Source organism: Desulfovibrio sp. JC010, from assembly GCF_010470675.1.
Classification (GTDB): Bacteria; Desulfobacterota; Desulfovibrionia; order Desulfovibrionales; family Desulfovibrionaceae; genus Maridesulfovibrio.
Genome location: NZ_VOIQ01000009.1, coordinates 114,936 through 208,986, shown reverse-complemented (window position 1 = coordinate 208,986; position 94,051 = coordinate 114,936). Strand labels below are relative to the sequence as shown.

The 94,051-nt window shown below is 50.0% G+C and carries 90 protein-coding genes and 1 pseudogene (1 of these 91 running past the window's edge); 38 read left to right on the top strand and 53 right to left on the bottom strand.

The window, feature by feature from the left end; genetic code table 11:
• Positions 1-149: 149 nt before the first annotated feature.
• From clpB to coaE, 5 genes are all read right to left on the bottom strand, one after another.
• Positions 150-2,771, bottom strand: a complete 2,622-nt coding sequence (gene clpB / locus FMR86_RS12200; RefSeq protein ID WP_163351676.1) for an ATP-dependent chaperone ClpB — start codon at positions 2,769-2,771, stop codon at positions 150-152.
• Positions 2,772-3,040: 269 nt separating this feature from the next.
• On the bottom strand, positions 3,041-3,355 hold the full coding sequence (locus tag FMR86_RS12195; RefSeq protein ID WP_163351675.1) for a chaperone modulator CbpM: 315 nt from the start codon (positions 3,353-3,355) through the stop codon (positions 3,041-3,043).
• A gap of 12 nt (positions 3,356-3,367) precedes the next feature.
• The gene (locus tag FMR86_RS12190) at positions 3,368-4,366 is read right to left on the bottom strand and encodes a DnaJ C-terminal domain-containing protein (RefSeq protein WP_163351674.1); all 999 of its coding nucleotides are present in this window, start codon (positions 4,364-4,366) and stop codon (positions 3,368-3,370) included.
• Between the two features lie 99 nt (positions 4,367-4,465).
• Positions 4,466-5,197: a rhomboid family intramembrane serine protease gene (locus FMR86_RS12185; protein WP_163351673.1), complete on the bottom strand. Its 732-nt coding sequence runs from the start codon at positions 5,195-5,197 to the stop codon at positions 4,466-4,468.
• A gap of 356 nt (positions 5,198-5,553) precedes the next feature.
• The gene (gene coaE / locus FMR86_RS12180) at positions 5,554-7,203 is read right to left on the bottom strand and encodes a dephospho-CoA kinase (protein WP_163351672.1); all 1,650 of its coding nucleotides are present in this window, start codon (positions 7,201-7,203) and stop codon (positions 5,554-5,556) included.
• Between the two features lie 197 nt (positions 7,204-7,400).
• On the opposite strand from coaE, the gene upp reads away from it, so the two are divergent.
• The 11 genes from upp (at position 7,401) to FMR86_RS12125 (ending at position 18,323) form a co-directional block, all read left to right on the top strand.
• Positions 7,401-8,027 (top strand): uracil phosphoribosyltransferase, encoded by a 627-nt coding sequence (upp, locus tag FMR86_RS12175; RefSeq protein WP_163351671.1) that lies wholly within the window; start codon positions 7,401-7,403, stop codon positions 8,025-8,027.
• A gap of 61 nt (positions 8,028-8,088) precedes the next feature.
• Positions 8,089-9,342, top strand: coding sequence for a uracil-xanthine permease family protein (locus FMR86_RS12170; RefSeq protein WP_163351670.1), 1,254 nt, complete (start codon positions 8,089-8,091; stop codon positions 9,340-9,342).
• Between the two features lie 268 nt (positions 9,343-9,610).
• On the top strand, positions 9,611-10,693 hold the full coding sequence (gene mnmA, locus FMR86_RS12165) for a tRNA 2-thiouridine(34) synthase MnmA (RefSeq protein WP_163351669.1): 1,083 nt from the start codon (positions 9,611-9,613) through the stop codon (positions 10,691-10,693).
• 15 nt (positions 10,694-10,708) lie between these two features.
• Positions 10,709-11,290 (top strand): GNAT family N-acetyltransferase, encoded by a 582-nt coding sequence (locus FMR86_RS12160; protein WP_163351668.1) that lies wholly within the window; start codon positions 10,709-10,711, stop codon positions 11,288-11,290.
• Positions 11,291-11,555: 265 nt separating this feature from the next.
• Positions 11,556-12,323, top strand: coding sequence for a CDP-diacylglycerol--serine O-phosphatidyltransferase (pssA, locus tag FMR86_RS12155; RefSeq protein ID WP_163351667.1), 768 nt, complete (start codon positions 11,556-11,558; stop codon positions 12,321-12,323).
• Between the two features lie 172 nt (positions 12,324-12,495).
• The gene (locus tag FMR86_RS12150) at positions 12,496-14,043 is read left to right on the top strand and encodes a 2-isopropylmalate synthase (protein ID WP_163351666.1); all 1,548 of its coding nucleotides are present in this window, start codon (positions 12,496-12,498) and stop codon (positions 14,041-14,043) included.
• On the top strand, positions 14,036-15,295 hold the full coding sequence (gene leuC / locus FMR86_RS12145) for a 3-isopropylmalate dehydratase large subunit (protein WP_163351665.1): 1,260 nt from the start codon (positions 14,036-14,038) through the stop codon (positions 15,293-15,295). Before FMR86_RS12150 ends, leuC begins: the two co-directional genes overlap by 8 nt.
• Before the next feature lie 18 nt (positions 15,296-15,313).
• On the top strand, positions 15,314-15,808 hold the full coding sequence (locus FMR86_RS12140) for a 3-isopropylmalate dehydratase small subunit (RefSeq protein ID WP_163351664.1): 495 nt from the start codon (positions 15,314-15,316) through the stop codon (positions 15,806-15,808).
• Between the two features lie 178 nt (positions 15,809-15,986).
• Complete coding sequence (gene leuB, locus FMR86_RS12135; protein ID WP_163351663.1) at positions 15,987-17,054, top strand: 3-isopropylmalate dehydrogenase; 1,068 nt, start codon at positions 15,987-15,989, stop codon at positions 17,052-17,054.
• Between the two features lie 331 nt (positions 17,055-17,385).
• Positions 17,386-17,910: a NifB/NifX family molybdenum-iron cluster-binding protein gene (locus FMR86_RS12130; protein WP_163351662.1), complete on the top strand. Its 525-nt coding sequence runs from the start codon at positions 17,386-17,388 to the stop codon at positions 17,908-17,910.
• A gap of 29 nt (positions 17,911-17,939) precedes the next feature.
• Complete coding sequence (locus FMR86_RS12125; protein ID WP_163351661.1) at positions 17,940-18,323, top strand: CGGC domain-containing protein; 384 nt, start codon at positions 17,940-17,942, stop codon at positions 18,321-18,323.
• An 86-nt stretch (positions 18,324-18,409) separates the two neighbouring features.
• Here the strand turns inward: FMR86_RS12125 and dapA are convergent, their stop codons facing one another.
• The 18 genes from dapA to FMR86_RS12040 all read right to left on the bottom strand — a co-directional run bounded on the left by dapA (position 18,410) and on the right by FMR86_RS12040 (position 35,859).
• Complete coding sequence (dapA, locus tag FMR86_RS12120; protein ID WP_163351660.1) at positions 18,410-19,288, bottom strand: 4-hydroxy-tetrahydrodipicolinate synthase; 879 nt, start codon at positions 19,286-19,288, stop codon at positions 18,410-18,412.
• A gap of 22 nt (positions 19,289-19,310) precedes the next feature.
• On the bottom strand, positions 19,311-20,012 hold the full coding sequence (locus FMR86_RS12115) for a hypothetical protein (RefSeq protein WP_239057227.1): 702 nt from the start codon (positions 20,010-20,012) through the stop codon (positions 19,311-19,313).
• Positions 20,013-20,063: 51 nt separating this feature from the next.
• On the bottom strand, positions 20,064-20,198 hold the full coding sequence (locus FMR86_RS20700; protein WP_275406881.1) for a hypothetical protein: 135 nt from the start codon (positions 20,196-20,198) through the stop codon (positions 20,064-20,066).
• Complete coding sequence (locus FMR86_RS12110; RefSeq protein WP_275406885.1) at positions 20,198-20,509, bottom strand: HU family DNA-binding protein; 312 nt, start codon at positions 20,507-20,509, stop codon at positions 20,198-20,200. Before FMR86_RS12110 ends, FMR86_RS20700 begins: the two co-directional genes overlap by 1 nt.
• Before the next feature lie 57 nt (positions 20,510-20,566).
• A complete protein-coding gene (locus FMR86_RS12105) occupies positions 20,567-21,391 on the bottom strand; it encodes a MinD/ParA family protein (RefSeq protein WP_163351658.1) in 825 nt (274 codons plus the stop codon).
• Positions 21,392-21,405: 14 nt separating this feature from the next.
• Entirely contained in the window at positions 21,406-22,257 is an 852-nt protein-coding gene (locus FMR86_RS12100; protein WP_163351657.1) for a GGDEF domain-containing protein, read from the bottom strand.
• Positions 22,247-23,366, bottom strand: a protein-coding gene (prfB, locus tag FMR86_RS12095) for a peptide chain release factor 2 (protein ID WP_203544869.1) whose coding sequence is annotated in 2 segments (ribosomal slippage) — positions 22,247-23,290 and positions 23,292-23,366 — 1,119 coding nt in all. Because the reading frame shifts where the segments join, the coding sequence is not laid out codon by codon here. The genes FMR86_RS12100 and prfB overlap by 11 nt, the downstream gene beginning before the upstream one ends.
• 16 nt (positions 23,367-23,382) lie before the next feature.
• Positions 23,383-24,909, bottom strand: coding sequence for an apolipoprotein N-acyltransferase (gene lnt, locus FMR86_RS12090; RefSeq protein ID WP_163351656.1), 1,527 nt, complete (start codon positions 24,907-24,909; stop codon positions 23,383-23,385).
• A gap of 1 nt (position 24,910) precedes the next feature.
• On the bottom strand, positions 24,911-25,729 hold the full coding sequence (locus FMR86_RS12085; RefSeq protein ID WP_163351655.1) for a hemolysin family protein: 819 nt from the start codon (positions 25,727-25,729) through the stop codon (positions 24,911-24,913).
• Between the two features lie 231 nt (positions 25,730-25,960).
• Positions 25,961-26,995, bottom strand: coding sequence for a hypothetical protein (locus tag FMR86_RS12080; RefSeq protein WP_163351654.1), 1,035 nt, complete (start codon positions 26,993-26,995; stop codon positions 25,961-25,963).
• 98 nt (positions 26,996-27,093) lie between these two features.
• Positions 27,094-28,977, bottom strand: a complete 1,884-nt coding sequence (mnmG, locus tag FMR86_RS12075; RefSeq protein ID WP_163351653.1) for a tRNA uridine-5-carboxymethylaminomethyl(34) synthesis enzyme MnmG — start codon at positions 28,975-28,977, stop codon at positions 27,094-27,096.
• 269 nt (positions 28,978-29,246) lie between these two features.
• Positions 29,247-30,467, bottom strand: a complete 1,221-nt coding sequence (locus tag FMR86_RS12070; RefSeq protein ID WP_163351652.1) for a M20 family metallo-hydrolase — start codon at positions 30,465-30,467, stop codon at positions 29,247-29,249.
• A 258-nt stretch (positions 30,468-30,725) separates the two neighbouring features.
• Positions 30,726-31,016 (bottom strand): PxxKW family cysteine-rich protein, encoded by a 291-nt coding sequence (locus FMR86_RS12065; protein WP_163351651.1) that lies wholly within the window; start codon positions 31,014-31,016, stop codon positions 30,726-30,728.
• A gap of 145 nt (positions 31,017-31,161) precedes the next feature.
• Positions 31,162-32,490, bottom strand: coding sequence for an amidohydrolase family protein (locus FMR86_RS12060; RefSeq protein WP_163351650.1), 1,329 nt, complete (start codon positions 32,488-32,490; stop codon positions 31,162-31,164).
• A complete protein-coding gene (mtnP, locus tag FMR86_RS12055; RefSeq protein WP_163351649.1) occupies positions 32,490-33,236 on the bottom strand; it encodes an S-methyl-5'-thioadenosine phosphorylase in 747 nt (248 codons plus the stop codon). The genes FMR86_RS12060 and mtnP overlap by 1 nt, the downstream gene beginning before the upstream one ends.
• Positions 33,237-33,327: 91 nt before the next feature.
• Positions 33,328-33,840 (bottom strand): adenine phosphoribosyltransferase, encoded by a 513-nt coding sequence (locus FMR86_RS12050; protein ID WP_163351648.1) that lies wholly within the window; start codon positions 33,838-33,840, stop codon positions 33,328-33,330.
• Between the two features lie 151 nt (positions 33,841-33,991).
• On the bottom strand, positions 33,992-34,459 hold the full coding sequence (locus tag FMR86_RS12045) for a hypothetical protein (protein WP_163351647.1): 468 nt from the start codon (positions 34,457-34,459) through the stop codon (positions 33,992-33,994).
• A 92-nt stretch (positions 34,460-34,551) separates the two neighbouring features.
• Complete coding sequence (locus FMR86_RS12040) at positions 34,552-35,859, bottom strand: NCS2 family permease (protein WP_203544868.1); 1,308 nt, start codon at positions 35,857-35,859, stop codon at positions 34,552-34,554.
• Positions 35,860-36,010: 151 nt separating this feature from the next.
• On the opposite strand from FMR86_RS12040, the gene rsmA reads away from it, so the two are divergent.
• From rsmA to cbiB, 9 genes and pseudogenes are all read left to right on the top strand, one after another.
• Positions 36,011-36,799: a 16S rRNA (adenine(1518)-N(6)/adenine(1519)-N(6))-dimethyltransferase RsmA gene (gene rsmA / locus FMR86_RS12035; protein WP_163351646.1), complete on the top strand. Its 789-nt coding sequence runs from the start codon at positions 36,011-36,013 to the stop codon at positions 36,797-36,799.
• 239 nt (positions 36,800-37,038) lie between these two features.
• Positions 37,039-37,320, top strand: a pseudogene (locus tag FMR86_RS12030) (HU family DNA-binding protein); the annotation flags it as partial.
• A 16-nt stretch (positions 37,321-37,336) separates the two neighbouring features.
• Entirely contained in the window at positions 37,337-37,513 is a 177-nt protein-coding gene (locus tag FMR86_RS20410; RefSeq protein WP_203544867.1) for a hypothetical protein, read from the top strand.
• A 156-nt stretch (positions 37,514-37,669) separates the two neighbouring features.
• Entirely contained in the window at positions 37,670-37,870 is a 201-nt protein-coding gene (gene rpsU, locus FMR86_RS12025; protein WP_015336888.1) for a 30S ribosomal protein S21, read from the top strand.
• Between the two features lie 3 nt (positions 37,871-37,873).
• Positions 37,874-38,320 (top strand): GatB/YqeY domain-containing protein, encoded by a 447-nt coding sequence (locus FMR86_RS12020; protein ID WP_163351645.1) that lies wholly within the window; start codon positions 37,874-37,876, stop codon positions 38,318-38,320.
• A gap of 127 nt (positions 38,321-38,447) precedes the next feature.
• Positions 38,448-40,769 (top strand): endonuclease MutS2, encoded by a 2,322-nt coding sequence (locus FMR86_RS12015; protein ID WP_163351644.1) that lies wholly within the window; start codon positions 38,448-38,450, stop codon positions 40,767-40,769.
• 99 nt (positions 40,770-40,868) lie between these two features.
• Positions 40,869-42,608 (top strand): DNA primase, encoded by a 1,740-nt coding sequence (gene dnaG / locus FMR86_RS12010; protein ID WP_163351643.1) that lies wholly within the window; start codon positions 40,869-40,871, stop codon positions 42,606-42,608.
• Positions 42,595-44,352: an RNA polymerase sigma factor RpoD gene (gene rpoD / locus FMR86_RS12005; RefSeq protein WP_163351642.1), complete on the top strand. Its 1,758-nt coding sequence runs from the start codon at positions 42,595-42,597 to the stop codon at positions 44,350-44,352. The genes dnaG and rpoD overlap by 14 nt, the downstream gene beginning before the upstream one ends.
• Before the next feature lie 210 nt (positions 44,353-44,562).
• The gene (gene cbiB / locus FMR86_RS12000) at positions 44,563-45,522 is read left to right on the top strand and encodes an adenosylcobinamide-phosphate synthase CbiB (protein ID WP_163351641.1); all 960 of its coding nucleotides are present in this window, start codon (positions 44,563-44,565) and stop codon (positions 45,520-45,522) included.
• A 223-nt stretch (positions 45,523-45,745) separates the two neighbouring features.
• On the opposite strand, the gene proC is transcribed toward cbiB, so the two are convergent.
• The 4 genes from proC to FMR86_RS11980 all read right to left on the bottom strand — a co-directional run bounded on the left by proC (position 45,746) and on the right by FMR86_RS11980 (position 48,752).
• A complete protein-coding gene (gene proC, locus FMR86_RS11995; RefSeq protein ID WP_163351640.1) occupies positions 45,746-46,549 on the bottom strand; it encodes a pyrroline-5-carboxylate reductase in 804 nt (267 codons plus the stop codon).
• Position 46,550: 1 nt separating this feature from the next.
• On the bottom strand, positions 46,551-46,970 hold the full coding sequence (ndk, locus tag FMR86_RS11990; RefSeq protein WP_163351639.1) for a nucleoside-diphosphate kinase: 420 nt from the start codon (positions 46,968-46,970) through the stop codon (positions 46,551-46,553).
• 85 nt (positions 46,971-47,055) lie between these two features.
• Positions 47,056-47,850 carry an ABC transporter ATP-binding protein gene (locus tag FMR86_RS11985; RefSeq protein ID WP_163351638.1) on the bottom strand — a complete coding sequence of 265 codons (795 nt, stop codon included), beginning with the start codon at positions 47,848-47,850 and terminating at the stop codon, positions 47,056-47,058.
• Positions 47,850-48,752: an ABC transporter permease gene (locus tag FMR86_RS11980; protein WP_203544866.1), complete on the bottom strand. Its 903-nt coding sequence runs from the start codon at positions 48,750-48,752 to the stop codon at positions 47,850-47,852. The genes FMR86_RS11985 and FMR86_RS11980 overlap by 1 nt, the downstream gene beginning before the upstream one ends.
• A gap of 318 nt (positions 48,753-49,070) precedes the next feature.
• Between FMR86_RS11980 and FMR86_RS11975 the strand changes: the two genes are divergently transcribed.
• Positions 49,071-50,138, top strand: a complete 1,068-nt coding sequence (locus tag FMR86_RS11975) for an asparaginase (protein ID WP_203544865.1) — start codon at positions 49,071-49,073, stop codon at positions 50,136-50,138.
• A gap of 69 nt (positions 50,139-50,207) precedes the next feature.
• Here the strand turns inward: FMR86_RS11975 and FMR86_RS11970 are convergent, their stop codons facing one another.
• The 9 genes from FMR86_RS11970 to dut all read right to left on the bottom strand — a co-directional run bounded on the left by FMR86_RS11970 (position 50,208) and on the right by dut (position 58,755).
• Entirely contained in the window at positions 50,208-51,158 is a 951-nt protein-coding gene (locus tag FMR86_RS11970) for an ABC transporter substrate-binding protein (RefSeq protein ID WP_163351637.1), read from the bottom strand.
• Between the two features lie 164 nt (positions 51,159-51,322).
• Positions 51,323-52,576 carry a divergent polysaccharide deacetylase family protein gene (locus FMR86_RS20840; protein ID WP_163351636.1) on the bottom strand — a complete coding sequence of 418 codons (1,254 nt, stop codon included), beginning with the start codon at positions 52,574-52,576 and terminating at the stop codon, positions 51,323-51,325.
• Between the two features lie 17 nt (positions 52,577-52,593).
• A complete protein-coding gene (locus FMR86_RS11960; protein ID WP_163351635.1) occupies positions 52,594-53,871 on the bottom strand; it encodes a S41 family peptidase in 1,278 nt (425 codons plus the stop codon).
• A gap of 49 nt (positions 53,872-53,920) precedes the next feature.
• Entirely contained in the window at positions 53,921-55,045 is a 1,125-nt protein-coding gene (locus tag FMR86_RS11955) for a peptidoglycan DD-metalloendopeptidase family protein (RefSeq protein ID WP_163351634.1), read from the bottom strand.
• Between the two features lie 9 nt (positions 55,046-55,054).
• Positions 55,055-55,708 (bottom strand): endonuclease III domain-containing protein, encoded by a 654-nt coding sequence (locus FMR86_RS11950; RefSeq protein WP_163351633.1) that lies wholly within the window; start codon positions 55,706-55,708, stop codon positions 55,055-55,057.
• Positions 55,701-56,567: a 50S ribosomal protein L11 methyltransferase gene (locus FMR86_RS11945; protein WP_163351632.1), complete on the bottom strand. Its 867-nt coding sequence runs from the start codon at positions 56,565-56,567 to the stop codon at positions 55,701-55,703. Before FMR86_RS11945 ends, FMR86_RS11950 begins: the two co-directional genes overlap by 8 nt.
• 126 nt (positions 56,568-56,693) lie before the next feature.
• Positions 56,694-56,903 (bottom strand): hypothetical protein, encoded by a 210-nt coding sequence (locus FMR86_RS11940; protein WP_163351631.1) that lies wholly within the window; start codon positions 56,901-56,903, stop codon positions 56,694-56,696.
• Positions 56,904-57,052: 149 nt separating this feature from the next.
• The gene (locus FMR86_RS11935; protein ID WP_163351630.1) at positions 57,053-58,255 is read right to left on the bottom strand and encodes an aspartate aminotransferase family protein; all 1,203 of its coding nucleotides are present in this window, start codon (positions 58,253-58,255) and stop codon (positions 57,053-57,055) included.
• 26 nt (positions 58,256-58,281) lie between these two features.
• Entirely contained in the window at positions 58,282-58,755 is a 474-nt protein-coding gene (gene dut, locus FMR86_RS11930) for a dUTP diphosphatase (protein WP_163351629.1), read from the bottom strand.
• Positions 58,756-58,962: 207 nt separating this feature from the next.
• Here dut and glgP point away from each other — a divergent pair, with 207 nt between their 5' ends.
• From glgP to secF, 8 genes are all read left to right on the top strand, one after another.
• Positions 58,963-61,530: an alpha-glucan family phosphorylase gene (gene glgP / locus FMR86_RS11925; protein WP_163351628.1), complete on the top strand. Its 2,568-nt coding sequence runs from the start codon at positions 58,963-58,965 to the stop codon at positions 61,528-61,530.
• 10 nt (positions 61,531-61,540) lie between these two features.
• Positions 61,541-62,227 (top strand): thermonuclease family protein, encoded by a 687-nt coding sequence (locus FMR86_RS11920; RefSeq protein WP_163351627.1) that lies wholly within the window; start codon positions 61,541-61,543, stop codon positions 62,225-62,227.
• 139 nt (positions 62,228-62,366) lie between these two features.
• On the top strand, positions 62,367-63,374 hold the full coding sequence (locus FMR86_RS11915; RefSeq protein ID WP_239057226.1) for a glutamate synthase-related protein: 1,008 nt from the start codon (positions 62,367-62,369) through the stop codon (positions 63,372-63,374).
• A gap of 3 nt (positions 63,375-63,377) precedes the next feature.
• Positions 63,378-63,839, top strand: coding sequence for a 4Fe-4S dicluster domain-containing protein (locus FMR86_RS11910; RefSeq protein WP_163351626.1), 462 nt, complete (start codon positions 63,378-63,380; stop codon positions 63,837-63,839).
• Entirely contained in the window at positions 63,826-64,533 is a 708-nt protein-coding gene (locus FMR86_RS11905) for an FAD-dependent oxidoreductase (RefSeq protein WP_163351625.1), read from the top strand. Before FMR86_RS11910 ends, FMR86_RS11905 begins: the two co-directional genes overlap by 14 nt.
• Positions 64,534-64,718: 185 nt before the next feature.
• A complete protein-coding gene (gene yajC, locus FMR86_RS11900; RefSeq protein ID WP_163351624.1) occupies positions 64,719-65,069 on the top strand; it encodes a preprotein translocase subunit YajC in 351 nt (116 codons plus the stop codon).
• 114 nt (positions 65,070-65,183) lie between these two features.
• The gene (gene secD / locus FMR86_RS11895) at positions 65,184-66,785 is read left to right on the top strand and encodes a protein translocase subunit SecD (protein WP_163351623.1); all 1,602 of its coding nucleotides are present in this window, start codon (positions 65,184-65,186) and stop codon (positions 66,783-66,785) included.
• A gap of 13 nt (positions 66,786-66,798) precedes the next feature.
• Positions 66,799-67,872: a protein translocase subunit SecF gene (gene secF / locus FMR86_RS11890; RefSeq protein ID WP_163351622.1), complete on the top strand. Its 1,074-nt coding sequence runs from the start codon at positions 66,799-66,801 to the stop codon at positions 67,870-67,872.
• Between the two features lie 220 nt (positions 67,873-68,092).
• On the opposite strand, the gene FMR86_RS11885 is transcribed toward secF, so the two are convergent.
• Entirely contained in the window at positions 68,093-69,346 is a 1,254-nt protein-coding gene (locus FMR86_RS11885) for a hypothetical protein (protein ID WP_203544864.1), read from the bottom strand.
• 359 nt (positions 69,347-69,705) lie between these two features.
• On the opposite strand from FMR86_RS11885, the gene FMR86_RS11880 reads away from it, so the two are divergent.
• Positions 69,706-71,433: an aldehyde ferredoxin oxidoreductase family protein gene (locus tag FMR86_RS11880; RefSeq protein ID WP_163351621.1), complete on the top strand. Its 1,728-nt coding sequence runs from the start codon at positions 69,706-69,708 to the stop codon at positions 71,431-71,433.
• Between the two features lie 60 nt (positions 71,434-71,493).
• Here the strand turns inward: FMR86_RS11880 and FMR86_RS11875 are convergent, their stop codons facing one another.
• Positions 71,494-72,084, bottom strand: coding sequence for a LysE family translocator (locus FMR86_RS11875; RefSeq protein WP_163351620.1), 591 nt, complete (start codon positions 72,082-72,084; stop codon positions 71,494-71,496).
• A gap of 98 nt (positions 72,085-72,182) precedes the next feature.
• On the opposite strand from FMR86_RS11875, the gene FMR86_RS11870 reads away from it, so the two are divergent.
• The gene (locus FMR86_RS11870) at positions 72,183-73,118 is read left to right on the top strand and encodes a LysR family transcriptional regulator (protein WP_163351619.1); all 936 of its coding nucleotides are present in this window, start codon (positions 72,183-72,185) and stop codon (positions 73,116-73,118) included.
• 50 nt (positions 73,119-73,168) lie between these two features.
• Here FMR86_RS11870 and FMR86_RS11865 read toward each other — a convergent pair whose 3' ends face one another.
• The 10 genes from FMR86_RS11865 to FMR86_RS11820 all read right to left on the bottom strand — a co-directional run bounded on the left by FMR86_RS11865 (position 73,169) and on the right by FMR86_RS11820 (position 82,407).
• Positions 73,169-74,257, bottom strand: a complete 1,089-nt coding sequence (locus FMR86_RS11865) for an FUSC family protein (RefSeq protein WP_163351618.1) — start codon at positions 74,255-74,257, stop codon at positions 73,169-73,171.
• Positions 74,232-75,197 (bottom strand): HlyD family secretion protein, encoded by a 966-nt coding sequence (locus FMR86_RS11860; protein ID WP_163351617.1) that lies wholly within the window; start codon positions 75,195-75,197, stop codon positions 74,232-74,234. Before FMR86_RS11860 ends, FMR86_RS11865 begins: the two co-directional genes overlap by 26 nt.
• Positions 75,198-75,343: 146 nt before the next feature.
• On the bottom strand, positions 75,344-76,318 hold the full coding sequence (locus FMR86_RS11855) for a 4Fe-4S binding protein (protein WP_163351616.1): 975 nt from the start codon (positions 76,316-76,318) through the stop codon (positions 75,344-75,346).
• Between the two features lie 19 nt (positions 76,319-76,337).
• Positions 76,338-77,222, bottom strand: a complete 885-nt coding sequence (rfbD, locus tag FMR86_RS11850) for a dTDP-4-dehydrorhamnose reductase (RefSeq protein WP_373682481.1) — start codon at positions 77,220-77,222, stop codon at positions 76,338-76,340.
• Positions 77,219-78,241 (bottom strand): dTDP-glucose 4,6-dehydratase, encoded by a 1,023-nt coding sequence (gene rfbB, locus FMR86_RS11845; protein WP_163351614.1) that lies wholly within the window; start codon positions 78,239-78,241, stop codon positions 77,219-77,221. The genes rfbD and rfbB overlap by 4 nt, the downstream gene beginning before the upstream one ends.
• Positions 78,242-78,352: 111 nt before the next feature.
• On the bottom strand, positions 78,353-78,838 hold the full coding sequence (locus FMR86_RS11840; RefSeq protein WP_163351613.1) for a tRNA (cytidine(34)-2'-O)-methyltransferase: 486 nt from the start codon (positions 78,836-78,838) through the stop codon (positions 78,353-78,355).
• 553 nt (positions 78,839-79,391) lie between these two features.
• Positions 79,392-79,772, bottom strand: coding sequence for a RidA family protein (locus FMR86_RS11835; protein WP_163351612.1), 381 nt, complete (start codon positions 79,770-79,772; stop codon positions 79,392-79,394).
• A 14-nt stretch (positions 79,773-79,786) separates the two neighbouring features.
• On the bottom strand, positions 79,787-80,770 hold the full coding sequence (locus tag FMR86_RS11830) for a hypothetical protein (protein WP_163351611.1): 984 nt from the start codon (positions 80,768-80,770) through the stop codon (positions 79,787-79,789).
• 81 nt (positions 80,771-80,851) lie between these two features.
• Positions 80,852-81,205 (bottom strand): STAS domain-containing protein, encoded by a 354-nt coding sequence (locus FMR86_RS11825; protein ID WP_163351610.1) that lies wholly within the window; start codon positions 81,203-81,205, stop codon positions 80,852-80,854.
• An 83-nt stretch (positions 81,206-81,288) separates the two neighbouring features.
• On the bottom strand, positions 81,289-82,407 hold the full coding sequence (locus FMR86_RS11820; RefSeq protein WP_163351609.1) for a response regulator: 1,119 nt from the start codon (positions 82,405-82,407) through the stop codon (positions 81,289-81,291).
• A 152-nt stretch (positions 82,408-82,559) separates the two neighbouring features.
• On the opposite strand from FMR86_RS11820, the gene FMR86_RS11815 reads away from it, so the two are divergent.
• Both FMR86_RS11815 and FMR86_RS11810 read left to right on the top strand, forming a co-directional pair.
• A complete protein-coding gene (locus tag FMR86_RS11815; RefSeq protein ID WP_163351608.1) occupies positions 82,560-83,246 on the top strand; it encodes a PilZ domain-containing protein in 687 nt (228 codons plus the stop codon).
• Between the two features lie 2 nt (positions 83,247-83,248).
• Positions 83,249-83,449: a hypothetical protein gene (locus tag FMR86_RS11810; protein ID WP_163351607.1), complete on the top strand. Its 201-nt coding sequence runs from the start codon at positions 83,249-83,251 to the stop codon at positions 83,447-83,449.
• A gap of 232 nt (positions 83,450-83,681) precedes the next feature.
• Here FMR86_RS11810 and FMR86_RS11805 read toward each other — a convergent pair whose 3' ends face one another.
• The 4 genes from FMR86_RS11805 to FMR86_RS20405 all read right to left on the bottom strand — a co-directional run bounded on the left by FMR86_RS11805 (position 83,682) and on the right by FMR86_RS20405 (position 86,622).
• Entirely contained in the window at positions 83,682-84,413 is a 732-nt protein-coding gene (locus FMR86_RS11805) for an amino acid ABC transporter ATP-binding protein (RefSeq protein WP_163351606.1), read from the bottom strand.
• Positions 84,413-85,426 carry an amino acid ABC transporter permease gene (locus tag FMR86_RS11800; RefSeq protein ID WP_163351605.1) on the bottom strand — a complete coding sequence of 338 codons (1,014 nt, stop codon included), beginning with the start codon at positions 85,424-85,426 and terminating at the stop codon, positions 84,413-84,415. Before FMR86_RS11800 ends, FMR86_RS11805 begins: the two co-directional genes overlap by 1 nt.
• A 149-nt stretch (positions 85,427-85,575) precedes the next feature.
• On the bottom strand, positions 85,576-86,394 hold the full coding sequence (locus FMR86_RS11795; RefSeq protein WP_163351604.1) for a transporter substrate-binding domain-containing protein: 819 nt from the start codon (positions 86,392-86,394) through the stop codon (positions 85,576-85,578).
• 60 nt (positions 86,395-86,454) lie between these two features.
• Complete coding sequence (locus tag FMR86_RS20405) at positions 86,455-86,622, bottom strand: hypothetical protein (protein WP_203544863.1); 168 nt, start codon at positions 86,620-86,622, stop codon at positions 86,455-86,457.
• Between the two features lie 198 nt (positions 86,623-86,820).
• On the opposite strand from FMR86_RS20405, the gene FMR86_RS11790 reads away from it, so the two are divergent.
• The 5 genes from FMR86_RS11790 (at position 86,821) to FMR86_RS11770 (ending at position 92,469) form a co-directional block, all read left to right on the top strand.
• Positions 86,821-87,561, top strand: a complete 741-nt coding sequence (locus tag FMR86_RS11790; RefSeq protein ID WP_163351603.1) for a basic amino acid ABC transporter substrate-binding protein — start codon at positions 86,821-86,823, stop codon at positions 87,559-87,561.
• A gap of 94 nt (positions 87,562-87,655) precedes the next feature.
• Positions 87,656-88,441 (top strand): amino acid ABC transporter permease, encoded by a 786-nt coding sequence (locus tag FMR86_RS11785; protein ID WP_163351602.1) that lies wholly within the window; start codon positions 87,656-87,658, stop codon positions 88,439-88,441.
• On the top strand, positions 88,431-89,168 hold the full coding sequence (locus FMR86_RS11780) for an amino acid ABC transporter ATP-binding protein (RefSeq protein ID WP_163351601.1): 738 nt from the start codon (positions 88,431-88,433) through the stop codon (positions 89,166-89,168). Before FMR86_RS11785 ends, FMR86_RS11780 begins: the two co-directional genes overlap by 11 nt.
• A 175-nt stretch (positions 89,169-89,343) precedes the next feature.
• The gene (locus FMR86_RS11775) at positions 89,344-91,296 is read left to right on the top strand and encodes a hybrid sensor histidine kinase/response regulator (protein WP_163351600.1); all 1,953 of its coding nucleotides are present in this window, start codon (positions 89,344-89,346) and stop codon (positions 91,294-91,296) included.
• 78 nt (positions 91,297-91,374) lie between these two features.
• Entirely contained in the window at positions 91,375-92,469 is a 1,095-nt protein-coding gene (locus tag FMR86_RS11770) for an AI-2E family transporter (protein ID WP_163351599.1), read from the top strand.
• Here the strand turns inward: FMR86_RS11770 and FMR86_RS11765 are convergent, their stop codons facing one another.
• Positions 92,470-94,051, bottom strand: partial view of a bifunctional UDP-sugar hydrolase/5'-nucleotidase gene (locus tag FMR86_RS11765; RefSeq protein WP_163351598.1) — the 3' portion only. 47 nt of this gene lie beyond the right edge of the window; only the last 1,582 of its 1,629 coding nucleotides appear in the window; its start codon lies beyond the right edge, outside the window; it ends in the stop codon at positions 92,470-92,472. It lies immediately after the preceding gene.

Sequence of the window (94,051 nt, the reverse complement as noted above, 5' to 3'; positions counted from 1 at the left end):
ATCCCAAGCAACGGTTCGGGTTAGAAGAACAAAGCATGACGACCCAAGCTCCGGCACGGTCTTAAAAAACCAAGGCAAAATCGGTCTGCCATGCAAAATTACAACTGTTTAATTGGTTAAACAACGTCAATCAAGACGTACTAGGCATCTTAATTAGTCTTAAATTCCAAGCCATCTTCCCCGGCATCAATGCTAATCGCGTGCTCTTCACGCAATTCCCCGCCGATAATCTTCTTCGCCAGCGGAGTTTCCACGTGGGATTGCAGGTAACGGCGCAGCGGCCTTGCTCCGTAGATGGGATCATAGGACGCGTGGGCAATGAATGCCTTGGCTTTGTCGCTGACTTCCATGGACATCTTTTGTTCTTCCAGACGCGCACGCAACCCGGCAAGCTGCAGGTCCACTATCTGGACGAGGTCGCTTTCAAGCAGCGGCTTGAAGAGCACAGTTTCGTCCACACGGTTCAGGAATTCGGGCCTGAAATGGTTGCGCAGCACGTTCATTACTCCGTCCTGAACACCGTTTTTGAACTCGCCGTTCTCCTCGATTCCTTCAAGCATGAGCTGGGAACCGAGGTTGGAGGTCATGATGATGATGGTGTTCTTGCAATCCACGGTGCGGCCCTGAGAATCGGTTATGCGGCCATCATCGAGAATTTGCAGCAGTACGTTGAAGACATCGCTGTGTGCTTTTTCAATCTCATCAAAGAGCACTACGGAATAGGGCTTGCGGCGGATGGCCTCGGTGAGCTGACCGCCTTCATCGTATCCGATGTAGCCCGGAGGCGCGCCGATAAGCCGCGCAACCGCGTGTTTTTCCATGTACTCGGACATGTCCATGCGCACGATGTTTTCTTCGCTGTCAAAGAGTGCTTCAGCAAGGGCCTTGCAAAGCTCGGTCTTGCCGACCCCGGTGGGGCCGAGGAAGATGAACGAGCCGATGGGCCGCGAAGGATCTTTCAGACCCGCACGGGCACGCAGCACCGCTTCAGAAACAGCACGTACAGCATCATCCTGACCGATCACCCGGTCATGCAGGATGTCTTCAAGGCGGAGCAGTTTTTCGCGCTCGCCTTCCACAAGGCGGCTGACCGGGATTCCGGTCCAGCGGGAGATGATCCCGGCTATGTCATCCGGGCCGACAAATTCTTTGAGCAGACGTTTGCTGTCTGCTGTGACTTTGTCTTCCTCGCCTTCTATATCGTTGGAGATAGCTTCAAGCTGGCTTTCCAGACCGGGCAGTACGGAGTAGGTCAACTCCGATGCGCGGCCGAGATCGCCTTTGCGCTGGGCTTCTTCAATATCTATTCTGGTCTTCTCGATCTGGGCTTTGAGGTCGCGCACAGTATCGATGGATCCTTTTTCCTTTTCCCACTGCTCAACCAGCTCGGACTGCTTGATCTTCATCTCGGTGAGGGTGTCTTCCAGCTTGGAAAGACGCTCACGCGATGCTGTATCGTCCTCTTTGCGCAGGGCCTCGCGTTCGATTTCAGCCTGCATGATCTGGCGGTTGATCTTGTCCAGCTCGTAGGGCTGGGAGTCGATCTCGGTACGGATCATGGCTGCTGCTTCATCAATGAGGTCAATGGCTTTGTCCGGCAGCTGGCGATCGGTGATGTAGCGGGCAGAGAGTGTGGCCGCTTCCACCAGCGCGCTGTCGCTGATGCGTACGCCGTGGTGCACCTCGAAACGCTCTTTCAGGCCGCGCAGGATTGAGATGGTGTCTTCAACGCTCGGCTCTTCTGTCATTATGGTCTGGAAACGGCGTTCAAGGGCCGGGTCCTTCTCGATGTATTTGCGGTACTCGTCAGTGGTGGTCGCGCCGATGCAGTGCAGTTCGCCACGGGCCAGCATGGGTTTGAGGAGGTTTCCGGCATCCATTGCGCCGTCAGTTTTACCTGCGCCGACGATGGTGTGGATCTCATCGATAAAGATGATGATCCTCCCTTCAGATTCCTGAACTTCCTTAAGTACGGCTTTGAGTCGTTCCTCGAATTCACCGCGATATTTGGCACCCGCAATGAGCGCGCCCATGTCGAGCATGAACACGGTCTTGTCTTTGAGGCCTTCAGGCACATCCTGCTTGACGATGCGCTGAGCCAGCCCTTCGATGATTGCGGTTTTACCGACCCCGGCCTCACCGATGAGGATGGGGTTGTTTTTGGTGCGCCGGGAAAGGATGCGGATCACGCGCCGGATTTCGGAATCACGGCCGATGACCGGATCAAGCTTGCCTTTGCGGGCTTCTTCCACCAGATCGCGTCCGTATTTCTTGAGCGCATCGTAGGTGGCTTCCGGGTTGTCAGTGGTCACGCGCTGGTTGCCGCGAATGGTGGTCATGGCTTCCAGAACCTTGTCCTTGGTCAGGCCGAAGGTTTTGTTGACCCTGCCCGCTCCGGTGGAGCCGTGCTCTTCCATGATGGCCAGGAAAAGGTGCTCCACGCTGATGAATTCGTCCTGCATGCGCTGGGCGATTTCTTCAGAGGCCACAATAATCCTGTTCAGCCGCTGGGTGACAAAGACCTGACCGGGCTGTGCGCCGGGACCGCTGACTTTGGGCAGTTTATTGATTTCAGCCTCGACAGCCTTTTTATAATCTGCGGGCTTAATAGATGATTTTTCGAGAATTTTGGAAACAATTCCTTTCTCCTGATCAATTAGAGCGAGGAGCAGGTGTTCCACTTCTATCTGCTGCTGGCCGTTTTTAACAGCCAGAGATTGTGCCGCAGCAATTGCGTCGTTGGTTTTCTGTGTAAATTTATTCGGATCCATATAGAGTCTCCTTTTATTTGTCTCCGACGGCCAAAGGAAAGGGGAAAACCCTTTTGCTACCGCCAAAAAGTGTTTTCCCCTCTCCTCTGGACTCCTCACCCCTTTCCCAAAACGCGTTGGTTGGGGTGGAGTCAGCTTAAAATAAAAACACAGTTTGGCATATTACAGTAGCGAAGCTTACTAAAAGGTTTTGGGATTCTAAAACCCTTTTGCAAAAGGGTTTTAGCCGCCGGAGGCGTAATCTTTTTATCAACAAGCGCGTTAGCGCATCAAATCAATTTTTTCATCTCTTCAAGTTGCGACTCAAGCTTCTCGACCCGATCCAGCAGATCGACGATAATCGATCCGCCTGTGGGGGTGACATCAAGGTCCTTGCAGAGCCTTGATAGCTTGGTCATGCGATAGAGATCGCGTGTTTCAAAGAGATAATGTCCGTCCCCGGTGGTTCCGGGGTGCACCCATTCCATGCTGATCAGTTCCATGACCACGGTCTCTTCAAGCCCGGTCATCTCCATGACCTGAGTGATGACCAGTCGCTTGGAACTGGAAGGAGGCTGCGCTTCGGTTCTTTCTTTAATGTCCATGGCGAACCTCCTTTAGAATGAGCGGGGTGAGAAGTCGGACTTTTCAGCCAGTTCTTCCCAGAGTTTTTTCATTTCGTCAGTCTCGGCCTTGGGAACCTGAATCATGATGCGCACAAACTGGTCGCCTTTTTTGGCTCCGGTACCGAGTCCGCGGCCCTTGATGCGCAGCTTCTTGCCGCTGCCGAGGCCTGCGGGAATGTTCATTTCAACCATGCCGTCAAGGGTGGGCAGCTTGAATTTTCCGCCAAGTGCCGCTTCCCACGGTGCAAGGTGCAGATCGAGGATGACGTTGTTCTCTTCGACCTTGAAATCCTTGTGCGCCGCAAGCTTGATCTTCAGGTACAGGTCGCCGCGCGGTCCGTCATGCGGTCCGGGTGATCCCTGACCGGAAAGGCGGATTTTCTGGCCGTCCTTGATACCTGCGGGAATTTTAACATCCAGAGTTTTTGATTGGACCATGGGATGCCCGCCGGGACCGGTTGCTTTTTCCTGCACGGTTACGGATTTAGGACCGCCTGCGTAGGCTTCTTCAAGGGTCAGCAGCAGGGTGGTTTCGGAATTCTCACCCTTGCGCGGACGCTGCTGGTGGAATCCTCCACCGCCAAAGCCCTGCGCACCGCCGAATCCGCCACCGCCGCCGAATTGCGCTCCGCCACCACCGAAAATGGTTTCAAAAAAGTCGCTGAAATCACCGCCGCCAGCACCGCCGAATCCTCCGAATCCGCCACCGCCGCCGAAGTTCATGTTCTCGTAGCCCGGAGGCGGACGGAAATTCTGCCCGTGCTCCCAGTCCGCGCCGAACTGGTCGTACATTTTACGCTTTTCCGGGTCCTTGAGGACTTCGTAAGCTTCGTTGATTTCCTTAAACTTCTTCTCGGCTTCCGCGTTATCCGGGTTTAAGTCCGGATGATACTGCCTTGCCAGCTTTTTAAAGCCCTTGGCAATCTCTTCCTTGCTTGCGGACCGGGAAACTCCCAGAAGTTTGTAGTAGTCCTTATATTTCACGCTCATCTTGTAATTACTCCTTGAGTGATTGGACGATCAATATTTTCATCGTCACCCTATCAAAGTAATTCGAAGTTTGCGCAAGTCAAGCGTAATGATTGAAATTTAAAAATCCTCCGGCAACTCATAATCCTTCTTCTCAGCAACATAACAATAAACACAGCGATCCTTCTTCACGAAAAAACGGATCAATATCAGCCCGGCTATGAATCCGCCTACGTGGGCGGCCCATGCGACTTTTGCTGTTCCTTCTGCAAAGTGGCTGGATACCCCGGAAAAAACTTGGATCAGGAACCAGAGTCCGAGGAATAGGGATGCCGGAATTTTAAAGAAAAACGGGATGATGATTACAGGAAATAGAGTCAAAACCTGCCCGTGCGGGTACAAAAGCATGTATGCGCCCATGATTCCGGCAACTGCGCCGGATGCGCCGATTACCGGGGCACTGGCTGATGGGTTGATTGCCATCTGTATGCCGATGGCAATGAGTCCGCAGACTATGTAAAAAATGATGAACCGCCCATGACCCATGGCGTCTTCTATGTTGTCGGCGAAAATCCAGAGCATCCACATATTTATAATGATGTGAATCCAGCCGCTGTGCAGAAACATGTAGGTAAAAAGAGGCAGCACCCCGGCATCGGGGTAACCTGCGGCCACCGCCCATTCGGGATGGAAAAATCTTGCCGGGACAACGCCCAGCAGGTGGAAAAGAGTCAGCCGTCCCTGCGGGGTCAGCATTTGTTCGAAGGTAAAGACCGCGATGTTGAGGAACATGATTATCCGCAACACGTACGGGGTGTTTAGGCAGGGGACGTTGTCGCGGATAGGGATCATGGGGGATTTGCCTCTGTTTCAGCTTGAGATTGATGAATTTAAAATCAAGCCTAGCAGAAAATAATCATGATCTCCATTGCTCAAGCCCCATCAAAAAACGACCCCCGCTACATAAATGCAGCGGGGGCGTGACGAGATTGAGTTGGTAGGTAAACTAGGGGTACTCACTCCCTAACCGAACCTGATGCCGAAAGCGGGGTTGGACTTTGCGTAGAATTCTCTTTTGTATAATGGACTTGCATCCTAACAATTAATTAGTGTTCATTCTTCCGACTACAGTCCTGACCACTCGCCTCAGGTCTCACTTATAAAGTAACACACGGACCGGGTAAGTCAATACTCACAGGTGTGAAAACCTAGCTTTCATCAGGGCTGAACAGTTTTTCAAGGTAGTTCTCGAATGATGTTTCTTTGTCCTTGCGCATGGCTGCCAGAACTTCGAGAATTCGTCCTGTTTCCGAAGCAAGTTTAGCCAGATCAGCATCGTTTTCAATGATGGCGGTGCAGCAATCCATCTTGGCTTTTTCATCCCATTGCCATGAATCGAATACCGCAAGAATTTCGGGATCAAGGCCCCGCTTTTCGCGCAGTTCCCCGGTTCGTTTTTCAGCAGGGCAGCGCACTCCGATTACAGCATCAACCAGCTTCTTGGTGTGCCAGCCGCCTTCCAGCAGCAGGGGGATTTCAGCTACGGCCAGCGGTTCGTTTTCGTGGGTTTTGAAGAATTCCTGCACGTCATGCTGTACGATGGGGTGGATGATGTTCATGACTTCCCGGCGCAGGTCATCGTTTTCGCGCATGGCGGTGAAGAGCTCCGCTTTGTCTACGGCTCCGGTTTCATTGTCGATAAAACGGTTGCCGAATCTCTGGCGCAGCAGTTCCCATCCGGCTCCGTCTTTTTCGTATGAGCGGGCCACGGACTCATCCGCGCTGAAGGTGGGTACTTTATTGTCCTCAAAAATTTTAAGCACTGCGGATTTGCCGGAGCAGGGCATGCCGATGAGTCCGACCCGCTGTACTGATTTGTTCAGCTCCTTGAGCATGGTGATGAAATCTTTCGGCGGTGTCTGGGTGAAGCTCATTTCTTCACCGGAATCAGGGTGTGCAAAGGCGAGGGAGTATGCGTGCAGCATCTGCCGCTCAGCTATTTTGGCAAGCTGCTGATCATCCTGTTCCAGGCGGGCGTGCTCCATGGAACCGTATACCTGATCTCCCAGCAGCGGATGGCCGATGTGGGCCATGTGTACTCTGATCTGGTGGGTACGCCCGGTGTAAATTTTTACTTTAACGAGGCTGGCCCGTCCGGCGGGGTCGGACCACAGGGTTTCGTATTCGGACCGGGCATCGCGTCCGCCTTTGAGCACTACGGCCATTTTGGTCTTGTGAACCGGATGTCTGCCCATGGGTGCGTCGATCTCACCAAACGGACGTTCAGGAACGCCGTGCACAATTGCCAGATAGGCTTTGTTTACTTCGCGCTCGGCAAAGGCGGCGGACATGGCCAGACGGTCATGTTCGTTCAGGGCAACAGCGATTAATCCGGAAGTAAATTTGTCCAGACGATGCACGATTCCGGGCCGCCATTCATCCATGTCTTTGATCTCGGGGAAGTGATGGATAAGGCGATGGACAAGTGTTCCGGTAGGGCAACTTGGGGCTGGGTGAGTGGTCAGTCCGTCCGGCTTGTTGATGATGGCGATCCTTCCATCATTATATATAATGTCCAGCGGCAGATCTTCGGGGACCAGTGAGGTGAGTTCGGCTTCACCTTTCAGGGTAAGTTCTTCATTTCCCATCAGTTTCTGGTTCGGCTTTTTGCAGATTTTACCGTTTATCTCTGCAAAACCGGCCTTAATCCAGTCTTTTACTTTGCCGCGTGAAATCCCTTCTTCTTCAAGGACGCTGCCCCAGAATTTGTCCAGCCGGGTGTTGCGGTCAGAAAATCCTGCGGATTTTGTCCAGAGGAGCTGGTTCTCATTTTCTTGAAAATCTTCGTTATTGCACATGTAATTTATTCCATATTGGGTTATATTCGTATTCAGTAATTGGTTGCTTATTTGTAATTTCCAGTGATGCCAAGTGGATATGGTTTAGCTGGAAAATAATTGTTTTTTGTCTTGACTGTCAAAGCTGTGTCTTATAGAAACACGAAGTTTTGACTTTTCGGATTTTATAACAAATAACATGGGATCAAGGAGGCACCGTGGCGGTACATGTGGTAGACCATCCTTTGGTAAGACACAAGCTCGGCATTCTCCGTGAAGACGGCATCAGCACAAGTCGTTTTCGCGCTCTGGCTCAGGAAATTTCCAGACTCCTCACTTACGAGGCAACTAAAGACCTCGCAACCGAATCCAAAACCATCAATGGTTGGGCCGGTGAAGTTGAAGTTGAGGAAATCAAGGGTAAAAAAATCACCGTAGTTCCTATTCTCAGGGCCGGCCTCGGTATGATGGACGGCGTGCTGGACATGGTTCCCGGTGCCCGCGTCAGTGTTGTCGGTTTTTACCGTGACGAAGAGACTTTGCAGCCTGTCGAATATTACGTCAAGCTTGCAAGCAATATTAATGAGCGCATCGCGCTTATTCTTGACCCCATGCTCGCTACCGGTGGAACCCTGCTGGCTACAATCGATCTTCTCAAGAAGTCCGGCTGTACCAACATTAAAGGTCTGTTCCTCGTTGCGGCTCCCGAAGGGATTGAGAAAATTGTCAACGCCCACCCGGACGTTGATATCTACGTCGCGTCGATCGATGAAAAACTTAACGATGTAGGATACATTCTCCCCGGTCTCGGAGACGCGGGTGATAAGATATTCGGCACCAAGTAAATGTTTTTAAAGGCACCAAGTTCGGTGCCTTTTTTTTGGAAAAATTCTACGGAGATTACTAATGAGCACATCCAGTACTGAATATAACTTTCGGGCAAAAGACTTTGTCCTCGGCGCGCAGATGCTTTTCGTCGCATTCGGCGCACTCGTCCTTGTTCCCCTGCTGACCGGGCTTGATCCCAACGTGGCCCTTTTCACCGCTGGTGCGGGTACGCTTGTTTTCCAGGTTGTGACCAAGGGTAAAATTCCCGTATTTCTGGCTTCCTCTTTTGCCTTCATCGCACCCATCATCTACGGTGTGCAGACCTGGGGCATCCCGTCCACCCTCTGCGGTCTTGCCGCAGCCGGACTTTTCTACGTAGTGCTCAGCTTCCTGATCCGCTGGCGCGGTACCGATATCCTGAAAAAAGTTCTGCCCCCGGTTGTAACCGGCCCGGTGATCATGGTTATCGGTCTGATCCTCGCTCCGGTTGCTGTTTTCATGGCTGTGGGTAAAACCGGAGACGGTTCTGTTGTTCTGGTTCCCGAAAAGACCGCGCTCATCGTCTCCATGGTTTCCCTCGCGGTGACCGTTGCAGTTTCCCTGCTCGGTAAAGGCTGGCTCAAGCTGATCCCCATCCTTTGCGGTATAATTGCCGGTTACATTACTTCCCTGTTCCTCGGTCTGGTTAATTTTGATGCCGTTGCAGCAGCTCCGTGGATCGCAATGCCCAACTTCACTTTTCCCGAATGGAATCTCGAAGCCGTGCTGTTTATCGTTCCGGTAGCGATCGCCCCGGCAATTGAGCACTTCGGTGATGTTCTGGCCATTAGCTCTGTTGCTGATAAAGATTACGTAAAAGAGCCCGGTATCCAGAACACCATGCTCGGTGACGGTCTGGCTACCTCTCTCGCGGCTTTCCTCGGCGGACCTCCGAACACCACTTACTCCGAAGTTACCGGAGCGGTGGCTCTGATCAAGATTTTCAACCCCGCCATCATGACCTGGGCTGCAATTGTAGCCATGTCCCTCGCATTCTGCGGCAAGGTCGGCGCATTCCTCTCCACCATCCCCGTTCCGGTAATGGGCGGTATCATGGTTCTGCTCTTCGGTGCGATCATGGTTGTAGGTATGAACACCCTCGTACGTGCCGGTGAAGATCTCATGGAAGCCCGCAACCTCGCCATTGTGGCCCTGATCGTAATCTTCGGCGTGGGCGGCATGTCTCTGCCCACTCCTTTCAGCGATGAGTTCAGACTCGGCGGAATCGGCCTTGCCGGTATCCTCGGTGTTTTCCTGAACCTTGTGCTGCCGCAGCCTAAGAAGGAAGAATAGCAATAAGCCGGAAGGTTCCGGCATTGTATAAGTAGACTTGTGCTACGCTTATAAAATAAATCCATATTTATTTTATAGAAATCAAATTCAAATATGAATTTGATGGAATTGAGACTTGTGAGAGACTTGTCCGGAGACCCATCGGGGGTGTCCGGGCATTTCTCATTTTTTGCTTGCTGGGCAAAGGGCTGCCCGTTAGTTTGTAACCGGAACGAAGTCTCACGGTAGATATACCGTTACAAATAATAAGTAATTTGCGGAGAATGTAATGGATACAGGGTTTGAATATCCTGAACTGAAAGAACTGACTGCCGGGCGCAAGGTTGCCATGGCGGTCAGCGGCGGCGCGGATAGTCTGCTTTCACTGGTCCTGCTTAAAGAGAGCGGGGCGGATATTGTGGCGGTCCATGGCTGTTTTCTTGGGAAGGAAAAGGCCGAAGTCGCTGTTGCCGGGCTGGAGAAAAGGTGTGCGGAGCTTGATGTGGAGCTGCATGTCTTCGATCTTACTACCGAGTTTGACCGCTTGGTGGTGGAGCCGTTCGTTCAGGAATATCTTAAGGGGAATACCCCCAATCCATGCGCTCTTTGCAATCCTGAGATCAAGTTCGGTCTGCTTTATAATGCCGCACGCGGACTTGGGGCAGAGCTTCTCGGAACCGGGCATTACGTGCGCCTTGCCGAAGACGCGAATTACGGACGTGTTTTGGCCCGTGGTGCCGACATGGGCAAGGATCAGAGTTATTTTCTTTCCCTTGTCCCGCGCGATTCTGTTCTGAACGCTGTTTTTCCTCTAGGTGCTCACAGTAAGGACCAGACTTATGCCGAGCTGGAAAAGCGGGGTGTGGAAATTCCGCTGCCTTCAGAGAGTCAGGAAATCTGTTTTGTTCCCGACGATGATTACCGTCAGTTTTTGATCGACCGTAAGGTCAAGCTTCCCGGTCCGGGGATAGCGGTCCTTTCCGACGGCACTAAAGTCGGCAAGCACAAAGGTCTTTGGCGTTATACTCAGGGGCAGCGACGAGGACTGGGCATAGCATGGAAAGCTCCGCTCTATGTTTTGGACAAGGATATGAAACGCAATCTGCTCATTGTGGGTACCCGTGACGAGCTGGAAGCCGGGGGATGTGTTGCCGACGGTTTCAACTTTCTGGTTGATTTTGAACGCTGGCCGGAGACCGTTTTTATCCAGACCCGCTACCGACAGCGATCAAAGCCCGCAAGGGCTGCGCAGGTTGGCAGCAGTTTAAAATTTGATTTCATTGAGCCGCATTCCCGGCCTACGCCGGGTCAGATTGTGGCTGTATATACAGAAGAAGGTGCTGTTCTCGGAGGTGGTATCATCCGGGAATAGCCCCGGGAGATAGGCGTGTATATCGAGACGCAGAGACTGATTTTAAGGCCCCTTAAGCAGAGTGATGCCGGATTTCTTTCCGGTATGATGAAAGACCCGGATGTTTACCGCTATATTCTCAAGCAGGAGCCTTGGTCCGAAGGCAAAATTGATTCTCTGCTTCAGAAGCAGGAAGAGTTGTTTTGTCAGCAGGGTTATTGCCTGTTCGGAGTGGAGATGAAAGGCGGCGGAGGGCTGACCGGATATTGCGGGGTGCAGCCGCTGGAAGATTTTGCGCAATCCCTGCATGGCAAAGTCGGTATCAGCTGGGTATTTCAAAAGGATTACTGGGGAGCCGGGCTGGCAACCGAATCCGCTTCCGCATTTGTTGATTACGCTTATCGCGAAACAGAACTTAAGAACATTAAAGCTCTCATTCATCCCGCAAACCGAGGTTCCATGCGCGTTGCATCCAAGCTCGGCTTTGAGTTCGATGATCTGGTTTTCCGTAATGGAAGGCTACGCATCATGTATTCGCTTCTGAAAGAAAAGCATTGTAACGAACTCCGTACTTCCCATGCTCGGGAAGTCTTCTTTATGGAGCCGGGATATATTTAGTCTGGTGCTGGGTGAGTATTCAGTTAATATTTATGTGATTTAAGTTTTGCACGGCTCGAAGTCTCATTTGTCTCTGATACCGCTATATAAATATTTTACATTTCACGGGTTGACCTTTGCAGGGCAGGGGAGTATTACCTGATTCCAGAAAGCAGTAACTAAGATGTTGCCTTTCGAACATTTCAGCCCGGAAGGGTTAAATTTAAGTTAAAAATCTAATACGATTCTACTGGAATTTATTTTCGAATCGGTTTAAGAAGTTTTCATGGCAAAGGAAAAAAGAATACCGAAGCACAAGGGCGTATACATCCTGCCCAACCTCCTCACCGTGTCGAGCCTGTTTTGCGGGTTCCTCGCGATGAACTGGGTTGTGGAAGGACGGTACGAGATGAGTGCTGTCGCCATTCTGGTGAGCTGTCTCTTCGACGGTCTCGACGGAAAGGTGGCTAGGTTGACCGGAACCAGCAGTGAATTCGGCGTTCAGCTTGATTCTCTGGCGGATGCGGTTGCCTTTGGTGTTACTCCTGCGTTCATGGTCTATCACTGGCAACTCCACCAGTTCGGAAGACTGGGTATGCTGGCGGCTTTCTTGTTGATGGCCTGCGGTGTGCTCAGGCTCGCCCGCTTCAATGTTCAGTCAGGGACTACTTCCAAGGCTCATTTCATCGGTTTGCCCATTCCTGCGGCAGGCTGTACCTTGTCTACCCTGATCCTGTTCACCCCTTATATTCCTGAAAATCTCGCACAGAGTGTACTGCCCATGTTCACTCTGGTGCTTGTATATTGCCTCGCTTTTCTGATGGTGAGTACCGTCCGCTATAATTCTTTCAAAGAATTCGGTGTGTTCAAAGCTCATCCCTTCAGCTCCATGGTTACCGTTATTGCGCTCTTTACCATGGTTGCTTCACAGCCCAAGTTTCTGGGTTTTGTGATCTTTATTGGATACATTGTATCCGGTCCTATTTATACTATTTTCATTCTATCCCGCAGAAGCAATAAGCTACTAGGAAAGTCCTCCAAAGAATTGTCATAAGCTTTTCACTAGGTAGTTCTACAACTACATCCTGATTAGCTCATAAGGTGCCAGAATTCTTTAGGGGACGGTAAATTACCGAGTAGCTTAACCTGTTTCACTGTTTTATTCCCAATTTTTATTATAAACTGCAAATATTCTGTTCTTGCAGCCTCTTTTAGGAGATAGATAAATGTCTGATAAAGTTTACATTTTTGATACTACATTGCGTGATGGCGAGCAGTCCCCCGGTGCAACCATGAACATGGCTGAGAAAATCACCATGGCCCGCCAGCTGGAAAAGCTCGGTGTGGATATTATCGAAGCCGGATTCCCGGCAGCAAGTCAGGGTGACTTCGAAGCGGTAACTGAAATCGCCAAATCTGTCGGCGACATTCAGGTTGCAGGGCTGTGCCGGGCACTGAAAGCTGACATTGACCGCGCTTTTGATGCCGTCAAGCACGCTAAGAATCCCAGAATTCATACCTTTGTGGCTACTTCCGATATCCACATGAAGCACAAGTTCAACAAGGAGCCGGAAGAAATTCTGGAAATGGCCCGCAAGGCTGTGCGCCATGCGGTATCCCTGACTCCCAATGTTGAATTTTCCGCTGAAGATGCTTCCCGTTCCCGCTGGGATTTCCTCGCACAGGTTGTAGAGGTTGCCATTGCCGAAGGCGCAACCACCATTAACATTCCTGATACTGTAGGTTACGCCCAGCCGGACGAGTTCGGTAAACTCATCGAGTACCTGCTCAAGGAAGTGCCCAACAGTGACAAGGCAATCTTCAGCGTACATTGTCATAACGACCTCGGTCTGGCCTGCGCCAACACCCTGGCCGCCATCAAGGCCGGTGCCCGTCAGGCGGAAGTAACCCTTTCCGGTATCGGTGAGCGTGCCGGTAACGCAGCTTTGGAAGAAGTGATCATGGCTCTGCATACCCGCAAGGATTATTATGATGTAGAGACTTCCATCCTCACCGAAGAGCTGTTCCCCTCTTGCCGCAGATTGGCGACCACCATCGGTCAGCCCATCTCACCGTATAAGGCAATTGTCGGTGCCAACGCATTCGCCCATGAGTCCGGTATCCATCAGGACGGCATGCTTAAGAATCGCCAGACCTACGAGATTATGACCCCGGAATCCATCGGTAAGAAGGGCACTTCCATTGTTATCGGTAAACACTCTGGTCGTAACGCTCTGGGCAGCAAGCTCAACGAAATGGGCTATCAGCTGGATGACGAGCAGATCGGAAGGGTTTTCTCCGCAGTTAAAGCATTGGCTGACAAGAAAGAAGAAATTTTTGATGAGGACGTTGAAGCTCTCGTTCTGGAAGAAGCATATCGTATCCACGACCTTTACCGGGTAAAGGAACTCTCCGTATTTTCCGGTACTGCCGGGGTTTCCCCGCACGCAGCTATCGTGCTGGAAGACTTCAGCAAGGATAAGGAAAATCCGGAAACCATGCAGGAAGTGGGCTTCGGGGACGGTCCCATCAACGCGGTATTCTCCACCATCAATAAGATGGTCGGACGCGATCCCAAATTGGAACTTTATTCCGTAAACGCGGTTACCGGTGGAACTGATGCGCAGGGTGCGGTTACGGTTCATATTACTGACAACGGTTTTAAATCAATCGGGCGCGGTTCTGACGAAGACATTATCGTCGCCAGTGCCAAAGCTTATGTCAACGCTATCAACAGAGTTGAACGCATGAAACAGGAGAAGAATAATGGGTAAAACCTTAGCTGAGAAAATTTTACAGGCTCATACCGAAGAAACTGTGAAAGAGCCGGGACAGATCGTCCGTTGTAATGTTTCCATGGTGCTGGCCAACGACATTACCGCCCCGCTTGCCATTAAATCTTTCAAGGCCATGGGCGCGGATCAGGTCTTCGACAAGGACAAAGTAGCCCTTGTCTGTGACCACTTCACCCCCAACAAGGACATTGATTCCGCAGAGCAGGTCAAGGTTGTCCGTGAATTCGCCCACGAAAAGAACATCACCCACTACTACGAGGGCGGCGAAGTCGGCGTTGAGCACGCACTGCTGCCCGAGCTGGGGCTTGTCGGTCCTGCCGATATCGTAATCGGTGCCGACTCCCATACCTGTACCTACGGTGGTCTCGGCGCATTCGCCACCGGAATGGGTTCCACCGATATCGCGGGCGGTATGGCTCTCGGTGAAACATGGTTCAAGGTTCCGCCGACCATCAAAGTAGAAATTGAAGGTACTCCCGGAAAGTACATGGGTGCCAAGGATTACATCCTCAACCTCATCGGTACCATCGGTGTTTCCGGCGCGCTGTACAAGGCTCTGGAATTCAGTGGTTCCGTTGTGGACAATCTTTCCATCGAAGGCCGCATGACCATCGCCAACATGGCTATCGAAGCAGGCGGTAAGGTAGGCCTCTTCCCGGTTGATGCCAAGACCCTTGAATACTGCAAGGCTGCAGGCCGCACCGGAGACGTGGAAATGCGCGCCGATGCAGACGCAAACTACGAGCGTGTGGTCAAGATTAATGTAACCGGGATGAAGCCTCAGATTGCCTGCCCGCATCTGCCCGATAACGTCAAGCCCGTTGACGAAGTAAAGGATATGCAGATCCATCAGGCGGTCATCGGTTCCTGCACTAACGGTCGTATCGAAGACCTGCGTGAAGCAGCAGCTGTTCTCAAAGGCCGCAAGGCTGACAAGAACGTGCGTCTCATTGTACTGCCCGCAACCCCGAACATCTGGAAGCAGGCCCTGCGCGAAGGTCTCATTGAAACTTTCATGGAGTCCGGCGCAATCGTAGGACCCGCAACCTGCGGTCCCTGCCTCGGCGGTCACATGGGTATCCTTGCTGGCGGTGAGCGTGCAATCGCCACCACTAACCGTAACTTCAAGGGCCGCATGGGCAGTCTCGAGAGTGAAGTTTTCCTCTCCAGCCCCGCAGTAGCAGCAGCTTCTGCAATCACCGGTATTATCACTGACCCCGAAGCACTCTAAGAATAGGAGAATTTACATATGTCTATTAAAGGTACTGCACACAGAGTCGGGGCGCATATCGATACTGATGCGATTATTCCGGCCCGTTTTCTGGTTACCACCGATCCTGATGAACTCGGCGCAAACTGCATGGAAGGTCTTGAAGAAGGCTGGATCAAGCGCGTTAAGAAGAACGATATCATGGTCGCTGATGAGAACTTCGGTTGCGGTTCTTCCCGTGAACATGCCCCCATTTCTCTGCTCGGTGCCGGAATTCCGGTCGTAGTTGCCAAGAGTTTTGCCCGTATTTTTTATCGTAACGGTTTCAATATGGGCCTCATCCTCCTCGAAGTCGGTGATGATTTTGAAAAGCTCGGCGATGGCGATCAGCTCGAAGTTGATGCCGAAAAAGGCGAAATCAAGAACGTAACCACAGGTGAAACCATCACTTGTGCTCCGGTTCCCCCATTCATGAAGGGCATCCTCGACTGCGGCGGACTGGTAGAATACGTAAAAGATCGTCTCGCTAAATAGATAATTATTAGTGCCAGACAGGCTGTATTTCAACACGGTCTGATCATAAAAAACGGCGAAGCCTTACTAAAAAAGTTTGGGATTCTTAAACCCTTTTCAAAGGGTTTAAGGCCCCCGGCAGGGTCGCCGAAGGCATCTTAAAATAAAAGCGCGAAGCGCATCATATAGGAATTTTAAAATGAAAATATGCGTAATGCCCGGTGACGGAATCGGGCCGGAAATCATGGAGCAGGGCGTTAAAGTCCTGAACGTAATCGGCGAAAAATTCGGTCATAAATTCGAAACCACTGAAGCCCTCATCGGCGGCGCGGCCATTGATGCTACAGGCGGTCCGCTGCCCGAAGAAACCGTTAAGGCTTGCAAAGAGTCCGATGCTGTGCTGCTCGGTGCTGTGGGCGGCCCCAAATGGGATACCATTGATCCCGCAATCCGTCCTGAAAGAGGTCTGCTCGGCATCCGTAAAGAGCTTTCCCTGTTCGCCAACCTGCGTCCTGCGGCTCTGTTTTCCGAGCTGAAAGATGCCTGTTACCTGCGTGCTGATATCGTAGAGAAGGGCCTTGATGTAATGGTTGTCCGCGAACTGACAGGTGGCATTTATTTCGGCGAACCCCGCGGCACCAAGACCGAAAATGGCGAACGCATGGGTTACAACACCATGGTTTACTACGAGCACGAAGTGAAGCGTATTGCAAAGGTTGCTTTCGAAGCTGCCATGAAACGCGACAAGCGTCTGTGTTCCGTAGATAAAGCCAACGTTCTGGACGTTTCCCGTGTCTGGCGTGAAATTGTTATCGAAGTTTCCGAGGAATACCCCGAAGTTGAGCTTACTCACATGTACGTTGATAACGCCGCCATGCAGCTGGTGCGTGATCCTTCCCAGTTCGATGTCATTGTGACCGGAAACCTCTTCGGCGATATTCTCTCTGATGCAGCTGCAGCAATCACCGGGTCCATCGGCATGCTGCCTTCCGCATCCCTGGGCGCATCCAACCCCGGTCTGTACGAGCCTATCCATGGTTCCGCACCGGATATCGCAGGCGAGAACAAAGCCAACCCGCTGGCTACCATCCTGTCTATCGCCATGATGCTGCGTTACTCCTTCAACATGGCTGAAGAAGCAGATTGCATTGAAGCCGCAGTTGAAAAGACCCTCGCAGAAGGGCTGCGTACAGGAGATATCATGGATGAGGGCGGCAAGCTCGTAGGCTGCACCGAAATGGGCGAAGCCGTTATTAAGAATTTGTAAGATTGCCTCCGGCGGTCCTTTCGGGGAACCCTGCCGGGGGCCTTAAACCCTTTTGCAAAAGGGTTTAAGAATCCCAAAACCTTTTGTTAAGGCTTCGCCATGAAGTTTTGCAAATTTTGCTGATACGTAAGCCCTGCTGGATTTTTCGGTGGGGCTTATTTTCTTGTTTGGGCGCATTATGCGCCTTTTTTTGTGGTTTTTTGGAATCAGATTTAGCCTGACGGGAAAAAGAGTTGAGGCTATTTGCTTGAAATAATTGAGTTGAGTGATTTGGCCTCCTTTATGCAAAATTAATTGAAAAGAGTAATTAATTTCATAACAGGAGGCTTTTATGCTTATCGCTGTAAGTGCAAATAATTCCAATGCGGACAGCCCGCTCGAACCTCGTTTCGGTAGGGCTGCGGGGTTTATAATTTTTGATTCGGAAACAGAAGAATTCAGGTTTGTTGATAACGGCGGCAACAGCCAGTTGGCGCAGGGAGCGGGAATTCAAACCGCTCAGATGCTCGCGGAACAGGGAGTAGGTGCTGTTATTTCCGGGACTTTCGGGCCCAAGGCCGAGGCTGCATTGCAGCAGGGCGGAATACAGATGGTGACTGCTTCCGGGACTGTTCGTGAGGCAGTTAATGTGTTTGGCGGTTCTGAGCAGGCAGCAACAGCTACGTCTATGAATAATCAGCAGCCCGGTGCTGGAATGGGCATTGGGTCTGGGCGCGGCATGGGCGGTGGTTGTCGCCGTATGGGCGGAACCGGACGTGGAATGGGCATGGCAAACGGTGGACGCGGCATGGGCGGCGGAGGCCGTGGCATGGGCGGTCGAGGCATGGGGGGCGGCGGAATGGGCCGCAGGTCGTAGTTTGAAGTTAATCTGAAGTGAGAGACGAAATGACTAAAATCGGAATGATTCGATGTGAGAAAAATGAGCACAAATGTCCGCTGACCAATTGCATTAAATCTTACGACCAGACCATTCAGGGTTTCAGTGGTTATGATGAATGTTCATTGGCAGGTGTTTTTACCTGCCGTTGTCCGGGTGAAAACTTCACTGAGATGGTTAAAATATTAAAGGCTAAAGGTGCAGAATCAGTGCATGTTACTACCTGTTCCTTCTCCAAAAAAGAAGCAGATGGGTGGAAACTCGGCAATGGTTTCTGCGATAAAATTGATGAACTGGCCGGAAATGCGGCCTCAGAAGCAGGCATCCCGGTCACCAAAGGCACAGCCCATCTGCCGGAAGGGTATATACCTGAGGTTTTTAAGTCGTTTTAGGTAAACAGCTCGGCGAAGCCGTAATAAAACAAAAAATCCCGCATGGAGAGCCATGCGGGATTTTAAATTTTATTGCGTAAGGCGGTCTAGATCAGGCCGCTTTCTTTGAGCTGAGCTTCGAGCTTTGCCTTGCTTTCATCCATGAGCGGAACCAGCGGCAGCCTGAAGGATGTTTCGAATTTACCCATCATGCCCAGCGCGGTTTTGACCGGGATGGGGTTGGTTTCAACAAACATCATGCGATTTACAGGCTGCATTTTGAAGTGCAGCTCCTGTGCTTTTTTCATGTCGCCTGCGCGGAATGCCGCACACATGTCGGACATGGTTTTAGGCATGATGTTGGAGACAACGGAAATTACGCCGTGTCCGCCGAGGGAGAGCAGGGGCAGTACAGTGAAGTCGTCACCGGAAAGCACGCTGAAACCTTCGGGGCATTGTTCGATTACATCGGAAACCTGACCGAGGTTTGCAGTAGCTTCCTTTACACCGACCACATCGGAAACCTGATTCGCAATCATGGCGATGGTTTCGGGCATGCAGTTCAGACCTGTACGTCCGGGCACATTGTACAGGATGAAGGGCATGGAAGCCTCTTCGGAAAGGGCTTTGAAATGCGCCAGCAAGCCCGCAGGAGTAGGTTTATTGTAGTAAGGGGTAATCTGGAGGGTGGCGTCCGCGCCTGCCTGTTTAGCAAGCTTGGTCAGGTTTACGGCTTCTTTAGTATTGTTGGAACCCGCGCCAGCGATGACCGGGACACGTCCCTTGGCCTGCTCGACACAGATTCTAATAACCTCACCTTGTTCTTCATGGGTAAGTGTAGCCGCTTCGCCGGTAGTACCGCAGGGTACAAGACCGTCGATTCCCTGTTCAATCTGCCACTCGATCAGTTCGCGGTAGGCGTCCTGATCAATCTCTCCGTTTTTGAACGGAGTGACCAGAGCAGTGAATGCTCCTTGGAATGTCATTTTTAAAGCCTCCAAATTTAAATTACTTATCGTCCGAAATACCACTGAGCAGCTTTAAGACTTCCGGCTCCTCGCGAAGCTTTTCAGTCAGGGTCTGCAGGAACCATTTTACGTTCTGCCCGGAAGACCATTTAAAGTCTTCGGTTCGCGTGGGCCATTCGTAGATATCGATTCTGTTGACCGCTTTTCCGGTGGGATAGCTGCGTATCCACAAAGTCTTATTGTTTGCGTTAAGACTACCGGACATTCCCGGTCCGTCACCGCTCCCTAGGAGAATATCCGGAGGAGTCCCGCCAATGACCGGGTTGGCGAGAAATTTCTTCTCCCTGAAGTAACCCCATGAGCTCATGGCGATTACCAGATCCGCTTTTTCCCGTTGCTCCTTGAATAGTGTGGCGCATTCATCAATGAGATCGGGAGGAAGTTCGTCAGACCCTTTTTCAAGGTATGGAAGTATGATTACGGCTGCCTTCTTACCATGGGCAAGAGGCTTGGCTACAACCTGTGCTTCCGGGTTGCCGATCCAGTTTTCCGGAATTCCTTTGGGGGAATTTTGCAGAAAAACCATTTCAGCAGGACTAAGAATTCCTAAATCATAATTAATGATTTGGAAAGCTTCAGTCAGCGCATTTCGTTTTTTATCGGAAACTTTTTCGCCGGAAGTCGGCAGAAATTCATATGCACCGCCCAGCAGCAGGACATCATGTTTCTGTGCTGCACGCAAATCCTGAAGATATCCGGCCCGCCGGGCCAGTCCGCCAAGGGTTTTGCTTCCTCAGGTAGGGCAGGGGTTTACTGTCCCGAAGGTATTGGCAGTGTCGGCAATAGACAACAGTACATCCTTGCCGGCATGGGCCATTGTGGCACCCATGCTGGCAAGGATAAAAAAAGCAAATATGAGAAGGCGCATTAACCGTTCAAATACTCTTTCAGCTCTTTACCGGGACGGAAGAAAGGCAGTTTTTTAGGGGTAACGTCAACAACGTCACCAGTCTTGGGGTTACGGCCTGTGTAACCTTTGTACTCTTTCATCTTAAAGCTGCCGAATCCTCTGATTTCAACTCTGTCGCCGCGAACAAGCGCTTCTTTAATTGAATCGACAAATGCGTCAACTATTTCGGCAGACTCATCCACATGGAGGCCTTTTTCTTCCGCAAGACTCTTGATCAGTTCGCTTTTGTTCATGTCCTCTCCCAAATCATGTTGAGTGTGACAAGGCAGTGTTTTACCATTTCTAATACAACTATGCCGAAAAGTTACCCTTTTCGTCAAGCATAATTAATCGGCCAGTGTCGGAAATTTTTTCATGACAGGTCTTTCGCTGAGTCTGCCCATGTTTTCCATTCTGATCTTCTGAATTTTAACCGCGATATTCAGGATATCCCGGCTGGCATCAGATTTGGGAGCATACTTAATGAAAGGAATCTGCCGTCTTACAGCTTCAGTTACCGAGGGATCATACCGCACATAGCCCATATTTTTCAACTTAATATTCAGAAATTTTTCGCAGGCCATATTGAGCCGTTCAAAAGTTTCCCGTGCTTCTTTATCGTTGGAAGCCTGGTTCACTATTACGTTGAAATCACTGATGTTGTGCTGGGAGTGCAAAACTTTGATCAGGGCGTAGCTGTCGGTCAGCGAGGTCGGTTCCGGGGTGACAACCACAATTCTCATCTGGGTCATGGAGGCAAATGACATTACTGTTCCGTTAATCCCGGCACCGAGATCAAGCACCAGATACTGGTAGCCGCCCACCAGTTTGGTGATTTTGCTGAAGAGCAGTTCCTGCATGTCTTCATCCATTTCCACCAGTTCCGGAACACCGGAAGCTGCGGGCAGGATATCGAATTTTTTGCCTTCCTCAATGGGGACGACAATGTCCGAAGGCTTGGCTCCGCTGGTGAGCAGGTCTTGCATGTTGGATTCCGGGGAAATTCCCAGCAGTACGTCGAGGTTGGCCAGTCCGAGGTCGCAGTCCATGAGCAGCAGGCTGTTGCCCCCGGTATTCAGGGCGTAGGAAAGATTTAAGGAAAGGTTGGTTTTTCCGACTCCGCCCTTACCGCTCATGACAGCAATACTTAATGTTTTATTGGCGTTGATCATGTCTATATATTCCTTTAGTTGCCCGTGAATAAAAATTTCTTTTCATCCGCATGAACAAGGCTTTCCTTGGTCACGGATTCGAAATCAAGGATATCTGCTGTCTGGACCTGATCTTTGCCGGACTTTTTGGCCTCGTAAAGGGCCTTGTCAGCTTTGTCGATCAGTTCATGCATTTCAATGTCCACCATACCTTTGTAGCAGGAAATTCCCGCAGAAGAGGTCATTGAAAAATAGTCAGTACTGCCCGGTATGGAGAATTTCAGTTCCCGCACTTTTTCCAGCAGCCGTTCCAGCAGTTGTTGGGATTTGATTAACCCCACACCGGAAAAAATGATAGCAAACTCCTCTCCGCCGATGCGGGCCACAAGGTCGTAGCGCCTTGAATTGCGGGCCAGCAGCTCCGCGAAATCGATCAGCACTTCATCGCCTTTGAGGTGTCCCCAGTTGTCGTTGATCTGTTTGAAATCATCCAGATCAAGTATGGCAAGGCTGACCGGGGTCTTGTTCCTGCGGGACCGTTCAATTTCCTGATCAAGGGTCCGTTCAAAGACCCTGCGGTTGGAAAGCCCGGTCAGGGGGTCGTGCTCTGTTTTGTAGGAAAGTTCCTGCAGCACGGATTGGACATGGTTCAAATGCGGGGTCATGTTCCGGTCGAGGGGCATGGTCAGCCAGTCGTTCAGGCCGTGCCGTTCCGCGAGGATTTCCCACGCTTCAAGTGTCATGCCCGGGCAGACCCGCAATACGGCCAGTCCTTCCGGGCACTCATGGGAGGTGCATACTTCATTTTTTGTGCAGAACCTGTCCCGCACAGAAAGAAGTTCTTCCATAAGGCTGGCTTCATTTTCAGCGATGTACTCAGCGCTCATTGTCTCCGCCGTATGCGTCAAGCATGTATTTTCTGATCAGGCCGTCCAGCTCGCCGTCCAGAACCGCTTCAACGTTTCCGTCTTCGGCTCCGCAGCGATGGTCCTTGACCAGTCGGTAAGGTTGCAGAGTATATGTCCTGATCTGACTGCCGAATCCGATGGAATCTTTGGTGGCGTAGTCAGCTCTCTTGCTTTCTTCCTGCCGTTTAAGTTCCTGCTCGTAAAGCCGGGACTTGAGGACTTTCATAGCGGTTTCTTTGTTTTTCAGCTGCGACTTTTCATTCTGGCACTGAACAACAATATTTGTGGGCAGGTGGGTGATGCGCACAGCCGAGTTTGTCTTGTTGACATGCTGTCCGCCGGGACCGCTGGCCCGGAAAACATCCAGCCGGATGTCTTCGTCTTTTACTTCAATTTCAATATCCTGCGAAATTTCGGGATAAACATCCACCGAAGCAAAGGACGTGTGCCGCCTGCCGGAAGCATCAAAAGGGGAGATGCGGATCAGACGGTGGATGCCTGCCTCGCCTTTAAGAAAACCGTAGGCGTAAAGTCCCTCAATGCGCAGGGTTACGCTTTTAATGCCTGCTTCGTCGTCCGGCTGGTAATCGAGATAGCTGGTTTTCCAGTTCCGTTTGTCCGCCCAGCGCAGGTACATGCGCAGCAGCATTTCCGCCCAGTCCTGTGATTCTATTCCGCCTGCTCCGGGGTGGATTTCCAGAATGGCCGTGCTTTTGTCCTCAGGACCGGAAAGCAGGGCTGCCAGTTCGGTCTGTTCCACAAGCTTGGCAAGTTTATCAACGTTTTCGGCAAGGGCTTCAAGGATTTCCTGCTCCTGCTCTTCCGAAGCCATCATCAGCCATTCTTCCACATCATCCTTGCTGGAGGAAAGAGCTTCGTATGAGGCAATCTTTTCTTCAAGCATGGATTTTTCACGCAGTACCGGGGTCAGGGCATCCGGTTTGTCCCATGCGCCGGGTTTGCTCAAATCGTGTTCTATTTCTTCAAGTCTTTCTTTGCTCTGTGCGTGGTCAAAGACGCCCCCAGAGGGATTCGTATTTTTCTATACTGTCCAGTGCCTTGGATCTAAGGTCTGAAAATTGAAGCATTTCCGGTGTTATTCCTTTATATTTTAATTCCCGCCGGATTTTTGCGGCGGCTTATGATTATCCATATGGCGAAAAGCAGAGTCAGTACCAGCGGGGTACGGGTAACTGCTTTATAGTTTGCATGGTAGAAAGTCTCGCCGCTCAGGAGTTCCGCCTTGGCGGCTACTGCGGCATCAACAAACAGCCCGGTAGCATGGCTGACCCGGCCCAGCGGGTCGATGCAGGCGGAAATTCCGGTATTGGTGCCCCGGATCATGTACCTTCCCTGCTCAACTGTTCTCATGGTTACGAGGTTCAGGTGCTGGCGGGGAGCGGAGGTGTTTCCGTACCATGCGTCATTGCTGATGTTTATCAGTATGTTGGCACCTTTTTCCACCCGTTCCTGTGCCAGTTCAGGGAAGATACCTTCATAGCAAATGAGCATACCCATAGCAAGGTCGCCGGTGCGCAGCGGACTGGCATCCGAGCCGGGTAAAAAGTCTCCGGCACCCTGCACCAGTTTGCCGAGCGGGAGAATATCTTTAAGCGGGATATATTCGCCGAAAGGAACCAGATGGGATTTGTCATACCAGTCCATGTACTTCTTATCCGGCGAGATGAGATAGGCCCGGTTGTAGAGGGAGAAATTACCCTTGCTGTGCAGTACGTAGCCCGGAGCCCCGGTCAGGACCGGGGTATTGGTTTCGGAAGCAAAGTTGACGAGTTCCGCACGCATGATTCCGCCATCCTGCAGGTAAAAGGGCATGGCTGTTTCCGGCCAGACTACAAGATCGGTCTTATGCGTAACCTGCCTGCTCAGGTTCAGGTATTTTTCGAAAGTTGTTTTTTTGTATTTGGCGTCCCATTTTCTGGCCTGATCAATATTGCCCTGAATGATGCCGATGGAGGTGTTTCCGGTCTTCTCAAGATCAGTAAATTGTTGCGGACTGGTGCGTACTCCGCCGAGAATGATGATCAGGGCTACGACAGATATGGTCCAGATTTTGGCGGGATTGGATATTTTCCAGACCAGAATGGCCGTAGCCACTGAAACCAGCAGCCCCGAAAGTCCGTAGGCTCCGATAAAGGCCGCGCTTTGGATCCATTCCGGCCTGAAAGCCATGGCAGAGGATAGGGTCATCCACGGATAGCCGGTCAACAGCACTCCCTGCGCCGTCTCCATGCTAGTCCAGAGCAGACCGCTGAAGATACAGAGCGCAAAGGGCGGAAGTGCCCGCGCAGCGTGGTTGAGAATATAGGTATAGATACCGTAGTAAGTACCGACAATCATGCCCACAAGTATGGGGCATGGTATGGCCAGTGCCCATGACAGGCCGCCGTAGACTCCCACCGGATATGCTATCCAGTACATGCAGGCTATGCCCGCCAGTGAACCCGCAATCCAGCCCCGTTTCAGGGCCTTGCGCGGTGATGCGGCAGAAAAAGCGATAAAGCCCAGTGCCAGCGGAAAGCCTAGAATGGCAGCGGGTAAATGAAGCAGGGGATTGGCATAACCAATCCCCGCTGAAAACATTGCAATAATAATCGGAACAGCTGGATGCATTCTAATTTCCGGTGGGCGGGTCAATGAGGATGGAGATGATCTGTTTGGCATCCCCTTCATGAACAGTGAACTTATAACCTGAGATATTAATAAATTCACCTACATGGGGAATGCGTCCGGTCAGTTCAGATATGTATCCGCCAATGGATTCCACATGCTCTGAATCGAGGGTCAAGTCCAGCTTCTCAGATACCTCGGTAAGGGGAACCCTGCCGGAGATCAGGAATTTTCCACTTTCCAGTTCTTCGAAATCCGAAGGGCGGTCCGCGTCGTGTTCATCGGAAATATCGCCGACGATTTCTTCAAGCACGTCTTCCATGGTCAGCAGGCCGGATGTTCCGCCGTATTCATCCTGCAGGATTGCCAGATGAACGCGTCCGGCCTGAAATTCCTTGAGCAGGGCTTTGATTTTGATGTGTTCGGAAACAAAATAAGGCTTGCGCATGATTTCATCAAGCGGCGTATCGGTCTTGCCTCTAAGTAGAGGGGCAATGATATCTTTGGCGTGGATTATGCCGACTATTTTGTCTTTGGTTTCCTGAAAAACAGGAATGCGGGAATGTCCGTGCTCAATGATCTCTTCGGCTACTTCAGCAAGGGTGCTGTTAAGCTCGACTCCGACCATATCCGTACGGGGAATCATGATTTCACTGGCTTCGGTGTCCTTTAATTCAAGGACATTGAGCAGCATGGAAACGACTTCGTCCTTGATTTCACCGTCTTCACTTGCTTCGAGGATGTGTTCTTCAAGGGGGGCGTCTGATTTTTTAAAGATATTGACCATTTTGGCCCACAATCGGCCTTCAGAACCGTCGTCCAATTCAATTCTCCTTTTTGCGGTTAATCCATGTATTTTGAATAATGAAAATCAGATTTATGCTTATATCTACTTATTATGTGCCATCGGTGTCAACATCCGACTGCTTATAAAGTACCATCTGCTTCGTTGCTGCGAATAACCCTGAAACTCACGTATGTCTGTATACGCATCGTTCCAGTGTTTTTCTTGCGCCTTGCATCTGGCACTTTCTAAACAGTCGGTTAGATTTTTTTACTCGTTACCTTCACGGTAAAGTTCCAGATAGAGGTTGTAGGTCCAGTCATCCATTTCCGGGCAGCCGTTCTGGGTTACCCGTTCCCATTTGGGTTTTTTGCTGTCCTCATCAAAGCCCATGAACTGGGATTCGAAGGAAAGGCCGAGCTGGGCGCGGCCCTGTGTGGGGTCAATGAATATCCGCCTGATCTTGGTCACAAAAAGATGACGCACAATACCCCGGTCTCCGAAATCAACGAGACTCATCAGGACTAAAAAGTTCTGCCCCTTGTTCAGTTTGAACTGGGCAGCCCGTTTTGAGGTCATATGGGTCAGTTCAAGGGATAGACCGCCCCCTGAAATATCGGAAAGAAAAATGCCGGCATCTTTGCCGCCCATGAATCCGGGAGCATATTCGCCGTTGGTTGCAATGAATTTCAGTCCTGCGGCCACCCCCTGTTTGGTGTCCGGGATGATGTTTACATAGTCGTAATGACGTGAAGGAGGAGACACGCGCAGGAATTCACGTTTCTGGGTCTGCTCTATGTATTCCGGGAAATCAATGGTCAGGTTGTAATATTGCGAGCCCTTGGTTTTAACTTCGGTTATGACTGAGCTGAAGTTGTAAAAGATGACCATGCCCGCCTGTTTGGCCGGGACATGGAAAAATCCGGTTACCTCACGTCCGAGCCATGACTGCCCGATTTTTCCGTTAGCCGGGATTTCAAGGGTGATGCGGTCAGTTATATCATCAATGGCGCAGGCTATTGTGCGTCTCTTTTCAGATTTTGCATGGAAGCTGAGATCAATTTTGGATCGGTATACAAGAGCCGTTTCAAATATTTTTTCAAGCTGGTCTTTGTCTGTTATCCAGCTCATGGGAACAGCGTTCAGCTTTTTTTTCAGCTCCCTGTTGTTGTACCAGAGAACAGCTGCAACTATGGCGACGATACAAAAGCCTACAACGATAAGCATGTTGACTGTCTGCTGAGGGAGACCCGTATCTCCGAACCCGCGCAGGGTTTTGTATAAAAATTCCTGATCTACTGCCATCTGCTACAGCCTTGCTTGAGTGTTAAAGCTCTTTTTTTACTTATACTTATTTTTTATTATTTTGAAAAGTAAATGCTTTAACAAGCAGACAAAATATATTAAATGGCACCGATTTTTTTCAAATGAATCTCAATTGATGAAACTGCTGCCGGGGTAATTCCGGAAATACGGCTGGCCTGTCCCAGTGTCAGCGGGCGTACTTCTGTAAGTTTTTCAACAGCTTCACGTGTAAGTCCTGCAACTTTAGCATACTCAATGTTGTCCGGGATGCTGACCGATTCCATCTTGCGGAATTTATCCACCAGTTCCTGCTGGCGCACAAGATAACCTTCATATTTAATTTGGGTTTCTGTTTCAGCAAGAATGTCTTCAGCGTAGTCCGTAATCTGAGGCTTGAAGTGGGCCATATCCGCAATGGAAAGTTCCGGCTGGCGCAGCAGGGCCGCAAGGGGGACAGCTTTGTTGGGTACGGTTCCGCCGATTTTTTCCATGATTTCGCGGGTGGGTTTGTCCGGTCTGATCTGGGTGTTGTTCAGCAGTGCCAGAGCTTCATCCAGACCTTTCTTTTTGGCAGAATAAAGCACCCAGTGCTCATCTTTAACCAGACCCAGTTCGCGGCCTATTTCAGTGAGGCGCAGGTCGGCATTGCCTTCACGAAGCAGCAGTCTGTATTCCGCGCGGGAAGTGAACATGCGGTATGGTTCCTGAGTTCCTTTGGTGACAAGATCATCAACCAGCACGGCAATGTAGGCCTGATCGCGGGAAAGCAGGAAGGGGTCGCGTCCGGTCAGTTTGCAGAAAGCGTTGCAGGCGGCCCAGAGCCCCTGTGCCGCAGCTTCTTCGTAGCCGGAGGTGCCGTTGATCTGCCCGGCCAGATAAAGGCCGGGAAGTGTCTTGGTTTCAAGGGTCGGCAGCAGTTGGGTGGGCGGTACGAAATCATACTCAATGGCGTAACCCGGACGCACGATTTGGGCCTGTTCCAGCCCTTCGATGGAATGGATCATGCGCTTCTGTACGTCCAAAGGAAGGCTGGTGGGGATACCGCTGGGATAGACCTCAGGGCTTTCGTACCCTTCAGGTTCAAGAAAAATCTGGTGGCGTTCCTTTTCAGGAAATCTGGCAACCTTGTCTTCAATGGACGGGCAGTAGCGCGCTCCGGTGCCTTTGATCACCCCGGTGAACATGGGCGAGCGTTCAAAGCCGCTGCGGATGGCCTCGTGGGCCTGTTCATTAGTGTAAGTGATGTGGCAGCTTACCTGCGGCAGTTTGATTTCGGTAGTGCGGAAGCTGAACGGCTGCGGTGGATCATCACCGCGCTGTTCTTCCAGTTTATCATAATCAATGGAATCCTTGAGCAATCGGGGAGTGGTGCCGGTCTTGAGGCGTCCCAAAGTCAGTCCGGCCTCTTCAAGGCTTTTGGACATGCCCACAGAAGCAGGGTCTCCCATGCGTCCGCCGCTGAAATTCTCCAGCCCGATATGCATCAATCCCTGCAAGAAAGTTCCCGTGGTCAGCATCACGGAACGGGAATGAAATTTTTCACCGATCTGAGTCACAACCCCGGCAGCTTTACCATCCTCAACGATCAGGGTTTCAGCCATAGCCTGCCGGACCCAGAGATTGTCCTGCGCAAAAATATCTTTCTGGACCACGCGCATATACTCATTGCGGTCCATCTGGGCGCGGCTGGCGCGTACTGCCGGGCCTTTGCGGGTATTCAAAATGCGGAACTGGATTCCGGCTTTATCAGACCAGATGCCCATGTAGCCGCCCAGCGCGTCAATTTCCTTAACCATATGACCTTTGGCAAGACCGCCGATGGCCGGGTTGCAGGACAAATGCCCGATGCGGTCCACATTGATGGTCAAAAGCAGGGTCTTCAGGCCCAAATTGGCAGCAGCCATTGCAGCTTCGCAACCCGCATGGCCTGCGCCGCATACTATGAGGTCAAATTTTTCTGGCGGAGGAGATTTTTTGATCATGATTTTGATGCCTCCGGCGGCTGGGGAAGGGGAAACTCTTGCAAGAGTTTCCCCTTCCCCAGACCCCATCCCCTTCAGAACCTTTTATCGGGCTTCGCCGGGAGGTCTTATTAAATTTGTTGTGAAGTTAATTTCTACTTTTCTGTTCAGTGCTTATGGCACAATTTAGAAATATAGTAATTAATATAAACAACTAAAAGTTTTTGGGATTCTTAAACCCTTTTTACAAAAAGGGTTTAAGGCCCCCGGCAGGGTCGCCGAAGGCATTCTTAGAATGGCAGAAGTGCCATTACTTTTGCGTCATTGAGGGTATTGCTGATGGACCCTTTTTCGTTGGGCTGGTGGGCCTGATGCAGCAGGGTGGACCAGACAACGGTCTGGTAGCCCAGCTCGCGCAGATGTGCGGCAACGGTTCCGCCGCCGATTCCGCCCGGTTTTGCGTCCACACCGTAGACTTCCTTGACCGCGAAACATACTTTTTCAACGATTTCGGCATCAGCCGGGGTAGGCGGTGCTGCCTGACTTTTGCTTTCAATATCTACGGAAATTTTTACGCCGTATTCCTCGGCTACGTAGAGAGCCATGCCTTTGACCTGATCAATTACTTCCTGCAGGTCGTAGCTGGGCAGGATGCGGCAGTCGATGTAGAAAACATCTTTGCCGGGAATGGTATTGATGTTTTCCACGTTGGCTTCTTTTTTAGTCGGCTCGAAAGTGGAGTAGGGCGGAGAGAAAAGTTCGTCTTCCTCATCAAAATGGTATTTTAGTTCCGGAACCTCCATGATCATGGCTGCAGCCGCGACAAGGGAGTTGACGCCCTGCTCCGGTGTGGATGCGTGGCACTGCTTGCCTTCCACTGTGACCTTGAACCAGATGGAGGATTTTTCCGCGATTTCCACCAGTGCGGAATCGGGTTCGCCGGAATCGGGTACGAGGAAAAGGTCGTTCTTTTTGAACAGGTCGCCGTGTTCTTTGACCATGTATTCAAGACCGTAGTGGGAGCCTGTTTCTTCGTCGGAGACAAAGATGAGGCCGACGTTGATGCCCGGAGTCATGCCGGAATCCATGAGTGCCTTGGCAGCGAGAACGGAACTGACCAGTCCCTGATGATTGTCTTCCACGCCGCGTCCGTAGAGGGCATCTCCGTCCTGCACCATCTTGAAAGGATCGGTATCCCAGAGGCTCAGGTCGCCTACGGGAACTACGTCCATGTGGGATATGATCCACAGGGTTCTGGAGCTGTCCTGTCCGGGAATAACGGTGACCAGATTGGGTCTATATCCGCACTCCACCCGATTATCCGGGGCGTTGTATGATTTCACTTCCCCGAATCCGTTCTCCTTGAGATATTCGGTGAGGAAATCCGCTTTTGCTTTTTCCCCGGTTCCATTGTTGGTGGGACCGATGGCGGGAATGGCAACCAGCTTGGCGTGGAGGTCGAGAGCTGCGTCTTTCATGTCGTCGATTTTTGAAAGAAGCTGAGTGGGCATTGGTGTTTCTCCGGATATGCGTCAGATACAGGGTTGTGGAAATCAGTTTATGTTTCAGCGTACCAAAGAGAAGAGCCGGAACAAGTCCGGCTCCCATGATACACGAAATGAATCGGTTGAAAAACACTCGTTAAGAATGTTTTTCCGGTAATATGCAGTTAACGACTTGCCTGAAAAGACAGTGTTCGCGTGTAACTTGCATCATTTCCACAAAATATAATTTTGCGGATAGAATTTATTAATTCAGATGCTGAGTTACTAGCGACCGCGTGCAGCACGCTTGGATGCTTTAAGCGGGTTAACTTTAACTTTACCTTCTTTGTCAACACCGGCACGCACGTGGGTGGCGAAGTTGCATACGCTGTGGGACCACTTTTTAGCGGGCTGAGCGTAGCTGGGACAGTATTTGGAACCTTCGAACTCAACTGCGCGTTCACAACCGTCACATTTTTCAACAACGGTTTCGAGAATTACGCCTTTGTAGGAAAGACCTTCAGCAGTCATTGCTGCACCTTCGAGTGCGTGTACTCTTGCATTCTTTTTAGCCATGTAGCGCCTCCTGTTTGGCAAGTCGCTTGCGAACAAGCGTTGTTTTATCTTTAAATATCTTTGCTTGGAAAAGCACAAATGCATATGCAGTCTTCCCCTATGTTGTCAAGGAAAAAACGCATTGCAGATTTCAAAAAATATCCACTCAGCGGTTCTCAAGCCGCTGTAAAGCCCATTCGACGGCCTTTTCCGCTTCTCGTGAAATAGTTTCCACGTCCACGGTCAGAAATTTTCCATCCCGGTAAAGAACCTTACCGTCACAGACTGTCAAGCGGACATCCTGTCCCCCGGCGGAGTAAATAACGTGCGAGAGGGGGTTGTATACAGGTTTAAGGTGCATCTTGTCCATATTTATAGCGATGATGTCCGCTTTCATTCCTGTCTCAAGTTTTCCGGTATCATGAAATCCCAGAAAATCAGCACCTGAAACAGTTGCCATGTCAAGAACTGTCTGGGCGGGCATGGCTTCCGGGTCCTGCAGGAAACCTTTTTGGAGCAAGGCAGCGGTGCGCATTTCATCAAACATGTCCAGATTGTTGTTGCTGGCAGCACCGTCAGTTCCCAGCCCGGCAGTTACCCCGGCTTCAAGGAATTTGGTCAGCGGACAGATGCCCGAACCAAGTTTGAGATTGGACTGCGGATTATGGGCGATCATGGCCCCTGCATCCTTAATCCAGCCGATTTCTTCATCAGTTACATCCACACAGTGATGCAACCGGGTGCGTTCGCGGAGTAATTCGTATTCTTTTAATATCTGAATGGGCCTTTTTCCGAAAGTTTCCAGCGTAAGCTTGGTTTCCGGCACGGATTCCGCAGCATGAATCTGCCAGAGCAGGTCCAGCCGTTCGGCAAGTTCCATGCTCTCGGCAAGCTGGTCGGGATCGGTGGTGAATACCGCGTGGGGCGTGACAGCAGTCCTGATCCGTTCATGGTCGGCAAACTGATCATGCAACGCTTCAATAACATCCCATGCATCCTGCGCTGTTTTGAAGAACGGCGAAGGAAATTTGAAGAAACCCTCACCCAAAACCGCTTTCATCCCGGTTTCATCAACTGCCTTGCCAACTGCATCTTCATACATGTAGCCATCAAAAATAGCAGTGGTGCCGCTGGCAACCATTTCTGCACAACCCAGCCGGGCACCCAATTCAACCAGGTCTTTGGTTAAGCCCGATTCAATGGGAAACATGTAATTATGCAACCATTCCAGCAGCGGCAGGTCGTCGGCCACCCCGCGCATGAGAGTCATAGGCACGTGGGTATGGGCGTTAATCAAACCGGGCAGGATAACGGATTTGCCGCAGTCAATTGTTTCATCCGCAATCCATGCTGATTCAATATCAGTCTGCGTGCCTACAGAGGAAATGACGGAGCCACTGACAGCAATGGCTCCGTTTTCTATAAGTTCGCGTTCATCATTTTGGGTGAGAATGTATGAACTCTTGATGATTAAATCACATTTATTGGGTTGCATTAAATATTCTCAATAGTCTTGATCAGCATTGAGGTAACGTTTTCCGCATTAGCCTTAAAAATAGCAAGAATATCATCCCATGTGACAGGTGCTTCATCAGTCTTCCAGCAATCGTAGTCGGTAGACATGGCTACTGCGGCGTAGGGGATTCCCGCTTCATTGGCGAGGATGGCTTCGGGGGCGGTGGACATGTTGATGATGTCTGCACCCCATGCGCGGAACATGTGTGATTCTGCGCGGGTGGAGAAACGCGGGCCTTCGATGGTTACCACGGTGCCTTTGTCATGCACGGTAACACCTAGTTCATTGCAGGCTGCGGTCATCTTGGCGCGCATGTCGGCATCAAAAGGTTCGGCCATGGGAGTGTGGGCAGGGGCGTGTGGCTCAAAGCTTTCGAAAAATGTGAGTTCACGCTTGCGGGTGAAATCGATGAACTGGTCGATTATGACCAGATGTCCGCGGTCGATCTCCTCACGCAGAGAGCCTACGGCAGTGGTGGCGAGAATGTAATCGCAACCGAGGTCCTTGAGAGCCTGAATGTTGGCGCGGTTGTTGACGTAGGTCGGGGGGATGGTGTGTTCGCGCCCGTGGCGGCCGATGATGTGGACTTCTTTGCCTGCGATTTTGCCCGACCTGATGGGGGAGCTGGGTTCGCCCCATTTATTTGAAACTTCAGAATCTTTTGCGTCTTTGAGGATGTCCGGATTGTCCAGTCCGCTGCCGCCGATGATGCCGATAACTGCCATGGTAGTTTTTCCTTGTCTGCAAAGGTGAAATAAAAGAAAAAACTCCTGCTGCAATCTTTATGATCACGGCAGGAGTTTTGAAATGTCCTGATTAAAGCTGGATGAGGCTTGTGGTTTCAATTCCGCCCAGCTTGCTCTTTCCGTCAAGGAAGCTGAGTTCGGCGATGAAGCCCATGGCGGATACGTTGCCGCCTGCTTTTTCAACCAGTTTGACCATTCCTTCTGCTGTTCCGCCGGTGGCAAGAACATCATCGATGAGCAGCACGTTTTCATCTTTGGAGACTGCATCAATGTGCATGCTCAGGTTGTCGGTGCCGTATTCAAGGTCGTAGCTTACGGAGATGGTCTCGTAAGGCAGCTTGCCGGGCTTGCGGATGGGTACGAAGCCTATGTTCAGCTTGCTGGCCAGCGGTGCGCCGAAGATGAAGCCACGGGCTTCTGCAGCAGCGATCTTGTCTATCTTGTAGTCGGCAAAGCGTTCTGCCAGCTGGTCGATAGTATATTGGAATGCTTTGGGCTCGGCCAGAAGCGGGGTGATGTCAAAGTATACGATTCCTTCTTTGGGAAAGTCGGGAATGTCGCGGATATAATCCCTCAAATTCATGAAGTTCCTCCATCGGATTTATTTAATGTCTCTGGGGTAAATGCTTTCCGTGCTGTTGTCAAAGTTAAGAGCAATAGTTTGAATAAAAAAGGCGGAGCCGGTGTTAATGGTACCGACTCCGCTTTTTGCGCTGTATTATGGCTTAATTTGCTTAAGTCAGGGAATTCTTCATGCCCTCGGCACGGGTGCCGCCGCTGCCGCTGGTGCCGTTGGCTTTGTTCAGCTGGCTTTGCAGTTCTGTCAGCTGTCCCTGATACTGCAGCAGTTCGTTCTGTTTTGCTGCAATCTGGTCCTTGTTCTTCTCAGGATCCTTTTGCAGCTTTTCGATTTCTTCCTTAATCTTTTCTATCTGCTCTTTTACCTTTTCAATCTGCTGCTCGATGCTTGAACTGGATTCGGAATCGGTTTCTGAGCTTTTGTCAGTTGCGCCGGTTCCGGATTTCAAGGAAGTGGCCAGCTCTTTGCCCTGCTGGGAAATGGTAACGGTGTCGCCGTCATCTTTGTTTCCCATGGTCAATCGGGTGGAAGTTATTTCGGTTTTTTCAGCCGCAGCAGTCTGGGCGGTGGATGTTGCGTATGATTGCTGCGCATCTGCGCCGATACGAAAGTCGAAACTCATATGGCTATCCTCTTTTTAGAGTTATAAGCGGTTTACAAATTCCGTATCGGCGGGGTTTAAGATTACTTTAGGGTTGTTTATTTATTTTTATTTTAATGCGGACAGGTGATGAAGAAGGTGATGGAAAGCACGCACAGAATCCACAGACCCGGTGATACCTGATCAAGCTTACCGGTTACGGCCTTCATCAACGGGTAGGCGATGAATCCGGCGGTCATGCCGATACCCAGATTGTAGGTGAAGCTCATGAGGGTGATGACTAGAAAAGCGGGGACCAGTTCACTGATGTCATCAAGCTCAAGTTCCTTGCAGGGGGCGAGCATGAGCATGCCTACCACAATCAGGCTGGGACCGTAGGCGCAGGCCGGGATCATGGTCAGTATGGGCGCGAGGAACAGGGCGGCGAGGAAGAGCAGGGCTGTAGTGACTGCGGTCAGCCCGGTGCGGCCTCCGGCCTCAATTCCGGTGGCTGATTCAACGAAGACCCCGGTGGTTGTAGTTCCCAGCAGGGATGCGAGTACTGTGGTTACAGCATCGACCAGAAGCGGACGTTCGATGTGGGGCAGATCTCCGTTTTCGTCCAGCAGTCCGGCCCGGTGGGATACAGCGTAGAGGGTGCCCATGGTATCGAGAAAATCGAGCACAAAAACGGTCAGGATTACGGAAATGAAACCCCAGTTCAGCGCGCCCATGATATCAAGCTGGAACATGATCGGTTCAAGGGATGGCGGTGCGCTGAAGAAAGCCTGAGGCAGGTCGGCAACGCCGATTCCGATGGCGAGGCAGCTGGTGATGAGAATGCCGATGATTAATGCGCCGTTGACTTTGCGGGCCATGAGTATGGCGGTAAGGAAAAAGCAGCCGATGGCCAGCAGCACCGGAGCACTGGTCAGATCGCCGATGTGGACAGGGGCTCCCGGTACGCCGATGCTGACGATTCCGGTGGTGTTCAGTCCGATGAAGGCCAGAAAGAGTCCGATACCGACTACGAAAGCATTTTTGAGGCTTTTGGGAATGGCCTTGATCAGCCATGACCTGATTCCGGTAACTGTGAAAATAATAAAAAGTACCCCGCCGAAAAAGATTGCGCCCAGTGCGGTCTGCCATGTATGTCCCATGACCTTGACCACGGTAAAGGCGATGAATGCGTTCTCGCCCATGTACGGAGCGACAGCAAAGGGGCGTTTGGCGTAAATCCCCATGGCCATGGTTCCGAATACGGCACTGATGATGGTTGCGACCATGCTGGGGCCGAAGGGAATGCCTGCAGCTTCAAGAATCTTTGGGTTGACGATGATGATGTATGCCATGGTGGCGAACGTGGTCATCCCGGCCATGATTTCCCGGCTTATAGTGGAGCCGTTTTTGCTTATTTCAAAATAGTTGTCCAGAAAACTCATGTGTCTCTCCTGAGGAAAATTTAGCATACGCGAAAATATGCGGCATTAGGTTTACATATATAAATTAGGTGGGCAACCTTGAACTTGCATAACATGGGTTGCTGAAGATAAGGGTTAATTTTAAGTAAATATATTTCGAAACGGAGTATTTGTGCAGATAAAACACAGAGCCAAAAAAAGCCTCGGACAGAATTTTCTGCAGGATGCTAATATCGCTCGTAAAATAGTGGACAGCCTCAAGATCACTGAGGCCGATTCAATTATTGAAATCGGTCCCGGTCAGGGTGCTTTGACTAAATTTATCCTTGAAGCCGGGCCGGAAAATCTGACTCTGGTGGAAAAGGATCGCGATCTCGCCCCGGCACTGGAAGCGGAATATCCGGAAGCCAAGGTGGAGCTTGAGGATGCCCTGAAGTTCGACTGGGCCGGGCTTGATGCTGATAAAAACTGGAAAATTGTGGGTAACCTGCCTTACAATGTGGCCTCGAAAATAATGTGGGATATTGCGGCCCAGAGCAGTGCGACCTGCGTTTTTATGGTTCAGCATGAGGTTGCCCAGCGGATTACTGCCGGACCGGGTTCTAAAAAATACGGAGCGATCAGTGTCTGGGTGCAGAGTTTCTGCAAAACGGACTATCTTTTCAAGGTTCCGCCGACAGTTTTTAAGCCGAAACCCAAAGTTGACTCCGCAGTGATAAAATTTTTTCCTTTGCCTGAAGAAGAAAAACCCAGTGATATTGAAGGGCTTGCAAAGCTGGTCAAATACTGTTTTCAGTTCAGGCGCAAGCAGCTTGGTAAGATCTTGAAATCATTCATTTCTGATGCTGTGCTGCAATGGGCTGAAGAAGAGGGGGTTTCGCTCAAAGATCGCCCGGAAGCCTTGTCACCACTGCAATTTCAAAGCCTGTATAAATGCGTGAAAAACGATTTTCCCTCTTGACTTGTTGGCGAAAATTTTGTTTTAGATTTTCATCAAGGTCGTTTGAACAGGCGGTTCCACTGATTTTCTTATGAAAAAGCGGTACAGGGGGCTTGTTTTAAACCGTCCGGGATGGTAGCAAGACAATCTGCTGGTCAGGAGTGACCTGCAGAACTCTATGAACCCAACTCTCGCCGCAGGGTGAGGTTAATGGCAGGCGCGATAACGTGCCGCAATAATCATTTTCCCGTTTCAAGGAGGAAGGACTGATGACTAAGGCTGAACTCGTTGTAAAGATTGCTGAAAAAGCAGGAATGACCAAAGCTGATGCAGAACGTTGCCTGAACTACTTTCTGGATACAGTAGAAGAAACCCTCGTTAACGAAGGAAAACTGACCCTTACAGGTTTCGGTACTTTCCAGGTAGACGAAAGAAAAGAGCGCGTAGGTCGTAACCCCCGCACCGGTGAAGAAATCAAGATTCCCGCTTGCAAGGTTGTGAAGTTCCGCCCCGGTAAGCTTCTGAAAGACGCTGTAAAGTAGTCAAGGAGATTTAATTATGTTGCATGGTGAAACTGTTCAGAGTCCTCTTCCTATGGATCTTCCCTGGTGGATGCCTGATCACTTTATCTTCTTCGGCGTCCTCTATATTGTGCTCGGCCTTCTCGGAGCCGGAATGGCCTACTGTGCTGTAAAAGCATGGATGGATTCCAAAAACGATACTGCCGCTCACTAGGATCACTTCTCAGGTGATATTTTGTTCAGCATCCGCTGCTGCGGATGCTGAACTTTTTTTTGGGATTGTTCTTGACTCCATGCAATATTTGAGGTTATTTAATATCTCTTCCGCACATTTCTTACGTGCGAGATTAACTCAGGGGGGGTGATTTGATTGCCCGGTGTTTACCTCGAAGATTCTGACAACTTTGAAATAGCTCTTCGCCGCTTTAAGAAGCAGGTTGAAAAGGCTGGAGTTCTTTCCGAACTCAAGAAGCGTCAGCACTATGAAAAGCCCAGCGTACAGCGCAAGAAGAAAAAAGCTGCTGCCCGCAAAAGGCTCATCAAAAAAATGCGCAAAATGTCAATGGGTTAGTATATGAGTCTCATTGAGCAGATTGATAAAGACTACATTGCGGCCTACAAGGCCAAGGACGATGTCAAGAAGACAGTTTTGAGACACCTCAAAACTGCCATCAAGAATCGCATTGTTGAAGTGAAAGGGGATACTCTTTCCGATGACGACGTACTTGATCTTGTTGCAAAGCAGATCAAGCAGCGCAAGGATTCCATTGAGCAGTATAACTCTGCCGGACGTCCCGAGCTGGCTGAAATTGAAGCCGTCGAAATCGAAGCCCTTTCCGGCTACATGCCGGAGCAGCTTTCCGAAGAGGAAGTTGCGGCTGCTATTGATAAGGCGATCGCCGATACAGGCGCATCATCCATGCAGGATATGGGTAAGGTGATGAAAATCATCACTGAAACCTATAAAGGACAGGTTGACGGAAAGGTCGCTAGCGGTCTTGTTCGTGCCCGTCTCTCCTGACATCAGCTTAAGCTGAATTTTAACGGCAGGCCCCGGAGTTTCTCCGGGGCTGTTTGCCGTTTTTTCTGTATTGGTGCCCCGGTCCCGACGGGGTGCGTGACCTAACACTTTTCTATATTGGAATCCCATGGAGCCAAGATCTCTCCAGCTACTTGAATTTCCGAAAGTACTGAATGTGCTTTCCGGCCACTCGGTTTCCACATCCGGTGCAGAGGCATGTCTTGCCCTGTCTCCCATGGATGATGCCGATTCCATTAATTCCACAGCAAGGTTTTTCAGACAGGGCCGGAATTTTGTCAAAGAAACAGGATTCAGGCTGGGCACCTTTCCTCCGCTGGAAGGTCTTTTCCAGTATCTGGTCAAGCCGAACAATGTGCTTGATGCCGATGCCCTTTACGCTCTGGTCCAGACTCTCGGGCAGGCCCGTACTCTCAAAGAGGCACTCGGCATTGCGGAGAAGCGCGAATGGGATACCATCCTTGCATTTCTCGAATCCGTAAGCTGGCCTGAAAAAACTTTCTCCGGTTTAAAACGCTGTCTCGATCAGGACGGGAATATCAAGGATGAGAGTTCCCCGGAACTTTATGATATTCGCCAGTCCATCCGTTCGCTGCACCAGCGTTGCTCAAAGAAAGTGCGTGATTTCATCCACGGTGAAGATATTTCCCGTTTTCTGCAGGATGATTTCATGACCATCACAAATGACCGCTACGTGCTGCCGCTGAAGACAAATTTCAAAGGCCGGCTGCAGGGGATCGTCCACGATTATTCCAACACCGGTGAGACCTGCTATTTTGAGCCCATGTTCCTCGTGGAACTGAACAACACCATGCAGGAGCTTAAGCAGCAGGAAAGGGCTGAAGAGCTTAAAATTCTGACCTACCTGACCGGGCTGGTGCGTTCCGAATACGACCAGTGCGAGGCTGCTTACGGTTTTCTGGTTGAATATGACGTGCTGCAGGCCAAGATAAATTTTGCTGAGTCCATGAATGGCGTGGCTGTGGATGTTCAGTCCGGTGCCGGTTTTGATTTGCGCGGTGCTCGCCATCCGTTGCTGGCAGCGGCCGAGGGCGGAGTTAACCCGCTCAATATCGAACTGCCCACGGAGCAGAAGGTTCTGATCATCTCCGGCGGTAACGCGGGCGGTAAGACTGTCTGCCTGAAGACTGTGGGCTTGCTTGCGGCCATGGCTTTCAGCGGAATTCCGGTTCCGGTGGAAAAAGGTTCTGTACTGCCGCTTTTCAAGGAAATTTTCGTCATCATGGGTGATGAGCAATCTCTTGAAGATAACGTTAGTACCTTTTCGGCTCAGATTCAGTCTATCAGTCGTATCTGGGAAGCCATGGATTCCTCGACCCTGTTCATTCTTGATGAATTCGGTTCCGGTACTGATCCGGCTCAGGGTGCGGCCCTTGCGCAGGCTGTTGTGGACGGACTGCTGGAAAACGGGGTGACCTGTTTTGCTGCCACTCACTTTCCGGCACTTAAAACTTATGCTCTGGTGACCGAAGGCGTGCGCGCAGCAAGCGTGCTTTTTGATCCTTCTACCAAGAAGCCTCTTTTCTCCATTGCCTACGATCAGGTCGGAGCTTCCATTGCGCTGGATGTTGCCCGCGAACACGGTTTTCCCGAATCGTTGCTGTCCAAGGCCGAGCAATATCTGCTCATGGAAGGTTCTGATTCCGGTTCGGTCATGAACAGGCTCAATGAGCTTGCGGTTAGCCGTGAGAAAGAGCTTGAGGAGATGGACCGTATCAAGGCCAAGCTGGAAGCAAAGCGCGCCAAGCTGGAAGAGAAGTTCGAGAAAGAACGTCTCACTGTGCTTGCCGATGTGAAAAAGCAGGCCCAGAATGTGCTCAAGGAATGGCAGGACGGCAAAATAGGCCGCAAACAGGCACTTAAAAAACTTTCCGAAGCCCGTGGAACCATCGGTGGCGATGATAAGCCTAAAGCCGATGTGAAGCCGTTCTCCTTTGATGATATCAAGGTCGGCAAACCGATTCTGAATATCAGCTGGAACCGCAAGGGTGTGGTCATTGAAAAAGATGAGCGCAAGAAGCGGGTCAAGGTTGATATGGACGGCGTTGCCATGTGGATTCCAGCTGATCAGCTTGGTCCTGTGGGCAAGAAAGCCGTGCAGGAAAAAGTGCGCCAGTCTGTTGAAAAGACAACCGGGAAGGCTGACAAAAAAGCCGCCAAGGGCGAAATGACCCTTAAGATTGACCTGCGCGGTAAGCGGGCCGATATGGCTATCAGCGAACTGGATCGTTTTTTTGATCAGGCACTGCTGCGCGGGGCTACCGAGCTTGAAATTGTCCATGGTCGCGGTACCGGGGCTTTGCGTCGTGAAGTACATATTTTTCTGGATGGCAATCCTGCGGTTGCCGGGTACAGCCTTGCTCCGGAAGACCGGGGCGGTGACGGCATGACTGAGGTTGAATTAGTATAGTGCAAATTATTGCAGGCCGTGCTATGGATTTGCAGGCTGTCATGATTGTGCATTATTTCAACTGCTTCGAATTGTTTCGACGGTGTTACGGAGGGACTTTTGGATAGAGCTGCCATTGAAGCCATCAAAGACCGTCTTGACATAGTCGATATCGTGCGCAGGTATGTGGAACTGAAACCTGTGTCCGGACGCTGGATGGGGCTTTGCCCTTTTCATAATGAAAAGACACCCTCATTCAGTGTGAATGGGGATGAAGGTTTTTTTTACTGCTTCGGGTGTCAGGCTTCCGGGGATATTTTTGATTTCTACTCCCATATCAACGGGGTGGAATTCAAGGAGGCACTGGAGCAGCTGGCAGCAGAAGCCGGGGTGGAGCTTACCCCGGGCAAAGTTGATCCGCAGGCGGCCAAAAGAAGCTCTGAACGTAAAATTTTCATGGATATGCATGAGCTGGCGGCAAAGTATTTCAGCCGTATGCTCAAGCTTCCTGAAGGGCGTGAAGCCCGGAAATATCTCGAACGCAGGGGAATGGATTCCTCGGTGATAGAGAGCTTCGGTCTGGGGTGCAGCACCGATGACTGGCAGGGATTGGAAAAGCATTTGGTTTCCAAAGGTTACACAACCGAACAGGGTGTCAAATCCGGACTTCTTTCCCAGAATGCCAAGGGACGCACTTATGACCGTTTCCGCGCAAGACTGATCTTTCCCATAACAAATTTATCGGGCAGGGTTATTGCTTTTGGCGGAAGAATAATTACAGAAGGAGAACCGAAGTATTTAAACAGCAGTGACACTCCCATCTACAAGAAGGGAGAACATCTGTACGGTCTCTCCACGGCCCGGAACTCTATGGCCAAGACCAAGCATGGATTGCTCACCGAGGGGTACATGGATGTCATATCCCTGCACCAGTTCGGTTATACAAATTCATGCGGGGTGCTGGGAACGGCACTTACCCCGGATCAGGTCAAGCGGCTTTCCGGGTTCTGTTCGAAAATAAGCCTCGTTTTTGACGGGGATGCCGCCGGGGTCAAAGCGGCCCTGCGCAGCACGGAAATGATTCTTACGCAGGGCGTGTCCTGCGGTGTAGTTGTCCTGCCGGACGGCGAGGACGTGGATAGTATCCTTCAGGCCCAAGGTGCTGAAGGATTTCAGGTGTTTTTGGATCAGGCCCGCGACGGCCTGGAATTCAGTCTGGAAACACTGCAGGCGGGGGCTTCGCCCCGTGAAGTTATGGATTGGGCGCAGGGGTTCCTGAAGAGGATGACCAGTGCGTCTTTACGTGCGTTTTATCTGCCCAAGGTCGCCAGCGGCCTCGGTGTGGCTGAAGCTGAATTAAGGTCGGTTTTTTCCGGTGCGCTCAACGCCCCGGTTCCGCAGCAGCAGAATCCTGTCCAGCAGGAACAACCCCGCGCTGCGGCTCCGGTTGGGGCACAGGTTAAAGATGATAAATATTTCTTGAGGTATGCGGTAAAGCATCCGGAGTATGTTGTCGAATTATCGGAAAGGGGAGTAGCTCAGGTCCTGACCTCGCACTGGGGCAAAACACTGTGGTCTAAAATTGCGGCTCACAGCGGGCAGGACATTATCCCCATGCTCGATGATTCTGAAAAAAGATTCTATGCCGGTTGTAGGATGGAGGAGGCTCTGTCCGGAGAGGAACTGGAAGATGAATGGCGACATGTCTGTAAGGTAATTGCCCGGCGGCGGTACGATATGGGCCGAAAAAAGCTCACCGATGCCTTGCGCCGTGCTCAGGCTCAAGGCGATACCGAACGCGTCAGCGCGTACCTCAAAGTCCTGAACGACTCTGTATGGAGGGATGATGAGCAACATTAAGGATATTCAGGCGATTAAAACTCTGATTTCCGAGGGTAAGAAACAAGGTTTTCTGACCTTTGAACAGTTGGGCAAGGCTCTGCCTGCCGAGTTCAACAAGGTTGATCAGCTTGATGATGTAATCAAGATTTTCGACCAGTTGAACATTGCGATCGTCAACACACCCGAAGATGGTAAAAAAATCATGGATGCGGGTGTAGATAGTGAAGAAGAAATCAATCTCACTGAAAGTGAAGAGGAAAGCGTAGATTACGTTTCCCGTTCCACAGATCCCGTACGCATGTATCTGCGTGAAATGGGTGCTGTGGGCCTTCTGGACCGTGAGGGCGAAGTTGTCATCGCCAAGAAAATTGAAAACGGCGAAATGGATGTTCTTTATGCACTGGTTGAAATTCCGGTTGCCATTGAAGAACTTATCAGCGTCGGTGAAGACCTTGACGAATCCCGCATCAAGCTGAAGGACGTCGTTAAAACCATTGAGGAAGACGACCCCAGCGAAGATGAAATGAACCAGCGCCAGCGCGTTATTTTCCTGCTGGACGAAGTCAAGAAGCTCTACGATAAGAAAAGAGGCTTGTATTACAAGCTTGACGACTGCGCTACTCTCGAGAAGAAGGTTGCCAAGCAGCAGAAAGAGATTGTTGCCTACAAGCAGGATATTGTTGAAAGACTGCGTGACATCAAGATCGAAAAGACTCTCGTTGACCAGATCATCGAGACCGTGGGCGACTACGTAAGGCAGATGCATAACTGCCAGCGTGACCTTTCCGCCTACATCCTCTCCACCGGGAAAACCCAGCAGGAGATCAAGGATCTTTTCAAACAGATTGATGAACGTGAAATCAACCCTGTTGCCGCTTCAGACGAACTTGGTCTGACTGTGGACGAACTTTTTTCCTTTAAGGAAATGATTTCCGGTAAGATGGAAATTCTGGTCCGCCTGCAGGATAAATGCTGCCACAATGTGCACGATCTTGAAGAAGTGCTCTGGCGTATCAAGCATGGTAACCGCAGTGCAATGCGCGCCAAGCAGGAACTTATCCGCGCCAACCTGCGTCTGGTTGTCTCCATTGCCAAGAAATACACCAACCGCGGGCTGCAGTTCCTCGACCTGATTCAGGAAGGTAACATCGGCCTGATGAAAGCGGTTGATAAGTTTGAATACCAGCGTGGATACAAGTTCTCCACCTATGCGACCTGGTGGATCAGACAGGCCATTACCCGCGCTATTGCGGATCAGGCCCGTACCATCCGTATCCCGGTCCATATGATAGAGACCATCAATAAGTTGATCCGTACTTCCCGTTACCTCGTGCAGGAACTGGGACGCGATCCTTCCCCGGAAGAAATTGCGGAACGTATGGATTACCCGCTTGAAAAAGTTAAGAAAGTTCTTAAGATTGCCAAGGAACCCATTTCCCTTGAAACACCCATCGGTGATGAAGAGGATTCGAGTCTCGGCGATTTTATTGAAGATAAGAAGGCTGCCGCGCCTGCCGAAGAGGTGGTCAGCACCAAACTCGGCGAGCAGATCGCGACCGTTCTTTCCGACCTTACCCCCCGTGAGGAGCAGGTCCTGCGCAAGCGGTTCGGTATCGGCGAAAAATCCGACCATACTCTTGAGGAAGTCGGTAAACTGTTCAACGTTACCCGTGAGCGTATCAGGCAGATTGAGGCCAAAGCACTCAGGAAGCTGCGTCATCCTGTACGCAGCGCGCTACTGCGGTCTTACTACGAGAATTAAAATAAAAGAGCGGTACGGATTGTTGTCCGTGCCGCTTTTTTATATACTGGAAAGCCAGCAAGCTTCCGGTCCTGTGGGAAGAACCGGAGGCGGGGCATTTATTGTCCTTGTCAAAGGATGGAATAGTGAGGTTCCGGCCCCCGGCTGTCCCTGTGTGCCTGAAATATAATTTCAGGCCGAAACGCTTTAAGATTTGAGGATAAATATCTGATGGACAATTCTACTGTTTTGTTTCTTGTACCTATCATTGCACTTGTTCTGGATATCTTTGTAGGAGATCCTAAGTGGTTTCCCCATCCGGTCCGTTATATCGGCATGGCTCTCGACAAGTACAAAAACTGGGTTTACTCCACCGGCATGTCCCGTAAAATTATGGGCGGTGTAGGTGTATTGGTTTTCGCAATAGTCGTCTGGAGCGTGCTGAAGATTTTTCTGGCAATTCCCTTTATCGGCGTGCTGGTTGCCATTTACCTTGCTTATGCGGGTCTGGCGCTCGGTTCCCTGCTCAGCGAGCTCAAGAATGCTGCTTCCCTGCTGGACAGTGGCCGCACCGAAGATGCACGTAAAGCAATTGCCGAACTGGTCAGCCGTGATGTATCCGAGCTGGACGAAAACGGTCTGCGCAAGGCTCTGGCTGAATCCACCAGTGAAAACCTGAATGACGGTTTTGTTGCACCTTTCTTCTACCTCGTGGTCACCGGACCTGCAGGTATGTGGGTTTACAAGACTATCTCCACTATGGATTCCATGTGGGGCTACAAGAATGAAGAATACAAGGATTTCGGTTACTACGCAGCAAAGGCTGACGATATCCTCGCTTTCATTCCCGCGCGCATTACCGGTTTTATGATGCTGGCAGCAGGCCGTATCATGAAGCTCGATTGGCAATCCACCTACGATAACCTGATCACCGATGCCAACAAGACCGAAAGCCCCAACGCCGGCTGGTCCATGGCTCCCGCAGCATGGCTGCTCGGTGCTCCCATGGGCGGCAAGGCTACCTACTTCGGTGAAGAAAAGGAAAAGCCCGTCATCGGACCCGAGTCCGGCGAATGGACTTCCCTGAAGCTGAAGAGACTCGGTTCCCTTGTTTTCACCACCGCAATCTTCACTGCCGTACTGCTCGACATCTACTTTGTAATGGTCTGGGCTTCTCAGGTAGTACACTAGAAATTAATCAGCCCATAAAGCTGACAGCAAGCCGGAATTCCGCAGAGCGGGATTCCGGTTTTTCGTGCCAATAAAAAAGGAGACTTGATCAAATCAAGTCTCCTTTTCTATTTTAATATGTATGCCTTACCAAGCTAGCCCATATCAAAACTACTAAAAGGTTTTGAAGAGTCCAGAGAAACTTTTGCAAAAGTTTTTCTGGCCCCCGGAGGGCCGCCGGAGGCTACTTTTTCCCGAGTTCCACACTGCGCTCATAGCTTTTGCGAACCGCATCAATGATATTGGCGCGGGTGGCAGTACGGTCCAGATGTACGAGGGCTTTAACGGTTGTTCCTCCGGGGGAGGTTACCATTTCACGCAGTTGGCTGACGTGGAATTTGCTTTCCTGTGCCAGCTTGGTGGAGCCTTCAAACAGCTTGTTGACCATGGCTGTGGCCTGATCGCGGGGGATGCCCAGCTCAACCGCGGACTCGATCATGGCTTCAATGAAATAGAAGACATAAGCGGGACCGGACCCGATAACCCCGGTGAAAGCATCGAACTGGCTTTCTGCCAGCGCGTATACATCTCCGAGGGGGGTGAACATGTCGCGGGTGAAGTTAGCCTGTTCATCGCTCAGGTGGTTGTCATCAAGACATACTGCGAACACGCCCGCATTAACCAGCGCGGGGGTGTTGGGCATAACCCGGACAACAGGGCAGCGGTTTTCGCAGCAATCCTTGAGCTTGTGCACGGTCAGGCCGGCGGCAATGGAGATAACGCATTTGGACTCATTAAGCTCAGGTGCGATTTCTTCCAGAACTGCGGGAGCGTGCTGTGGTTTGACCGCCAGCACGATGAAGTCGGATTCCTTGGCAAGATCGCGGGGAGTCTCACATTGAATGAGCCCGGTCTCTTCGGCAAGGGCGTTCAGTGCCGTTTTGTTCAGGTCGGAACCAAGCAGGTTGATGCTGTCATCGCCGGCCATTCCTCTGATTATGGCGGCGCCCATGTTGCCTGTGCCGATAAATCCAACTTTTTTAGTCATATTAGTTTACCATTTCGAGGCTGCTGAAGAAGTAGGGTACTTCGATAGCTGCGGTTTCGGGTGCATCAGAGCCGTGGCATGCGTTTGCTTCGATTCCTGCGCCGAAAGCCTTGCGGATGGTACCTTCTGCTGCTTCATTGGGGTTGGTGGCACCCATGAGGTCGCGGTAACGCTTGATGGCGTCTTCGCCTTCAAGAACGGAAACCACGCAGGGGCCGGAAACCATGAACTCAACCAGTTCGCCGAAGAAAGGACGCTCTTTGTGAACAGCGTAGAAACCTTCAGCCTGTACTTGAGTCATGTGGATCATCTTGGTTGCTTTGATCTTCAGGCCTGCGTCGGTGATCATTTTAAGGATGTCACCGATTTTACCGTCTTTAACTGCGTCAGGCTTGATGATGGAAAAAGTAAGTTCGCTCATTGTTTAAGTCCTCCAAGTGTATTCTTTTTTGCGGATTTTCGCATTTCTCAGGTTGCCCTGAATCGGGAAGTTCATGCTGCAGCGGTCAGGAAAAAAGCATCCTGTCCGTGGCTACATCCTCGCCGCGAAGGGAGTAGAACCGATCCAGAAGATCTTCCACTTTCAGCCCCTTCTTCTCCTTCCCGGAAATATCCAAAATTATCATGCCCTGATGGAACATGATCAATCTGTCGCCCATGTTGATGGCCTGATTCATGTTATGGGTAACCATAAGCGTGGTCAGGTTGTCACGGCGTACAACGGCGTCGGTTATATCAAGAATTTTGCGTCCTGTCTTGGGGTCAAGTGCCGCTGTATGCTCGTCCAGTAATAAAATGTCCGGGCGCGTCATTGTAGCCATGAGCATGGTTAAAGCCTGTCTCTGACCACCGGACAGTAATCCAACCTGATCTGCAAGCCTCTCTTCCAGTCCCAGACCGAGGGTCGAAAGCTGCTCCCGGAACAAGTCCCGGTCACGTGCTTTTACGCCCAGCCCCAGCCCCCTTCGTTTGCCTCGTTTGAGGGCTAGGGCCATGTTCTGTTCAATGGAAAGGGAGCCGCAGGTACCGAGCAGCGGGTCCTGAAATACCCGGCCCAGATTGGCAGCCCGTTTGTGTTCAGGCCAGCGGGTCACGTTCTTGCCTGCAATGGAAATGGTTCCGCTGCTGAGCATGAAAGTCCCGGCGATTGAGTTAAGAAAAGTTGATTTTCCGGCTCCGTTGGAACCGATGACGGTAATGAATTCTCCGGCATCAACCTTGAGGTCCACGCCGCGCAGGGCCTGCACTTCGTTGACGCTGTCCGGGTTGAAGGTCTTGGCTGCTTTATCGACTCGTAACATTAGGCAGCCCTCCTTTTGAGTAAACCGGATTTAATCTGCGGAGAAACTAACGCCACCACGACCAGTGCGGCGGTAACAAGGTTAAGGTCGCTGGGAGTGAATGCAAAATCGCCCAAACGTACACCAAGGGCCAGCGCGATGGCAATGCGGTAGACAATGGAGCCGAGCAGGGCGGCCAGCATGGCTCGGGTTACGTTGGGCTTGCCGAAAAGGGTTTCCCCGATGATGACCGAGGCCAGCCCGGCAATGATGGTCCCGATGCCCATGTTCACGTCCGCAGCACCCTGATTCTGGGCCACCAGTGCGCCGGAAAGGGCAACCATGCCGTTTGAAAGACCGACTCCGAAGATGATCATCATATCGCGGTTTACGCCGAGACTGGTGATCATTTTGGGGTTGTCCCCGGTGGCTAGCATTGCCAGTCCGAAAGATGTCTTCAGAAACCAGATCAGTGCCAGTAGAGCACCGCCGGAAATAATCGCGAAAAGTATGGGGGTGGAAAAGTGGGGCGGGAGTCCACTCAGCTCAATGAACTGGTCGATGAGGGTGTCCTCGCCGAGCAGGGTCATGTTTGGCCTGCCCATGATGCGGATATTTATGGAGTAGAGGGAGATCATGGTCAGGATGGATGCCAGCAGGTGCAGGATTTTGAATTTGGTATTCAGGATTCCGGTTACCGCCCCGGCAATGAACCCGGCTCCCACAGCCATACTCATGCCTACAAGGGGATGGTAGCCGTTGCTGATGGCCACAGCAGAAACCGCAGCTCCCAGCGGCAGACTGCCGTCCACAGTAAGGTCTGGGAAATCAAGTACCCTGAATGTGAGGTACACACCTAAAACCATGAGCCCGAAAGCAGTCCCCTGCTCAATGGCCCCCATAAATGCATATAAGCTGATCATGAGTCTATGCCGCCTCCGGCGGCCGGAAATGAAAAAGTTACTTAAAAAAGACGGACTAATGTCAATGTTTGATATTTTAAGAGGTTGCGGAGATCAGTCCGCAGCAATCCGTCGGGGCATTATGTAAATCAAAACAGAGTGGTTTTACAAGGGTAAACAGGCTTTAAATTTTATTGATAATTTTGATTTATACACAGTGCAGATGCAAAGATTTTTTAATTGGATTATGTTCAAATAAGTCTTGAGCATATTTAATTATCCGCATGGAGGTTGGAAGGCATGGATTCTATTGCTGCACATATGAACGGGAGATTTTTTTTGCGTATTCGTATTGGGTTTGCTGTCTGCTTTTTGGGGACTTTATTGTTCCTGTCTCCTGTATTGGCCGGGGATAAGTGGAATGCAGAGCTGCCCAATATTGTTATTGTCTCTACCGGGGGAACCATTGCCGAAAAGACAGATCCGAAAACCGGGGGGGCTGTTCCCGCTCTTTCGGGTAAAGAACTTATTGCCGCCGTGCCGGGGCTGGCTGAGATTGCCAATGTCAGTGTTCAGCAGCTGTGCAATATTGACAGTTCTCAGATGACTCCGGAAATCTGGGGCAGGCTGAGTCGTAAAGTTAATGAGTTGCTGGCAGATGATAAAGTTGATGGCGTTGTTGTCACCCATGGGACCGACACCATGGCCGAAGGGGCGTATTTTCTGGATTTGACAACGAGAAGCGATAAACCGGTGGTTTTTACCGGGGCCATGAACGATGCATCCAGCGCAAATCCCGATGGCCCCGGAAATATCATGAATGCCGTAATTCAGGCTGCGTCCGTTGAAGCCCGGAACTGGGGGGTGACTGTCACCCTGAACAGATACATCAATTCCGCACGGGCGGTGCGCAAGACCCAGACCATAAATATGCAGACTTTCATGTCCGGCGAAAAAGGATATCTGGGATACATTTCCGGAAAGAAGATATACCGCATTAATGAGCGGGTCCATCGTCAGTATCTGCCGTTGCCTAAAAAGCTGCCGAAGGTGGTCTACATTGCAACCTATGCAGGTGCGGACGGTTCTCTTGTGCTGCATGCGGTTGATTCCGGTGCAAAGGGGCTGGTTGTTGACGGGGTTGGAGCCGGAAATGTTAATAAGGCGGTTTATGAAGCTATCAAGTATGCATTGTCCCGCAAGGTTGCGGTCATAATTTCTTCTTCCGTATACTATGGTGCTGTTGAGCCTGTTTACGGCGGGCCGGGAGGGGGAAAGACTTTGTCGGATGATGGCTGTATTCTGGCGGGAAATCTTAAGGGCCACAAGGCCAGATTGCTGCTCATGCTCGGATTGGCGAATTATGGAAATGATTCTGAAAAGTTGAAAGAGCTGTTCGATAATTAACCTGCCTCCGCAAAACAAAAAAGGCGTGGAAAATTCCACGCCTTTTTATTGGTGTCATGTTGTAAATATTTATTTGATGATTTTGTCAGCCCGTTCCATGACCTGCTTGGGAATCTTTACTCCCATTTTAGCGGCTGCTTTTTCATTTACGAAGAGGCGCAGGTTCTGGAGGGTTTCAACCGGCATATCCGCAGGTTTGGCTTTGCCGCCGAGCAGACGGGCGGCCATGTCAGCGGTCTGCAGTCCCATACGGTAGTAATCCACAGCCAGTGCGGCCACGGTTCCGCGTTCTACTGAATCTGTATCGGCAGAGAAGATGGGCAGTTTGTTCTGGCGACAGACCTTGATGGCTGCTTCAAGACCGGAAACTACAGTGTTGTCCAGCGGGATGTAGACAGCGTCACATTTGCCCACAAGGCTTTTGGCAGCCTGATAAACTCCGCTGGAGTTGGCAATGGAAGCTTCCTCTACCTTGATGTCGAAATCCTTGCAGATTTCCTTGAGCATATTGGTCAGTACGATGGAGTTGGCTTCACCTGCATTGTAGATGGTACCGATGGTTTTGACCTCAGGCATGAATTCCTTGATCAGCTCCACCTGACGCAGAACCGGGCTCATATCGGTCATACCGGAGATGTTTTTACCGGGCTGCATGAGGCTTTTTACCAGCCCTGCGGCAACGGGATCGGTCACACCGGTGAAAAGTACGGGAATGTCTTTGATCTTCTGGGCAACCGCCTGTGAAGAAGGGGTGGTGATGGTCAGAACCAGATCGGGGCTTTCGCCTTTGATCTGGTTGGCAATCTGGATGTTGGTGGCCTGATTGCCCTGAGCTATATGCTCATTGTAAATTACATCATATCCGGCCTCTTTAAGGCGGTCTTTAAAACCGTCCCTCATGGCGTCGAGAGAGGGGTGCTCTACAATCTGGGAAATAGAAACAGTGTAAGTCTGGGCGGAGTGGATTACGGGAACCGTAACCATGAACAGCAGTACGAGAAATAGGAGGATTTTTTTCATCCTGATACAACCCTTTATTAAATAATTATTTATTAAATCGAATCTGCCCTTAAAATGACACTTAAGTCAAGACAGGAACAAAAATATTTTTTACAATTATAGATTTAGCCGCAGATTTGAATCGCAGCATCATTTCATTTCCGGGACGAACTTGTGGCAGCCGACTAGCTGTTGGGACGCAATGAACTTACCGGAACAATCCTGATCTTGCCTCTGTTCTCGGCAACCCATTGGCGGATGGCCTTAAGGGTTTCGTGGTTCGGATGTCCGATAGCAATGGCCTGCCCCCTTTTACGGGCGATTTTGGCGGTCTTGGAAAGCTGGTATTTGATGGCCCTCACATCCTTGACGTTATCGAGGAAAATGTTGCGTTCGTAGAAGGTTACTCCTGCTTTGGAGGCGGCCTTGCGCCCTGCGCTTTTGGGAGTGGTCCGGCTGTCGAGGAAGAAGAGGTGCTTCTTATGCAACTGGGTCATAACCACGCCCATTCCGGTGTAGAACTCGGTAAAGCGGGAACCCATGTGGTTGTTCAGACCTGTGGCTCCGGGCACTTTTGCGATTGCCGCAAGGGTGATTCTGCTGATTGAATCAGCGTCCATTTTCATCAGCAGGGCATCTTTACCGGGGTTTACCTTGGGATAGCCCTTGGGTTCCATGGGCAGGTGGACCATGATTTCATTGCCGCTTTTTTTGGCGATGGCGATGGTTTTCTTTACATGGGAACTGTTGGGCCAGATGGAAAAGGTGATTTTTGCATCCAGTGCGGCCAGTCCTCGGGCAAGCCCCAGATCTTCGCCCATGTCATCAATGACGATGGCCATTTTGGGAGCATTGGGGTCAAGTTTGACCGGGGCGGTTTTTTGCTTCTTTATCTTGGGGGTGAAGATGGAAAACCTGTGGGTGGGCACACCGTTGATACTGATCATCCAGCTGTTATCCGCCACTTCATGCAGGCTGGCGTTAAGTGCAGTGGATTCCAGCCCTTTCTGTACATCGGCAAGAAATATCTTCTTGTCGCCGGATACAGGGAAGCTGAGTTGCTGGAAGTGGTAATCCCGTCCCTGATGCTTTTTCAGGGATACATCTTCCAGCCGCAGGTCGCTCATGGAAATATTTGCGGCCTTAAGGGTGTTGATCAGGCTTAGGTCAATCTGCTTAACCAGATCATCAAGGTCGTCTTCCATAGGTTCTTCGTAGAGCTGTACAGGAGCGGCAGCAGTCTTTTCGCCGGAAACATCGCTGGAAGCATTGCTGTCCGGTGAAGGAGCAACAGCCAAAGCAATTATCAGGCATAGAGCTGCCGCAAAGACAACGGTCAGGGCAGCAATGGTGACAGGCTTGGAAAGACGAGCCCGAAATCCCGGTTGGGTTTCCGGGATTTCGGGCTGTTCGTTTTGTTCGGGATTGTTCTGATCCACTTTGCTAAACCTTAATTTTACTTGATTTCTTTCAGGCGGGGAAGCTGCTTCACCATCTGCAGTGCCAGTCGGAGCTGGTTATCTCTTTCAAGCATTTTCTTGGCTTTATCATCCTGTGCTTTATCTTCTTTTTTGTCCTTGCCGTTGTTTTCAAGATGACGGCTGAGGTCTTTTTCGCGCAAGATGAAGCGGTCGTCTTTGTCTTTTTCTGCCGCCGGGGCAACAAAGGGGTAGACGATGTCAGGATTAATACCCTCGGCCTGAATGGAGCGGCCGCTGGGGGTGTAGTAAAGAGCGGTGGTCAGCTTGATGCCGGACCCGTCAGCCATAGGGATGATGGTCTGTACCGAACCTTTACCGAAGGTCCGTTCGCCGATCAGCAGGGCGCGGTCATGATCCTTGAGCGCACCGGCTACAATCTCGGAAGCGGATGCGGAACCGGCGTTGATCAGGGTCACGATGGGTACGTGAACGTCAGTGGCCTGTTCATCTGCCATGAAATCCTTGCGGCTGGCTTTGTTTCGGCCTTCAATGTAAACGAGCAGTCCGTCATTGATGAAAGTATCAGCAACGGATACCGCCTGAGTGAGCAGTCCGCCGGGGTTATTACGCAGGTCGAGAACAACACCTTTGAGGGTGTGTTTTTTCTTGTACGCGCGCAGGGCTTTATGCATTTCGCGGGTGGTGTTTTCGTTGAATCTGGTCAGTCGCAGGTAGAGAATACCGTCACCCAGAGCCTGACTTTTGGCACTGATGATGGGGATGGTGTCGCGGGTGATGGTTATCTTTTCAGGCTTGTTGGCATCCTTGTGCAGGATGGTCAGGATAACGTCAGTACCGCGCTTGCCTCTGATTTTCCCTACAGCTTCCATGAGCGAAATAGACTGGGTGGATTCACCGTTGATTTCAAGAATGAGGTCTCCTGCTTTGAGGCCCGCCTTGTAAGCCGGGGTGTCCTCAATGGGGGAAATAACGGTCAAGCGTCCTTTCTCCATGCTGATTTCAATGCCGATGCCGCTGAATTCACCGCTGGTGGATTCCTGCATTTCTTTGAAATCATCAGTGGAAAGAAAAGTGGAGTGCGGGTCGAGCTGTTCGAGCATGCCCTTTACAGCATCATCTACAAGTTCTTTGCGGGAGATGTCGTTAACGTAATTATGTTCCACCAGATCAAGCACCTGCGAAAATCTGCGCAGGGGTTCAAAACGGTTTTCATCAACAGCTTGTGTCGGTTCCGGTGCAACGGAGATTACGAAAAGTGAGACTATCGCAATCAACCACAAAGTTTTTCTCATTTGTTCCTCCAGCGTGGTGGGTGCTGTATCTTGCTCAAGTTATTATACATTAATAGCGGGCAAGCCATTTTTGCGGGTTAACGGGTTTCTGATGAAAACGCAATTCAAAATAGAGGCCCGTTTCTTTCAAGTTAGGGTAATACCCTGTTTTACCGATAATTTCATCCTTTTCGACCTCCTGACCCGTTTTTACGAAACTTTCGGCCAGATAGGCGTAAAGAGAGTAGTAGTTGTAGCCGTGATAAATAATCACAACCCGCCCGAAGCCCCGGAGCGTATCGTTATGCACGACCTTGCCCCAGAAGATTGATTTTACATCAACATTTCCGGCGGTCTGGATTCCGATGCCCCGCACAGGCGGTTTGGCGGAAGGTTTGAACCGGACTCTGGTATCCCCCTCGCATGGGCGGGGTAAGGACCCTTTAAAATTAGCAATTTTTTTGCTGGTCAGGCTCTTGAGTCTGTAATTCAGTTTGTTGATTGTATCAAGAAGCCCTTTGAGTTCCTGTTCATGGCTGATTTTAAGCGCGCGGATGGATTTTATTCCGGCCAGCAGGCTCAGTTTGTCTTTAAGCAGAGAGTCTTTAGTACCATTGATTTCGGCCAGTTTGGCTTCTGCCTTTACACGCAGGTCCCGCTGGACTTCAAGGTTGTCGGAGATTTCGTCAGCCTTTTGCTGAGCTTTATCCAGTTCGACCTTAGTCTCCTTGTACAACGAGGCCAGCCAGACGAAATTGCGGTCCGCCTGTTCCCAGTCGTCCAGTGATCCGAATTTGTTTTCAAGTTTGCGGGAGTGAACCGGCCAGAGTCTGGTCAGCATGGATTTCAGTTTATCGACAATTTCATCAAGTTCGCCTTCAAGAACCCGTTGGTCCGCTTTGGCTGCCTGTTCATCTTCCATGATGCCTGCAAGATCGTCTTCCTGCCGGAAAAGTTCCCGTTCCACATCTGTGATACGGTCCTCAATGGCCGCAAGCTCGCCGAACATGGAACGTTCTTCGCGGGTCAGCTTAAGCAGTTCCTGTTTTTGCTGCTTGACGGTCTGTTTGGTGTCCTGAATCTCGCCCTTCAACCTGTCCACAGTGGAATCCGCAGAAACACACACAGCCCCGCAAAGCATGAGCAATGCGCAGGCAAAGATGATCAGGTGTGTTTTGGCAACCATTCGGGACATAAGCTGAAATCAGTTTTCCAGAAATTTGCCCAGCGGGCAGTTTTCACAGTCAGGGTTTGATTTTTTACACCATTCTTTGGCTGTGCGTACAATCAAGGCATGATATTCATTGTACATTTTAACGTCGGGATCAAGCACATCCATGAAATATTCCTGCAATTCATGGTAGTCGATATCTTCATGAACCAGCATATGGCGGTTGAAAATCCTGCGCGTGTATCCGTCAACCACAAATACAGGTTTATTCAGCGCGTAAAGCAGTATGGAATCTGCTGTTTCCGGACCGATCCCGTTGACAGCCAACAGTTTTTCGCGAAGTTCAAAGGTCTCCGCATCTTCCAAGTCTGTGATACACCTTGCAGAATTATCGTCAAGGAAATCAAGGAAATTATTTAATCTTACCGCTTTCATACGGAAGAATCCTGAAGGCCGGATCAGTTCCTGCAATTCCTCCATGGAAAATTTACGCAAGCCCTGCGGGTGCAGTCCATCATTAGCCCTGAGATTGTCAATGGCCTTTTCCACGTTAACCCAGTTGGTATTCTGGACCAGAATAGCACCCACGGCGATTTCGAACGGGCTTTCACCCGGCCACCAGTGCGAAGGACCTAATCTCTCGGATAGGGCCTTATAGTATTCTATTAATGTTTGTTCTCTATTCATCTGTAGAACTTACATTTCTCCACAATAAGCCTGCCCATTCACCCATGGTGAAGATTTCTGGAGCGGGCAGTCCTGCCTTGATGTACTCTGCAGCTACTTTTTCGGCCTGTTCTACTAAAATACCGGAAAGGATCAGGATGGAGTTTTCCTTGAGGCGCGCGGTCACGTCCGGGCAAAGCTCGATGAGCGGACCGGAAAGGATGTTGGCAACCACCAGTTCGTATTTGAGCTTGGGATCGATGGAGTCGGCAGAGCCTACGGAAAGGATGATGCCGTCAACAGCGTTGTTGTCGATATTTTCCTGTGCGCAGACAATGGACTGCGGATCGATATCCACACCGACACCTTTCAGGCCCAGTTTGGCAAGTGCGATGGCGAGGATGGCGGACCCGGTACCGAGATCGAAAAATTCCATGTCTGAGTTGAGCTTGCCTTCTTCGGCCAGCTTGCTGATCAGCTCAAGACAGAGGGCGGTAGTGGGGTGGCCGCCTGTGCCGAAAGCCATTTTCGGTTCGATGATGATGTGATCTTTGCCTGCGGTCTTTTTTTCCAGCAGCCACGGGGGCAGGATTTCGAACTGCCCGCAGGTGACGGGTTCGAAATAATCCTTCCATGCAAGACCCCAGTTTTCGTCTTCGATTTCTTCGCCCACACATCCGGCATGGGGCCAGCGGGATTTGATCTCTTCCACGATCTCCACGCCAAGGGGATGGTCTTCCAGATGGATGGTGTAAAAAATGGAATCGTCATCAAGCGGCTTTTCTTCCCAGCCGTGGGCCACGCGTGCGCCGAGGTAAACCTGACATTCATCGCTTTCAAGCTCGGTAAGGGTGAACTGGATTCTGAGCAGTTTAGGCATTGAAGTTCCTTATATCGGGATCAAGTTTGTTTGATTAATGTTTATCGTTTTCGAAATAGCAGTACATGAAAAAGCCCAAGTACTAAAGCTAGTATTTGGGCTTTTAAAGTTTATATTTAATGTCCGCTAAACAATACGGTCAATGAGATTGCCTTTGCCTGTCAGGCTGTGGATGGCCTTATCTACAATCTGCTGCTGCTCTGTTTCATGCAGGTGCATGGTGGGCGCATCAATAGAATCCGGGAGCGCGTCCGGTCTTTCCGTCGGCAGCCACGGTTCTATGCTGGTGTCTCGAACACCGCCCTCTACAGGGGTAGCAAGTGCAACATCATTCATTATAAAGAAGCCTCCGGCGGCTCTCCGAGGGCTTAAACCCTTTTCCAAAAGGGTTTAAGAATCCCAAAACGTTTTAATAGTTGGGTTCCGCCCATTGCTGTAAGTTTTTACCTAAGTTTAAATTAGGCATCAAACTTGATTTGGTCAAGCTAAGCCTGCTTTGCCAGCAATCCTTCCAGAGCTTCGAGAAAGGCGACAAGGTCTTCCCGGTCAATGGTCAGAGCTGGAAGCAGCCTCAGGATTGTGCCCTTGGTCAGGTTGAGGATGAAGCCCTGTTCACGCAGTTCGTTGAATATTTCACTGCCGTCAAAGCTCAGTTCCACTCCGAGCATGAGGCCGAGGCCACGCACGGATTTGATCTTGCCGGGATATTTGTCCTGAAGCTTGCCTGCTTCGGACTTGAAGAAATCGCCCAGATCTGCTGCGCGCTGAGCCAGCTTGTCTTCGGTCATGATGTCGATGACCTTTGATGCGACCTTGGAGACCAGTGCACCGCCGCCGAAGGTGGTGGCGTGGCTGCCGGGGGTGAATCCTTTGGCAACTTCCTCGGTTGCCAGCATGGCGCCCATGGGCAGGCCGTTGGCAAGGGCCTTGGCGGAGGTGAAAATATGCGGGGTCACTCCGTAATGCTGGTGCGCCCACCATTTTCCGGTTCTGCACAGGCCGGACTGCACTTCATCCACAATAAGCAGTATGTCGTTCTCTGTCACCAGTTCGGTAACGGCTTTTACGTAATCCTCGGGCAGGGGTTTGATGCCGCCTTCACCCTGTACCATCTCGATCATGACCGCAGCGGTTTTTTTGCTGATGGCGGATTTGAGGGTGTCAACATCGCCTGCGGGGACATATTTGAATCCTTCCGGCAGGGGAGCGAAGCCGTCCTTGATGGGGCCGGTCTGTCCGGTGGCGGTCAGGGTGGCAAGGGTCCGACCGTGGAAGGAGCCGTCAAGGGTGATGATTTCAAAAGCGTCCCTTTCCTTAACGGTGCGCATGTACCGTCTGGCCAGCTTGATGGCCGCTTCGTTGGCTTCCGCACCTGAGTTGGAAAAGAAAACTTTATCCGCATCGCAGGTGGCGAGCAGTTTTTCTGCCAGTTCCACCTGTTCTTCCTGATAAAAAAGGTTGCTGACCTGCACCAGTTTACGGGCCTGCTCTGCCATTACGTCGGCGAGGTCGTCCCGGCAGTGGCCGATATTGACCACGGAAATTCCGGAAAGCAGGTCGATGTATTCTTTGCCGTCAATATCCCAGAGTCTGGAACCTTTGGCTTTGCATACGTTTACGGGATACCTTCCGTAAGTGTTGCAGATGGATTTCTGTTCGGCAGCTACAAGTGTATCGTGTTTACTCATGATATTATTTTATTTCAGTGGATGATTTAGTTTTTGCCTGTATGCCCGAATCCCCCGGCACCTCTGGTTGTGTCGGAAAGTTCTTCGCTGGGAGTCAGCAGGGCATGGCAGTAGGGCATGAAAACGAGCTGTGCAATGCGTTGTCCACGCTCAATTCGTCGTTTCTCGCCTGATGTGTTGAGCAGGGAAACTTTGATCTCTCCACGGTAGTCAGGGTCGATTACGCCGACTCCCTGACTGACGGTAAGTCCGTCCTTGGTGCCCAGTCCGCTGCGGGAATAGATAAATCCGGCAATGCCCGGTGCGGTGATCTCAATGGCTATTCCGGCGGGGAAGGCATATCTTCCGCCCGCTTCGATCTCCACGAAATCTTCTTCAATGCAGGCACGCAGGTCCACCCCTGCGGAATTGGGGGTAGCGTAGTCCAGCCCTCCTTCACGGGCGGTCTCACTGAGGAATTTTACTTTTACTTCAACTGGATTGGATTGGGTGGGATTCATTTTCTTATCCTTGAACAAGTGATATTTTGAAGAGGCAGAATGCTCTTGTAAGTCAAATGTGTCAACTTTCTATCCGGATAATTGCCAAACTGTCTTGAAATGTTAACCTGAATAAGGCAAATAATAAAAAGAAGTGTAAAAGGTTCGGGCTTTCTGATATATTCGGTTAATCATCCCGTATCTAATTAATATTTTAAGGAGATAAGTATGCAGCCGCTTCGCGTTTACAGCGTCGTTCCACGTCTGCCCAGTCAGCTCAAAGAGCTTTGGGACTTGGCATATAACTTTCTTTTTGTCTGGAACAGCGACATTGCCAGTATCTTTTCCTCTATTGATCAGGTTCTCTGGCGTGATTGCCAGCAGAATCCGGTAAAGTTCCTGAACAGCCTGCCCCAGCAGCAGCTTGAGGAACTCGCTAATGATGATTTTTTTGTGCAGCGTCTCAAGGAAGCCGCCAAAGTTCAGAGAAGTTACCTTGCACGTGAAGGTTGTTCCTACAAATTTGACGGTGCCCGGAAAGGTGATCCTGTTGTGGCTTATTTCAGTTTTGAATACGGCATCGGCCTCAGTCTGCCCATTTATTCCGGAGGATTGGGGATTCTTGCCGGGGACCACCTGAAATCAGCAAGCGACCTGAACATTCCGCTGATCGGGATCGGCCTGTGCTATCAGCACGGTTATTTCCGGCAGTACATGACTCAGGACGGCTGGCAGCAGGAGCGTTATCCCAGCCATGATTTTGAGGAAATGTCTATCAAAGCCGCCAAAGATAAAGACGACAATGAGGTCAAATTTACCTTGGATATGAAAGGTGAGCCTCTGCATGTCAAAGTCTGGTATGTGGAAGTCGGGCGGGTGACCCTTTATCTGCTTGATACCAATATTCCCGAAAACCCGACTTATTTCCGCAACATTACCGCGCGACTGTACGGCGGTGATCTTGAAATGCGTCTCTGGCAGGAGATCCTGCTCGGCATCGGCGGGGTCAAGGCCCTTGCCGCTCTCGGGCTTGAGCCGAGCGTTATTCATATGAATGAAGGACATTCCGCTTTTGCAGGTCTTGAGCGTATCCGCATTTTTATGACCGAACACGGTTTATCTTTTGAAGCGGCCATGGAAATGGTTGCTTCCTCAAGCATCTTTACCACCCACACCCCGGTTCCTGCGGGTAACGACCGTTTTCCCGCAGATTTGATGCGGCCGTATTTTGAACCTTATGCCCAGACCATGGGGCTTGCTTACAAGGTTTTTCTGTCTCTTGGACGTGAAGACCCGCGTGATGATGCGGAGCAGTTCTGCATGACCGTGCTGGCCCTGAAACTTTCCCGTTTTAATAACGGTGTATCCAAATTACATGGTCATGTTTCCCGGAATATGTGGCAGAAGGTATGGCCGCAGTATCCGGTGGAAGATGTACCCATCGGGGCTATTACCAACGGCGTGCATATGCCCACATGGGTGGCTACTGATTTCTCTCTGCTTTTTGACCGCTACCTCGGTCCGAACTGGCGTGAGGACCCGGATTGCGCAAGAGTATGGAGACAGACCGATAATATTCCCGATGCCGAACTCTGGCGCACCCACGAAAGGCTCAGAGAGCGTCTGGTGGATTTCGTGCGTAAGCGTCTGCGTCGTCAGCTGATGAATATCGGGGCGCGGCGCAAGGAAATCGAGCTTGCGGATGAAGTGCTCGATCCCCGTGCATTGACCATCGGTTTTGCGCGCAGGTTTGCTACCTACAAGCGTGCGGGGCTTCTGTTTAAAGATAAGGAACGTCTGATTAAGATAATTTCAGACTCCAAGCAGCCGGTGCAGTTTATTTTTGCAGGTAAAGCCCATCCGCAGGATAACGGCGGTAAAAAGCTCATTCAGGATCTGATCCAGTTCTGCCGCCGTGAAGAATGCCGCATGAGTCTTGTCTTTCTTGAAGACTATGACATGAAGATCGCCAATTACATGGTTCAGGGCTGCGATATCTGGCTGAATACTCCGCGTCGTCCCTTGGAAGCCTGCGGAACCAGCGGCATGAAGGCCATGGCTAACGGTGTTCTTCAGTTCAGCACCCCGGACGGCTGGTGGGATGAAGCCTACCTGCCTGATAATAGCCTCGGCTGGGCCGTTGGGCGCGGTGAAGATTACAACGATCATGAATATCAGGATTTTGTGGAGAGCCAGACCCTTTACAGAGTACTGGAAAATGACATAATCCCTGAGTTCTATGACCGCGGCCACGGCAGCCTTCCCCGCAGCTGGATTGCCAAGGTTAAGAAGGCGTTAAGGATTCTGGGACCGGAATTCAACGCCAACCGCATGGTGGAAGATTATACTGAAAAGGCTTACCAGCCCGCATTCAGCAATTACAACACCATGCATAAGGACAACTTCCAGGGAGCCAAGGATCTGGCTGCATGGAGAATGGAAGTAATGACCAAGTGGTCCAGCCTGAAGGTCCGCAACATTACTTCGGAAGTTCATACCGATATATATGTGGAAGAGCCGATCATCATTTCAGCTGAGGTTTTTCTTAACGGTTTGACCCCGGATAATGTGCAGGTGGAAATCTATGCCGGACCGGTAGGGCAGGATGGTAAATTTGCCCGCCGAAATACCGTGATCATGACTCCTGAAGAAGATATGGGCGGCGGCTGGCATGTTTATCAGGGCGAAGTTCTGCCCAATGAGGCCGGAAGGTTCGGTTATACCGTACGTATCCTGCCCAAGCATGAGCTGCTGCTTGATCCTCATTCTCTCGGACTCATCCACTGGGCACAGTAAAAGGATTTGAATGCCGAAAGTCAGAATTAAAAATAGCAATTCACGAAGCGGGGTCCTTAAGGGCCCCGTTTTCTTTTTTGTACTGTGCTGCCTGTTTTTCAATGCGGCAACAGCTTCAGCTTTTGAGGCCAGGGTTCGTTACGTGATTGACGGCGATACATTTGTTCTTGCTGACAACAGACATGTACGAATTGCCGGGATCGATACCCCGGAAATCGGGCGGGACGGCAAACCGGACCAGTATTATGCCCGGCAGGCCAAGGCCATGCTCAACAAGCTGATCCTCGGCAAACGGGTGCGCATTGAACCTGCCGGAAAAGGCAAAGACCGCTACAAACGTATAATCGGCTGGGTATACGTGGATAATCTCTTTGTGAACAAGCGTATGATCCGCAAGGGTGCGGCTTTTTACTATTTCCACAAAGGCAATGACCGCGGCAAACAGAAATTGCTTCTCCAAGCGCAGCGAAACGCCTATAAAGAAAAGAAGGGGTTCTGGCCGGTTGTCAGCAAATTGAAGAAATTCAACAAACCGTGGGTAGGCAATAAAAAAAGCCGCCGCTGTTTTTTGACCGGAGACAGATATGCCGAAAAGATCGGCAGACTGAACAGGGTAAAATTTTCCAGTCTGGGCGAAGCTTTTTATGAAGGCTACTCACCCGCAAGACATCTAAATTTTTGGCCTATTGTAAAGTGATTTCAGTTAACTAAATATTGAACAAACTTAATAGCGAAGCTAAATAAAAGGTTTTGGGATTCTTAAACCCTTTTGCAAAAGGGTTTAAGCCCCCGGAGGGATCGCCGATAGGCCCCTCGGAGAGCCGCCGGAGGCATTCTTGCTTTTCAGAAAAATAACAAATTCTTTCCCGCAATTCCGCATAAAGCGTGACCCGGAGTTGTGCATTAATTGCAGGGGCTGCATCAACCAGTGCTCTTACGAAGCGCACTTCTGGAATAACGCACGGGGAAGACTCGCTCATGACAACAGCAAATGTATCGGCTGTCTGCGTTGTGCGGCAATGTGTCCAACCGGGGCTTTGTCCATTCAGGCCGAAAGCGGGATGTCTGGAAATCCGTCTATATTTAAGCCGGAGTTTTCATTTCACCGGGAGCGTCTGCTGCTTGATTGCGGGCAACCCGGCTCTGCTCATGGCGGTCCGGGCACTCCGACAGGTCCTTCCGGATTCTTTGTTTTGGGCGAGACCTCCCGGAAAATATTTAATCCCAACCTGCAAAAAGCAATGGAAATGGCAGCTGAAAAGCTCGGTGTTGTCTGTAATCCTGCGCAGGCTGTAAAGTTATTCCCGTCACACAATGTTGCCGAAGTCGCAGTTGCTGAGGTCTGTAACGGGGCGAAGCAATTGAGTCTTGAATACTCGGACGCTAGAATTCCCGGTATGCCCATGGAGCTTGCTTTAGCCTGTGTGGATAAAAGGCTGCGTCAGGAAGGGCTGCGCTCAAATGTTTCGTTGATTGCCGGAGGATATCTTCGGTGCAGTACGGATGTGCTTAAGATCATCGCCCTTGGAGCAGATGCAGTAAATATCGGAGAAGCCGCCTTAGCTGCTGTCGGTTGCACCCTTTGCGGGCATTGCCATACAGGAAAATGCCCGTGGGGGATTGCGACCAACGATCCTAAATTGCGCAAGCGTCAGAACCCGGAAGTTGGAGCGGAGCAGATTACAGATTTAGTTTACCGCTGGTCGCGGGAAATTGGAGAAATGCTCGTTGAAATGGGGGTGGATTCACATAAAAAATTGTGTGGCGACAGAAGCAAGCTGCGGGCCGTGGGGCTGTCTGAAAATGCAATGGAAATTTTAGAAGTAAAGCACGCGGGTCAATAAATAATGAAACGAATTTATCCAGATAAAGAGTATTGCATGGGCTGCGGCCTGTGTGAGCTGGCCTGCCTGACCGCTCATAGCGAATCCGGGGATTTGATTCAGGCATATACCCGCGAGCGGGCTGACGGTTTGCAGTCACGCAAAATTTTATTGGAAAATGAAGAGTGCAGTGTTGCGCTCAGTTGTAGACATTGTGCGGAACCGGAGTGTGTTCCGGTTTGCAGTTCCGGTGCGCTTTATAAAGATGAGGTTACCGGAATCACGGCTTACGATGTTGAGAAATGTACGGGCTGCTGGTCCTGCCTCATGGCTTGTCCTTATGGAGTAATCCGGCGCGATAAATATAATGATAAGATTATCAAATGCGACCTCTGTTCCGGCAGGGAAAACGGCCCGGCCTGCGTGGAAGCCTGTCCCAACCGTGCCTTGAAATTTGAGGAGAGACAGATCCATGAAGGGTGCTGATATCTACAATTTGGACGGCGTTGAGGATGTTGTCCGGCTTGAGGAAGTTGCAGCAAAGATCAAAAGGGCGGTTGTGCTTGGTGGCGGTGTTATAGGATTGCAGGCGGCCCAAATGTTTCATAATCGCGGTGTTGAAGTTGCTGTAATTGAAAGCGGGCAGCGTGTGCTTCGTGGTGTTTGCGATGCGCAAGGGGCGGAGCTTGCCGCAAGACGTATGCGAGAAGCCGGGGTGATCATCCGTTGCGGTGCAGAAGTTAAGGATATTATCCGTGATAAAGAAGGGGGCTTGCGCGGAGTACTGCTGAAGGATAAGAGTTTTTTGGAGGCCGGAGCCGTTGCGGTTTCCGGCAGTGAAGATAATCCGGCACTGTCCATGGTTTCCAGTACTTTATTCGGCCTGCCGCTCATGTGTATGGGGGAGGTCGATCCGGAGGATGGTGCTCCCGGTTATGAGGCTTGCGTCTTTTTTGATGAAGAAAAACAGATTTACCGCAAGCTGGTTTTTAAGGATCAGCGGCTTGCGGGGTATGTTCTGGCGGGCGATATTGATTGCGCCGGGGTGTACACATCATTTATCAAATTCAAAATTGAAATTGACGGGCGGATAAAGGAAAAATTATGCGCTGGAAAACCGGACGTGCTTCTCTGGCCGGATGATTTTTTTGAAAAAGTTTGGAATCCGAAAAATGGTTAATTATCCCGGGTAGTTCTTTTTAAGGCTTTATTGGCGGTTGGGGTGCGGAAATTGTTGCATATTTATATTAATTCTTTTATTGATCATCAGTTGTAATTGTCATTAAGGGCTCCCGTGCCCGGACGCAGATGTTCAGGCAGCGGGGGGATTGTTTTATTTATACACAGTCTTTTCAGGAGGACGTAATGTTTTTTGCAGATATCGCTCATGCGATGGGTGCAGCCGGACAGCAGGCCCAGGGCGGGCCTATGGGCGCACTCGGTTCTTTTCTCCCTCTCATCCTCATGTTTGCAATTTTCTATTTTCTGCTCATCAGACCGCAGCAGAAAAAAGCCAAAGAGCACAAAGCAATGCTGGATGCAATCCAGAGGGGTGACCGTGTTCTTACCGCAGGCGGTATCTACGGCCGCGTAACCGCCGTTGATGGCGATGAGCTGACCGTGGAACTTGCTGAAGGCCTTCAGGTCAAAGTAGAAAGATCTTTTGTTTCCAATCTCGCAAATGCTGCGAAGAAAGAAGAAAAGAAAGATAAATAATCTTTTTGTGTAGTGAAGCCTATCAAGGCAAGTCGCTTTTCGGTTAAGCCGGAAGTGCTTGCCTTTTTAGTGTTTTTGTAACCTATCCTAGTTGAATTTATAAAGGGAGAGGAGATGAACGGGAGTCTTCGTTGGAAAATTATCCTGACCCTGCTTGTTGTCGTGTTTGGAGTTGCTTACCTCCTTCCTTCACTGCCTGCGGTTCAGAATTCGGGAATGGCAAGCATCCTGCCTGATGACAAAATCAGTTTGGGACTTGACCTTAAGGGCGGAATCCACCTCACACTCGGTGTTGATATGGATAAAGCCATGGATAACAACCTTGCCCGCATGGGAGACGACCTCAAGGCCGTAGCCCGCGAGGAAGGCGTAATTGTATTGAAGCCTAAAGTGCTCAAGGGTGAGAGAATCGAAGCGGTTCTCCTCAAGGAAGCCCAGAAGGAAAAGCTGGAAAAGCTTGTTAAAGATTCCTTCGGCAACCTGACCATCCTCAGCACCGCAGTGAAGCCTGACGGCAAAGTCACTTACGTTTTTGCTCCCACTCCGGAATACAAAAAGTACCTGACCAAGCTGACCATGGATCAGGCAATCAAAACCATCCGCAACCGTATTGACCAGTTCGGTGTTGCTGAGCCGGATATCCGCAAGCAGCAGGGCAACCGCATTCAGGTGCAGCTGCCCGGTATGCAGGATCCCGAAAGAGCGATCAAGATCATCGGTAAAACCGCCCACCTTGAATTCAAACTGGTGGATGAGGGTGCTGATCTTGAAAAAGCACAGAAGGGCATCGTTGCACCCGGACGTGAAGTTACTGTCATCAGACACAGACTTCCCGACGGTTCCTATGTCGAAAAACCCATTGTCCTCAAGAAAGACGCCATGCTGACCGGTGAATACATCACTGATGCGCAGACTCGTTTTGACCAGTTCAACCAGCCTTACGTAACCCTGAACTTCAACAGCAGGGGCGCAAGAATTTTTGAACGGGTTACCGGTGAGAACATCAAGAGACAGATGGCAATCGTTCTGGACGGTAAAGTATATTCCGCACCGACCATTCAGGATAAGATCGCAGGCGGCCGCGCTTCCATCACCGGAAGCTACACCACTGATGAGGCCCATGACCTCGCCATTGTTCTGCGTGCCGGTTCTCTTCCTGCTCCGGTTAAAATCCTTGAGCAGAGAACAGTCGGTCCTTCCTTGGGACAGGAATCCATTGATAAGGGTATCTCCGCCGCTATCGCAGGTAGTGTGCTGGTGCTGATCTTCATGCTCGCCTACTACGGCTTTGCAGGTTTCGTTGCCGACGTTGTGCTGGTGCTCAACGTGGTGCTGATTCTCGCAGGTCTGGCGGCTTTCGGCGCAACCCTGACTCTGCCCGGTATCGCGGGTATCATCCTGACCATCGGTATGGCTGTTGATGCTAACGTCATCATCTTCGAACGCATACGTGAAGAATTAAGACGGGGACTGACCGCTAAAGCCGCTATCGTAGAAGGCTACAGCAGGGCAACCCTGACCATTCTGGACGCAAACATCACCACTGTGATCGCTGCGGTTATTCTTTACCAGTTCGGTACCGGGCCGGTGCGCGGTTTTGCGGTAACACTTACTCTGGGTATTCTTACCTCCATGTTCACCGCTATTTTCGTGACCCGCATCTTGTTTGAGCTTTACACCTCCAAGCGTGCCGCCGATGCACCGCTGAACATTTAAGGAGAGTGAATAAATGGGATTGCAGATAATTAAACCCGATACCAAGATCGATTTTATCGGAGCAAAGGGCAAAGCGTTCATCGTTTCCGCTGTGCTGATCCTGCTCGGGCTCGGTTCGCTGATCATGAACGGCGGCCCCAAGTACGGCATCGACTTTGCCGGCGGTATCGTGGTTCAGGTTAAGTTTGATAAGAAAGTAGATGTAAAGGCTGTAAAAGGTGCCCTTGAGGACGCTAAGCTCCCCGGACTGGTTGTCCAGAGCTTCGGTCATGACGACGATAATGAAATCCTGCTCAGAACTTCTTCTTCCGAGATCAGTTCTTCTGAAGTGCGGGATAACATCTCTGCCGGACTTGAGTCCGGTCTGAAAGGAACCGGATTTGAAATCCAGCGTCTGGAAATGGTTGGTCCCAAAGTCGGTGCCGACCTGCGGACCAAGGCCATTGAGGCCCTGTACTTCGCAGTGCTCCTGATCGCTATCTACATCTCCGGCCGTTTTGAGCAACGTTGGTTCGCAGCGGCAATTATGGCCGGTGGCCTTTTTGCCGGAATCAGTGCCCTGCAGCTGCTGGGTATGTCCACCACCGTGCTTATTTTCGGTGCCCTGTTCATCACTGTCGGTTTGTGCTGGTATCTGAAATTGAATTACGCGTTGGGGGCCATTGTGGCACTCATCCATGATATTCTGATCACAGTCGGTATCTTCTCCCTGCTCGGCAAGGAGTTCGACCTGACCATCATCGCGGCCCTGCTGACCATCATCGGTTACTCTCTGAACGATACCATCATCGTTTTCGACCGTATCCGTGAGAACCTGCTCGGCAAGATCAGTGATTCTCTTGCAGAGACCATCAATATCAGTATCAACCAGACCCTGAGCAGAACCATCCTCACTTCCGGCACCACCCTGCTGGTTGTTGCGGCCCTGTTCGCACTGGGCGGCGGCGTAATCCACGATTTCGCTCTCGCACTGCTCATCGGTGTAGGTGTCGGTACCTACTCCTCCATCTTTGTTGCCAGCCCCATCCTGCTCGGATTCGGCCCCAGCGCAATCGGAGATGACAGAGAGGAAGCTGAAGCAGCATAGCTTCGGTTTTCTTCCAAGGCTTATTCAAAGCGGGAACGGCTCAGGTCGTTCCCGCTTTTTTTTGTTTTAAAGATGCCTCCGGGGGCCCTGCCGGGGGCCTTAAACCCTTTTGCAAAAGGGTTTGTTCCACTGTCTTTATCTCTAAGACTCGCGGAAAGACCGCTCGCCTAAGAGCTAAAGCAAGAATCCCAAAACCTTTTATTACGGCTTCGCCGATGAGTTAGTATCTGAACATCCATGGTAGAATTAAGACAGAAAATCCGGTCCAGATCAGATAGGCAGGAAGGTATTTTCCAAGCGCGCTTTCTATATCACCCAGTGTTCCGCTGCCCTTGTGATAATTCAGGTAGCCGATGCCCATAACGGTCAAATTGCCGAAGACCACCAGATTGGAACCGAGCACGGTCAACCGGTTTGCGGTGATACCGTATTCAAAGATCCGCCAGCCGATGGCACTGATTCCTACCAGATCAAGAAAAATAGTTCCGGCAACCATGAGGCTGATTACGGCGGTAGCGAGCTTTCCGGATTCCTTTTCACCCCGTCCGGTGAGGGTGAAAATTGCGGTGGCAAGAACTGTCAGCAGCAGGATATTGTAGGTGAGCAGGGTGGATCGGTCTTGAAAAAGTTCATTAGCATTCAAAGCCATGGCACCCATGTAGCTGAAAATAAGCACCAGCAGCAGCGGTGAGAATATTCGGGCCAGCAGGGGGACCAGTTTGCGGGCTGCAGAGTAGGTGTCGGTTGCCCATGCAGCAACAAGAGGAATTGAAGCCAGTCCGTACACTCCCGGATATTCAAGTATCCAGCTGGTGGGAACATTCAGGAGATCAAATAGACCGAACGTCAGCAGCAACAGAATTCCCCCGCCGAGAAAGAACAGCCCGGAATGGATGATAAATTCACCGCTGAAACGTAGAAATTCGATACGCCCTTTACTTGATCGCCAATCATCTCCAAGGCGGCTCAGTCCGTATAAAGACCAGAGCAGAAACGGCAGGTTAAGGCAGGTAAGTGTGTAAACATCAGGCCATTCTTTGGGCAGCAGCAGAATGGCCACGGCCATGAAAGTGCTGATTGCCGCACCGATCAAGGTTCGCATCCGGGGCCAGCCGCGCATATGCATAGTGAACATGAACATTGCCGAGAGCGGGACAAGCGAGATCATCCAGCCTAAATAATCATCATAATTAATAGCTGTATGGTCGGGGATTTTGAGTATGCTTCCGGCGCAAAGGCAGATCACGAGCATTATCAGCAGGTCCGAATTGGAAAGAGTCCTGGTTTTTACTGTGGAATAATCCAGCCTTGCCTGCCATGCCCGAAATAAAACAGAATCTTTATTGTCAGAGAACGCCTCGCAGTAAAGACTTTGAAATTTACCGGGGTCATCGCGGTATATTTCTTCGAGTTTTTCCGGTTGCCCCGTCGCTTCACGAATTCTGGTTTCCATGCTTGGTTTTGTTTCTTTCATACTCACAAAAATATTCCTAAGAAGGACTTTTCGTCAATTGTTCCTGAAAAATGTATTTTTTATTTTGAGTGATATGTTGCTATGTATTTTTTGTTATATGATGATTTTTGAATGCAGTGTTAGGGGTGTTGTGTTTAGTGTCTTATGTAGTATTCGTAGTTGGTGGTGCTGTTTTGCAACAAAAAAACTAAATATGCCAAAAAAGATATAATTAAAAATTATGTGCTTAGGGGGATATAATTTAAAATCTTTGACAATAATGACTGCAGGTATATAATTGACCCACTTATTAACGGAAATGCTTTATTTAAGAACGAAGGTTGGTTTTACTAATTTTTCAAAATTTATAGGTGGTTATTATGCCCAGAATTCTTAGAATTAATACCCGTACCAAAGAGTTCAAGTTTGAAGAACTCGGTGATTACGCTGGTCTCGGTGGACGCGCCCTGACTTCCAAAGTCGTAAACAACGAAGTTCCCGGTGATTGTCATCCTCTTTCCGCAGAGAACAAGCTCGTTTGGGCTGCAGGTATCCTCGCAGGTTCCGGTGCTGCAAACTCCGGCAGACTCTCCTGCGGTGCCAAGTCTCCCCTGACCGGCGGTATCAAAGAAAGTAACTCCGGCGGACAGTTCGCACAGGCACTGCCCCGCATGGACATTCTGGCTGTTGTCTTTGAAGACAAACCTGAAATGGACGCACCTTTCTCCATCGTTGAAATTTATGCCGACCGTGTAGAATTCAAAGACGCTACTCCTATCGTGGGCATGGATAACTATCCCGCACACGAAGAGCTTAAAAAAATGTACGGCGACAAAGCTGTTACCGCTCTGGCAGGCCCTGCCGGCGAACAGTGTCTCGCAGCATCCACCATCCAGTTTTCCGATCCGCATCTGAATCCCGCACGTTCCGCCGGTCGTGGCGGCATGGGTGCGGTTATGGGCTCCAAAAAGGTCAAGGCTGTTGTTCTTGATCCTGATGCAAAGGGCCGCATTAAGCCTGTTAATGAAGAAGCGTTTAAGGTTGCCCGTAAGCGTTGGCTCGAAATCCTCATGGGGCACCCCGTAACCAGCGAAGGTCTGCCCGCATTCGGTACCGCCATTCTCGTTAACATCATTAACGAAGCAGGCGCGCTGCCCACCAAAAACTTCCGCTACGGTCGTTTCGACGATGCAGCAGAAATCTCCGGTGAAAAGATTGCTGAAGTTATTGAATCACGCGGTGGTAAGACCAAAGAAGGTTGCCACACCGGTTGCGTTATCCAATGCTCCCAGCGTTACAACGATAAAGACGGCAACTACCTGACCTCCGGTTTTGAGTACGAAACTGTTTGGGGCTTCGGCGCAAACTGCCTGATCAAAGACATCGACGATATCGCAACCATGGACCGTATCTGCGACGAAAAAGGTATCGACACCATTGAAATGGGTTGTACTATGGCTGTTGCAATGGACGGCGGCGTCCTCAACTGGGGCGACGGTAAAGCAGGTATCGAGCTGCTCAAGAAAATCGGTTCTTCCGATGCCATGGGCCGCATCATCGGTAACGGTGCAGACTTCGCAGGTCAGGCTTTCGGCGTAGACCGCATTCCCACCGTTAAGGGGCAGGGGCTGCCCGCATACGATCCCCGTTCCGTTAAGGGTGTCGGCGTTACCTACGCAACCACCCCCATGGGCGGTGACCACACTGCCGGTTACGCAGTAGCTACCAACATCCTCAAGGTTGGTGGTGATGTTGATCCTCTTTCCAAGGAAGGTCAGATCGAACTTTCCAAGAACCTCCAGATTGCTACCGCAACCATCGATGGTCTCGGCCTCTGCCTGTTCGTAGCTTTCGCGGTTCTGGATACTGAAGATGCAGTACAGTGCATGTGTGACCTCGTTGCCGCAACACACGGTATCGAATTCACCGCTGATGACTTCATCGCACTTGGCGTGAACACCCTTAAGGATGAGCTTGAGTTCAACCGTAAAGCAGGTTTCACCAAAGCTGACGACCAGCTGCCCCGTTTCTTCGCTGAAGAAAAACTTGAGCCTCACGACACCGTATGGGAATACACTGTCGAAGAACTTCAGGCTGCTAAAGTCTAAAGTCGCTTAAAATAAAATGAGTTAAGCCCGGTTGAGATTTCTCAGCCGGGCTTAATTTTTTTAAAGCATATTGCTAAGATTGCAGAAGACCAAAATTATCAATAATGCTGCCATGGATCGGTTAAAGATTGTCAGATGGGTGCTTTTGAGTTTTGTCGCGATAAGACTGCCAAGGCAGACCCAAATAAATACGGAGAAAAAGCAGGCGATGAAAAACATCAGGATATAAAATGTTAGCATTGAGTTTTCAGATGCGTTTAGATACATCGCCAAGCCGGACATGGAAACCAGCCATGCTTTGGGATTGAGGAGTTGCAGGATTGCACCTTGATAGAATCCTGCTGTTTGATTTGTTTCTGAATCTATTTCTATTGTTGAGTTTTTTTGGGACATCAAAAAAGCAAGATACAGGAGATAGATGGAACCGATTAATGTAAGACCATTTGCCAGAGTTTCGTTGGTTTTTAAGATTTGGCTTACACCGAAACTTGCTACAAGTATGACAAATGACAATCCTAGAGTTGCTCCTAACACAAAGGGGATACTAACTTTTATCCCGTTTTGAGATCCTAGTAAACTTGCAACGATATTTACAGGGCCGGGTGTGGCGCATGTTGCAAAAGCAAATATAGTGATTTCTAAAGCTGGCACTGATTGCTCCGGGTGGGTTTAATATTTGATGTAGGTGTTGACAATATCGTGCGGCATTGCTTTAGTAAAATTAAAACATTTAAGCTATAGGATTAGTTTTGCTAAGTCATCCCGATTTAAATCGACTTAAGGTTTTCTATTATGTTTTTACCAAACAGAGTGTAGCCAAGGCTGCAGAGGAATTGAATATAACCCAGTCTGCGGTAAGCCAGCAGTTAAAGAAGCTTGAAACGGAGCTTGAAACTCTTCTTTTTACCCGTCTGCACAAACGGTTGATTCCGACCTCTGACGCGCAGAGATTATTATCAATTTTAAAGCCTTTTTTTCATGAGTTGGAACTTGGTTTGCGGACTATAGCGCAGTCCAAAGAAATTCCTTCAGGTGAACTCAGAGTTGGTTCTCCTCATGGATTCGGTAAAGCTTATCTGCCAAAAAACTTTGCGGCATTTCGTCGCATATATCCAAAAGTGAGCTTTAAGTTATGGCTTGGTGATGCAAATCGAATTTTTTCCATGCTTGATAAAGGCCAACTTGATATCGCAATCATTGATGAATATCTGGTTCAGCGCATGCCGTTGGATAATTTGAAGCAATACAGATTCGAAAAGGTGATTGACGAAGAGCTTATTCTGGCCGGATCTAAAGAGTATTGTGAAGAAAGATTGTGTGGTGACTATTCGTTGGAAAATCTTGTCAGACAGGATTTTATCTCCTGCCATCTTGACGCTCTGGCAGTTACAAATTGGTTCAGTTACCATTTCGGCAAGGCTGTTTCCAAGCTTAATGTTGTGCTGGAAACTGATAGTTTTCAAACAGTGATGGAGGGCATTGAGAGCCATTTGGGACTCAGCATCACCGCATCCCATCTTGTTCGAGGACAACTTAAAGAGGGCAGGATCATTTCTATTCCTGCACCGAAAAAATCTACTATAAATCGTATTTCTTTAGTGCAGTTTAAAACTAAAGTTCCCAGCCTGACAGAACAGATTTTTCTTACCCATTTTAAGCAGGAAATTCAGCAGATCTGGTACTGATAATATGAAGGGCTGTTTTTCAGTAGACACAAGGTTGTTGTTTTTACGTCTTAATTTTTTTCTAAAAGGGCATGGATGATATTCCAGAGCACTAGTGCAGCAAGAATGCCGCACAGCCGGGTTATGGGCGGCTGAAGTTCGGTTCCGGGGCCCAGTCCCTGCACAAGGGTTAAAGTGAGGGCTATGCCGCCTTGAAGTCCCATATATGAGCAGCGAGGGTCTCCGTGGTCGATATAGGAAAAAATTAACAGCAAAACCCAGTATGACGCCGCCCATGTGATCAGGTAGTGGCCCGGTGTGGTTCCCAGCAGGAGCAGGCCGATGCTCCCGCCGATTACACATCCGCTGATGCGTAAAATACCTTTGCGCCATGTCAGCTCCGGGGAGGGTTGGAGCAGAATCAGGGAAGTTACCCCGATTTGAAGGATTCCCGGCAGGTCCAGCCATCTCCAGATCAGCGGCACTGAAACCATGGCCAAGGCCAGACTGATAGCCTGTTTGATCAGTTCAGATTCCTGTGCAGGGGAAATTTTACTGTTAGCGGATGGAGACGTCACGGGTATATTTTCATCCGGCTCCGAACCAACGAAGACCGCACTCATGACAATAGCCATGAGTGTTCCGAGACTGATTTCAAAAGTGCGGAAGAATGCGAAATCGAAAATATTCTGCGGCACTACCAGTCCGGCAATGGAGAGCAGCACAATCATGAATCCGGACATGGACCATGCATAACTGTCCTTGCCCCGAATTTCCGTGACCACAACAGTTGCAACGGAAGTAAAAAAGATAATGCACAGAATGGCAAAAACATTACCAATGAATGCTCCCAGCAGGATCAGGGCCAGCACACAGCCGCAGATTGTCCCGATAATGCGCAGAATGCCTTTGACGAGGGAGGCATCATAGCTTGAGCGGGAAACTACCAGCGCGGAAATTCCGGCCCAGTAGGGCTTTTCCAGATTAAGCCAGTTGGCGATGAGTACGGCGCAGAGTGCGGCCGTGGCTGCCCCCAGAGCACAGCGGGCCTGAGTCCTGCTGAAATGACTCAATTCATGGGCAAGGCCCTGTTTGAATTCTTCGAAGGCACTGGCTGCGTACATCATGTCATCCTTAATAAATAACCAGCGTGCGGACATCGGAACCGCTCAGTAAGCGTGTTCCGTGCGGAACTTCGATTTCTATGCGTACCGGAAAGCGGCGGGAAAGCCTGATCCAGTTGGTCTTCGGTTCTACATAGGGCAGAAGTTTATCAGTGATGGGATTGCGCGAAACGCCCCGGGCAATTCCTTGTACTTTTCCTGAGAAAAGGTTCCACGGGTAATTATCAAGATGTACGGTTACGTGCTGGCCCGGTTTAATATGGCGGACCAGCTGTTCCCGGTAATTGGCGATAACCCGCCAGTCTTCATCTGAAACCACGGCCATGATGGGCTGGCCCACTTTGGCGAAATCACCGGGCTTGATTTTAAGTGCGGTGATGAATCCGTTCACCGGGGCATAGAGTCTGGTGTGTTCCATCTCATATTCGGCCAGATTCAACTGGGACTCAGCGTGGCGTAGTTCATGCTGCTGGGCCTGTACAGCCGCTTTTGCCTCATCAACTTCCGATGCTGCTTCCTTGTTCCTGTCCATAGCTTTGCGGTATTCTTCCAACTTTTCGTCGTAAACCTGTCTGGAAACGGTCTTGGATTTTATCAGCTTGCGGAACCGTTTTTCCGTTTTTTCAGCCAGTGTGAGTGCAGCCTGTGTTTCTTTGAAAACGGCATCTGCGGCCAGCAGGTTTTTCTGCTGCATATCAAGTCTGGCTTTGGTCTGGGCCAATTTTGCCTGTGCGCTGTTCAGGGCAATCTGGAAGGGGGTAGGATCGATGACAGCCAGTAAGTTTCCTTTTAATACCTGCTGATTGTCCTTTACGGCAACTTCCTGAATATGTCCCTGTACCCGTGGGGCCGTGCGGATGATATCCGTTTCAAGATAGGCGTCATCGGTGTAGGCCATGAAATAGGTGGAGATCCAATAGATAAAGAGCAGAAACAGGGCTGCGAAAAGTAATTTGAAAACAGTCTTGCGGTTCATGGTTGTTTCCTTCAAAGGGCTGCGGGATGGTTTGATCCTGATTATAAACGTATTTTTTAAAAATGACCATGAACACAAAAAACGGCATCTTCCAGCCCGTAAAGGGGGAAAATGCCGTTTTTTTAAGTTGCTATAAATTTTAGCTGCTACATCATCATATAATATTTGCGCAGCATTTCCAGCGGGTAGGGGGAATCCCAGTGGTTGGTGAATTTTGCTGCTGCATAATAGACAAGCAGAATGATCAATGAACCTGCGGCTATTACATACCACGGCAGTTTTACCCGGCTAAGGCGGTCAGTGACGTTCAGGCAGCCGTCCACAGGGCATGCGTTGATGCACTGGGTGCAGCCTACGCATTCAGCGGAATTGATGGTTTTTTTGGTGTCAACTTCAATTCCGCCGGGGCAGGCTTTGTTGCATTTTCCGCAACTGATGCATTTTTCTTCATCACGTTTAATGGCAATGGGAGAAGCCTTGGAGAGGATGCCCAACAGAGCTCCGTAGGGACACAGGAAGCGGCACCAGAAGTAAGGGATGAAGACGCCCAGCACGATTATTGCCCCGACAACCAATGCTGCAGTCAGGCTCATGTCGGTGAAGAAGTGGAGCATCCGCGCTTCTGCGGTGAAGTTGTACGGCGAGTGGATAAATGCGTCTACTTCGCGCGCGCTCATCTTGAAGAAAACCATATTCGCAAAAAAGGCCAGCAGTATGTATTTGGGAATGAGCATCCCCAGTTCTATCTTGCCTTTGATAGTGATTTGTTTTCCTGTTTTGCGGCCCAAGCGGTGCAGCAGGTTGTGGATAAAGCCCACCGGGCAGAGATAGCCGCAGAAACCTTTACGCACGATCAGGCTCATGACCATAACCGCTATGAAGATGGTCAGCCCGGCCGGGTGTACCTCATCAAATATACCTTGAGCGAAAAGCTGTTTCAGGGAAAGCAGTGCGCTGATGGGCAGAAATCCTTCCACCGCACCGGGTTTGCTTACGGCAATATCAGAATTGCCGATCATCCATTCATAGAAAAGATAAAAGCGGTATCCCACCCAGATGCAGAACAGGGTCATGGCAGACTGGATGGAATCCCGCACGAGTTCAGGGGATATTTTTTTCATTTTTCCTTTTTGGGGAAGATTAATCTTCCTGATGGTCTTTCTGGTCGTTGTATACGTAGTCCCTGAGAGCCTGTACCCACGGGCGCGGGGTTATCCCGGTCACCTCGGTAAACTTGGAAGTGTCCAGAACAGAGTAGGGCGGTCTCTTGGCCTTGGTGGGGTAGGCGGAGGTGGGGACTGGGTCGACCCGGCAGTTGATGGCGCAGCTGTCCACAGCCTCGGTGGCCAGTTCGCACCAGCTTGCTTTGCCGGAGTTGACTAAATTGAAAATTCCTTTGGCTTCATGTTTGAGCAGTTCTATGGAGTACTCTGCTAGATCCGGGGTGTAGGTCGGCGAGCCGTTCTGGTCATGGACAACGGTCAGGTTTTCACGTTCCTTGGCGAAGTTCACGATTTTATGAACGAAATTTGTTCTGTGCGGGCCGAAGAGCCATGCAGTGCGGATGATCAGAAAATCATCATAATTCAGTTCAATAATACGTTCTTCCCCGGCCAGTTTGGTTTCACCGTATACGGATTTAGGATTGGTCCGGTCTTCTTCTGTGTAGGGAGAGTCTTTTTTGCCGTCAAAGACAAAATCCGTGCTGTAATGAATCAGCTTGGCACCGCTTTGTTTGCAGAGTCTGCCCAGTGTGGCGGGCAGGGTGGTGTTCAGCAGGTGGGCTTTGTTTTCCTCGTCTTCGGCCTGATCGACCATGGTGTAGGCCACGGTGTTGAATACGAAATCCGGCTCTTCCCTTTCCATAAATGCACTCAGGGAGTCTTCATCCAGTGGATCGAAGTCGGAGCGGGACAGGGGAATGGTTACTATCTCCTGCTGCTCAAGCTTTTGGGCTAGTGCCTGTCCGAGCAGTCCGTTGCGTCCGCCGAGGATTATTGCCTTTTTACCTGCTAAATCAATCACTTTCGTTCTCCGTACCATTGGTCCATGAATTCACGGTAGGCTCCGCTGCGAACTTCTTCGAGCCAGTCTGAGTTGCTCTGGTACCATTCAACTGTTTTGCGGATCCCTTCATCAAAAGTCACTGCCGGAGTGAATCCCAGTTCCTTTTCTGCCAGTGAGTAGTCCATGGCATATCGCATGTCATGACCGGGCCTGTCTTTGACATAGGTAATGAGAGACTCATCTTTTCCGAGAATATTGAGAAGTTCTTTAACCAGCTCAAGATTGGTCTTTTCCGCAGCACCGCCGAAGTTGTAGGCTTTACCGGGCTGTCCTTTGAGCAGGGTCAGTTCCACCCCGGTGCAATGGTCGTCAACGTAAATCCAGTCGCGGATATTGGAACCGTCACCGTAGATGGGCAGACTCTCACCAGCACCAGCTTTAATGAACATGAGCGGGATGAGCTTTTCCGGGAACTGGTAGGGACCGTAGTTGTTTGAGCAACGGGTTATGGATACGGGAAATTTGTAGGTCTCGAAGTAGGCCCGTGCCATGAGGTCTGCTCCGGCTTTGGAGGCGGAGTAAGGACTGTTCGGTTCAAGGGGGTTTTCTTCGCTGAAGGCCGGATCTTCTGGACCGAGGGTGCCGTAGACTTCATCTGTGGAGACGTGGACGAATTTTTCGATTCCGGCACTGCGTGCGCATTCCATCATATTCTGGGCGCCGAGGGTGTTGGTGGTCAAAAAAGGTGCGGGGTCGTTGATGGAACGGTCCACATGGGATTCCGCCGCGAAGTTGACCACAGCATCGATTTTGTAATCGTGCAGTACGGAGGTAACGAAATCCTTGTCGCAGATGTCGCCGTGCAGAAATGTGTAGCCGGAGTTTTCGTCCTGTTCCAGCTGGAGCAGGTTTTTGCGGTTCCCGGCATAGGTCAGTTTGTCGAGATTGAACAGTTTCCAGCCCGGATGCCGTTCTTTCATGAGGTAGATGAAATTGGTGCCGATAAAACCGCATCCGCCGGTAATGAGAAGTCGCATATTGTCTCCGCTGATAATTAAAAATTATGAATGGCGAACATACCTGTTGCCGTAGTGTTATGCAAGAAAGTGCAGGTACAAAATGATGTGCAGTAAAGGTACTGCCTTGATTTATTTAAATGAAATGTTTTCATCCAGACATGACAGGGCCTGATAAAGAATAATTCCCGCAGAGGTGGAAAGGTTCAGGCTGCGAACATTATCCGTGGTGGGGATATTTACTGCATGTTCGAACTCATCGAACATCCATTCCGGTAAGCCCCGTGTTTCCGGGCCGAGCACGAGATGGTCTCCGGGCATGAATTTGAAATTAAAAAGATGGGTGCCCCGTTTGGCACTGGTGGTGACCAACCTTCGGGGCTTGGCGTTTTCCTTGTAATCCTGCCAGTTTTCCCAGACCGAGAGTTTTACCTTGGGCCAGTAGTCAAGCCCGGCCCGCTTGAGGTGTTTATCGGAAATGGAAAATCCCAGCGGCTTGATGAGATGCAGCGGGGTATTTGTTCCGGCGCAAAGCCGGGCAATGTTGCCGGTATTGGGTGGGATTTCCGGTTCAAAGAGAACTATGCTGAAAGGGTTGGTGAATTTTTCCTGTGTCATGGCGGAATCGATAACAGGAGTATGAAGGAAGGGCAATCCTTTAAGGGGGTTGAAATTTGGGCATAAAAAAATGTCCGGATCAATCGCGGGAGGGAGGGCAGAATCGCTTTTGTGTATAATTTTTTTCTAAGCTGTTCGTTTCTACCGTTTCCTGCACTCGCCTATCAGTCCAGAACATTTTCTTATAGATGGGTGAAGAACGACTCTTATTTTTAAAATTTTTTTTGTGTTTGTTTAGTCTGTTCTTGTGTCCGTCTTGATTTGTTTAAAGCAGTATACGTGCCAAGTTTTAGTGGGGGTGAGTAAGTGCTTTTTATCATGTGATGTTTTTTATGGAGGGGATAGATGTCAAAAATCAGAAAGGATGGAGTGTCGGAAAATAGACGGGATTTTGGCGGTAGTTTTTGCCGAAATTTGTAAAGTATGAAATACAAAAATGTGGATTTGCCAAGCGAAGCGGCGAAGCCAAATTAAAAGGTTCTGAAGGGGATGGGGTCTGGGGAAGGGGAAACTCTTGCAAGAGTTTCCCCTTCCCCAGCCGCCGGAGGCATCATTATATCGCAGCAATGCATTTAATCTCAACAAGTCCGCCTTTGGGCAATCCGCTTACTTCTACTGCGGCTCTTGCGGGCTTGTGTTGGGAGAAGAATTCGGAATAGACTGCATTGACTTTGGCAAAGTCGTTCATGTCGGTGAGGAATACATCCACACTGATGACTTTGGTCAACGCGCTTCCGCAGGCTTCGAGGATGGATTTGAGATTCTCAAGAGCCTGACGGGCCTGTTCCTCCACATCCTCGGAAATGAATTCACCTGTTGCCGGGACAAGGCCGAGTTGTCCGCTGATGAATGCCTGGGAATTGTAAATGGTGGCCTGTGAATACGGTCCGATTGCGGCGGGCGCGTTTTCGGTATTGACGGTAGTAACGATCATAACCATTCCTTTTTTTAAGATTGTTTGGGGAGTCCCCATAAATATTTGTCGGAGAAGCTCTCCGGGATAAATTTAGTAATCTGTACAAGAGCGGCGACAATCAGGCAGGACATGATCAAATGTCCCCACAAGAGGCCTGATATGTGACCGCCGATCATCATCAGCAGCAGTGTGTCTTCGATGAGGCTGTGGCAAAGGCTCATCAAGGTCAGGGAGTAGAATACGTCTTTTTTGTCTATGCGGCCGGATTTTGCCTCGTGGATGATCATTCCGCCGCCATAGGAAAGGCCCATTGTCAATCCGACAACGGTCAGGGCCGAGGCTTTGGAGCCTATGCCCATCATGGTCAGGAAAGGGCGGAGCAGGAAATCCATGGCTGCTATAACCCGTATTTTGGTCAGAATACGCATCACCGCCAGCAGGCAGAAGATGATGCCGAAAATGGAAATCAGGTTGCGTATCTCACCCATGGCCCATTGCAGCAGGGTTTTGTCGATGGCTGAATTATCCGGGGTGAGCAGAATGTTTGCCGGTCCCTGCAGCAGATCGAAATTCTGATAGATCAGGTTCAGCACCAGACCCATAATGAAGGCCCCGGCCATGCGGATGAAGAGCTGGAAGCCGAGCTTGGGGCCGGAACTCTGGACCACTCGCAGTTCCACGGGCATGGAGTGGGCCACAAGGATCATGGTTCCGAGAATGGTTGCCTGCGCTGCGGTGAGCGGCTGGTCCTGTGCAAGGCTTAAGAATACGATCAGCCCGCTGTAGATGTTGTTGATCAGCGCAGTGGCCCAGACCAAACCCATTTCACCGGGCAGCCCGACCAGCTTCATAACCGGGGCAAGGGGCGCGGCCAGATAGCCGACCAGATTAAATTCCTGCAGGATTTTTACAACAATGACTACCGGGATCATAATTTTAAACAGGTCGAGGCTTATGCGGGCGGCATCTTTAATTGTAGTGAGGGTGGGGCTGATGATATCTTTTGAGAAATTCATAATGGTGGTGGAAGTTGCGGGATGAAAAAAATAAAGCCGGGCAGACTTTGATATCTGCCCGGCTGAAAAGATCGAGTGCGTTTAGGCCAGCATTTTTTCTTTCAGGCCGTTTACAGCGTCTTCTTCGGTGCCGTAAAGTTCAAACACCTTATGCAGTGCGGCGATATCGATAATCTTTTTGACCCGGTCACTGATGTTGAACATGGCGATGTTGCCTTTTTCCTTCATCAGCTTGTTGCGCAGGGTGATCAGGGTGCCGATACCCATGCTGTCCATAAAATCTACACTTTCCATATCGAGTGCGATGTTGAACTGCTTCTCATCAAATATCGGATTGATCTGGCGCTGAAAGTCATGGCTGACTACGTGGTTTAGTTCTGCAGATTCAATCTTAACAACGGTAATTTCATCTATTTGTTTAAAGCTGATTTCCATTCTTTTTTCCTTAATTCTGTGGTTCTGTACAAGGATCACGGGATGCAGGCTACACCGCCTTTGAAATTCAATCAAGTCTGAGTTTAGTCTGGAAAGCTGATCTGGAATGTGGCACCGTGGTCATTAAAGAAATTGACTTCTCCGCTTAATTGCTGGGCAAGGGTTTCCACCAGAGTCATGCCCAGTGTCCGCGATTCGCTGATACTGAAATCATCAGGCATTCCCTTTCCGTTGTCAGCCACTTCCAGCTTGATGCGGTCGTTTTCCCGCTGCATGGAGACTTTTAATTCTCCGGTGCCGTTATGTCCGTAGGCATGGGTCAACGCGTTTGAAACCAGTTCGTTGATGATCAGTCCACAGGGAATGGCCGAATCAATGCCCATGTGGATGTCCTTGATTTCATATGTCGGCCTGACTTTGCCGTCCACAGAGTAGGAACGGAGCAGGAAGTTGATCAGGGTTACGGCATATTCGCTCATATCAATGCGTGACAGATCTTCAGAGCGGTAAAGTTTTTCATGCAGCATGGACATGGAGCGCACCCTGTGCTGGCATTCACGCAGCAGGTTGGTGGCTTCCGCGTCTTCGGTATAGCCGCTTTGCAGGCTGAGCAGGCTGGAAATTACCTGCAGGTTGTTTTTAACCCGGTGGTGAATTTCCTTGAGCATGACTTCTTTTTCGGCAAGGGAGGCCCGGACAATCGATTCGGATTTTTTGCGGGCGGAAATTTCTTCGGAAAGGACTTTGTTCATGAGTTGCAGTTCTTCAGTCCTTTCGCGGATTTTTTGTTCCAGCTCTTCTTTATAACGTTCGTTTTCAACCATTAACCTCGCTCTTTCGCGGGTGCGGTTGATGGCGTTTTCCAGATCGTTGAGGTCGGTTATGGGTTTGGGGATATAATCCCATGAACCCAGCCGCACAGTGGCGATAACGTCTTCAAATGATCCAGTCCCGGAAACCACGATTACCGGGGTCTGGGGAGCTTCCTGTCCCAATTGCCTGAGAACGGAAAGACCGTCCATTTCCGGCATTCTCAGGTCCAGCAGGATAACATCCGGTTGCTGTTCTCTGAAAATCTTCAGTCCTTCGTGACCGTTGGCGGCCTGCAGAACTTCGTAGCCGCTGTCTTCAAGGTAGTGGGCAATGGAAAGCCTGACACTTTCGTCATCATCAATGGTCAGAATCTTGGGAATCTCATCCATAGGGCAGTGTCCGATTTAGTTGTTTGAATTGGCGGCTTAAGTTATATTAATGTTTGAAAGCCTTTATAACTGTGTAATTTTTGATTTTCTGAGTATATATTGATAATTGTGATTAGCCAAGTAGAGATTTTGTTTTTGGAGGTTCGTTAAGGGTGGAGAAAATACGGATATTACTGGTTGCCGCTCCCGGAGATAACAGGGGCGTTTATCTGAGGGCTTTGCAGGAATTTGATATTCAGTGTGATGTAGCCGAGTCCCTCCATGATGTCGCGCTTAAGCACAACAAGGTTAAGTATAGCGGGTTTCTAATCGATATTCCGACCCTGCTCAGGTCTTCCGCTGCGGACAAGGCGGAAGCCAATCTTTTGAGTGATAATTTTCCGGTCATGCGCCTGAGCTATAAGGCTGTTGAAGGGATTCGCTGTATCCCCACCGGAAAATTTTCCGGACATGGAAATACTCTGGATGCGTTTTTCAAAGAGAGCTGCCTGAACTTTACAGCGCGGTCTTTACGTGGCACCAAAAGGGCGAACAAGGTGTTGAATGTTCTGTTGAACAGGGACATATCCATCCCGAAAAGCCATATGGAAAAGAGCGTGGCTTTGAACTTTTCCGCTGAAGGATGTTTTTTATATTCGGTTTCAAAGTGGAAAAAGGGCGATACGCTCTGGATCGCTATTATGGAACTGGACGACAAGGCTCCGATCAAAGCTGAAGTGCAGTGGGTAGTGCCGTGGGGAATAAAATCCCAGATGCCGGGGCTAGGGGTTAATTTTTTGTCCCTGTCTGAAGAACAGGCTGATCAGATTGATGCGATAATTCAGAATAAGAAGGTGTAATTGTGGGTGAGTTGAAGGAAGATAAGAATTTTGAGCGGCTGCTGGAATGCATGGCGCGCGGTATTCTGGTGGGCGGTTCCGTTGGAGCAATTGCCGGATGGTTTTTTATGGATATTCAGCGGGCCCTGCTGCTTGGCATGCTGGTCGGTTGCGTTGCCGGGCTGACTATGAAGAATGTTAAAGATAAGCGGGATGCGGAGTAGTTTTATTGCCTCCGGCGGCCCTTCGGGGACCAAAGAACCTTTTTTGGGAAAAAAGGTTCTCTGGACTCTCCAAAAAACTTTTTAATAAGCTTCGCATAAAAATTTAAAAATTATTCCATAGAATAAGCCCCGCAATATCTTTTAAGATATTGCGGGGCTTGATTTTGGTATGGGCTTTCTTGCGAAGCGGCGAAGCCTTAACAAAAGGTTTTAAGCCGCCGGAGGCATTCTTTTACAAAATCTGACTCAAAAATGATTTGGTGCGGTCGGATTCGGGGTTGCTGAAGAAGTGTTCCGGGCTGCCTTTTTCAATGAGCATGCCCTGATCCATGAAGACTACCTCATCAGCGACTTCACGGGCAAATCCCATTTCGTGGGTAACCACGACCATGGTCATGCCTTCTTTAGCAACGGTTTTCATAACATCCAGAACCTCGCCGACCATTTCCGGGTCAAGGGCTGAGGTGGGTTCGTCAAAGAGCAGCACCTTGGGTTCCATGGCCAGAGAGCGGGCGATGGCCACACGCTGCTGCTGTCCGCCGGAAAGCTGGGTGGGATAGACTCCGGCCTTGTCATGGATTCCTACTTTTTTGAGCAGTTCCATGGCGACTTCCCCGGCTTCCTTCTTTGATCTTTTGCGGACCACGGTCTGGGCGATGGTAAGGTTTTCCAGCACGGTCTTGTGCGGGAAAAGGTTGAAAGACTGGAACACCATGCCCACTTCTTCACGGATTCTGTTGATATTCGTCTTGGGGGAGAGGATGTCCACCCCGTCGATGAAGATGTGGCCGGAATCGGCATATTCAAGCCTGTTCAGGCAGCGCAGGAAGGTTGATTTACCGGAACCGGAAGGACCGATGACAACGACAACCTGACCTTTATCCACTGTGTGTGAAACATTGGAAAGGGCTTGAACTTCATGGGGGACATAAAAAGTTTTGTATATATTCTGTACTTCAATCATTATCTCTGCACCATTCTCTTTTCAAGGTACTGCACAAACATGGAGAAGGCAAAAGTCAGCAGCAGGTAGAGCAGGGCACAGAGGAACCACAGCTCAAAAGGCTGCAGGCTGGTGGAAACAGCTTCTCTTGTGCCTTTGGTTAATTCCCTGATGGCGATTACGCCGAGAAGGGAGGAGTCCTTGATCATGCTGATGAACTGTCCTGCCAGCGGGGGGAGGATTCTCCGGAACGCCTGCGGCAGGATGATATGTTTCATGGCATAGTATTTAGACATACCCAGTGAGCGGGCAGCTTCCATCTGTCCTCGGTGTACGGACTGGATACCCGCCCGGACAATTTCAGCCACATAGGCCCCGGCAAAAATCGCAAGGGATGCGATACCGAACCAGAGTGGAGGAATCTGTGAGATATCATATTGCGCGAGCATGTTGTTGATCAGGGTTCCCAGTACAAAGTACCAGATGAAAATCTGGACCAGTAACGGCGTGCCGCGAATAAGCTCAATATAGGTTATGGCTGAGAGCCGCAGGGCCGGGTTCTGGGATATCCTTGCCAGTCCGGTAAAGAGGCCGAGCAGGATACCGAAAACAATAGCAATGGCACTGACCTTGAGGGTAACGAACAGGCCTTCAAGGATGACTCCCATCTTCCATTCTTTTTCAATCCCGATGGTGTCGCCTACAAAAACAGAATCATCCTCATAGACCTGCAGGTCGGAGGCGGGGACTTCAAATCTCTCTGACTCATTGTCTTCCCCTCTTACAATGACAATTGCGTCATCACCTTGCTGTTTTATGGAAGTGACACTGCCTTCAATGTTTGAGGTAATGTGTACTTCGTCTTCATAATAGAAGTAGCTAGGAATACGCTCCCATCGCCAGACGTAATCAACCTGCTGTGTAGCCCAGTAGAGACCGAACAAGGTTGTGAACAGGCCGATAAAAAAAACAGTCTTCCAGAAAATTTCGTAGTTCCGGCCTTTGCCGGGAGCTCTCATTGATGTTCCACTCATAATATAAGCCGATTTTTAAAATTTATATTCTTACTAAAAAGCAAAAAATTCAGATTGCCGGGAAGGGGTCGATGAATATGGCGCAATCGACCCGTTGTCAACAATCTGAATAAAGGGGCGGATAAACCGCCCCTGTATAATCTTGGTTGCTACTGGATGTTCTTACGCCATGCAGTGCTTTCAAACCATTTGTGGTAGAGTTTGTCGTAGCGACCGTCATTTTTGATCTGGTGCAGGAAGTTGGTCAGGAAGTTCAGGAAGTCGGGATCACCTTTGCGGATACCCCAGCCCAGAGGCTCAAAAGTAAAGGGAGTTTCAAGGAAGATGAGCTTGTCTTTACCCTGTTCAGCCATGAAGATGGCGTTGAAGGGCAGGTCGTAGATCATAGCATCGGCTTTACCGTTGAGAACTTCAAGAGCAGCATCGGTTTCGAGATCAAAGCTTTTGTACTTTGCTTTGGGCAGGAGGCGTTTTGCAGCCTGCTCACCGGTGGTGCCGAGTTTGGAAACAATGGTGTATTCAGGCTTGTTCAGGTCTTTGTAGGACTTGATTTTGCCTTCAAGCTTTTTGTTTACCAGAGCAGTCTGGCCGACAACCATGAAAGGTTCTGCAAAGTTGATCTGCAGGTTGCGCTCCTGGTTGACAGTCATACCGGCGGTGATGATGTCAATCTTATTGGTAAGGAGAGCGGGAATGATGCCGTCGAATTCCATGTTGACGGGTACGAACTTAACGCCCATGGCTTTTGCCATTTCACGGGCGAGGTCGATTTCGAAACCGACAATGCGGCCTTTGTTATCGGTCATCTGAAACGGAATGTATCCGGAAGCGATACCGCAACGGAGTTCACCGGATTTCAGGATGGAGTTGAGGGTGGATTTCTTGGCCAGATCGATGTCGGCTGCGTTGGCGGTGGCTGCAAAGCACAGAGCCAGCACCATAATCAGCATCATGCAAATTCTTTTCATAGCTTTCTCCTTTAAATTCCTTGTCTGCAATTAAGTCAAAATACCTGTGGCAAATGCCGATCAACCGTATTTGCCCTCAGTAAGTACTTCCTTAACAATCATTTCAACCTTGCAAACAGGGCAGGTCGGCATTGATTCTTTGGGAAAGTAGACAATACGGGTGTCCCGGCATTTGGGGCAGATAACCTCTACAGCTTCCTGCCGCTCTTGTTTGACTTTGTTTTTCATTAGTAATGCCCCTTTGAAAAAAGAATCTGGAAAATTAACTTTTTTTTGAATAAAGTTCAAGAAAACAATTTTTTAATGCGTTTATAATTCAATGAAAACAATATTGTCCATGGAAACCTTTGTTGACACGGTTACTTTTTTGTATAATTTTCATGTTTGTGATTTTAAGGGTATTTTAACTTATTTGGAGGAATATTTATGAAAAGGATTATAGTTGCCCTGCTGCTGACTATTCTTGCTGCGACACCTGCTTTTGCCGGAAAAAAGGTGATCAACATTGCATCCGACTGCACATGGCCGCCCATGGAGTTCGTTAATAAAGATAAACAGATTGTCGGTTTTTCCGTTGATCTGATGAAAGCCTGTGCCAAGGCTGCCGGATACGACGTGAATATTAAAAACGTTGCCTGGGACGGTATTTTTGCAGGTCTCGCTGCCGGAAAATATGACGCTATCTGCTCTTCCGTATCCATTAACGAAAAACGTAAAAAGGCAATGGACTTCACCGCTCCCTATTTTCAGGTGAAGCAGGCTGTTGTTACCGCTAAAGATGTTGATGCCAAGAATCTTGACGCATTCAAAGGTCAGCCCGTAGGTGCCCAGATCGGTACTACCGGCTTCTTTGCAATCAAGAAGGCTGACGGTGTAATCGCTAAATCTTACGATGAAATCGGTCTGGCCATGGAAGACCTCTTCAACGGCCGCCTGAAAGCAGTTGTCTGCGATGATCCCATTGCAGCTGACTTCGCCCTGCAGCAGGCTGAATATTCCAAAAAACTTAAAATCGCTTTTATCATTGAAGGCGGTGAGTCCGAATTTTACGGCGTAGCCATCAAGAAAGGTAATAAAGAAGTTCTCGACCTGATCAATAAAGGTCTCTCCACTGTAAGGGCTGACGGTACTTACGATAAAATCAGAGCCAAGTGGTTCGGTAAATAATACCGGAACATCAGGCTTGAGTTGATAACAAATGGCCGGGATCGGACGCAAACAGCCCGGTCCCGGCATTTTCATGCAGCCCGGGTAAATTATTATGAAGCAAGAAAAACAAGTTAAGATTGAGGTTACGGACGGGGCCAGCATTCCCGACAGCAGCGACAAGGGGCTGCTGAATGCGTGGTGGGTTTCCTTTATCGGTGCGGCTGGTATTATCGCCTATCTGGTTATTACCAAGCCTGATCCGTACAGGGATATTCTGCTTTTTATTCCTGACGGAATTGTGGTTACTTTTGAGGTTACCATCTGTTCAATTTTCGGGGCGCTGATTATCGGTCTCTTCACCGGGCTGGGCAGGATTTCCAGCAACAGATTTATCAATCTGGTTGCTTCTACCTATGTGGAAGTGGTCAGGGGGATTCCGCTGCTGGTACAGCTTTTCTACATTTATTATGCCATGGGCCGTGTGCTTCAGGTGCCGGATATGCTTTCGGCTATCATTGCCATGAGTGTCTGTTACGGCGCGTATATGGGGGAAGTTTTCCGTGCCGGAATCGAATCCATTGATGACGGTCAGATTGAAGCTGCGCGTTCGCTCGGTTTCAATAAGAACGAAACAATGTTTCTGGTTATCCTGCCGCAGGCATGGCGTACAATACTTCCTCCTGTGGGTAACGAATTCATTGCCTTGCTTAAGGATTCTTCGCTGGTGTCCATTATCGCTGTTGCGGATATTCTCAGGCGTGGACGTGAATTCGCAGCGGAAAGTTTTCAGTATTTTGAAACTTACACAATGATCGCACTTGTTTATCTGGTGATTACTCTGATTCTCTCAAGAGCGGTAAGCCATATGGAAGAGAGGTTGAGCCATTATGACCGCTAAGCCTATTATTGAAATTAAGGACGTATACAAGTTTTTCGGCGACCTTGCCGCGCTCAGTGATGTCTCTCTTGATATCAAGGCTGGGGAAAAGGTCGTGATCATCGGGCCTTCCGGGTCCGGTAAAAGTACGTTGCTGCGTTCCATCAACCGTCTTGAAGAGATCAACAAAGGGTCCATTATTGTAGACGGGCTGGATGTGCATGATAAGGAAAACGACATCAATACCATCCGTCAGGAATTGGGTATGGTTTTTCAGTCGTTCAATCTTTTCCCGCACAAGACGGTTCTGGAAAACCTGACTATGGCTCCCATCCGTCTGAAGGGCATGGACAAAGAGGAAGCAAGGGCCATTGCCGTGGACCTGCTTAAAAAAGTAGGCATCCGCGAGAAAGCCAATGTTTATCCTTCCAAGCTTTCCGGTGGGCAGCAGCAGAGGGTGGCCATTGCCCGCGCACTGGCCATGAACCCAAAAATCATGCTTTTTGATGAACCCACATCCGCCCTTGACCCGGAAATGATCGGTGAGGTGCTTGATGTTATGAAAAATCTTGCCAGCGAAGGCATGACCATGGTCGTGGTGACACATGAGATGGGTTTTGCCCGTGAAGTTGCGGACAGGATTGTCTTTATGGAAGACGGCAGGATTATCGCCTGCGCACCGCCGGAAGAGTTCTTTAACAGCGCAGATCATCCCCGCTTGAAGCAATTTCTGGATCAGATTTTGTGATTTTCTGATTTTGTTTCAAATTTGTGAAAACGGTTCTGGAGATTCCAGAGCCGTTTTTTTGTATGTCGGTATAAATGAATAAAAAATAAAACGGAAAATGTTTTCAATTCTGTAATTATTTATTATATGAAGGTTGAAGTTGATTTTTTAAATACATGTCGATGGGGTAGAGTTGATGTCTGGCAAGCGGATTCTGGTTGTTGATGATGAAAAAATAGTCAATCTCGATATTCAAGCTACATTAAAACGCTTGGGATACATCATTGCCGGAGACGCAGTAACCGGCAGGGAAGCTATTGATAAAGCTGCAGCCGGCCGACCGGATCTGGTTCTCATGGACATTAAGCTGCAAGGTGAAATGGACGGCATTGAAGCCGCCAACATTATTATCAAGACCTACGACATTCCTATTGTTTTTCTTACCGCATTTTCCGATGAAAACACTCTGAGCCGGGCCAAACTTTCCGGGCCTTTCGGTTACCTGCTCAAGCCTTTTGAGGAGCGGGAGCTTCGTTCCTCCATTGAAATCGCCCTTTATAAGCACGGCATGGAGCAGGAATACCGGCAGGCTGTGGCTGATGCCGAGGCCGCTAATGAAGCGAAGAGTTCTTTTCTTGCCACCATCAGTCATGAGTTGCGTACGCCCATGAACGGGATTCTGGGATTAAGTGAAATTCTGCTTGGAAGCGGACTTGAGTCGGACCAGAAGGAATATGTGGAATTGATTAAAGGCTCGGCTTCGTCCCTGTTACGGGTTCTCAATGATATGCTCGATTACTCAAAGATCGAACGGCGTATTCTTGAACTCAGGGAAGGGACATTTGATGTCCGCCAGACACTTGCCCTCGTCATGAATTCCCACCAGCCCAATGCCGAGAACAAGGGGCTGGAAATGGAATGCTGCGTTCATCCCGATATTTCCGGGGAGCTGCAGGGGGATTCCGGCAGGCTTACCCAGATTTTGAACAACCTCGTCAGTAACGCAATCAAATATACCGATAAAGGCGGACTCACCATTGAAGTTCTGCCCGATGATTGTGCTACCGACCCGTATCCTGCCGGATGTACGAGACTTCTTTTTGCTGTTTCAGATACCGGGCTCGGAATTTCCAGAAATAAAGCTGATACCATTTTTGAAAGCTTCACCCAGTTGGAAGATTATATGACCCGCAAACACGGCGGGATCGGGCTGGGGCTGGCTATTACTCATCATCTGGTCAATATGCTGCAAGGTGCGATCTGGGTGGATACACAGCCGTCGCAGGGCAGTTGTTTTTATTTCACTGCTGTTTTCAAGCGTGTAGATGAGCGTGTTGAAGAAAAGCAGTCCGAGGTTCCTGAAGTTTTTGATTTTTCTCAGTTTAAAAGAGTTATGCTTGCTGATGATAATATTATAACCCGCAGGGTTGTTTCTGCTTTTCTGGAAGACGCTAACTGTGAACTGGAAATGGTGGAAAACGGAAGGGAGGCAATTAGCCTTCTGGCCAGCAAACCTTTTGATCTGGTTATTATGGATATTCAGATGCCGATTATGGACGGTCTGGAGGCAACCCGGCTTATCCGTGCAGGATATATTGAGAATGTAGATTCACAGATTCCTATTCTGGCACTCACAGCTCACGCAATGAAAGGGGACCGGGAGCGTTGCCTTGAGGTCGGCATGAACGGTTATATCTCCAAGCCTTTCAATTCTGCCGGGCTGATGGAGGCGATGCTTTCTGTTGTGAAGGGTGAAAAGGGAAGTAGCCCTGTTGAGGTTCAGCCGCAGGATAATTTTGATAGTTCTTCCAGTCTTGATTTGAAGGGGACCATCGTCCGTCTTGACGGGAATGATAAGCTTGTTCAGGAAATATACAGTCATTTCATGCGATTGGTGCCCATGCACCTGACCAGAGTAGATGAAGCTGTTACTAACGATGATATGGATAAAGTCAGGAGCGAGCTCGCTCTTCTGCGTGGCTTGTCCCTTGATGTGGGAGCCCATAAGCTTTCAGCTTTGACACAGGAAATTGATAAACATCTGCAATATGAAAACCTTTCTTCGGTGGAAAATTTGATTTCAAGCATGAAGAGCGAAGCGGACAATGCTTTGACGGTAATGTCCGATTATCTTTTCAAAAGCTCCTGATTTTAATTGTGCTTGTTTTTTTTATCTGGAAGTATGGGCGTCTCTCTGCGTAGCTAATCATAATTCAAGGATTTGAGCATGACTCCCCCTGATGAAAAAATAATAAAATCTCCTGCGATCTACACTTTTTTTCTTATCCTGCTGCTTATTTCGGCAATCGCGCTGGGGTATTCCGTTATTCAGCCGTTTTTAAACACGATTATTATTTCAGTAGTCCTCAGTGGTATTTTTTATCCTCTGAACAGGAAAATATGCTGCCGCGTCGGCGGGCGGCCCGCAGTCGGGGCATTTCTGACCGTGCTTATAATTGTTTTCGCTATTATTATTCCGGCAGTTGTTTTCTTTTTCGGTTTGATCGGACAGGGGGTGGATTCAGTCACAGCCATTAACGAATGGTTGCGCACTACGGATTTTTCTAAATTTTTTAATTCAGAGCATTACAACACATATCTGCATTGGATGGAGCAGAAATTTCCCTTTATTGAAATCAATTCGAGCGATATTCAGGCCCGGATTCTTGAAGTCTCAAGAAGTTTCGGGCAGGCAATGCTCACCTCCGGGACCTGGCTGGCTGCAAACATGGCAAGCCTTGTTGCTCATTTTCTGATCATGCTTTTCCTCGTGTTTTCCTTTCTTAAGGATGGCGATCGTTTTATTGACCGGGTCAGATATCTTTCGCCATTGCGTGCGGAGCAGGAAGATTTCATCATTGAAAGCCTCAGGAAAGTTTCCAAATCGGTGCTTTTCGGTAGTCTGTTTATTGCTTTTCTGCAGGGAATTGTGGGCGGTATCGGGCTGGCAATTGCCGGTATTCCGGCTCTTTTCTGGGGTACTATGATGAGTTTTGCGTCCCTGATTCCGGTGCTGGGAACAGGGCTTATCTGGCTTCCTGCGACCATTTATCTTCTTATTGTGGGCAAACTTAAGACGGCTGTCTTTCTGCTGCTCTGGTGCGGCGTGCTGGTTACCGGGATCGATACAGTGCTCCGGCCCATGATTGTGCGTGAAGCGTCCCGGGTTTCAACTATTTATGTTTTCCTCGCCATCCTCGGTGGAATCAACGCGTTCGGTCCTTTGGGGATTCTCTACGGTCCCCTTATCCTGTCATTTTTGATGGTCATGCTCCACATTTACGGTGTGGAATTTCAGGACGTGCTCAACCATAAAAAGTAGCTAGTTCTTGTATGGAGTTCCGTTGGGATTGAATATTACCGGGCGGAAGTTCGTGGTCAGTTTTTCTTTTTTGAGCAACCCCGATTTGATCACATCCCTGACTTTGACAAAGGTTTCGACTTTTCCCGGTATTTTTTCCAGCATTATGTAGCCGTCGCCGCCTCTGGCAAGGTAGGAGTTGGTTGCCAGCGAGTATTTGCGTTTATCGGAGATGCCTTTGTAATTCCCGGATTTGTCGAGAATTTTAATGTCGGATATGCGTGTGCCCGCAGTTTTTATTTTTACCGGTTTGCCGTTTTTAAGTTCCAGCTCCTGCGCTTTGCCCTTGAGGTTAAGGGTGAACTTCAGTCCTGAAATTTGGAGAAAAGCCCCGGACGGGGCGGGAAGATTGTGGACCGAGCGTTCAAGAATCTGTTTCAGGGTCTTACTGTCCACTTTCATTATGGTCACCTTGTTGCCGAAGGGGAACATGGTGTTGATGTCTTTGTCTGTTATGGGGCCTGCGGGAATAATCTTATCCCCCCTGATGCCGCCTCCGTTCTGGAATCCGATGTCGGTTTTGAATTTATCGCGCATTATGGAACTGACTAAATTCCCGGCAAGGTTGTCCCCGGTCCTGATGGAAGCCGCACGGGTATCGAGGGCGGCGGGAGTGACAGCTAAAGGAACAGGTGTGTTGTCTGTTTTTTTTGTGCTTGAGGAAATAAAACTTTTAATCAGTGGGGCTTCCCCAATGTTGTCGGTGACCGGGATAATGGTCCATTCATGCTTGCGGATGGCTCGGTCATTCATGCTTATTTTCAATACGCCTACATAGCGGCCCTGGCTTCCGCATTGCACCATCAGGCCGGGTGTCGGTCCGTCGCGGGCAATGATTTCCTGACCGGGCAGAATGTCTTTATAGCTCTGGCCGCCGCAGATAACGTCTATTTCCGGAACCTGCTGCAGGATTTTTCTTTGGTCTTCGAGGGTAAGGTGGCTTAAAAGTATGATCAGGTCCGCTTTTTTGTCCTGCTTGAGTTTGAGGGCGGTCTTCCGGGCGGATTCAATGATGTCCTGTGAGACTGAAATTCCTGATCCCGGATTGGATATGAGTTGCAGCTCCGGCAGGATCATTCCCATGAAACCGACCTTTACAAAGTTTCTTTCTATGAGATCAGTCCTGCGGATATATTTATTCAATGGATTGCCCGCAGATATTTTCAGGTTACTGACTACCGTGGGGAATTCTTTGTGCTTCAGGCATCTTACCAGCAGTTTTGCGCCGCGGTTAAACTCGTGATTGCCAAGGGTGGAAATATCGAAACCCATCTTGTTCATGGCTTTGAAAACTGTCTGCCCTTTTGGGTTTGTCAGCGATTCACCCATGAGATCATCGCCGGTGGCGACGGTTATTGTTGAACCGGGGTGTTTTGCCCTATATGATTCAAATATCGACTGAATTCTTGCAAATCCTCCGAAAGTACGTACCATGCCGGTACTCTGTTGATCATTCTTCTCTTCGGCAGGGAGCAGTTGTCCGTTCAGGCCGGATGTTGTCAGAAGTATCAGGTCCCAGCGGTCGGCAAAACCGGGGGAAGCT

Excerpts from the sequence above, each read along its gene's own strand:
- FMR86_RS12130 (WP_163351662.1), top strand. The coding sequence starts at position 17,386 with ATGCTTATCGCTGTAAGTGCAAATAATTCCAATGCGGACAGCCCGCTC.
- leuC (WP_163351665.1), top strand. The coding sequence starts at position 14,036 with ATGGGTAAAACCTTAGCTGAGAAAATTTTACAGGCTCATACCGAAGAA.
- dapA (WP_163351660.1), bottom strand. The coding sequence starts at position 19,288 with ATGACATTCCAAGGAGCATTCACTGCTCTGGTCACTCCGTTCAAAAAC.
- FMR86_RS11950 (WP_163351633.1), bottom strand. The coding sequence starts at position 55,708 with ATGAATAGAGAACAAACATTAATAGAATACTATAAGGCCCTATCCGAG.
- lnt (WP_163351656.1), bottom strand. The coding sequence starts at position 24,909 with ATGCATCCAGCTGTTCCGATTATTATTGCAATGTTTTCAGCGGGGATT.
- FMR86_RS11835 (WP_163351612.1), bottom strand. The coding sequence starts at position 79,772 with ATGATCGTTACTACCGTCAATACCGAAAACGCGCCCGCCGCAATCGGA.
- FMR86_RS12015 (WP_163351644.1), top strand. The coding sequence starts at position 38,448 with ATGGAGCCAAGATCTCTCCAGCTACTTGAATTTCCGAAAGTACTGAAT.
- FMR86_RS11920 (WP_163351627.1), top strand. The coding sequence starts at position 61,541 with ATGCCGAAAGTCAGAATTAAAAATAGCAATTCACGAAGCGGGGTCCTT.
- FMR86_RS11800 (WP_163351605.1), bottom strand. The coding sequence starts at position 85,426 with ATGAGTGGAACATCAATGAGAGCTCCCGGCAAAGGCCGGAACTACGAA.
- FMR86_RS11980 (WP_203544866.1), bottom strand. The coding sequence starts at position 48,752 with ATGATCAGCTTATATGCATTTATGGGGGCCATTGAGCAGGGGACTGCT.
- FMR86_RS11935 (WP_163351630.1), bottom strand. The coding sequence starts at position 58,255 with ATGAGTAAACACGATACACTTGTAGCTGCCGAACAGAAATCCATCTGC.
- pssA (WP_163351667.1), top strand. The coding sequence starts at position 11,556 with ATGGCAAAGGAAAAAAGAATACCGAAGCACAAGGGCGTATACATCCTG.
- FMR86_RS11905 (WP_163351625.1), top strand. The coding sequence starts at position 63,826 with ATGAAGGGTGCTGATATCTACAATTTGGACGGCGTTGAGGATGTTGTC.
- yajC (WP_163351624.1), top strand. The coding sequence starts at position 64,719 with ATGTTTTTTGCAGATATCGCTCATGCGATGGGTGCAGCCGGACAGCAG.
- rfbB (WP_163351614.1), bottom strand. The coding sequence starts at position 78,241 with ATGCGACTTCTCATTACCGGCGGATGCGGTTTTATCGGCACCAATTTC.
- FMR86_RS11880 (WP_163351621.1), top strand. The coding sequence starts at position 69,706 with ATGCCCAGAATTCTTAGAATTAATACCCGTACCAAAGAGTTCAAGTTT.
- clpB (WP_163351676.1), bottom strand. The coding sequence starts at position 2,771 with ATGGATCCGAATAAATTTACACAGAAAACCAACGACGCAATTGCTGCG.
- ndk (WP_163351639.1), bottom strand. The coding sequence starts at position 46,970 with ATGAGCGAACTTACTTTTTCCATCATCAAGCCTGACGCAGTTAAAGAC.
- FMR86_RS11865 (WP_163351618.1), bottom strand. The coding sequence starts at position 74,257 with ATGTCCGCACGCTGGTTATTTATTAAGGATGACATGATGTACGCAGCC.
- FMR86_RS11985 (WP_163351638.1), bottom strand. The coding sequence starts at position 47,850 with ATGTTACGAGTCGATAAAGCAGCCAAGACCTTCAACCCGGACAGCGTC.
- glgP (WP_163351628.1), top strand. The coding sequence starts at position 58,963 with ATGCAGCCGCTTCGCGTTTACAGCGTCGTTCCACGTCTGCCCAGTCAG.
- FMR86_RS12060 (WP_163351650.1), bottom strand. The coding sequence starts at position 32,490 with ATGCAACCCAATAAATGTGATTTAATCATCAAGAGTTCATACATTCTC.
- FMR86_RS11970 (WP_163351637.1), bottom strand. The coding sequence starts at position 51,158 with ATGAAAAAAATCCTCCTATTTCTCGTACTGCTGTTCATGGTTACGGTT.
- FMR86_RS11910 (WP_163351626.1), top strand. The coding sequence starts at position 63,378 with ATGAAACGAATTTATCCAGATAAAGAGTATTGCATGGGCTGCGGCCTG.
- FMR86_RS11820 (WP_163351609.1), bottom strand. The coding sequence starts at position 82,407 with ATGGATGAGATTCCCAAGATTCTGACCATTGATGATGACGAAAGTGTC.
- FMR86_RS11780 (WP_163351601.1), top strand. The coding sequence starts at position 88,431 with ATGACCGCTAAGCCTATTATTGAAATTAAGGACGTATACAAGTTTTTC.
- FMR86_RS11770 (WP_163351599.1), top strand. The coding sequence starts at position 91,375 with ATGACTCCCCCTGATGAAAAAATAATAAAATCTCCTGCGATCTACACT.
- FMR86_RS12105 (WP_163351658.1), bottom strand. The coding sequence starts at position 21,391 with ATGATCAACGCCAATAAAACATTAAGTATTGCTGTCATGAGCGGTAAG.
- FMR86_RS11775 (WP_163351600.1), top strand. The coding sequence starts at position 89,344 with ATGTCTGGCAAGCGGATTCTGGTTGTTGATGATGAAAAAATAGTCAAT.
- FMR86_RS11790 (WP_163351603.1), top strand. The coding sequence starts at position 86,821 with ATGAAAAGGATTATAGTTGCCCTGCTGCTGACTATTCTTGCTGCGACA.
- FMR86_RS12045 (WP_163351647.1), bottom strand. The coding sequence starts at position 34,459 with ATGAGTTTCGACTTTCGTATCGGCGCAGATGCGCAGCAATCATACGCA.
- FMR86_RS11855 (WP_163351616.1), bottom strand. The coding sequence starts at position 76,318 with ATGAAAAAAATATCCCCTGAACTCGTGCGGGATTCCATCCAGTCTGCC.
- FMR86_RS12050 (WP_163351648.1), bottom strand. The coding sequence starts at position 33,840 with ATGAATTTGAGGGATTATATCCGCGACATTCCCGACTTTCCCAAAGAA.
- FMR86_RS11825 (WP_163351610.1), bottom strand. The coding sequence starts at position 81,205 with ATGGAAATCAGCTTTAAACAAATAGATGAAATTACCGTTGTTAAGATT.
- FMR86_RS12185 (WP_163351673.1), bottom strand. The coding sequence starts at position 5,197 with ATGATCCCTATCCGCGACAACGTCCCCTGCCTAAACACCCCGTACGTG.
- rpoD (WP_163351642.1), top strand. The coding sequence starts at position 42,595 with ATGAGCAACATTAAGGATATTCAGGCGATTAAAACTCTGATTTCCGAG.
- FMR86_RS11940 (WP_163351631.1), bottom strand. The coding sequence starts at position 56,903 with ATGAATGATGTTGCACTTGCTACCCCTGTAGAGGGCGGTGTTCGAGAC.
- FMR86_RS11805 (WP_163351606.1), bottom strand. The coding sequence starts at position 84,413 with ATGATTGAAGTACAGAATATATACAAAACTTTTTATGTCCCCCATGAA.
- leuB (WP_163351663.1), top strand. The coding sequence starts at position 15,987 with ATGAAAATATGCGTAATGCCCGGTGACGGAATCGGGCCGGAAATCATG.
- FMR86_RS11840 (WP_163351613.1), bottom strand. The coding sequence starts at position 78,838 with ATGACACAGGAAAAATTCACCAACCCTTTCAGCATAGTTCTCTTTGAA.
- coaE (WP_163351672.1), bottom strand. The coding sequence starts at position 7,203 with ATGTGCAATAACGAAGATTTTCAAGAAAATGAGAACCAGCTCCTCTGG.
- mtnP (WP_163351649.1), bottom strand. The coding sequence starts at position 33,236 with ATGGCAGTTATCGGCATCATCGGCGGCAGCGGACTGGACAATCCGGAC.
- FMR86_RS12065 (WP_163351651.1), bottom strand. The coding sequence starts at position 31,016 with ATGGCTAAAAAGAATGCAAGAGTACACGCACTCGAAGGTGCAGCAATG.
- FMR86_RS20405 (WP_203544863.1), bottom strand. The coding sequence starts at position 86,622 with ATGAAAAACAAAGTCAAACAAGAGCGGCAGGAAGCTGTAGAGGTTATC.
- FMR86_RS11945 (WP_163351632.1), bottom strand. The coding sequence starts at position 56,567 with ATGCCTAAACTGCTCAGAATCCAGTTCACCCTTACCGAGCTTGAAAGC.
- FMR86_RS12020 (WP_163351645.1), top strand. The coding sequence starts at position 37,874 with ATGAGTCTCATTGAGCAGATTGATAAAGACTACATTGCGGCCTACAAG.
- FMR86_RS12195 (WP_163351675.1), bottom strand. The coding sequence starts at position 3,355 with ATGGACATTAAAGAAAGAACCGAAGCGCAGCCTCCTTCCAGTTCCAAG.
- FMR86_RS11960 (WP_163351635.1), bottom strand. The coding sequence starts at position 53,871 with ATGAGAAAAACTTTGTGGTTGATTGCGATAGTCTCACTTTTCGTAATC.
- mnmG (WP_163351653.1), bottom strand. The coding sequence starts at position 28,977 with ATGATCAAAAAATCTCCTCCGCCAGAAAAATTTGACCTCATAGTATGC.
- FMR86_RS12100 (WP_163351657.1), bottom strand. The coding sequence starts at position 22,257 with ATGAGCGCTGAGTACATCGCTGAAAATGAAGCCAGCCTTATGGAAGAA.
- FMR86_RS12080 (WP_163351654.1), bottom strand. The coding sequence starts at position 26,995 with ATGGCAGTAGATCAGGAATTTTTATACAAAACCCTGCGCGGGTTCGGA.
- FMR86_RS12190 (WP_163351674.1), bottom strand. The coding sequence starts at position 4,366 with ATGAGCGTGAAATATAAGGACTACTACAAACTTCTGGGAGTTTCCCGG.
- dut (WP_163351629.1), bottom strand. The coding sequence starts at position 58,755 with ATGAATCCCACCCAATCCAATCCAGTTGAAGTAAAAGTAAAATTCCTC.
- FMR86_RS11785 (WP_163351602.1), top strand. The coding sequence starts at position 87,656 with ATGAAGCAAGAAAAACAAGTTAAGATTGAGGTTACGGACGGGGCCAGC.
- FMR86_RS11795 (WP_163351604.1), bottom strand. The coding sequence starts at position 86,394 with ATGAAAAGAATTTGCATGATGCTGATTATGGTGCTGGCTCTGTGCTTT.
- secF (WP_163351622.1), top strand. The coding sequence starts at position 66,799 with ATGGGATTGCAGATAATTAAACCCGATACCAAGATCGATTTTATCGGA.
- FMR86_RS12170 (WP_163351670.1), top strand. The coding sequence starts at position 8,089 with ATGAGCACATCCAGTACTGAATATAACTTTCGGGCAAAAGACTTTGTC.
- FMR86_RS12125 (WP_163351661.1), top strand. The coding sequence starts at position 17,940 with ATGACTAAAATCGGAATGATTCGATGTGAGAAAAATGAGCACAAATGT.
- FMR86_RS12070 (WP_163351652.1), bottom strand. The coding sequence starts at position 30,467 with ATGCCCACTCAGCTTCTTTCAAAAATCGACGACATGAAAGACGCAGCT.
- FMR86_RS20410 (WP_203544867.1), top strand. The coding sequence starts at position 37,337 with ATGTTGCATGGTGAAACTGTTCAGAGTCCTCTTCCTATGGATCTTCCC.
- proC (WP_163351640.1), bottom strand. The coding sequence starts at position 46,549 with ATGACTAAAAAAGTTGGATTTATCGGCACAGGCAACATGGGCGCCGCC.
- secD (WP_163351623.1), top strand. The coding sequence starts at position 65,184 with ATGAACGGGAGTCTTCGTTGGAAAATTATCCTGACCCTGCTTGTTGTC.
- FMR86_RS11955 (WP_163351634.1), bottom strand. The coding sequence starts at position 55,045 with ATGTCCCGAATGGTTGCCAAAACACACCTGATCATCTTTGCCTGCGCA.
- FMR86_RS12140 (WP_163351664.1), top strand. The coding sequence starts at position 15,314 with ATGTCTATTAAAGGTACTGCACACAGAGTCGGGGCGCATATCGATACT.
- FMR86_RS12040 (WP_203544868.1), bottom strand. The coding sequence starts at position 35,859 with ATGAGTTTTCTGGACAACTATTTTGAAATAAGCAAAAACGGCTCCACT.
- FMR86_RS11830 (WP_163351611.1), bottom strand. The coding sequence starts at position 80,770 with ATGAATTTCTCAAAAGATATCATCAGCCCCACCCTCACTACAATTAAA.
- FMR86_RS12150 (WP_163351666.1), top strand. The coding sequence starts at position 12,496 with ATGTCTGATAAAGTTTACATTTTTGATACTACATTGCGTGATGGCGAG.
- FMR86_RS11860 (WP_163351617.1), bottom strand. The coding sequence starts at position 75,197 with ATGAACCGCAAGACTGTTTTCAAATTACTTTTCGCAGCCCTGTTTCTG.
- cbiB (WP_163351641.1), top strand. The coding sequence starts at position 44,563 with ATGGACAATTCTACTGTTTTGTTTCTTGTACCTATCATTGCACTTGTT.
- FMR86_RS11885 (WP_203544864.1), bottom strand. The coding sequence starts at position 69,346 with ATGAAAGAAACAAAACCAAGCATGGAAACCAGAATTCGTGAAGCGACG.
- mnmA (WP_163351669.1), top strand. The coding sequence starts at position 9,611 with ATGGATACAGGGTTTGAATATCCTGAACTGAAAGAACTGACTGCCGGG.
- FMR86_RS20700 (WP_275406881.1), bottom strand. The coding sequence starts at position 20,198 with ATGCGCCTTCTCATATTTGCTTTTTTTATCCTTGCCAGCATGGGTGCC.